The 115,343-nt window shown below is 36.3% G+C and carries 111 protein-coding genes and 2 tRNA genes (2 of these 113 only partly in view); 67 read left to right on the top strand and 46 right to left on the bottom strand.

The features are described 5' to 3' along the window. The 3 genes from H560_RS0107420 to H560_RS0107410 form a co-directional block, all read left to right on the top strand. Positions 1 to 293: the 3' portion of a DUF7935 family protein gene (locus tag H560_RS0107420; protein ID WP_027379450.1), read on the top strand. The gene continues 220 nt to the left of window position 1, outside the view; only the last 293 of its 513 coding nucleotides appear in the window; its start codon lies beyond the left edge, outside the window; it ends in the stop codon at positions 291 to 293. A 24-nt stretch (positions 294 to 317) separates the two neighbouring features. After that, complete coding sequence (locus H560_RS0107415) at positions 318 to 929, top strand: inorganic pyrophosphatase (protein WP_027379449.1); 612 nt, start codon at positions 318 to 320, stop codon at positions 927 to 929. Positions 930 to 1,331: 402 nt separating this feature from the next. Further along, positions 1,332 to 4,061, top strand: coding sequence for a sodium-translocating pyrophosphatase (locus H560_RS0107410; RefSeq protein WP_027379448.1), 2,730 nt, complete (start codon positions 1,332 to 1,334; stop codon positions 4,059 to 4,061). 179 nt (positions 4,062 to 4,240) lie between these two features. Here the strand turns inward: H560_RS0107410 and H560_RS0107405 are convergent, their stop codons facing one another. Next, a complete protein-coding gene (locus H560_RS0107405; protein ID WP_027379447.1) occupies positions 4,241 to 5,380 on the bottom strand; it encodes an aminotransferase class I/II-fold pyridoxal phosphate-dependent enzyme in 1,140 nt (379 codons plus the stop codon). An 89-nt stretch (positions 5,381 to 5,469) separates the two neighbouring features. Here H560_RS0107405 and H560_RS0107400 point away from each other — a divergent pair, with 89 nt between their 5' ends. The 3 genes from H560_RS0107400 to H560_RS0107385 all read left to right on the top strand — a co-directional run bounded on the left by H560_RS0107400 (position 5,470) and on the right by H560_RS0107385 (position 7,895). Further along, positions 5,470 to 6,516 (top strand): M28 family metallopeptidase, encoded by a 1,047-nt coding sequence (locus tag H560_RS0107400; RefSeq protein ID WP_027379446.1) that lies wholly within the window; start codon positions 5,470 to 5,472, stop codon positions 6,514 to 6,516. A gap of 66 nt (positions 6,517 to 6,582) precedes the next feature. After that, a complete protein-coding gene (locus H560_RS23680; RefSeq protein WP_316929358.1) occupies positions 6,583 to 7,395 on the top strand; it encodes a GNAT family N-acetyltransferase in 813 nt (270 codons plus the stop codon). Beyond that, a complete protein-coding gene (locus H560_RS0107385; protein ID WP_027379445.1) occupies positions 7,395 to 7,895 on the top strand; it encodes an endonuclease V in 501 nt (166 codons plus the stop codon). The genes H560_RS23680 and H560_RS0107385 overlap by 1 nt, the downstream gene beginning before the upstream one ends. A 416-nt stretch (positions 7,896 to 8,311) precedes the next feature. Here the strand turns inward: H560_RS0107385 and H560_RS0107380 are convergent, their stop codons facing one another. Beyond that, a complete protein-coding gene (locus H560_RS0107380; protein ID WP_027379444.1) occupies positions 8,312 to 8,710 on the bottom strand; it encodes a VOC family protein in 399 nt (132 codons plus the stop codon). 152 nt (positions 8,711 to 8,862) lie between these two features. Here H560_RS0107380 and H560_RS0107370 point away from each other — a divergent pair, with 152 nt between their 5' ends. Beyond that, positions 8,863 to 9,660 (top strand): SDR family oxidoreductase, encoded by a 798-nt coding sequence (locus H560_RS0107370; protein ID WP_027379443.1) that lies wholly within the window; start codon positions 8,863 to 8,865, stop codon positions 9,658 to 9,660. A gap of 98 nt (positions 9,661 to 9,758) precedes the next feature. Then, the gene (locus tag H560_RS0107365) at positions 9,759 to 10,673 is read left to right on the top strand and encodes a helix-turn-helix domain-containing protein (RefSeq protein ID WP_027379442.1); all 915 of its coding nucleotides are present in this window, start codon (positions 9,759 to 9,761) and stop codon (positions 10,671 to 10,673) included. A gap of 72 nt (positions 10,674 to 10,745) precedes the next feature. On the opposite strand, the gene H560_RS0107360 is transcribed toward H560_RS0107365, so the two are convergent. Then, positions 10,746 to 10,817 (bottom strand) — tRNA-Arg (locus tag H560_RS0107360). A 531-nt stretch (positions 10,818 to 11,348) separates the two neighbouring features. On the opposite strand from H560_RS0107360, the gene H560_RS0107355 reads away from it, so the two are divergent. After that, positions 11,349 to 11,987: an NAD(P)-dependent oxidoreductase gene (locus tag H560_RS0107355; protein ID WP_027379441.1), complete on the top strand. Its 639-nt coding sequence runs from the start codon at positions 11,349 to 11,351 to the stop codon at positions 11,985 to 11,987. Between the two features lie 66 nt (positions 11,988 to 12,053). Here the strand turns inward: H560_RS0107355 and uvrA are convergent, their stop codons facing one another. Continuing rightward, the gene (gene uvrA, locus H560_RS0107350) at positions 12,054 to 14,846 is read right to left on the bottom strand and encodes an excinuclease ABC subunit UvrA (RefSeq protein ID WP_027379440.1); all 2,793 of its coding nucleotides are present in this window, start codon (positions 14,844 to 14,846) and stop codon (positions 12,054 to 12,056) included. Positions 14,847 to 15,406: 560 nt separating this feature from the next. On the opposite strand from uvrA, the gene H560_RS0107345 reads away from it, so the two are divergent. Beyond that, on the top strand, positions 15,407 to 17,218 hold the full coding sequence (locus H560_RS0107345) for a TonB-dependent receptor plug domain-containing protein (RefSeq protein ID WP_027379439.1): 1,812 nt from the start codon (positions 15,407 to 15,409) through the stop codon (positions 17,216 to 17,218). A gap of 77 nt (positions 17,219 to 17,295) precedes the next feature. Next, positions 17,296 to 18,012 carry a DUF2490 domain-containing protein gene (locus H560_RS0107340; RefSeq protein WP_027379438.1) on the top strand — a complete coding sequence of 239 codons (717 nt, stop codon included), beginning with the start codon at positions 17,296 to 17,298 and terminating at the stop codon, positions 18,010 to 18,012. On the opposite strand, the gene H560_RS0107335 is transcribed toward H560_RS0107340, so the two are convergent. From H560_RS0107335 to H560_RS0107290, 11 genes are all read right to left on the bottom strand, one after another. Next, positions 18,009 to 18,455, bottom strand: a complete 447-nt coding sequence (locus tag H560_RS0107335; RefSeq protein ID WP_027379437.1) for a phosphohydrolase — start codon at positions 18,453 to 18,455, stop codon at positions 18,009 to 18,011. The two genes, H560_RS0107340 and H560_RS0107335, sit on opposite strands and share 4 nt — an antisense overlap. A 103-nt stretch (positions 18,456 to 18,558) precedes the next feature. Beyond that, positions 18,559 to 19,416 carry a GLPGLI family protein gene (locus H560_RS22315; RefSeq protein ID WP_081413939.1) on the bottom strand — a complete coding sequence of 286 codons (858 nt, stop codon included), beginning with the start codon at positions 19,414 to 19,416 and terminating at the stop codon, positions 18,559 to 18,561. Then, the gene (locus H560_RS22940; RefSeq protein WP_155844976.1) at positions 19,406 to 19,612 is read right to left on the bottom strand and encodes a hypothetical protein; all 207 of its coding nucleotides are present in this window, start codon (positions 19,610 to 19,612) and stop codon (positions 19,406 to 19,408) included. Before H560_RS22940 ends, H560_RS22315 begins: the two co-directional genes overlap by 11 nt. Before the next feature lie 512 nt (positions 19,613 to 20,124). Continuing rightward, positions 20,125 to 21,912 carry an acyl-CoA dehydrogenase family protein gene (locus H560_RS0107325; RefSeq protein ID WP_027379436.1) on the bottom strand — a complete coding sequence of 596 codons (1,788 nt, stop codon included), beginning with the start codon at positions 21,910 to 21,912 and terminating at the stop codon, positions 20,125 to 20,127. 19 nt (positions 21,913 to 21,931) lie between these two features. Further along, entirely contained in the window at positions 21,932 to 23,110 is a 1,179-nt protein-coding gene (locus tag H560_RS0107320; protein WP_027379435.1) for a thiolase family protein, read from the bottom strand. A gap of 93 nt (positions 23,111 to 23,203) precedes the next feature. Continuing rightward, on the bottom strand, positions 23,204 to 23,668 hold the full coding sequence (tnpA, locus tag H560_RS0107315; RefSeq protein ID WP_027379434.1) for an IS200/IS605 family transposase: 465 nt from the start codon (positions 23,666 to 23,668) through the stop codon (positions 23,204 to 23,206). An 85-nt stretch (positions 23,669 to 23,753) separates the two neighbouring features. After that, the gene (locus tag H560_RS0107310; protein WP_027379433.1) at positions 23,754 to 26,147 is read right to left on the bottom strand and encodes a 3-hydroxyacyl-CoA dehydrogenase/enoyl-CoA hydratase family protein; all 2,394 of its coding nucleotides are present in this window, start codon (positions 26,145 to 26,147) and stop codon (positions 23,754 to 23,756) included. 13 nt (positions 26,148 to 26,160) lie between these two features. Further along, positions 26,161 to 26,610, bottom strand: a complete 450-nt coding sequence (locus H560_RS0107305) for a MarR family winged helix-turn-helix transcriptional regulator (RefSeq protein ID WP_027379432.1) — start codon at positions 26,608 to 26,610, stop codon at positions 26,161 to 26,163. 163 nt (positions 26,611 to 26,773) lie between these two features. Continuing rightward, positions 26,774 to 27,697, bottom strand: coding sequence for an ABC transporter ATP-binding protein (locus tag H560_RS0107300; RefSeq protein ID WP_027379431.1), 924 nt, complete (start codon positions 27,695 to 27,697; stop codon positions 26,774 to 26,776). Positions 27,698 to 27,940: 243 nt separating this feature from the next. After that, on the bottom strand, positions 27,941 to 28,912 hold the full coding sequence (locus H560_RS0107295; RefSeq protein WP_027379430.1) for an iron ABC transporter permease: 972 nt from the start codon (positions 28,910 to 28,912) through the stop codon (positions 27,941 to 27,943). Between the two features lie 15 nt (positions 28,913 to 28,927). Then, positions 28,928 to 29,482 carry a TlpA family protein disulfide reductase gene (locus H560_RS0107290; protein WP_027379429.1) on the bottom strand — a complete coding sequence of 185 codons (555 nt, stop codon included), beginning with the start codon at positions 29,480 to 29,482 and terminating at the stop codon, positions 28,928 to 28,930. A 31-nt stretch (positions 29,483 to 29,513) separates the two neighbouring features. Here H560_RS0107290 and H560_RS0107285 point away from each other — a divergent pair, with 31 nt between their 5' ends. Both H560_RS0107285 and H560_RS0107280 read left to right on the top strand, forming a co-directional pair. Next, entirely contained in the window at positions 29,514 to 30,638 is a 1,125-nt protein-coding gene (locus H560_RS0107285; protein WP_027379428.1) for a ferredoxin--NADP reductase, read from the top strand. Beyond that, a complete protein-coding gene (locus H560_RS0107280; RefSeq protein ID WP_027379427.1) occupies positions 30,635 to 31,252 on the top strand; it encodes a SanA/YdcF family protein in 618 nt (205 codons plus the stop codon). The genes H560_RS0107285 and H560_RS0107280 overlap by 4 nt, the downstream gene beginning before the upstream one ends. Here the strand turns inward: H560_RS0107280 and tamL are convergent. Next, positions 31,249 to 33,840, bottom strand: a complete 2,592-nt coding sequence (gene tamL / locus H560_RS0107275; RefSeq protein WP_027379426.1) for a translocation and assembly module lipoprotein TamL — start codon at positions 33,838 to 33,840, stop codon at positions 31,249 to 31,251. The two genes, H560_RS0107280 and tamL, sit on opposite strands and share 4 nt — an antisense overlap. Here tamL and H560_RS0107270 point away from each other — a divergent pair. Continuing rightward, a complete protein-coding gene (locus H560_RS0107270; RefSeq protein ID WP_027379425.1) occupies positions 33,826 to 34,551 on the top strand; it encodes a TrmH family RNA methyltransferase in 726 nt (241 codons plus the stop codon). The genes tamL and H560_RS0107270 overlap by 15 nt on opposite strands. An 80-nt stretch (positions 34,552 to 34,631) precedes the next feature. On the opposite strand, the gene H560_RS0107265 is transcribed toward H560_RS0107270, so the two are convergent. The 5 genes from H560_RS0107265 to porQ form a co-directional block, all read right to left on the bottom strand. Further along, positions 34,632 to 35,129 (bottom strand): hypothetical protein, encoded by a 498-nt coding sequence (locus tag H560_RS0107265; protein ID WP_027379424.1) that lies wholly within the window; start codon positions 35,127 to 35,129, stop codon positions 34,632 to 34,634. A gap of 4 nt (positions 35,130 to 35,133) precedes the next feature. Further along, complete coding sequence (locus tag H560_RS0107260) at positions 35,134 to 35,442, bottom strand: phage holin family protein (protein ID WP_027379423.1); 309 nt, start codon at positions 35,440 to 35,442, stop codon at positions 35,134 to 35,136. Positions 35,443 to 35,521: 79 nt separating this feature from the next. Then, positions 35,522 to 35,869 carry a YtxH domain-containing protein gene (locus tag H560_RS0107255; protein ID WP_027379422.1) on the bottom strand — a complete coding sequence of 116 codons (348 nt, stop codon included), beginning with the start codon at positions 35,867 to 35,869 and terminating at the stop codon, positions 35,522 to 35,524. A 95-nt stretch (positions 35,870 to 35,964) separates the two neighbouring features. Next, entirely contained in the window at positions 35,965 to 36,639 is a 675-nt protein-coding gene (gene cmk, locus H560_RS0107250; protein WP_027379421.1) for a (d)CMP kinase, read from the bottom strand. A gap of 135 nt (positions 36,640 to 36,774) precedes the next feature. After that, positions 36,775 to 37,767, bottom strand: coding sequence for a type IX secretion system protein PorQ (gene porQ, locus H560_RS0107245; protein ID WP_027379420.1), 993 nt, complete (start codon positions 37,765 to 37,767; stop codon positions 36,775 to 36,777). A 361-nt stretch (positions 37,768 to 38,128) separates the two neighbouring features. On the opposite strand from porQ, the gene pyrH reads away from it, so the two are divergent. Both pyrH and frr read left to right on the top strand, forming a co-directional pair. Next, positions 38,129 to 38,836, top strand: a complete 708-nt coding sequence (gene pyrH, locus H560_RS0107240) for a UMP kinase (RefSeq protein WP_027379419.1) — start codon at positions 38,129 to 38,131, stop codon at positions 38,834 to 38,836. A 137-nt stretch (positions 38,837 to 38,973) separates the two neighbouring features. Further along, a complete protein-coding gene (gene frr / locus H560_RS0107235; protein ID WP_027379418.1) occupies positions 38,974 to 39,528 on the top strand; it encodes a ribosome recycling factor in 555 nt (184 codons plus the stop codon). Between the two features lie 53 nt (positions 39,529 to 39,581). On the opposite strand, the gene H560_RS0107230 is transcribed toward frr, so the two are convergent. From H560_RS0107230 to H560_RS0107210, 4 genes are all read right to left on the bottom strand, one after another. After that, complete coding sequence (locus H560_RS0107230) at positions 39,582 to 40,220, bottom strand: hypothetical protein (protein WP_027379417.1); 639 nt, start codon at positions 40,218 to 40,220, stop codon at positions 39,582 to 39,584. A gap of 157 nt (positions 40,221 to 40,377) precedes the next feature. Further along, positions 40,378 to 41,838: an LptF/LptG family permease gene (locus tag H560_RS0107220; RefSeq protein ID WP_027379416.1), complete on the bottom strand. Its 1,461-nt coding sequence runs from the start codon at positions 41,836 to 41,838 to the stop codon at positions 40,378 to 40,380. Positions 41,839 to 41,973: 135 nt separating this feature from the next. Then, positions 41,974 to 42,621 (bottom strand): LolA family protein, encoded by a 648-nt coding sequence (locus tag H560_RS0107215; protein ID WP_027379415.1) that lies wholly within the window; start codon positions 42,619 to 42,621, stop codon positions 41,974 to 41,976. Between the two features lie 72 nt (positions 42,622 to 42,693). Next, positions 42,694 to 45,246 carry an FtsK/SpoIIIE family DNA translocase gene (locus H560_RS0107210; protein WP_027379414.1) on the bottom strand — a complete coding sequence of 851 codons (2,553 nt, stop codon included), beginning with the start codon at positions 45,244 to 45,246 and terminating at the stop codon, positions 42,694 to 42,696. Positions 45,247 to 45,637: 391 nt separating this feature from the next. Here H560_RS0107210 and H560_RS0107205 point away from each other — a divergent pair, with 391 nt between their 5' ends. The 5 genes from H560_RS0107205 to H560_RS21270 all read left to right on the top strand — a co-directional run bounded on the left by H560_RS0107205 (position 45,638) and on the right by H560_RS21270 (position 51,764). Beyond that, the gene (locus H560_RS0107205) at positions 45,638 to 46,198 is read left to right on the top strand and encodes a cysteine hydrolase family protein (RefSeq protein ID WP_027379413.1); all 561 of its coding nucleotides are present in this window, start codon (positions 45,638 to 45,640) and stop codon (positions 46,196 to 46,198) included. Between the two features lie 72 nt (positions 46,199 to 46,270). Continuing rightward, positions 46,271 to 46,858 (top strand): Crp/Fnr family transcriptional regulator, encoded by a 588-nt coding sequence (locus H560_RS0107200; RefSeq protein WP_316929357.1) that lies wholly within the window; start codon positions 46,271 to 46,273, stop codon positions 46,856 to 46,858. A gap of 185 nt (positions 46,859 to 47,043) precedes the next feature. After that, complete coding sequence (gene ccsA / locus H560_RS0107195; RefSeq protein ID WP_027379411.1) at positions 47,044 to 50,310, top strand: cytochrome c biogenesis protein CcsA; 3,267 nt, start codon at positions 47,044 to 47,046, stop codon at positions 50,308 to 50,310. Positions 50,311 to 50,515: 205 nt separating this feature from the next. Continuing rightward, positions 50,516 to 51,382, top strand: a complete 867-nt coding sequence (locus H560_RS0107190) for an SPFH domain-containing protein (RefSeq protein ID WP_027379410.1) — start codon at positions 50,516 to 50,518, stop codon at positions 51,380 to 51,382. A 193-nt stretch (positions 51,383 to 51,575) separates the two neighbouring features. Next, on the top strand, positions 51,576 to 51,764 hold the full coding sequence (locus tag H560_RS21270; protein ID WP_034752365.1) for a hypothetical protein: 189 nt from the start codon (positions 51,576 to 51,578) through the stop codon (positions 51,762 to 51,764). Between the two features lie 110 nt (positions 51,765 to 51,874). Here the strand turns inward: H560_RS21270 and H560_RS0107180 are convergent, their stop codons facing one another. Next, positions 51,875 to 52,072, bottom strand: coding sequence for a hypothetical protein (locus H560_RS0107180; RefSeq protein ID WP_027379409.1), 198 nt, complete (start codon positions 52,070 to 52,072; stop codon positions 51,875 to 51,877). Between the two features lie 135 nt (positions 52,073 to 52,207). Between H560_RS0107180 and amaB the strand changes: the two genes are divergently transcribed. The 25 genes from amaB (at position 52,208) to hisIE (ending at position 76,973) form a co-directional block, all read left to right on the top strand. Next, positions 52,208 to 53,758: an L-piperidine-6-carboxylate dehydrogenase gene (amaB, locus tag H560_RS0107175; RefSeq protein WP_027379408.1), complete on the top strand. Its 1,551-nt coding sequence runs from the start codon at positions 52,208 to 52,210 to the stop codon at positions 53,756 to 53,758. 99 nt (positions 53,759 to 53,857) lie between these two features. Next, complete coding sequence (gene lat, locus H560_RS0107170) at positions 53,858 to 55,186, top strand: L-lysine 6-transaminase (protein WP_027379407.1); 1,329 nt, start codon at positions 53,858 to 53,860, stop codon at positions 55,184 to 55,186. A 62-nt stretch (positions 55,187 to 55,248) separates the two neighbouring features. Then, complete coding sequence (locus H560_RS0107165) at positions 55,249 to 55,479, top strand: DUF2007 domain-containing protein (protein WP_027379406.1); 231 nt, start codon at positions 55,249 to 55,251, stop codon at positions 55,477 to 55,479. 242 nt (positions 55,480 to 55,721) lie between these two features. Beyond that, the gene (locus tag H560_RS0107160; protein ID WP_027379405.1) at positions 55,722 to 56,225 is read left to right on the top strand and encodes a GNAT family N-acetyltransferase; all 504 of its coding nucleotides are present in this window, start codon (positions 55,722 to 55,724) and stop codon (positions 56,223 to 56,225) included. Positions 56,226 to 56,342: 117 nt separating this feature from the next. Beyond that, positions 56,343 to 56,798, top strand: coding sequence for a hypothetical protein (locus H560_RS0107155; RefSeq protein ID WP_027379404.1), 456 nt, complete (start codon positions 56,343 to 56,345; stop codon positions 56,796 to 56,798). A 1-nt stretch (position 56,799) separates the two neighbouring features. After that, positions 56,800 to 57,984 carry an efflux RND transporter periplasmic adaptor subunit gene (locus H560_RS0107150; protein WP_027379403.1) on the top strand — a complete coding sequence of 395 codons (1,185 nt, stop codon included), beginning with the start codon at positions 56,800 to 56,802 and terminating at the stop codon, positions 57,982 to 57,984. 1 nt (position 57,985) lies between these two features. Beyond that, positions 57,986 to 61,129: an efflux RND transporter permease subunit gene (locus H560_RS0107145; protein WP_027379402.1), complete on the top strand. Its 3,144-nt coding sequence runs from the start codon at positions 57,986 to 57,988 to the stop codon at positions 61,127 to 61,129. A 92-nt stretch (positions 61,130 to 61,221) separates the two neighbouring features. After that, entirely contained in the window at positions 61,222 to 62,637 is a 1,416-nt protein-coding gene (locus H560_RS0107140) for an efflux transporter outer membrane subunit (RefSeq protein ID WP_027379401.1), read from the top strand. A 105-nt stretch (positions 62,638 to 62,742) separates the two neighbouring features. Then, positions 62,743 to 63,531 (top strand): HNH endonuclease signature motif containing protein, encoded by a 789-nt coding sequence (locus H560_RS21265; protein WP_051289210.1) that lies wholly within the window; start codon positions 62,743 to 62,745, stop codon positions 63,529 to 63,531. Between the two features lie 164 nt (positions 63,532 to 63,695). Then, positions 63,696 to 63,769: transfer RNA gene (locus tag H560_RS0107130), tRNA-Ala, on the top strand. 34 nt (positions 63,770 to 63,803) lie between these two features. Then, entirely contained in the window at positions 63,804 to 64,178 is a 375-nt protein-coding gene (locus H560_RS0107125) for a hypothetical protein (RefSeq protein WP_027379400.1), read from the top strand. A gap of 104 nt (positions 64,179 to 64,282) precedes the next feature. After that, on the top strand, positions 64,283 to 64,855 hold the full coding sequence (locus tag H560_RS0107120; RefSeq protein WP_051289209.1) for a C40 family peptidase: 573 nt from the start codon (positions 64,283 to 64,285) through the stop codon (positions 64,853 to 64,855). Positions 64,856 to 65,003: 148 nt separating this feature from the next. Further along, entirely contained in the window at positions 65,004 to 65,816 is an 813-nt protein-coding gene (locus H560_RS0107115) for a 2,3,4,5-tetrahydropyridine-2,6-dicarboxylate N-succinyltransferase (protein WP_027379398.1), read from the top strand. Positions 65,817 to 65,869: 53 nt separating this feature from the next. Next, positions 65,870 to 67,015: a glycosyltransferase family 87 protein gene (locus tag H560_RS0107110; protein WP_034752362.1), complete on the top strand. Its 1,146-nt coding sequence runs from the start codon at positions 65,870 to 65,872 to the stop codon at positions 67,013 to 67,015. 5 nt (positions 67,016 to 67,020) lie between these two features. Beyond that, on the top strand, positions 67,021 to 67,950 hold the full coding sequence (locus H560_RS0107105) for a glycosyltransferase family 2 protein (RefSeq protein WP_027379396.1): 930 nt from the start codon (positions 67,021 to 67,023) through the stop codon (positions 67,948 to 67,950). Between the two features lies 1 nt (position 67,951). Beyond that, positions 67,952 to 68,728 (top strand): polysaccharide deacetylase family protein, encoded by a 777-nt coding sequence (locus H560_RS0107100; protein WP_027379395.1) that lies wholly within the window; start codon positions 67,952 to 67,954, stop codon positions 68,726 to 68,728. Further along, the gene (locus tag H560_RS0107095) at positions 68,725 to 69,825 is read left to right on the top strand and encodes a glycosyltransferase family 4 protein (protein ID WP_027379394.1); all 1,101 of its coding nucleotides are present in this window, start codon (positions 68,725 to 68,727) and stop codon (positions 69,823 to 69,825) included. The genes H560_RS0107100 and H560_RS0107095 overlap by 4 nt, the downstream gene beginning before the upstream one ends. Before the next feature lie 250 nt (positions 69,826 to 70,075). After that, entirely contained in the window at positions 70,076 to 70,933 is an 858-nt protein-coding gene (hisG, locus tag H560_RS0107090; protein ID WP_027379393.1) for an ATP phosphoribosyltransferase, read from the top strand. A gap of 1 nt (position 70,934) precedes the next feature. Continuing rightward, complete coding sequence (gene hisD / locus H560_RS0107085) at positions 70,935 to 72,209, top strand: histidinol dehydrogenase (protein WP_027379392.1); 1,275 nt, start codon at positions 70,935 to 70,937, stop codon at positions 72,207 to 72,209. 4 nt (positions 72,210 to 72,213) lie between these two features. Further along, positions 72,214 to 73,239: a histidinol-phosphate transaminase gene (gene hisC / locus H560_RS0107080; RefSeq protein ID WP_027379391.1), complete on the top strand. Its 1,026-nt coding sequence runs from the start codon at positions 72,214 to 72,216 to the stop codon at positions 73,237 to 73,239. A gap of 2 nt (positions 73,240 to 73,241) precedes the next feature. Further along, positions 73,242 to 74,336 (top strand): bifunctional histidinol-phosphatase/imidazoleglycerol-phosphate dehydratase HisB, encoded by a 1,095-nt coding sequence (hisB, locus tag H560_RS0107075; protein ID WP_027379390.1) that lies wholly within the window; start codon positions 73,242 to 73,244, stop codon positions 74,334 to 74,336. Position 74,337: 1 nt separating this feature from the next. Beyond that, positions 74,338 to 74,916, top strand: coding sequence for an imidazole glycerol phosphate synthase subunit HisH (hisH, locus tag H560_RS0107070; protein ID WP_027379389.1), 579 nt, complete (start codon positions 74,338 to 74,340; stop codon positions 74,914 to 74,916). Between the two features lie 2 nt (positions 74,917 to 74,918). Next, positions 74,919 to 75,641, top strand: a complete 723-nt coding sequence (hisA, locus tag H560_RS0107065; RefSeq protein WP_027379388.1) for a 1-(5-phosphoribosyl)-5-[(5-phosphoribosylamino)methylideneamino]imidazole-4-carboxamide isomerase — start codon at positions 74,919 to 74,921, stop codon at positions 75,639 to 75,641. Next, positions 75,634 to 76,386 carry an imidazole glycerol phosphate synthase subunit HisF gene (gene hisF, locus H560_RS0107060; protein ID WP_027379387.1) on the top strand — a complete coding sequence of 251 codons (753 nt, stop codon included), beginning with the start codon at positions 75,634 to 75,636 and terminating at the stop codon, positions 76,384 to 76,386. The genes hisA and hisF overlap by 8 nt, the downstream gene beginning before the upstream one ends. Next, positions 76,383 to 76,973: a bifunctional phosphoribosyl-AMP cyclohydrolase/phosphoribosyl-ATP diphosphatase HisIE gene (hisIE, locus tag H560_RS0107055; RefSeq protein ID WP_027379386.1), complete on the top strand. Its 591-nt coding sequence runs from the start codon at positions 76,383 to 76,385 to the stop codon at positions 76,971 to 76,973. The genes hisF and hisIE overlap by 4 nt, the downstream gene beginning before the upstream one ends. Positions 76,974 to 77,044: 71 nt before the next feature. Here the strand turns inward: hisIE and H560_RS0107050 are convergent, their stop codons facing one another. From H560_RS0107050 to H560_RS0106985, 13 genes are all read right to left on the bottom strand, one after another. Then, positions 77,045 to 78,217 (bottom strand): M28 family peptidase, encoded by a 1,173-nt coding sequence (locus H560_RS0107050; RefSeq protein WP_027379385.1) that lies wholly within the window; start codon positions 78,215 to 78,217, stop codon positions 77,045 to 77,047. Between the two features lie 110 nt (positions 78,218 to 78,327). Beyond that, on the bottom strand, positions 78,328 to 78,672 hold the full coding sequence (gene rplT / locus H560_RS0107045) for a 50S ribosomal protein L20 (protein WP_027379384.1): 345 nt from the start codon (positions 78,670 to 78,672) through the stop codon (positions 78,328 to 78,330). A gap of 121 nt (positions 78,673 to 78,793) precedes the next feature. Continuing rightward, positions 78,794 to 78,991, bottom strand: a complete 198-nt coding sequence (gene rpmI, locus H560_RS0107040) for a 50S ribosomal protein L35 (protein ID WP_002979658.1) — start codon at positions 78,989 to 78,991, stop codon at positions 78,794 to 78,796. A 490-nt stretch (positions 78,992 to 79,481) separates the two neighbouring features. Continuing rightward, positions 79,482 to 80,303, bottom strand: coding sequence for an alpha/beta fold hydrolase (locus H560_RS0107030; RefSeq protein WP_027379382.1), 822 nt, complete (start codon positions 80,301 to 80,303; stop codon positions 79,482 to 79,484). 211 nt (positions 80,304 to 80,514) lie between these two features. Continuing rightward, a complete protein-coding gene (gene infC, locus H560_RS0107025; protein WP_175608770.1) occupies positions 80,515 to 81,015 on the bottom strand; it encodes a translation initiation factor IF-3 in 501 nt (166 codons plus the stop codon). Positions 81,016 to 81,195: 180 nt separating this feature from the next. Beyond that, on the bottom strand, positions 81,196 to 83,115 hold the full coding sequence (thrS, locus tag H560_RS0107020) for a threonine--tRNA ligase (RefSeq protein WP_027379380.1): 1,920 nt from the start codon (positions 83,113 to 83,115) through the stop codon (positions 81,196 to 81,198). A 202-nt stretch (positions 83,116 to 83,317) separates the two neighbouring features. After that, on the bottom strand, positions 83,318 to 83,503 hold the full coding sequence (locus H560_RS0107015) for a hypothetical protein (protein ID WP_027379379.1): 186 nt from the start codon (positions 83,501 to 83,503) through the stop codon (positions 83,318 to 83,320). A gap of 45 nt (positions 83,504 to 83,548) precedes the next feature. After that, complete coding sequence (locus H560_RS0107010; protein WP_027379378.1) at positions 83,549 to 84,154, bottom strand: DUF4230 domain-containing protein; 606 nt, start codon at positions 84,152 to 84,154, stop codon at positions 83,549 to 83,551. 3 nt (positions 84,155 to 84,157) lie between these two features. Further along, positions 84,158 to 84,724 carry a TlpA family protein disulfide reductase gene (locus H560_RS0107005; RefSeq protein ID WP_027379377.1) on the bottom strand — a complete coding sequence of 189 codons (567 nt, stop codon included), beginning with the start codon at positions 84,722 to 84,724 and terminating at the stop codon, positions 84,158 to 84,160. A 1-nt stretch (position 84,725) separates the two neighbouring features. Next, the gene (locus H560_RS0107000) at positions 84,726 to 85,193 is read right to left on the bottom strand and encodes a pyrophosphohydrolase domain-containing protein (protein WP_027379376.1); all 468 of its coding nucleotides are present in this window, start codon (positions 85,191 to 85,193) and stop codon (positions 84,726 to 84,728) included. A gap of 323 nt (positions 85,194 to 85,516) precedes the next feature. Then, positions 85,517 to 88,447 (bottom strand): reprolysin-like metallopeptidase, encoded by a 2,931-nt coding sequence (locus tag H560_RS0106995; RefSeq protein ID WP_034752355.1) that lies wholly within the window; start codon positions 88,445 to 88,447, stop codon positions 85,517 to 85,519. A 205-nt stretch (positions 88,448 to 88,652) separates the two neighbouring features. Beyond that, positions 88,653 to 89,150, bottom strand: coding sequence for a DinB family protein (locus H560_RS0106990; RefSeq protein ID WP_027379374.1), 498 nt, complete (start codon positions 89,148 to 89,150; stop codon positions 88,653 to 88,655). Positions 89,151 to 89,173: 23 nt separating this feature from the next. Further along, positions 89,174 to 90,313: an acyl-CoA dehydrogenase family protein gene (locus H560_RS0106985; RefSeq protein ID WP_027379373.1), complete on the bottom strand. Its 1,140-nt coding sequence runs from the start codon at positions 90,311 to 90,313 to the stop codon at positions 89,174 to 89,176. 191 nt (positions 90,314 to 90,504) lie between these two features. On the opposite strand from H560_RS0106985, the gene H560_RS0106980 reads away from it, so the two are divergent. From H560_RS0106980 to purF, 6 genes are all read left to right on the top strand, one after another. Continuing rightward, a complete protein-coding gene (locus tag H560_RS0106980) occupies positions 90,505 to 92,361 on the top strand; it encodes an endonuclease (protein WP_027379372.1) in 1,857 nt (618 codons plus the stop codon). 170 nt (positions 92,362 to 92,531) lie between these two features. Beyond that, on the top strand, positions 92,532 to 93,143 hold the full coding sequence (locus tag H560_RS0106975) for a SatD family protein (protein ID WP_027379371.1): 612 nt from the start codon (positions 92,532 to 92,534) through the stop codon (positions 93,141 to 93,143). Continuing rightward, positions 93,140 to 93,835: a DUF3307 domain-containing protein gene (locus tag H560_RS0106970; protein ID WP_027379370.1), complete on the top strand. Its 696-nt coding sequence runs from the start codon at positions 93,140 to 93,142 to the stop codon at positions 93,833 to 93,835. Before H560_RS0106975 ends, H560_RS0106970 begins: the two co-directional genes overlap by 4 nt. Positions 93,836 to 93,869: 34 nt before the next feature. Continuing rightward, positions 93,870 to 94,589, top strand: coding sequence for a phosphoribosylaminoimidazolesuccinocarboxamide synthase (purC, locus tag H560_RS0106965; protein ID WP_027379369.1), 720 nt, complete (start codon positions 93,870 to 93,872; stop codon positions 94,587 to 94,589). Between the two features lie 37 nt (positions 94,590 to 94,626). Beyond that, positions 94,627 to 94,986 carry a four helix bundle protein gene (locus H560_RS0106960; RefSeq protein ID WP_027379368.1) on the top strand — a complete coding sequence of 120 codons (360 nt, stop codon included), beginning with the start codon at positions 94,627 to 94,629 and terminating at the stop codon, positions 94,984 to 94,986. Positions 94,987 to 95,050: 64 nt separating this feature from the next. Next, entirely contained in the window at positions 95,051 to 96,550 is a 1,500-nt protein-coding gene (gene purF, locus H560_RS0106955; protein WP_027379367.1) for an amidophosphoribosyltransferase, read from the top strand. A 76-nt stretch (positions 96,551 to 96,626) separates the two neighbouring features. On the opposite strand, the gene H560_RS0106950 is transcribed toward purF, so the two are convergent. The 6 genes from H560_RS0106950 to aroB all read right to left on the bottom strand — a co-directional run bounded on the left by H560_RS0106950 (position 96,627) and on the right by aroB (position 102,232). Next, positions 96,627 to 97,337: a porin family protein gene (locus H560_RS0106950; RefSeq protein ID WP_027379366.1), complete on the bottom strand. Its 711-nt coding sequence runs from the start codon at positions 97,335 to 97,337 to the stop codon at positions 96,627 to 96,629. Positions 97,338 to 97,666: 329 nt separating this feature from the next. Beyond that, positions 97,667 to 98,242 (bottom strand): porin family protein, encoded by a 576-nt coding sequence (locus tag H560_RS0106940; RefSeq protein ID WP_027379365.1) that lies wholly within the window; start codon positions 98,240 to 98,242, stop codon positions 97,667 to 97,669. Between the two features lie 289 nt (positions 98,243 to 98,531). Then, positions 98,532 to 99,167: a porin family protein gene (locus tag H560_RS0106935; protein ID WP_027379364.1), complete on the bottom strand. Its 636-nt coding sequence runs from the start codon at positions 99,165 to 99,167 to the stop codon at positions 98,532 to 98,534. Positions 99,168 to 99,459: 292 nt separating this feature from the next. Continuing rightward, on the bottom strand, positions 99,460 to 100,044 hold the full coding sequence (locus H560_RS0106930) for a porin family protein (protein ID WP_027379363.1): 585 nt from the start codon (positions 100,042 to 100,044) through the stop codon (positions 99,460 to 99,462). Between the two features lie 225 nt (positions 100,045 to 100,269). After that, on the bottom strand, positions 100,270 to 100,914 hold the full coding sequence (locus H560_RS0106925) for a porin family protein (protein WP_027379362.1): 645 nt from the start codon (positions 100,912 to 100,914) through the stop codon (positions 100,270 to 100,272). Between the two features lie 271 nt (positions 100,915 to 101,185). Further along, entirely contained in the window at positions 101,186 to 102,232 is a 1,047-nt protein-coding gene (gene aroB, locus H560_RS0106920; protein WP_027379361.1) for a 3-dehydroquinate synthase, read from the bottom strand. Positions 102,233 to 102,336: 104 nt separating this feature from the next. On the opposite strand from aroB, the gene H560_RS0106915 reads away from it, so the two are divergent. After that, a complete protein-coding gene (locus H560_RS0106915) occupies positions 102,337 to 103,488 on the top strand; it encodes a pseudouridine synthase (RefSeq protein ID WP_228372439.1) in 1,152 nt (383 codons plus the stop codon). 286 nt (positions 103,489 to 103,774) lie between these two features. Here the strand turns inward: H560_RS0106915 and pncA are convergent, their stop codons facing one another. Beyond that, a complete protein-coding gene (gene pncA, locus H560_RS0106910) occupies positions 103,775 to 104,380 on the bottom strand; it encodes a bifunctional nicotinamidase/pyrazinamidase (protein WP_027379359.1) in 606 nt (201 codons plus the stop codon). A 108-nt stretch (positions 104,381 to 104,488) separates the two neighbouring features. On the opposite strand from pncA, the gene H560_RS0106905 reads away from it, so the two are divergent. The 14 genes from H560_RS0106905 to H560_RS21250 form a co-directional block, all read left to right on the top strand. After that, positions 104,489 to 105,025: a YfiT family bacillithiol transferase gene (locus tag H560_RS0106905; protein ID WP_027379358.1), complete on the top strand. Its 537-nt coding sequence runs from the start codon at positions 104,489 to 104,491 to the stop codon at positions 105,023 to 105,025. After that, entirely contained in the window at positions 105,019 to 105,480 is a 462-nt protein-coding gene (locus tag H560_RS0106900) for a DUF1569 domain-containing protein (RefSeq protein ID WP_228372438.1), read from the top strand. The genes H560_RS0106905 and H560_RS0106900 overlap by 7 nt, the downstream gene beginning before the upstream one ends. Beyond that, a complete protein-coding gene (gene ytxJ, locus H560_RS0106895) occupies positions 105,477 to 105,854 on the top strand; it encodes a bacillithiol system redox-active protein YtxJ (protein ID WP_027379356.1) in 378 nt (125 codons plus the stop codon). The genes H560_RS0106900 and ytxJ overlap by 4 nt, the downstream gene beginning before the upstream one ends. After that, positions 105,854 to 106,450, top strand: coding sequence for a Crp/Fnr family transcriptional regulator (locus H560_RS0106890; RefSeq protein ID WP_027379355.1), 597 nt, complete (start codon positions 105,854 to 105,856; stop codon positions 106,448 to 106,450). Before ytxJ ends, H560_RS0106890 begins: the two co-directional genes overlap by 1 nt. A gap of 201 nt (positions 106,451 to 106,651) precedes the next feature. After that, positions 106,652 to 106,852, top strand: a complete 201-nt coding sequence (locus H560_RS0106885; protein ID WP_027379354.1) for a hypothetical protein — start codon at positions 106,652 to 106,654, stop codon at positions 106,850 to 106,852. 213 nt (positions 106,853 to 107,065) lie between these two features. Beyond that, complete coding sequence (locus H560_RS0106880) at positions 107,066 to 107,662, top strand: Crp/Fnr family transcriptional regulator (protein ID WP_027379353.1); 597 nt, start codon at positions 107,066 to 107,068, stop codon at positions 107,660 to 107,662. A gap of 60 nt (positions 107,663 to 107,722) precedes the next feature. Further along, positions 107,723 to 108,337 carry a Crp/Fnr family transcriptional regulator gene (locus tag H560_RS0106875; protein ID WP_228372437.1) on the top strand — a complete coding sequence of 205 codons (615 nt, stop codon included), beginning with the start codon at positions 107,723 to 107,725 and terminating at the stop codon, positions 108,335 to 108,337. Between the two features lie 217 nt (positions 108,338 to 108,554). Next, positions 108,555 to 109,433, top strand: coding sequence for a KGG domain-containing protein (locus H560_RS21260; RefSeq protein ID WP_034752349.1), 879 nt, complete (start codon positions 108,555 to 108,557; stop codon positions 109,431 to 109,433). A gap of 77 nt (positions 109,434 to 109,510) precedes the next feature. Then, positions 109,511 to 110,131, top strand: coding sequence for a ferritin-like domain-containing protein (locus H560_RS21255; RefSeq protein WP_034752346.1), 621 nt, complete (start codon positions 109,511 to 109,513; stop codon positions 110,129 to 110,131). A gap of 157 nt (positions 110,132 to 110,288) precedes the next feature. Then, entirely contained in the window at positions 110,289 to 112,430 is a 2,142-nt protein-coding gene (locus tag H560_RS0106860; RefSeq protein ID WP_034752344.1) for a catalase, read from the top strand. Between the two features lie 258 nt (positions 112,431 to 112,688). Continuing rightward, a complete protein-coding gene (locus tag H560_RS0106855) occupies positions 112,689 to 113,867 on the top strand; it encodes a zinc-dependent alcohol dehydrogenase (protein ID WP_027379350.1) in 1,179 nt (392 codons plus the stop codon). Between the two features lie 30 nt (positions 113,868 to 113,897). Continuing rightward, on the top strand, positions 113,898 to 114,398 hold the full coding sequence (locus H560_RS0106850; RefSeq protein ID WP_027379349.1) for a CinA family protein: 501 nt from the start codon (positions 113,898 to 113,900) through the stop codon (positions 114,396 to 114,398). Positions 114,399 to 114,404: 6 nt separating this feature from the next. Beyond that, entirely contained in the window at positions 114,405 to 115,202 is a 798-nt protein-coding gene (locus tag H560_RS0106845; protein WP_027379348.1) for an SDR family NAD(P)-dependent oxidoreductase, read from the top strand. A 109-nt stretch (positions 115,203 to 115,311) separates the two neighbouring features. Beyond that, on the top strand, positions 115,312 to 115,343 hold the beginning of the coding sequence (locus H560_RS21250; protein ID WP_228372447.1) for an SDR family oxidoreductase. It continues 619 nt past the right edge of the window; only the first 32 of its 651 coding nucleotides appear in the window; it begins with the start codon at positions 115,312 to 115,314; its stop codon lies beyond the right edge, outside the window.

The following is a 115,343-nucleotide window of genomic DNA, read 5'->3' as shown; positions in this document are numbered from 1 at the left end:
TTGATAAAGGCCTTGCCGTACATGAGTTTATATTCCTTACGGAAAAAGCCATCAATGAAGAGTTTGATTACAATTCTTCCCAGCAGCTTTACATTACAAAAGGCTCATGGAAAAATATTGTAGAATCAAAAAATGCAGTGATTAATTTACTTCATACAACCTATGAAGGTTTAAAAGGAAATGCAGATCTTGAAGAGTTTAAAACAATTTTCATTGTGAACTATATGAACGGTGAAGATTATATAGGAGTAACCATTGAAGATCTGAGAAAAGAAATTTTAATAATAGCTTAAACTAAAAAAAATAAATTTAAAATAATGATTCCAAATTTTAAAGCACATCCATGGCACGGAATTTCTGCAGGAGAAGATGCGCCAAATGTTGTAAATGTTTTCGTGGAGATCGTTCCTTCAGACACTATTAAATACGAAGTAGATAAAGAAACCGGGTTTTTAAAGGTAGACAGGCCTCAGAAATTCTCAAATATTATTCCGTCACTTTATGGTTTTGTTCCAAGAACATACTGTGATACTGCTGTAATGAATCTTGCCATTGAAAGAGGTGCGGATGATGTTACCATGGGAGATCATGATCCTTTGGATATCTGTGTGCTAAGCTCTCACAATATTCACGGAGGAGGATTATTGATGGAAGCTATTCCAATCGGAGGTTTCAAAATGATCGACGGAGGAGAAGCTGACGATAAAATTGTAGCTGTAATGATCGGTGACCATGCTTTCGGACATTTCAGAGATATTTCAGAATTGCCTGAAGCGGAAGTGAAACGATTAATGCACTATTTCCTGACATACAAAAACTTACCGGACGAGCCTGCAAAATGCAGAATCCAAGAGGTTTACGGAGCAGAGCATGCTAAAAAAGTAATTAAAGCTTCACAGGAAGATTACGCAAACAAATACGGAGGATAATCTTCGTCTTATTTAAATATATTAAGGATAAATGAAATTTTCGTTTATCCTTTTTTATTTAAACACAAATATCACAAACTTCTTCACAAATGTTACATTTTTTTTCGCTAATTTTTGAATAAACCCCTGTTCTTCATTAATAGAAACGGCTTTAGCCCGTTTAGAATAAAGCCGCTATTATTGGCTTTAGCCAAAATAATCTAACAAACACACATCCTTAATAAAATCATCATTACCGCAACCCCAACTCCCAATTCCTCATTCCTAACTCTCTACCTAAATCTTAAACAAAACTAATTAATCGTTTAACTTTAATTTTTAATTAGTTATAAAAATTTTTAATCAGTTTCCTGAGAATTATTTATTATATTTAGTAATCTATTACCAAAAAAATATTAAACTATGGATCTATTTGTGTTAGTACCAATTTTCGGTATCGTTGCTTTGCTGTACACATTTCTACAAAGTAACTGGGTCAGTAAGCAGGACGCCGGGGATGACAAAATGAAAGTTATCAGCGGACATATCGCTGACGGTGCTATGGCTTTTCTAAAAGCTGAGTACAAAATTTTAACCTATTTCGTGGTGGTTGTAGCCATCCTTTTAGCCATAATGGGCATGAGCAATGCCAATTCTCACTGGACCATCGGGATTGCTTTCGTTGTTGGAGCTATATTTTCTGCCTGTGCCGGTTTTATCGGGATGAAAATCGCTACAAAAGCCAATGTAAGAACAGCACAAGCCGCAAAAACATCACTTTCCAAAGCGCTGAAAGTATCATTTACCGGAGGTTCCGTTATGGGAATGGGAGTTGCAGGACTTGCTGTTTTAGGACTAGGAGCCTTATATTTAATCATTAAACAAATCTTCGCACCAAATGCACCCGTAGATTCACATGAAATGGAAAGAACCATTGAGATTCTGACCGGTTTCTCGCTGGGTGCAGAATCTATCGCACTTTTTGCAAGAGTAGGAGGAGGAATTTACACCAAAGCAGCAGACGTAGGAGCGGATTTGGTAGGAAAAGTGGAAGCCGGAATCCCGGAAGATGACCCCAGAAATCCAGCTACTATTGCTGATAATGTAGGTGATAACGTAGGTGATGTGGCCGGAATGGGAGCCGACTTGTTCGGGTCTTATGTTGCAACGGTTTTAGCGACTATGGTTTTGGGGAGAGAAACGATTTCCGAAGATTCTTTCGGGGGATTTGCACCGATTCTTTTACCGATGCTGATAGCAGGGACAGGAATTATTTTTTCTATTATAGGGACTTTATTTGTAAGAATTAATGATAATGAAGATTCCTCCACATCAAGCGTTCAGAATGCTTTGAACCTTGGAAACTGGGGAAGTATCGTCATTACCGCAATAGCTTCATATTTTTTAGTAATCTATATTCTGCCTGAAAAAATGATGCTCAGAAACCACGAGTTCACTAAAATGGGCGTTTTTGGGGCCATAATGGTGGGACTTGTTGTAGGTACATTAATGAGTATCATTACAGAATACTATACAGCGATGGGTAAAAGACCTGTTTCGAGTATCGTAAGACAATCTTCCACGGGACATGCAACCAATATTATAGGCGGATTATCTGTAGGTATGGAGTCAACTTTGCTTCCTATTATTGTTTTGGCAGGTGGAATTTACGGTTCTTATCTGTGCGCCGGATTGTACGGTGTTGCCATTGCAGCAGCAGGAATGATGGCCACTACGGCAATGCAGCTTGCAATTGACGCATTCGGACCTATTGCTGATAATGCCGGAGGAATTGCAGAAATGAGCGAATTACCTAAAGAAGTCCGCGAAAGAACAGATATCCTGGATGCCGTAGGAAATACGACCGCTGCTACAGGAAAAGGTTTTGCGATTGCTTCTGCAGCATTGACGGCATTGGCTTTATTTGCAGCATTTGTAGGAATTGCAGGGATTGACGGTATTGATATTTACCGGGCGGATGTTCTGGCCGGATTATTTGTAGGCGGAATGATTCCTTTTATCTTTTCTTCGCTCGCCATTACAGCTGTAGGACAGGCTGCGATGGCAATGGTAGAGGAAGTAAGAAGGCAGTTCCGAGAAATTCCGGGAATCTTGGAAGGAAAAGCACAACCGGAATATGAAAAATGCGTTGCCATTTCCACGGATGCTTCCATCAGAAAAATGATGCTTCCGGGAGCTATAGCAATTGTTTCTCCTTTATTAATCGGGTTTATTTTCGGACCTGAGGTTTTAGGAGGATTTTTAGCCGGGGCTACCGTTTGCGGTGTTTTGATGGGAATGTTCCAGAATAATGCAGGCGGAGCGTGGGATAACGCCAAAAAATCTTTTGAAAAAGGTGTTGATATTAACGGGCAGACTTACTACAAAGGCTCCGATCCTCACAAAGCTTCCGTAACCGGTGATACTGTGGGAGATCCATTCAAAGATACTTCCGGGCCTTCGATGAATATTCTGATTAAATTAATGTCCATCGTTTCACTGGTTATTGCTCCTACGTTAGCGGTTTTACATAAAGATAAAATTGAAGCCAACAGAAAAGCAAAAATTGAAGCCCTGACCGGCATTTCAGGGGTGAAAAACACACAAGTAACTGCAGCTTTAGTGGATGTAGGCCCGAAAGAAATAAAAGGACATTTAAATGAAAGCGGAGATTTCGTTTATGACACAGGAAATATCCAAGAGGTTGAATTGAAAGGTGGTAAGAAAATTTCAATTGGTGAAGGAAGTCAGCTATATCAATTGTTTAATTCAGTTAAAAATAAAGATCAGAAAATTCTGGATCCGAATAACTGGTACACTATAGAAAACCTGTATTTCCAGACAGGTTCCAGTGATCTGAAGCCGGGTTCTGAAGTTCAGCTATTAAATTTGGTTGAAATTCTCAATGCTTATCCTGATTTAAAAATAAAATTAGGCGGCTATACAGACAATACAGGAAATGAAGAAAGCAACCAGAAGCTTTCTAACCTGAGAGCACAGACTACAAAACTGAAGCTTTTGGAATTAGGAATTTCGGGAGATCGGGTAGAAGCGGAAGGATATGGTTCGCAATATCCTGTTTGTGAAGCCAATGACACGGATGAATGCAAAGCAAAAAACAGGAGAATAGATGTAAGGGTTTTAGCTTTTTAAAGTAATTAAAATTAAAAATATCAAGCACTGCAGTTTTGCGGTGCTTTTTTATTTTTTTAAACACGAATGACAAATGTTTTTTCACAAATAACACAATCATCTGCGTAATCTGCTCAATTTGCGGAAGAAAATTATATATAACTATAAAGATTTTCGTTGCCATACTCCTCGCAATGACTTCAAAGATTTTTTCTCAAATGTTCTAAAGCATCAATAATCAAATCATCATTTTTAGCAAAACTAAAACGTACGTAATCAGAATTCTGTTTCGAATTATAAAAGGCAGAAAGCGGAAGACAGGACACTTTTTTCTCGATGGTAAGCCATTTTGAGAATTCTACATCAGTCATTGTCTTTGAAATATTTCTAAAATTTGCAATTTGAAAAACGGCGCCTTCTGCTTCCTTTTCAATGGAAAAAGGGGTTTGCCTGATCAATTCATTAAAAATATCTCTTTTGTTCTGCATAAAAGTTTGATTCTTTAAAGGATCAAAAACTTCCAGATATTTTGCAATAGCGTACTGACACGGAGAATTGGCACTGTATGATATATATTGCTGATGACAACGGAACCTGGCCGTCAGATCTTCAGGAGCCAGCAGGTATCCTACTTTCCAGCCGGTGGTATGAAACATTTTCCCGAACGAGAATATACAGAATGTTCTTTTCCTTAACTCCGGGTGAAGAAATGAGCTGTAATGCTCAATCCTATCATAACAATAAGTGTCATAGATTTCTTCAGAGATCAGATAAATTTCCCGGTCTTTGATTAATTCGTAAAGTTGATTCCAATCGTCTTTTGACCATATTTTTCCGGTTGGATTCTGAGGAGAATTTACGATGATTGCTCTTGTTTTTTCAGAAATACAATTTTGAAGCTTTTCCCAATTTATTGCGAAATCATTATCAAGATCATAATATACAGGAATTCCGCCATTTAAGAAAACAGATGGCCCGTAAGTATAATAAGAAGGCTGTATTATAATTACTTCATCTCCCTGATTTAAAATGGATTTAAGAGAGGTATATAAAGCAAAGGTTGCACATGGAACTACCGTAACTTCGTTTTCTTTAAGGTGAATGCTGTTTTTTCTTTGATGATTAAACGCAATAACATTTTCTATCAGTAATGGATTGCCTGCAAGTGGTTCATAATTATGTGTATTAAGATCTGCTGACTCTTTCAGAAATGTCCTGAGCCTTTCATCGATTTCAAAATCAGGGAGTCCCAGAGAAAGGTCGAAGCTGTTGTTTTTTGTGGCCAGCTCAGACATATCCGTGAAGAACGAGTAATGATTAAATCCATAAATATTTTCCATCCCTGTTGCATTTAATTCAAATATAAGAAAAATAGCAATCTGATGAAGATTAAATAAATTTTGTTATTTTTAAGCAAATTAATTTTATAATGAGAAAACTAATTATTCCTCTATTTTCAATTGCAGTGCTGGTAAGCTGTGGAACGGCAAAAAATGCCACAGATACTGCCGGTACACAAACTTCATCAAATGTAAAAGGTGATAATGCGTTTCTTTCTGCCTATAAGGAGATTAAAGCTGATGATTTAAAGAAAAACTTATATGTTATTGCTTCTGATGAAATGGGAGGGAGAGATACCGGAAGTCCGGGCCAGAAAAAGGCTGGAGAATATATGGTTAATTATTATAAAAGCCTTGGAATCGGTTTTCCAAAATCTCTTGGATCTTATTATCAAAAGGTTCCTGCCGATTATATGAAGCAGAGAGGAGGAAGCGGTCTTCCTGATTCCGAAAATATTTTAGCTTTTATTGAAGGAATTGAAAAACCTGAAGAAATTATTGTGGTTTCAGCACATTATGACCATGTAGGAACCCAAAAAGGAGTAGTTTACAACGGAGCCGATGATGACGGAAGCGGAACTGTGGCCGTAATGGAGATTGCTAAAGCCTTCCAAAGCGCTAAAAAAGCTGGAAAAGGCCCAAAAAGATCTATTTTATTTCTTCATGTAACCGGAGAGGAACATGGCCTGTTCGGGTCTGAATTTTATACGGATAACCCGGTTTTCCCGCTGGCTAATACGGTTGCTGACTTAAATATAGACATGATCGGCCGTGATGACCCTGAAAACAGGGGAAAACAATATGTATATGTGATTGGTTCTGAAATGCTGAGCTCTCAGTTGAAAGTAATCAATGAAGAAGCCAACAAAAAGACAAATAATCTTGAACTAAATTATAAATACGACGATCCAAACGATCCTCAAAGACTCTATTACAGGTCAGACCACTATAATTTTGCAAAAAATAATATCCCGGTTGCTTTTTTCTTCGATGGAATTCATGAAGATTACCACAAACCGACAGATGATGTTGAAAAAATTGACTATCCATTGTTGGCAAAAAGAACACAGCTGGTTTTCGCAACGGCATGGGAACTGGCCAACAGGCCGGAAAGAATTGTTGTTGATAAAAAATAATTTTAAATATAAATAACCATAAGGCAAATCAATAACGGTTTGCCTTATATTTTAATCTAAATTTATATGATCATCCGTGAAGCTCAGCTTAAAGATATCCCTCAGATACAGATTGTAAGAAATTCTGTAAAAGAAAATATACTGTCTGATCCCAATCTCGTAACAGACAAGGATTGCGAAGAATTTCTTTTTGAAAGAGGAAAAGGCTGGGTATGTGAAATCAAAGACAAAATTGTAGGCTTTTCAATTGCAGATTTAAAGGAAAATAACATCTGGGCCTTATTCCTTCATCCTGATTTCGAAGGGCAGGGGATTGGAAAAAAACTCCATGACGTAATGCTGAAATGGTATTTCGGGCAGACCCATGAAAATGTGTGGCTCGGAACATCACCGCACACCCGGGCAGAAAACTTTTACCGAAAATCCGGCTGGAAAGAAATCGGGACGCATGGAAAAGGTGAAATAAAATTTGAAATGCCCTACCAAAACTGGAAACAAATTATCATGAAAAATAATATAAAATCTATTCGCCCGTTTATTGGTTCGGAAAATTTTGAAGAAAGCAGAAATTTTTACAGGGATCTCGGCTTTGAAGAAGTGGTTCTTGATCCTAAATTATCATTATTTAAACGCCAAGAAATCTCATTTTATCTTCAGGATGCGTATGTGAAAGAGTGGATTGAGAATACAATGCTTTTCATAGAGGTAGAAAATACTGATGAAGTTTACCGCGAACTGGCAGATTTAAATTTCACTGAAAAATATAAAACTACAAAACTGAGCCCCATCAGGATAATGGATTGGGGAAAAGAGTGTTTCGTACATGATCCGGCCGGAGTTCTATGGCATTTTGGAGAGTTTTTAACAAATAAATTGTGATGATATACGCATTTGACACGTATTATTTTGATGAGTATGCCAATACAATCTGCATTGCTTTTGAAGACTGGGAATCATCATCCGAAACCTATATTTTTAGCGAGAAAACAAGCATTACATCAGATTATGAGAGCGGTGCTTTCTACAAAAGGGAACTTCCCTGCATTTTAAGTTTATTAAATAAAATTGAGCTTAAAGAAGGTGACATTATTGTCGTGGATGGATATGTGACTCTGGATAATGATGGCAAAATAGGGTTGGGCGGCTACCTGTATGAAGCATTAGGTCAGCAATATCCTGTCATCGGCATTGCAAAAAACGGATTTAATGCACCGGATTCCCGAAGAAGAACAATTCTCAGAGGTCAAAGTACAACACCGCTGTATCTTACGGCGATGGGCACTGACGTGGATGAAATAAAGCCAAAAATCGAGCAGATGCATGGTGATTTTAGAATTCCTACTTTATTGAAAAAACTTGATCAGTTAACACGAATTTAAGTTGAAAATACATCCGGCGTTTATAATCGGCCTGTGCATAATTTTTGGAATACTGTTTTTGGTATTTCAAGAAGAATATCTTTACAACTCTCTTCCTGCGAGTTTCATTTTACTTTACATTAATTTTTATTTCATTAATAAGCATCCAAAAAACAAATTACCCTTTCTTATTGTAAACTGTATATTAATAGTAATTTACACATTTCTTTTTTCAATAGAATATTTTCTCAACGTTAAAAGGTAGGGAGGTTTTTACTAAATTATTCTTTAAAAAGTGACAAATGTCATAAGTTTATTATTTTTATTAATTCTAAATAAATATAAATTTGTGTCAGCATTAGAAAAAAAGATATCTAATCATATCCATATCAATTTTTGTTTTTAAACCGGCAAGCCATATTTGTCGGTTTTTATGGTTACATTCCCGGCCAGTAAAGTACATTAAATTTGTGCCCGTCCGGATCCGAAAAAACGAAGGTATATCCTTCCCCAATTTTATATGGTTCTGCAACTACCTTTCCGCCTGCATTTTTTACAGCTTCTACCCATTCATCAACTTGTTCCTTGCTATCGGCTGATAAACTCAGAATAATCTCATTACCGTTTTCGGTATCAGAAAATTTGGATTTTGTGTTTTTTTCAATGCCATTTTTCAGAAAGAAATTAATGATGAATTTATTTTCACCAAAAGAGAAGCTTGTGAGCTCATCCGAGTTCATTGAGTTATTTGATGCAAAGCCTAAAGCTGTATAAAAATTTGTTGTCCGTTCCAGTTCTGCAACTGCGAAATTGGCCCATATCTGACTGGTTTTCATAGTAATAAATTTAATTTGGTTAATAACTTAAAGATACGAATCTTTATCAATACATCTTCAATTTCATTTTGGCTACATCAATATCCATTTTGGCAACTTTAGTCTTTGCCCAACTCCGCACCTTTGTCATGTAATTTAAAACAAACAAAAAAATGAAAACAATTTTCATCACAGGAGCCTCAACAGGACTAGGAAAAACAACAGCAAAATTATTTCAGAGCAGAGGATGGAATGTCATCGCAACTATGAGAAATCCGGAAGCCGAAACAGAATTGACACAATTGGATAATGTTACCCTTCTACCATTAGACGTCACTAATTTAGAGCAAATACAGTCTACGGTAAAAAGAGCATTGGAAATCAGTGATATCGATTTGGTTTTCAATAATGCAGGATATGGGCTTATTGGTCCGCTGGAAGCATTGAATGACGATCAGATTCTAAAGCAGCTGGACACTAATTTATTAGGAGTAATACGTGTTACGAAAGAATTTATTCCTTATTTCAGGGAGAAGAAAAGCGGGATGTTTATTACTACTACTTCAATCGGCGGATTAATTGCTTTCCCGTTGGGTTCCACTTACCACGCTACAAAATGGGCACTGGAAGGATGGAGCGAAAGTCTTGCGTATGAACTGAATACTTTCGGGATTGATGTAAAAACCGTGTCTCCGGGCGGAATAAAAACTGATTTTATCAGCCGTTCTCTCGATATGGGAACAAAACCTGAATATCAAAAAATGGTAGATACCATGTTTTCTAACACAGAAGCCATGATGGAAGGCGCTTCTGAACCTGAAACCATTGCAGAAGTGGTGTATGAAGCAGCAACAGACGGCAAAAAACAATTGAGATATGTTGCCGGGGAAGATGCAAAAGCTTTGTATGCGCAACGTTTGGAAATGGGTGCGGAATCATTTAGAGAGCAGTTCGGGAAACAGTTTATTTAATATCTGAGGGTTTGAGAGCATTAGCGTTCTTTTGAGTTTCTGTAACTCTATATTTCCATAGCTCAAAAACCCTCAAACTTAATTCGTATCTTTAAATTATGGAAAAGAAAGACCATTCTCTTTTAAAAATTTCTTCTATTTCGGAGCTTCACCAGATTTTGAATGTAGCAAAACCGCTTCATCCATTGATCAGCATTGTAGATAATACGAAGATGAGCGTCGACAAATCATATCTCGACAGAAGATTTACCCTTGGCTTCTATAAAATTTCCTATAAGTTTTCTGAAAATGGAAAAATGGGATACGGGCAGGGACATTATGATTTTAATGAAGGCGGTATGATGTTTACATCACCCAATCAGGTGTTGTTTACAGAAGGAGATACAGAATATCATGGATATACTTTATTCATTCATCCGGATTTTTTATGCAACTATCCTCTGGCGAAAAATATTAAGAAATACGGGTTCTTTTCTTATGATACAAATGAAGCCTTGCATTTATCCGATAAAGAAAAAACCTTAATGGTGAGTTTATTGAATAATATTAACGATGAGCTGAACACAGCAATTGATGAAATAAGCCAGGATGTAATTATTTCATACATTGAAGTTTTGCTGAACTACAGTAACCGCTTTTACAAAAGGCAGTTCATCACCAGAAAGGTAGTTAACAACAATCTTCTTTCTAAAATGGAACATCTTCTGGAAGATTATTTTAATCAGCAGGAAACTTTAACGAAAGGGCTTCCCACTGTAGAATTTTTAGCTTCAAAACTAAATCTTTCGCCACACTATCTAAGCGACATGCTGCGAAGTCTCACAGGACAAAATGCACAGCAGCACATCCACGAAAAGCTGATAGAAAAGGCAAAGGAATATCTTACCACAACAAGTTTTTCTGTTTCGGAGGTGGCTTATCAGCTGGGATTTGAGCATTCACAATCTTTCAATAAACTATTCAAAAAGAAAACTGATATGACGCCTTTGAGGTATAAGCAATCCTTTAATTAAGGGGAATGGTAACTTCAATTGTGAATTAAAATGCATTAAATTCTCAAATAACAATTGACCATTTACAGTTTGTAGCCTCACCAGGAATCGAACCTGGATCTAAAGTTTAGGAAACTTCTATTCTATCCATTGAACTATGAGGCCTTATTATGATAAAGTTATTAATTAATCTGAAAAAAATCAATAGCTAGGAGTAAGAGATGAAAGAACCCGCTCTTTAGAAGCGAGTTCAGTAGATAAAACATCTCATTTTTTTAATTAGACAACAATAAAAAAGCACAGCCGACAATGCTGTGCTTAAATTTTTATAAATTTAATTGCGATTTCAAAGCTGAAAAAAGCAAAATATGTTTCCACTTCAGTTTTATTTCATAGTAAATGTAAGAATAAATTTTCTTATAAACAATGAACTAAATGTTAAATTCACATGTTATCCACATTTTTTTGTGGATAATTTTAATGACTGAAAAATTGACTAAAAAAGTACTTTAATAACAAAAAAAGTTTTTAACTTTATCTCATCAAAATCTCTTTATAAATATTACCCATCATCAGCATCATTCTAGTGCTGAAAACTAAGGTTCAAATTCTGGACCCAAAAATCTTTTATTTTAAACAAAAAAATAGCAAAAGTCAGCAGGCTGCTCATTTGCTATCAACATAAAGAGAAATCCTATGAAAACAAATACAATAGCCATAATTGGCGGAACAGGAAAATCAGGAAAATATCTTGTTCAACAGCTTTTAGATAATAATTATTCCATTAAATTGCTGCTGAGAAATCCTGACAATTTTACGATCAAAAATCCATTAATTGAAATTACAAAAGGCGATGCAAGAAATTATGAATCCGTAAATAACTTAATTAAAGACTGCAGTCTTGTGATAAGTACTCTGGGACAGCCGAAAGGTGAGAAATCAATTTTCAGCGATGCCGCGGAAAACATCATCAAAGCTATGAATTCTCATGAAGTTAAACGCTATATCGTCACCACAGGTTTGAGCGTGAACACACCCTTCGACAATAAAAATGAAAAAGTGAAAATGGCTACCGACTGGATGCATCAGAACTATCCCGAAACCACTGCGGACAAGCAAAAAGAATACGAACTTCTTGCAGAAAGCAGCCTAGACTGGACTTTAGTTAGACTTCCGTTAATTAATTTGACCTCAGAAAGTTTTCCGACAGAAACCAGCTTAGAAGACTGCAAAGGCGAAAATATTTCCGCAACAGATCTGGCTAAATTTCTCATTGCTCAGATTAATGATGAGACTTTTATTAAACAAAGTCCGTTTTTGTATAATACTATTTAATCAAACCTTTAAGGTTTAGTATTTCAATTAAAAAAGAGAGTCAAAAATATGACTCTCTTCTTATTTTTAATTCTCCAGCTTTTCTTTGATATATTTTGCTGTGTGAGATTTTTTATTCTTCGTTAAATCTTCCGGTGTTCCGGTAAAAACTACTTCACCACCGTGTTTTCCGGCTTCGGGACCGATATCGATAATATAATCTGCACATTTTATAATATCCGGCTGATGCTCAATCACGATTACGGAATGGCCCAGATCTATCAATGCCTGCAATGATTTCAATAATTTCTGAATATCATGGAAATGTAATCCCGTAGAAGGTTCATCGAAAATAAATAGCGTTTTATCAGTTGTCACCCCTTTTACAAGGAACGAAGCCAGCTTCACACGCTGCGCTTCACCACCGGAAAGGGTAGAAGAGCTCTGCCCAAGCTGAAGGTAACCCAATCCGACATCCTGTAAAGGCCGTAATTTCGTTACAATTTTTTCTTCATTATTATCTTTAAAAAACTCTAAAGATTCATCCACAGTCATGTGAAGAATATCAGAAATATTTTTCTCGTCATACTTTACGTCCAGAATTTCACTTTTGAAGCGGGTTCCTTTACAAACCTCACATTCCAGCTCAATATCTGCCATAAACTGCATAGAAACGTTGATTACTCCTTCACCTTTACATTCATCACATCTTCCGCCATCTACATTGAATGAGAAATGTTTAGGCTTATAGCCCATCATTTTCGCTACTTTTTGTTTAGCAAAAAGGTCACGGATATCGTCATACGCTTTCAGGTAAGTTACCGGATTCGAACGGGATGATTTACCGATAGGATTTTGATCAATTAATTCAATATGCTTGATCAGCTTTTTAGGAAATTCAACAGAATAGTAATCACCCTTTTTCCCGCCCATTCCTAACTGGATTTGGATGTCATTCGTAAGGATTTCTTTCATTAAAGTCGACTTACCGCTTCCGGAAACTCCCGAAATTACCACTAGGCTTTCCAATGGTACATCTACATCAATGTTTTTGAGATTATTCTGCCGGGCACCTTTTATATTGATCCATTCTTTCGCTTTTCTGCGTTTTGAAGGAACTTCTATTTCCAGCCTTCCTGTAAGATATTTCGAGGTTAATGTATCGGCATTTTTCAGTTCTTTATAATCACCGGCAAAAACCAGCTCACCACCAAGGTAACCTGCTTCCGGACCAATATCAATGATATAATCTGCAGCCTTCATTACATCTTCATCGTGTTCCACAACGATTACCGTATTTCCCAGATCACGAAGATTTTTTAATACTTCAATTAAATTTTCGGTATCTCTTGAGTGAAGCCCGATGGATGGTTCATCCAATATATAAATAGATCCCACCAAAGAACTTCCCAGACTTGTTGCAAGGTTAATTCTCTGACTTTCACCACCTGAAAGAGTGTTGGAAGTTCTGTTTAACGTTAAATATCCTAATCCTACCTTTAATAAAAATTCAAGGCGGGTAGTAATTTCATATAATAATCTTTTTGCTACTTCCTGGTCGTGCTCAGAGAGCTTTAAACTTTTAATCAATGGAAAAAGCTCATCCAGAGGAAGCTCTATCATTGATTGGATATTATGTCCGTCTATTTTCACCCAGCTCGTTTCTTCCCGCAGCCTAAGGCCTTCGCAGGTAGGGCAAAGCGTTTTTCCTCGGTAACGGGACAGCATGACACGATACTGGATTTTATATAAATTTTCTTCAAGCATCCTGAAGAAATTATTAATTGAGGGGAATGTACTTTTGCCATCGCCTTTCCATAGATAACTTTTCTGTTCTTTGGTTAATTGATGATAAGGCTTATGAATAGGGAAATCCTTTGCTTTTTTAATGAAATCTTTCTTCCATTCGCTCATGCTTTCACCTCTCCATGAAACTATGGCATCTTCAAAAATGGAAAGTGTCTTGTTCGGAACCACAAGATCTTCATCAATTCCGATTACTTTTCCGTAGCCTTCGCAGGTTGGGCAGGCTCCATAAGGATTGTTAAAGCTGAAAAAATGAACGTTAGGTTCCAAAAACTCTATCCCGTCAAGCTCGAATTTGTTTGAAAATTCTTTTACTTTTCCTATTTCCATATTTTTAAGCGAACAGTATCCACGGCCTTCATAAAAAGCCATCTGGATAGAATCCGCCAGACGCTGCAGGAAGCTTTCATCCTCCTCATAAGAAAACCGGTCGATCACAAGATTGATTTCCATTCCTTTTTCCGGAGTGAAACCAAAGCTTTCAAGATCTTCAATACCCGCAACATTTCCATTGATTTCAAGTCTTGTAAAACCTGCCAGTTTCAGAACATTTAAATTTTCACCAAAATTATCGATGTCATATTCCAAAGGGGCTGTCAGTAAAAAGGATGCTTCTTTTTTCGAAGATTTAATAAAATCCACTACATCAGAAACCGAATCTTTCTTCACTTCTTCACCAGAAACCGGGGAAAATGTCTTCCCGATTCTTGCAAAAAGAAGCTTCATATAATCATAAATTTCCGTAGAAGTTCCTACGGTAGATCTTGGGTTGGAAGAGATTACCTTCTGCTGGATGGCAATAGAAGGCGCTAAACCTTTGATGTCATCTACTTTGGGTTTTTCCAGTTTCCCCAAAAACTGTCTTGCGTAAGAGCTTAAGCTCTCCACATATCTTCTTTGTCCTTCCGCATAAATAGTGTCAAAAGCCAGTGAAGATTTTCCGCTTCCGGAAACTCCGGTAATGACAATTAACTTGTTTTTAGGGATAAGAACATCAATATGTTTCAGATTGTTAAGGTGTGCATTCTTAACGAAAATCTGCTTTTTTATATCTATATCTGTAATATTAGCCATAGTAAAATTGAGACCAACAAAAATACGAATTTTCAGTGTATTTTTTATGATTTAGTTTAACAGAAGTTTAATATGAACTCTCTATATATATTATACTTTTTTCAACGAATGGGACTAAGTTAATGCATTTTTATTGGCTCAAAACCTAACGGGTTTTAAAAACCCATTAGGTTTATAAAGACGAATTAAAGATTTATAATAATTAGACAGAGGAATTACTAATGATGCAATATTCCAAGAATTTAAAGATTAAATTAATGCAAATGAATACTCAAAGCTATGCATAGCATTGATTTCCAATATTAAATTTTAAGATTTTTTAAGTTTTTTTAATTAATACTATTGTTTTATATTTTAAAATTATTTAAAATTGTATTCATAAATATGTAATATAGAAATGAGAAAGTTATTCAGAGATCTAGTTACACATTTAATGAGAAAAAGATAACGAAATTACTTCCCAAGATGCAGTTCTCCAGCTGCATCTTTTTTTATGACAAGTATCATTTGTATGTCTTCCCGAACTCCAGTACTTTTGGACTCGCGAAACTAATTCTGATATGATAAAAAAAATAGGAAGTGTTTTTTTTCTTGCAGCCATGTTTTCCTTACATGCCCAGGAAAAAGCTACTGATATTGAAACCATTGAAATTCAAGGGAAACTTATTTCTATTCCTTACAAAATAGCCAATCAAAATATCACCATCATCACCAGGGAGGAAATAGAAAATTCTCCGGCAAAAAGCATTGATGAGATTTTACAGCAGATTCCCGGTATGGATATCAGAAGACGTGGTGCGAACGGCGTGCAGAGTGATCTTGGATTTCGCGGGAGTTCTTTTGAGCAGGTGCTTTTGCTTTTAAACGGTATCAGGATGAATGATTCTCAGACAGGCCACAATTCCATGAACTTGCCGATAGATCTTGAAGATGTGGAAAGAATTGAAGTTATTAAAGGTCCGGGTGCGAGAAAATTCGGACAGAATGCTTTTGCGGGGGTTATTAATGTAATCACCAAAACTCATATCGGAAAAAGAGTAAAAATAAATGCCGAAGCCGGCGACTATGAAAGTTATGGACTGGGATTAAATGCCCAACTGGGAAATGAAAAATTTTCGAATACCCTGCAGGCCAATTCATCGGCTTCCCAGGGATATATGCATAATACCGACTATGAAATAAGAAATGTTTTTTATCAAAGCAAATTAAACATAAAAGATGGTGATATAAGGCTGCAGGCCGGCTTTTCCGAGAAAAAATTCGGGGCAAACGGTTTTTATTCTTCACCACAGGCCACCGAGCAATATGAGGAAACACAGGCTTCCGTGGTAAGTGTTGCGCATCAGCAGTCGTTTGGAAATTTAAAGTTCCATTCCAATATTTACTGGCGAAGAGGGCAGGATATGTATGTATTTAACAGGCAAAAACCTGAAATCTACAGAAATATGCACATCGGGAACAACGTGGGAGGAGAAGTGAATTCCAGCTATCAATGGAGCCTGGGAACTACAGGAGTAGGAGTAGAACTGAGAAAAGAATTTCTGGCAAGTAATAATTTAGGAGACAGAAACCGCTTCGTTTCACAGATATTCTTTGAGCATCATTTTTCTTTATTAGATAAAAAATTAAATGTAAGTCCCGGTTTTTCATGGGCAAATTACTCCAAGGAAGGTAATTTTTTCTACCCTGGATTGGATGTAGGATATAATTTTAATTCAAACAATAAAGTTTACGGAAATATTTCGAGAGTGTCGAGGGTTCCCACTTTTACAGACCTTTTTTATGTAAGCAAAACAGAGCAGGGAAATCCTGACCTGCAGCCTGAAAATGCGGTTTCAGCAGAAATCGGGTACGAATATCAGAATAAAGGATTAAGTGCAAAAGTCAGCGGCTTTATGAGAAATTCCAAAAACTCTATCGACTGGATCAAAAACTCCTTAAATGATCCAATCTGGTACGCCCAAAATGTGGGTGAAATCAATTCAAAAGGAATTGAAATTGAGCTTAACCACAGAGTTTTACGATGGTTAAAATATTCTGCGGGATATACTTATCTTGAAAACGAATTTAAGGCATCTAATGATTTTGTGTCGAGGTATGTTCTGGATAATTTAAAACACCAGTTTATTGCAAAATTAGAGACTAGATTCCTTAAAAATTTTACAAATGAAATTATTTACAGGTACAATGAAAGGGTAAATCTGGGAAGCTATAACCTTCTAGACGGAAAAATAAGTTTCGCGAAAAATGATTTTTCGATTTATATATTAATTAATAACATAACAAATACTTCATATACAGAAACCTTTGGAGTTAAAATGCCGGAAAGATGGTTCCATCTTGGTTTTTCGTACACTATCAATATTAAGTAAATGTTAATAGAAAGTAAATTAAAGTTAATATTACGAAATTGTTAATTACTTTACATTTGCAAAAATTTTTTAAGAAAATGAAACTGTTTTTAAGTCTGAGTTTATTTTTAAGTATTACGTTTTTCAAAGCACAGGAGCATATTTCCAGCTTCAATGCAGTGACTCTCACTTACAAGTTTCATCCTAAATTTTTTCTTTATGCGGAGGGGCAGCTTAGAGGAAATGAAGAATATTCTTATCCCGACTATTATGAAGCGAAAGGTGGGTTGGGATATTATCTCACCAAAAACCATAAGCCTTTCGTAGGTCTTGGAAGATACGTCAACTATAAAAATCACAGCCTGAGCAGGGAAGAGTTCCGTGTATGGCTTCAGGATGTGATTGATCTGAAAAAAGGGATCGTAAAATTTGAAAACCGTTTCCGCGTTGAAAAAAGCTGGTTTTATGAGCCAAAAACAGACAAATCTTCCCAAAGGATGCGTTACCGTTACCGTCTGAACATCAGTGTGCCATTAAATGCCAAAGAAGTAAAAAAAGGAACCGTTTTCGCCAATGCTTACGACGAAATTTTCTTTGTAAGCCCTATGAAACCTACGTTTGCAAGAAACAGAGTCTATGGAGGATTCGGTTATCAGATTGATGATTACTTCGGAATTGCAACGGGGTACTTATGGCAGAGAGAATTTGATGCTGCAGGAAATAAAAATTTACATTTCGTTTATTTAGCTTTAAATATTAATATTGATGGTACGAATCACCCTGTGAAAACGTATGATTATCCGGGTGCGGATTAATATTTTTCTGTCAGATAATGATAAGCCTTCAAATATTTATTGAACCTTTTAATATCTTTCTGAGTTAATTCTCTGTTGACCCTTCTCAGATCCATATTATCACGAAGGTCGTTCAGCTTTACGGCAACAGCAAGAGGGGAGCGCTCTGTTCTTTTTACGAAATCGTCGTAATCTTCATCCGGATCAAATTTCGTCAGGCAGCTGATTGCAAAAATGATATATTCCGGAAAACCTTCGCTTCTCAAATAGTCTAGGCTGAATTCCAGCGGATGATCTTCCACCACATCATGCAACACGCCTACGATCTTTTCGTCCATTGTTTTTCCGTATTCCATCACACGCATAACGTGAGCGATGTAGGGAGCATGGTATTTATCAGTTTGACCTTTGTGTGCTTTGTCTGCAATTTTTATTGCTTTATGTAATAGTTCTTCTTTTGTCATTGTAAGTAAAGTAGATTACAAAAATAAAAAATGCCACAAAATATTGGGGCATTTAGCGATATTTATTTTAGCAAAATAAGATTTACTTCTGCTTATCAGAAAATTAATATATTTTTAATTCGATTGGGTTATAGCTTTTCATATTTTCTGTCATGTTTTTTATTGCTTTGGTTCTTATTTCCTGTTCTTCAATATATCGGAAATCTCCAAGCATATTCAAAAGCTGTTTCCTTTTATAATCAAAAATTTTTTCTTTTTTCACAGATTGTGCTCTGGATTCCAAGTTTGCCGATTTACAAAAATATTTTCTTTTTCCAAATTTATAAAGTGTATAATGGTAATCATTTTCTGAATCAAAGACTTCAAGGATAAGTCCTGGTAATTTACCGAATTTATAAGGTCCAAATGGAAAAGGAATTTCTTTTGCAAAATAAGCAATCCATGTTCTTCCGTATCTTACTGTAATTGCTTTCTGACAGTTATAATTTCCTATTTTCTTAAATTCCGGCAGTATTTTCCAGAAAATATCATTGTTTTCTTCATACTTAAAATTTTTATCATCTATAGGTGCCGTAATGTATATTTTACTTTCGGTCATACCAATATTTTCAGTAAATTCAGTGTAATATTGCATTGTATTTAAAGCATCTTTTAAATTATCACCACTTGGAATAATTTTTTTTTCATATTTTAAAGAATCACTTACATATTTTGCCATATTTTTAAAGTACGATTCTTTTGCATTTATTAGCAATGCAAATCCTGTCTCCTGAACCCCCATTCTTTTTTTATAAATTTTGTATTCTAATTTGTAATCTGCCTCATACTCTACATTGAAACCAATTTGGGGAAATATGTGATTAAAAAATAAAAAACAGATGATTATTATTAAATTTTTCATTAGTATAGATAAATAAATGCTCACATTTATATAAATGTGAGCTGGTAATTTAATGAACATAAATTTGTATAGAACTTGCGTGTACAAAAGTTCCACAAACAGCTGTATTCACGCCAGAAAGATAATTTTGTATCTGAGATGTAGAATAGCTTGATGGTGTGTTTACACTTACAACTTGTCCACAAGAAGTTCTAAATGGAAAAACAGACACAATAATAGTTCCTAAAAAGCAAAGTGTTAATAATGTTTTTTTCATTTTGATAATTTATTATATCATTTGTTCCTACTTATTTTGTCAAAAAGATCAACAGAGATCATTTGACTTTCCTTTCGGGGGCGGGTTTTCGGTAATTCCCACCTTTTAAATATTTTCCAATCCCTAGCTAGCTGTTTTTAAAACTTTCTATGCTTTCCTTTTAATACGCAAAGTAAAACAGAACAGGCTAAAAAATATTTTGCATGTTCCTTTCACTTATTGCATAAAAAAAGCGTGGAACTATGTCTATTGTTCTGGAGGTACTGTCATACCCGATGTACAAATAAACAATAGCCCACGCCGAAGCGTGAGCACTGCATATTCTTGTACATCTTGAAAGTTGACAGTTTTTCCAGAACAAGAAAAGCTAATGCTTTATATTTTTTTCGTTAAAATCTGAAGCGAAAGTATAAAATTAATTCTTCACTTAAAAGTGTTTTTCACAAAACAAAAAACGTTCCTAAAAAAGAAACGTTTTTGTTTATCAATTTAAATCAAATTTATAAGAGATATTAATAATTTCCTTTATTGATGTAATGAGCAGCCACTTTCTCTGTAAGCGCCACTACATTAGGATGATTTGTATATTTTGTAAATCTTCTCAGTACGGAAAGCATCATTCTCTGCTCGTCACCTTCCGCGAAAGAGATGATTCCTTCTTTTGCCGCTACGATGATTTTTTCGACGGCTTTGTAAAGGTTTAACTGTGCCATTGCAGCCTCCACAGAATCAGCAGAGAAATGTTTTTCTGCTCTTAAAACTGTAGATTCAGCCATGTAGATCTGGTTAAGGATTTCAGAAGCGTTTAATAACAAATGCTGTTGTTTTTCAATATCCATCATGAATTTTTGAAGTGCAGCACCGGAAACCATTAAGAAAACTTTCTTAAGATTCGCAATAATTGCTTTTTCTTCACTCATAAATGCTGAATAATCGGGAACTTCAAAAGACGGAATTCCCATCAATTCTTTGCTGATCGCCATTGCCGGAGATAATAAGTCTAATTCTCCTTTCATCGCTCTTTTGATCAGCATTCCAACGGCAAGAAGCCTGTTGATTTCGTTGGTTCCTTCGTAGATTCTTCCGATTCTTGCATCTCTCCATGCAGATTCCATTGGAGTATCTTCTGAGAAGCCCATTCCACCATAGATCTGTATTCCTTCATCAGCCGTAATCTGCGTAAGATCCGATACAAAAACTTTAAGAATAGAAGCTTCTACAGCAAATTCTTCAACACCTTTTAATTCAGCCTGCTTATGATCCATTCCTCCTGCAACCAATTCTGCAATCTTATCTTCAACATTTTTTGCCAAACGGTAAGAGCCAGCTTCACTCACGAAAATACCCGTTGCCATCTCTGCAAGCTTTTTTCTGATAGCTCCAAAAGTAGAAATAGAAACACCAAACTGCTTTCTCTCATTTGAATACTGAATGGCGTGGTTTAAAATTCTTCTTTGTCCGTCAAGGTTTGCGGCAGCAAGTTTAATTCTCCCCACATTTAATGCATTCAAAGCGATTTTGAACCCGTTGTTTCTTTCACCCAGCATATTTTCAACAGGAATTTTCATATCATTGAAGAAAACCTGGCGCGTAGAAGAGGAGCGGATACCTAATTTATGTTCTTCCTCACCTAATGTTAAACTGTTCGGATCTTCCAATTCTGAACGGTTGATCACGAAACCGGTAATGTTTTTATCATCATCAATTTTTGCAAACAAAGTGAAAGTATCTGCAAAACCTGCGTTTGAGATCCACATTTTTTGTCCGTTGATGATATAATGTTTGCCGTCTTCAGACAGTCTTGCTCTTGTCTTTCCAGAGTTAGCATCAGAACCAGCATCAGGCTCCGTTAAGCAATATGCCCCAAATTTTGTTCCTGTAGCAAGGTCCGGAAGGTATTTCTTTTTTAATTCTTCGGTACCATACAAAAGAGTCGGAAGCGTTCCGATTCCTGTATGCGCTCCATAAGCTGTTGCCAATGAACCATTTCCACCTGAAACATAATCACAAGCCAACATAGTACTTACGAATCCCATTCCAAGGCCTCCGTATTCTTCAGGAACGGTAATTCCCAAAAGTCCCATTTCGCCAAGCTGACGCATTGTTTTTTCCGTTAATTCATAATCTTTTTTCTCAAAACGATCATGATGAGGAATAACTTCTCTATCTATAAATTCTTTCGCAGAATCGCGAAGCATTTTTTGCTCTTCGCTTAGTTCTTCCAAAGAGAAGATTTCATCAGCCTGAATTTCTTTTATTAAAAACTCACCTCCTTTTAGTGTTTTATTAAGTTTAGTCATTATTTTTTGTATTTTTTAGTTATAATAATTCGAAAATTGAAGCGGCGCCTTGCCCAGTTCCAACGCACATAGAAACCATTCCGTATTTGTTACCGCGTTTTCTCATTTCGTCAAGAAGCTGAACGGTAAGTTTAGTTCCTGTACATCCGAGAGGGTGGCCTAAAGCAATGGCACCTCCGTTTACGTTCAAAATATCAGGATTTAAACCTAATTCTTTTTTGATGGCAACAGATTGTGATGCAAATGCTTCGTTTAATTCAATCAAATCAATATCTTTTAATTCTAATCCTGCCTGTTTCAAAGCTTTTGGAATCGCATAAATAGGGCCCATTCCCATGATTCTTGGTTCAAGACCGGCTGCTGCATAAGCAACTAATCTAGCTTCTGGTTGAAGTCCTAATTCTTTTACCATTTCTTCGCTCATTACCATTACGAAAGCGGCTCCGTCACTCATCTGAGAAGAGTTTCCGGCAGTTACACTTCCTCCGTTAGCAAAAACAGGTCTTAATTTTGCTAATCCAGCCAGAGAAGTATCTGCTCTTGGACCTTCATCCACTGAGAAATCAAACTTTTTAGTCTGCATTTTCTGGTTTTCATCCAGGAAATTATATTCAACCGGAATCGGAACGATCTGATTCGCAAACCTTCCTTCCTGATTCGCTTTTAAAGCCTTCATATGAGATTCAAATGCGAACTGATCCTGTTCTTCTCTGGTAATATTATATTGTTTGGCAACCTCTTCGGCAGTATAGCCCATTCCCCAATAATAATCCGGGTTTGTCTTAGCAATTTCCGTTTCCGGAACCGGTTTGTAACCGCCCATCGGAATGTAAGACATTGATTCTGTACCCCCTGCGATAATACAATCAGCCATTCCGGCCTGAATTTTTGCAGAAGCAATGGCAATCGCCTCACTTCCTGATGCACAATATCTGTTGACCGTAACGCCGGGAACTTTATCGGTGTTTAAACCCATTAAAGAAATCAGACGGGCTACATTCAGTCCCTGCTCAGCTTCCGGCATCGCATTTCCTACGATAAGGTCATCGATTCTGTTTTTGTCTAATTGCGGAAGTTCAGCCATTAATTTTTCAATTACGGTTGCCGCCATTACATCGGGTCTTGTAAATCTTAAACTACCTTTTGGAGCTTTTCCAACGGCAGTTCTGAAACCCTTTACTATATATGCTGTTTTCATATTTTTATTTAATTAAATTTTTTTGCCTCGTAGAGGTAAACTGTTCATAGTTTTATTGTTTTGCGAATTGCGGAGCTCCGTAGGAGCGACCTGTTAATCTTCAATCCATTCAAATAGATATTTAGGATCATACTCAATTTCAAATTTTGACATAAAATCTAAATATTCTTCTTTAAATGTTTTCTTTTTATGATGTTCTTCTTGGTTTAAGATATATTTTACAACAGAATCTACACTGCTTTTAGAATAGGAAAATGCTCCATAACCTTCCTGCCAGTTGAATTTTCCATTGATCCATCCTTTTTCATTAATAAATTTTGATGAACCTGCTTTAATATCTCTTACCAAATCTGAAATTGAAACCGTTGGACTCATGCTAACAAGAATGTGCACATGATCCGGCATTGCAAAAACAGCGAATAATTTTTGATTTCTATTGGAAACAATACCTGTAATAAACTTATGCAATTCATCTCTATTTTCTTTTAAGATCAGATTCTGTCTTCCTTTAACGGCGAAAACAATTTGAACATATATTTGGGTGTATGTGTTTGCCATAGTCTATTATCAGGTCGCCTCTACGAGGCTCAATGCTTTCTGAAATTATTCTGCTATTAACAGTTCGCTCCTACGGAGCTCTCTATTAATTCCTCAATGGTTTTCCGTTTTGCAACATGTACTGAATTCTCTCCAATGTTTTTCTTTCTCCGCAAAGCTGTAAGAATGTTTCTCTCTCAAGATTCAATAAATATTGCTCAGTGACTACTGTTGGTTCAGAAAGGTTGCCTCCCACCATTACGTTGGCCAATTTATCGGCAATCTTCTTGTCGTGGGCAGAGATGTAGTTTCCGGTTAACATCTGGTCGGTCCCTACATAGAACATTCCCAAAGCATCTTTACCTAGAACTTTTACTTTCTGCTCGATAGGTTGTGTATAACCGTGTTCTGCCAAACTTTTTGCGAGCATTTTAGCTGTTTTAATCTGGCTTCTCTTATCAACAGAAACAATATCTTTTCCATACTCAAGAATTCCCATATCGTAGGCTTCATAAGCGGAAGTTGCCACTTTACCCATTGCGATATTCATGAAAGCATCACGAAGCCTGTTATTTTTCACGTCATCGTTATGAAATTCTCTTGAAGTTCTTAAGGTCAATTCTTTCGTTCCGCCACCGCCAGGAATTACACCCACTCCGGTTTCAACCAATCCGATGTACGTTTCTGCTGCCGCAACCACCCGGTCTGCATGCATGGTCATCTCGCATCCGCCGCCAAGCGTCATTCCGTGAGGGGCAACAACAACAGGAATTGAAGAGTAACGAACTCTCATCATGGATTTTTGGAAATAAGCAATCGCCATATTCAAATCATCCCAATCCTGTTCGATAGCCATCATTAAAATCATTGCTAAATTGGCTCCAACAGAGAAATTAGTTCCTTGATTTCCGATCACTAATCCATCATATTCTTTTTCAGCTAAATCAATCGCTCTGTTTAACCCATCCAGAACTTCGCCTCCTAAAGAGTTCATTTTGGAACGGATTTCGAAGTTGATAATTCCGTCACCTAAATCTTCAATCGCAGCGCCCGAATTACTCCAAAGCGTTTTATTTTTTCTGATATTATCTAAAATAATAAAGGCTTCCTGACCCGGGATTTTGCTGTATGCTCCTGAGTTTTTATCAACATAAATACTTTGTCCTTCTTCATTAACTTTATAGAAAGTCTCCACATTTTTTACCCAGTCTGAAACTTCGTAACCGGCATCCTTAGCCAATTCAACACCTTTTTGAACGCCAACGGCATCCCAGATTTCAAAAGGACCGTTTTCCCAACCGAAACCAGCTCTCATGGCATCATCAATTTTGTAAACTTCATCAGAAATTTCAGGAACTTTATGCGAAACATAAGCAAACAATGCTCCCAAAGATTTTCTGTAAAGCTCTCCGGCTTTATCTTTTCCACCAATTAAGACTTTAAATCTGTCAATTGGCTTATCAATATTTTTAGTTAATTCTAATGTCGGGAAAGAAGATTTACCTTGAAGCTCATATTCTAATGTATCAAGATTTAATCCGTGAATTTCAGATTTTCCTTCTGCATTTTTCACTTTTTTATAGAAACCCTGCTCAGTTTTTGAACCTAGCCATTTGTTATCAACCATTTTCTGGATATAATCAGGAAGGGCAAAAACATTGTTAAAGTCATTCGCTTCGGCACCGCTGTTACGAACACCATTTGCTACCATCACTAATGTATCCAAACCAACTACATCTGCTGTTCTGAACGTCGCAGATTTTGGACGGCCGATTACAGGACCCGTCAGTTTATCAACCTCAGAAACGGTTAATCCAAGCTTCTGAACATTGTGAAGTAAATCCATCATGGAGAAAACTCCAATTCTGTTTGCAATAAATGCCGGAGTATCTTTCGCTAAAACGGTTGTTTTTCCTAAGAATTTTGCCCCGTAGCTCATATAGAAGTCGATCACTTCCGGAAGCGTATCATTTGTAGGGATAATTTCCAAAAGAGGGAGATATCTTACGGGATTAAAAAAGTGAGTTCCCGCAAAATAATGTTTGAAATCATCGCTCCTTCCTTCTGTTAAAAGATGAATAGGAATTCCCGAAGTATTGGAAGAAATTAAAGTTCCCGGTTTTCTGAACTGTTCAATTTTTTCATAAACTGATTTTTTGATATCCAGTTTTTCAACGACAACCTCAATAATCCAGTCTGTATTTTTTATTTTCTGTAAATCATCATCAAAATTTCCAACCTTGATTCTATCCGCGAATTTCGGAGAATAGAGTAGAACCGGACTTGCTTTTTTCAGTTTTTCAAAGTTTTCGGAGGCGATTCTGTTTCTCACCGCTTTATCATCTTTGGTCAAACCTTTTTTCTGCTCTGATTCAGTAAGCTCAAAAGGAACAATATCTAACAACGAAACTTCTACGCCAATATTGGCAAAGTGCGCTGCAATACCGCTTCCCATAATTCCTGAACCAAGAACTGTAACGTGTTTGATTCTTCTTTGCATATTATATATTTTATTATTTTCTGTTATTTAAATCTGTAGCGATTTTCATGATCTCGTTCATCACTTCCTTAAACGTTTCCAGCTTTTCGGGAGCAATTTTTTCCATGATCCTTTTGTTGAAATTAACTACAACTTCTTTAGACATATTCCTGGAATTCAAACCCTTATCTGTAAGCTTGATGATTACTTCACGTTTGTCGGTAGTGGTTTTTTCCTTATAAATATATCCGTTATCTTCAAGAAGCTTAATGATTCTTGTAAGAGAGGTGGGCTCAATGGCCATTTTGGGTCCGAGATTTGTACTTCTTGTTCCTTCTTTGGGATCAATTTTAAGAAGTGTAAGGGCCTGAACAGCCGTAGAATCATGCTCCTGAGCCAGTTCTGTGTACATTTTTGAAACAGCCAGCCAGGTCTGTTTCAGAATTAAATCTACATTTTCTATTTTGTCCTTATTATCCATCATTCTTTGTTGAAATGGTTTTACTCAAATTTAGTAAATATTATGCATGCATAATACTTTTTAAAGTTAAAATTTGTTAACAAACTGATAATAAGAGGATTAAATTATATGACAAGCATAATACTATGCATGCATAGTATATCAATTAATCAAAGAAATAAGGGGTTTAATAGATGGTTTTCACGAAATTAACGATTTCTTCAAAAGATTCGCATTTGTGATTCATGGATGCATGTGAGATTACCCAAAAATGGTTGTTATATTCGAAATTTAATGAAGATAAGTCTTTTTGAAAGTTTTTTTGAAGCAAAGAATAGAGCATTTCCTTATGAAAATCTGGTGCTATAATTCTTGGAGCCACAAAGTTCTCATTGATTTCAAATAAAGACGGATTAATTAATTCCTCATGCTGCAGCAGAACATCTTCCACCATACCTGAATACAGGTGATTGTCTTTCACATACCAGATTTTATCTGCAAATTCTTTGGCCAGGCGCCAGTCATGAGAAGAAAAAAGGATTAATTTATTTTGTTCCCTGGCAAGTTTTCTGAGGGTTTTCAGAATGATAATTTTATTTTTCTCATCAAGATGAGTGGTGGGCTCATCAAGGATAATAATAGGAGAGTTCTGTGTTAATGCCCTTCCAATAAAAGCTTTTTGAAGGTTACCATCCGAAAGGTTTTTGAGAAGTGTATTTTTATATTGAACCAAATCCAATTCTTCAATAATATGGGCAACTTCTTCTCTATCCTCTTTTTTAAGTTCAAAATAGAAAGGATAGTAAATATATTTTCCCAATGAAATTAAATCTTCCACCGTATAATTCTGCGGAATGACCGATTTCGAAAAAACTACCGCTATATTTTCTGCAATTTCTTTAACGGAGAGGGTTTTAACATCTTTTTGATTAATAGAAATTTCTCCATTTAAAACCGGAACCTGATGTAAAATGGATTTGATTAAAGTTGTTTTCCCGACACCGTTGTTACCGATTAACAGGCATACTTCTCCTAAATCCAAATAAGTATTTGCATTTGAAATTAGGATGTTACTATAACCTATATTGGCTTGATTGATTTGTAGGTGCATACTTTTTATTTAACCACGGATTTCACAGATTTTCACAGATTTTATTCTATACTAATTATAAAATTAAACTACATTTATTTATCATGTTGAAAACATCTCTACAAAATTAGCTTAGATTCCCACGGAATGACAAACTGCGGATAAAACTTTATATTAAATTTAAAAATATTTTCAAACATCTGCGCCATCAGCAAAGTTTGCGAGAGAATATAAAATTCACAATTCACTTATTCACATTTCATTTCAAACCTTATTCTGTTTCAAAAGCATCATCAATATCACAGGAATTCCAAATATGGAGCTGATCACATTCAAAGGAATCTGAGTTTTCTCTGCAACTATTGAAAACAGCAGCATAATCAGCATTCCTAAAAGCATATTCAAAATCCATTGCTGCCACAATTTTGAGGGATTATAAATCAGCCTGCAAAAGTGCGGAACTATGATTCCTACAAATAAAATAGGGCCTAAAAATGCCGTGATAGAAGCAGAAAGCAGGGAAGAGGCAGCAATGATCAAAATTTTTAACTGATTCAGATTGACACCCAGACTTTGAGCGTAAGAAGTTCCCAATGAGTTTCCAATCAGAGGTTTTATTGTTTTAAAGCAGATGATGATACCTATTAAAACTAATACAGATAAAACATAAACCTGATTTCTTGTCACCATATTATTAGCCCCAAATGACCATAAAATATAATTTTTTAAGCTTTGATTTTCTGCATAAAACTGCAACAAAGAAACCACAGCTCCTGCAAATGCCGAAACCAGAAACCCGAAAATAATCAGATAAGATTTATCCTGAAATTTATTAGACATTGCTAATAAGATGAACATCAAAACGAAGCTTCCCATAATCGCCGCCAAGCTCAAAAAGCTGTTTCGGAGAAATTCCGGGATCAGCAAATCATGAGAAAAGAAAATGTAAAAAGCTACGGAAAGGCTGGCCACAGAAGTAATTCCCAAAATATCCGGCCCGGCAAGAGGATTTTGAAAATATTCCTGCATCAGAAATCCTGAAGTAGGAATGGAAATTCCTGCCAAAATCATTACCAAAACACGGTTGATCCTGATTTCTGCTATCAGGCTGTTGGGCGAAGCCTGAAAAAAATCCTGAAAACCTAAACTTAAAAATCCTGTGTTCAGATTAAAGACCGCGGTTAAAATAATAGCGACCAATAATAGCAAACACAGGATTTTAAACTTATCTGACATAAAAAGTCTATAAGCTTATTGTAAAAGAGACTTCATTTTCTCGTTCAGCTGCTCTTCATTGATCATCCCTAAAGTCTCATCGGTTTTATCCCCTTTTCTCATGAAGGTAAAAGGAATTGCACCGCCGTCCCATTGCTTAAAGTTATTCTTGAAAAAATTACCATCCAAAAGCTGTCCGTCCAGAAGAAGAGTATGATCCTGAATGCCCTGTTCTGACGTAAAACGAGGTACTTCGGAGTTCCAGACCTCCTTTTGATCTAAGCTTACAAAAGTAATTTTTACCGGTTTTCCTTGAAATTCCTCAATTTTTTTCTTAAAATGTGGTATTTCTTTTACACAAGGTCCACACCACGTTGCAAAAAAATTAGTGACATATAATGTATCATTTTTTTTACCCAAAAACTCAGATGTCTGCGCAGGAGTGATTGTTTTTAAGGCAACTGCAGGAGCAGCCGGTTCTGAAACTGAAGCAGAATCTGCAGCATTTACTACTTCATCAGCTTTCTGACTTTCTTTTTTACAGCTTGCCAGGGCAAACAAAATAAGCGTGGATAAAATTATCTTCTTCATAATTATTTTTTATCTATTTTTGAATTGAAGTATGGAACAACAAATCTATAAGGGGAAACTAACACAGTTTCATTGGTTAAAAATAACGAAAAAGGAAGAACTGACCAAAAATACTTTTTCTCTGGAATTCGATATTCCCGAGAATCTTAAAGAAAATTTCAGGTTTGAGGCAGGGCAGTTTGTGAGTATAAAATTTCAATCTCATGGTGTAGATGTCATTAATGATTATTCAATGACTTCGGCTCCTTATGAAAATAAAATATCACTGGGGATAAAGATTAATTCTCCTGATGGAGCTGTTTCACAGCTTTTTAAAAACTATAATGAAGGAGATGAATTGCTGGTAAGTGAGCCCGGCGGCCGGTTTACAATAGTTTCCAAACCAAGCGAATTCAGAACCATCGTAGGTTTCGCGGCAGGAATCGGAATAACCCCAATTTTAAGCCATTTTAAAAATATTCTTCATAACGAACCAAGAACAAGGTTATTTTTATTCTATGGAAGTAAAACATACGAGGATTTAATTTATAGAGATCAGTTGGATAATCTTGCCAGAAATTGTGGCGACAGGCTGCAGATTTTCTATTTCTTTTCACAAGAAAAGACTCCAAACAGTTTTTTTTATGGCAGGCTGGACGAGAAAAAATTAAATTTAATTATTAATCAAATTCTACATTTAGACGATACGGACGAAGAATCTACTATCTGGGATGCCGTAGACGAAGTTTTAATCTGTGGAAAAGGGGATATGATTAAAACTTTAGCCAATGCATGCTACCATCATGGCATTCCGAAGAAAAATATTCACTTTGAGCTTTTTGAAGAATATAATGACGATATTTACCCTATTGAAAAACAATTTCCTTTACTGAAAAATGTGGAAATAGATTTCAAAATGCTCGGGAAAGAATATCATACGGAACTTCCTGACAATAAAGAAAAAATACTTCAGCAGTTGCTGAGTATGAAATTTCCGGTTCCTTATTCCTGTAAATCAGGAATCTGTGGCAGCTGTGAATGTATTTTGGAAGAAGGGGACGTGGAATTACTGGAAAATGAGTATTTAACGGAAAAGGAAGAAGAAAAAGGACATATTCTGGCTTGTATGTCTATAGCAAAAAGCAAAAAAATAAAGCTGAATTTTGATCTGACTTGAGGATTTTAAAAAACATATTCAACCTTACCTTTATATCAATAGAAATAGGAATTCTGCTGATATGCCTTGCTAATGCCTGGGTTTTTGCACTTACCAACGGAAGGACCTACCGTAAAATATCGAAAATCCCACCCCGCGAAATTGCCCTTGTTCTGGGAACTTCCCCAAAAATGAGATCCGGGCTTTCCAACCCTTATTTCACAAAAAGAATGGATGCGGCGGCATTGCTTTACCACCACGGAAAAATAAAAAAAATTATTGTAAGCGGAGAAAAAAGCCGCGGCTATGATGAGCCTGCAGCCATGAAAACCTATCTCATTTACCAGGAAGGCGTACCGGAAGAAATCATAATTGAAGACCCAAAAGGTTTCAACACATATAAAAGTATTCTGCGATGTAAGGATGTTTATAAGAAAGACAATATTATCATTGTATCACAAGGTTTTCACAATCTTCGGGCCTTGCTTTTTGCCCGGAATAATAACATGAATGCGCTGGGTTTTGATGCACAAGATGTAAATAAACCCGAAAGCTATTACAGAAACCAGTTACGGGAGATTCTCGCCAGAACGGTCGCTGTAGTTTATTTTGCATTGGGAGTTTCCCCGGATTAGAACGGATAACCGAACGCTATATTCAGAGTAGGTTTGAAGGGCTGGAAATATTTCAATCTCCATCTGTCGCCCATCGGTTTATTCGGATCATAGATTTTATATGCAAGGTCTAGTCTTAAAGTGATATAAGCTACATTTACCCTTAATCCGAAACCGCTTCCGATACCCACCTGTTTGTAAAATTTGTTGAATTTAAACTCGTCGTCGAAGCCATCATTATAATTTTTCAGGCTCCATGTATTGCCTATATCCGTAAAAATCGCTCCTTCATACATATCTGTAAAAGGAACTCTGAATTCTATGTTGGTCGTTAATTTTACATTTTCCGTCATATAGGTACGAACTCTCTCGTCTACCTGTGAATCTGCCGGGCCTAAGCCACCAAACGCCACCCAAGCCCTGATATCGTTAGAACCACCATTGAAATAGGAACGTATCACAGGCATAGTAGAAGAATTTCCATACGGAATACCCACACCCACAAACTGACGGAGGACTAACGTATTTCTGTTAAATTTAAAATACTTTCTTACATCAAAATCAAACTTTACAAATTGTGCATAAGGAACACCAAATATTGTTCTTTCAGGTGCCGTTATAATTCCCCCTTCATTTCTTTTTTGATTAAAAATACTGAAAATATTCCCGCCTAATTCCACTTTTCCGTTGAAATAGAAAGCATTGGGGTAATCTTTTTTTCCAATTTCGTTATACACAAAATTATAAATCATGGATGAAATAAGAACATCCTGTGTCTGCCTGTCTTTGTTTACCAAAGTTCCTATAAATGAATTATAAAGGTCATCATTTGGTAAGTTTACCTGATATTCTTCATCTTCTGTGATCTTCTCAGAAACTTCGTCTCTTGTAAGCTGGCCGGCTTCGAATTGTTGTTTTATAGAAGGCCTGTAAGCGAAATAACTTTTAAAAATCTCATCAAGCACCTCTTTATCATTTACAAAATAATCATAATAAGCATCCTTATTTTTCGTTAAGCTCAGCTGTGTATTGAATAATGTTAATCTATGGGAAACCTTATCATTTACGGTAGCAAGATAATTTAATCCCGTATTAAAGTTTACCCTCCCCAAGCCGATGTTATTCTGCACGGAAGCTCCTAAAACAATAGACGAAGTAGGACTGTAACGTTTCGGCAATAATTTATAATAATCAAATGGCAGCAGCAATCTTGGGAAATTAAGGGAAGCCTGTGCAGATATTTCATACGCTAAAACTCTTTTGCTGATATCCTTTGTGCTTCTAATAGAGCCAAACGTTCCGGATAAGCTGGTAGAAAGGTTTTCTGCACCACCGAAAATATTTCTTGTCGTAAGGTCCACAGACGGGGAAACCCCAAGGTTCAACAGCTGAGAATAATTAATATCGGTTCCCAGTTTTAATTCGTATTTAGGAAGCGGTTTTAAGACGTACATTACATCAATGATACTGTCATTCGGTGAAATATCTCCGCCGCGTCTCAATGAATCTTTGGCTTTCAGGATGCTGAAGTTATTCATTGATAGAAGGTTTCTTTTGGTGAGATCAAATTTTTTCTGGTCATACACCTGTTTTGGTCCCACCGTAATCGCTCTCCAGAGGGCTCTCGATTTATATTGATCCGAATTTTTATGAAAACGTATCCCTCTAAGGCTGTCTTTCTTTGTATTCTTAGGATAGTCCGACATTTCATCCACAATGGCAACATCTATATTCCCGATGGTTGCTACTTTATATGGTCTGTCCAGGGAGTCTCGGTGGATTTCCAGGGTCACCGGAACCTGTTTTCTGCTTTTCAGTGAATCTGCAACGAAATAGATTTCATCCCCTAGATTATTAAATTTATAATAACCATATTCCCTCATTAATTCGTTAATTCTCGTGACTTCCTTTTCAAGAACGGTCTGGTCCAGCACCTGTCCCTGTCTTATAAGGCTTTCATGAATCTTTTGCTGATAAATATTCTTGACCTTCGGATCGGTAATATTGTAGTAATATTCTTTTATATAGGTAGGATCTTTGTGGGTGATAAAATAAGTAACCGCAGCTTTTTTAGCCGCCGAATCAAGATCATGCTTGAATTTTACCTCCGCATCCCAGTATCCTCTATACGTAAGCCTTTTTTTAATAGACTCTGCGCTTTTTTCTGTTTTAGTCTGGTCCAGAATCACCGGAGCAGATCCCCAGCTGTGGTACAGCCTGTCAAAGAATAAGCTTTTTCCTACACTGTTTTTCATATTATATTTAATGAAAAGAGAATCCCTCAGCTTTTGATCTCTGAGTTCATTAGGGTAGGTCATGTATTCATTAAGAAGGGTATCGTATTTTGGGTTGGCAGCATTATAAAGCCACAAACTCAATGGCATGAAAAGAAACTGCCTTTTGTTAGGCTTTTGCTGAACGTAACCTTTCAGTTCTCCGTCGAAGAACTCTTTTTTATCTTCAAATTCAAAATTGTTCTGGGTAAGCAAATATTCGCCGTCCGGAACTTTTTTTGTGGTACTACAAGCATAAAGGAGGCCTACAAATGTTGCAAATGAGATAATTTTGTAATATTTTTGAGGAGAATTCTTATAATGCTTACAGCTCATACAATAAAAGTTTTACAATCTTTGGATAAAAAGAAGTTCAGGCAAAAATACAATTTGTTTTTGGTTGAAGGTAATAAAATCATTTGTGAACTTTTTAATTCTAACTTTAAAATTAAGGAAATATTATCTACCGATCCGCAAAAATTAGGCCGTGTAGATGTTCCTGTGACTCATATCTCTGAAAATGAGCTAAAAAAAATTAGTTTCCTCAAAACTCCAAAAGATTCGGTGGCAGTGTGTTATCTCGGAAATGAAGAAAAATTAGAGGATAAAAATATCCAGCTGGTTCTGGATGGCATTCAGGATCCGGGGAATCTGGGGACAATTATCCGACTGGCCGACTGGTTCGGAATAGAGCAGATCATCTGTAGTGAAGATACCGTAGACTTTTACAACCCTAAGGTAATTCAGGCTACAATGGGTTCTTTTACCAGGGTAAATATTGTTTATACAAATTTAATCGAATACCTTTCAAAAACTGAAAATACAAATATCGGAACAGATATGGAAGGGGAGAATATCTATGCTTTTGAAAGACCTGAGAAAATGAATTTAATTCTTGGAAATGAAGGCAACGGAATGCGTCCGGAAACGGAAAAACTTCTTCAGAAAAGTGTGATGATCCCAAGATTCGGGAAATCTCAGTCCACGGAAAGCCTGAATGTTTCCATGGCGGCGGGCATTATTTTGGGACAGCTTTTTTCAAAATAGAAATTAGATATTAGAAGTTAGAAGTTAGTTTTATGCTGTGTATTAAACTAATTTCTAACTTCTAACGTCTTAAGTCTTACTTAAATCAGCTGTTCCATGCTTGAAACGCTTCTGTTTTTCTGATAATTTTCAAGTTTTTTCCGGATGAATTTTAATGCGATAGGAGCGAGATAAATCATACCAACTCCTATTAATTTTTTCTTCCAGTTGGAACTTTTGATATTATTTTTTACATACTTTCCGACAATTGCCGTAACGGCCAGCTTAATTAAAGCATCTACTGCATTCCCTTTGAATGCGGAGCTGGCAATTCCCATTGCTGTATTTCTGCTGGTCAGCGCATCCTTGATTTCGGAAGTGATCTGTTTTGCAATAACGTCTTTTCTGAGAACAACTTTTTCATCACCGTCTTCATCTACTTTTTCCTGCAGATACTGATCTGTTAAACCATTGGTGAATGCACTCAAACTTTCTTTCGTATTCTTGAACGTAAGAAGATTTTCCAGATCATTGATTTCTGTTTTCAATAATTTTTTCTTTCTTCTGAGTTCCTCTAAGCTCTCATACTTTCTGCCCATAGTTTTAATGATTTAAAAATTTAATAACCTGATCTGCCACAGCGTTTACAATTCTCTTTTTAAATATAATAATAAAAATCATTATTAAAAGATAAACTGCCGCTACAATTAAGAATCCGTAGGAATAATCACCCAAAGCTTTCCCTATAAGAAAGGCGATCCCGAAATTGAACAGAATAATAAAAAAACCAAAGGCAACGAGCAGTACGACAAAATAAGTGATCATTCCCGCTGAAAGAGACGTTTTTTCCGTCGCTTCAATCTTCAGGAGATCAATTCTTTTTGACGCATATTCTTTTATAGTTTCAATCATAATTTCTATTTAAAGTTATAAAAAAAGGAACTTTTATGTATAAAGTCCCTTCCCATAAATTTATCTAAAAATAAACTATTTATTTTAGATCATTCAATTCTGATTCTACATTTTTTACTACATCTGTAGTTTTAGAAACGATCTGATCTTTATATTTATCGTATCCGTCTTTCACGGTATGCGCTACGTTGCTAGCTGTCTCCTTAAAAGTAGAAGAGATGTTACCATACTGATCTTTTACTTTTTCAGAAACTTCTCCGTATTTATTTTTGGCCTGATCTTTAAGATCATTAGCTTTATTTTTAATCTTCTTTCTTGTTTCTTTACCTTCTTCCGGAGCGTAAAGCATTCCTAAGATAACACCTGCTGCAGCACCTGCTAAAAGACCTGCCAATATACCTGCTGAATTGTTTCCTTTTCTAGACATTTTTTGTTTTTTTAATAGTTAATAAATATTAGTTTTTGCTTGTTTTAAGGTGTACAATTAACATACCAAAAAGTGAAATGAGTTATTAAAAAGTGTTAAATCTTTTTAATGTGAGATAAAATACTTTCAATGGTTTCCTGTTTCGTCAGGCTCGTGTTATCAATTACGATGGCGTCATCCGCCTGCTTCAGAGGAGCGATTTCCCGCTCACTGTCAATCTTATCCCGTTCTATAAGGTTTTCTTTAACAGTTTCTTCATCAGCTTCTATCCCAAGGGTCAAGAGTTCCTGATAGCGTCTTTTTGTTCTTTCATCAATGCTTGCGGTGAGAAAAAACTTATAGTCCGCATTTGGCAGAACTACTGTCCCTATGTCACGTCCGTCCATAATAATGCCGCCTTTTTCTGCCAGGCTGCGCTGAGACTGCAGGAGAAAATCTCTTACTTCTTTCTGTTTTGCCACAAAACTGACGTTGGATGATACCTCATTGCTTCGGATCGCCTTAGAAATATCAATATGGTTAAGGAATAGTACCAGCTCTCCGTTATCATTTTTAAATTCAAGCTCTATTTGTCCGAGAGAAGAAAATAATTCATCCAGGTTAATGGTTCCGTCTTTATTGGTGCAATTCTGCAGTGCGAACCAGGTTACACCCCTGTAAAGCGCCCCTGTATCCAGATGAATAAGCCCCAGCTTGCGGGCTATGACTTTTGATATTGAACTTTTTCCGGTAGACGAGTAGCCGTCGATAGCGATTACAGGTTTTTTCATACCGCAAATTTCAAGAATTTTTCTTAAAAATCAAGAAAACCTTAAGACATTTCTCAAGGTTTTCCAATGTTTTGTATGGTAATCTATTTAAAATTAAATCATTATAAATTTAAGAGGGCGGATTTCTTTAAATTTTTAATATCCTGCATGGCTCGTAAGATCCACGGAAATACCAATCTGGTTGACGTTAGAAGAATTATGATATCTCACATGAGCATAATCAATCCTGAATCTGGAAAGCTTAATCCCGAAACCTGCAGAAAGCCCCGAGAAGTTTCTCTGGTCTGCCACGGCAAGCTCATTTCCTCTTTTTACGTTGTAACCTAATCTGATGTTGAAGCTTTTTTCAGGGAACAGTTCTGCTCCTAAAGAAAAGTGATCGGCAATTTTTCTTCCCACATTCACTTCCTGGCCGTTCACATTATATTGTGAAGAAATATCAAATTCCTGCAGGTCGTGAGCTGTAATAGTAATGGCTAAAGGAATTGCTTTTAAAATCCTGGTATATCCCAAATCTATCCTGAAAGGAAGATTCTCTCTTGTCCCGTTGAATGTTTTAAACTGATACCCGAAGTTTCTTAAAACCACAGAAGCCGTTTCCTTATTCTTTTTGTTATAATAGGTAACTCCCAGGTTTCCTGCGATGGCAGAAGAAGTATAGTTGTCTATTTTTGAAGTGATGAAATTTAATCCTCCACCGATAGTCCAGTCTTCCTCAAACTGATAGGCATATCCGGCTCCAATAGAAACATCAGAAGCTTTGAACGTTCCATTTTCGAAACCGCTGTCATCCGTCCTCGGAATATCTCCGTAGCTCATATACCGCGCGTTGATGGTTGCCATGTGGCCATTATCAAAATCTTTGGCATAAGCAATGGTTCCGTATTTTGAGTCGGCCAGGTAAGCTGTTGCATTTACAGAAAGTTGGTTATCAGAATCTTTATTGAGCAAAGAAGGGTTTGCAATGGCAAATGAAACATCACGATCTCTTATGGAAATTGCGTCGCCACCCAGAGCAGCCTGCCTTGCGGACACAGGAAGGTTCAAAAACGGAAAAACATTTGTTCCTGTTTGTGCGTAAGAAACAATTCCTGAGAGAAATAATGAAAAAATGACAATTTTCTTCAATTCAGTTTATTATTAATGCAAAAATAATCCTTTTTCGTACTTTTCAAAATATTTCTTACATTATTTATATTTAAATATTCAAGATTCGTGAAAATTGTGGTTTTATTTTGATTTAAGAGTTTAGTTTAAAAAGCAAAGCCAGGCAAAATTTTTGAAAATTTTAAGTTAAAGATTATCTTATTTTCTTGTTTTAGCCTTGCGATAATTAAAATAGTCTTTTATAAAATCTTTGTAAAGAGGTTTAAACACAAGATTTAAAAATTTAATTTATAATTAAAAATCAACCTTATTAATGATTATATTTGCAAAGTCAAAATTCTGACAAATTGGAACTAACGAAAAAAAGTTATTTAAAATAAAAATGAAATATAAAAGAATCCTTCTAAAACTTAGTGGTGAAGCCTTAATGGGGAACAGACAGTATGGTATTGACAATGAAAGGCTACAGGAATACGCAGCTGAGATCAAAAAAGTAGTAGATAAAGGCTGTGAAGTTGCCATCGTAATTGGAGGAGGAAATATTTTCCGTGGTGTAGCCGGTGCTGCAAAAGGGATGGACAGAGTGCAGGGAGATTATATGGGTATGCTTGCTACGGTAATCAACGGTATGGCTCTGCAAGGCGCTCTGGAGGATGCAGGAATTAAAACCAGATTGCAGTCTGCCATCGAAATGGATAAAGTAGCGGAACCTTTCATCAAAAGAAGAGCGGTAAGACATCTTGAAAAGGGCAGAGTAGTCATTTTCGGAGCCGGAACAGGAAATCCATATTTTACAACAGATACCGCTGCTACATTAAGAGCCATAGAAATAGGTGCTGATGTTATTTTAAAAGGAACAAGGGTAGACGGTATCTATGACAGCGATCCTGAAAAAAATGCTGATGCCGTAAAATATAATTCATTATCTTTCGATGAAGTTTATGCTAAAAACCTTAAGGTAATGGATATGACCGCATTTACTTTGAGCCACGAAAATAAACTGCCGATCATTGTTTTTGATATGAACAAAGACGGAAATCTGGAAAAAATAGTGGACGGGGAAAATGTTGGTACTTTAGTAGATTTGTAGTTTGGGGATTAGGTAATAGGATTTAGGAATTAGTTAATCTAAAGATTAAAAAATTCAAGAATTTAAAAATTATTACTCATTACCAATTACATATTACTTATATTTAAATGTGTAACTTATCAAATTTTTATTATATAATGGAAGAATTAGATCTTATAGTAGAGTCTGTAAAAGAGGATATGGAAGCAGCTGTTAAGCACCTGGATCATGCATTTCAGAGAATCAGAGCGGGACGTGCGTCTACAAACATGGTTCAGGATGTAATGGTGGAATATTACGGAGCTTTAACTCCTATCAACCAGGTAGCCAATGTTTCTATTCCTGATGCAATGACAATTTCTATTCAACCTTGGGATTCAAAAGCTATTAATGATATTGAAAAAGCAATCATCAATTCAAATTTAGGTTTTGCCCCTTCTAATAACGGGATTAATATCATTCTTAACGTTCCGCCTTTAACGGAGGAAAGAAGAAGAGAACTTGCAAAACAGGCTAAGGCTGAAACTGAAGACACAAAAATAGTAGTAAGAAATGCAAGACAAAACGGTTTGAAAGAACTGAAAAAGCTTGATGGTGTTTCTGAAGACGTGATCAAAGGAATAGAAGCCGATATCCAGGTTCTTACCGATAAATATGTGAAGCTTTGCGATGAACATCTTAAAGTAAAAGAAGCTGAAATTATGAAAGTATAATTTTCAGTGTTTGAAAATAAAAAAGCGGTTTCATTTCGAAGCCGCTTTCTTTTTTAAAGGCACTTAATTTCGCCTTTTTTATTTTTATTTCTAATGAGCTGCTGATAGGTTTTCATCAGTTCGGAAATATCACATTTTGTTTCTTTATTAGCAATAGTATTCGGATTCTGATTATCTCCTGCAGACTTGATGGAATAACTTTTCTCAAGACATTGAACTGCTTTATCATTTAAAACATAGATTCGCTGTTCTTTTATATTGTCTTTGGTTTCAGGCTTTTCAGAGGTGCCGCCATCGAAATTCCAGACTGTTTCGTCTTTAAAAATAAAAAACACCTTATCATTTTTAACAAAATATTGAGTTGATGAAGAAAAATGACTGTATTCTGCATAAAAATGTTTTACAGCTTTCAGATTTTTGTCCTGATAATAGAAAACGACTTCACCTTCTCTTTCATCGCAATTGTACTTAAATGCAGTTGAATCTATTTTTTTTGCTTCTAAAAGCGTGCTGACTGCTGCATACTCTTTTTTAATGTCATTAACTGATGTAATGCTGTCTTTTTTAACTTCTACAGACTCTTTTTTAATAGTTAAGCTATCTTTTGCATCATCCTTTTGAATGCTTTTATTTTTTTCCTTTTTACAGGAAATAAATAATGCTAAACTTAAACATGTAAGTAAAATTCTCATATTGATTTTTTGATTTAATATGACAAAAATATATTTTTTAATTAAAAAACAGCTCCAAGAAATTGAAACTGTTTTACTATTTTTAAATGTATTTAAATCTTATTCTCAGGAATGATTTCTTTCAATTTAAATTTTTCAATCTTTAAATAAAAACAAATTACTGATATCTTTTATGCTCTTTATTTTTCACAAATAATCTGGTAACAGGCTTAAATAATGCCTTATACTTCTCTGCATCGAATAACTGAGAATCCGTAAGCGCTTTATAAGTCATCCAGACCCCGAAAGGGAAGAGAACCATATTCGGAATCCAGGCAGCAAGATAAGGATTCAGCTTGCCAGACCACGCCATATTTTCTATACTAACATTAATTACATAAAAAATAATGAAAATCACTATCGCAATAATTACCGGAAGTCCCATTCCCCCTTTCCTGATAATTGATCCCAAACTGGCTCCTATCAGGAAGAAAATGATGCAGGTAAAGGAATAAGTAACAATTCTTTGCTGATAAATCACTACTTTTCCATAATATTTTACACCAGGGTCTATTTCGTTATTTTTGGCCTCAAGCGTGCTTTTTAAATTGTCTAACCTATTGTAAGCGTTATTTAGTATTTCTAATTTTTTCTCTTTTTTTACGGTATCAAGCTTCAGAAGCTGCTTCGGTTTTGCTTTTGCCCTGTTCTGCTTAGTATCCATGTAGCTGATTACAGAGTTAGTCTGGCTCAGCACATCATTATTGATATTGGTGAAAAACTTATCGTTGTCTTTTTTGGTTTTAGCGATTGTAGTGTTGAGCTCATTAAAGGTCTGGAAACAGTAGTCATCCGTAATTCTCTCCTCCTCAATAGCTTTATTAATGATTTCGCTCACATCAAAGTGGGAGACAAGGGAATCAAACTTCACCGCCTGATCAGGCTGCTTCAACCGTACATTTTCTCCTTTTCCGGCAAAATTATCTTCATAGACATACCCGTTGTATAATACCAGCTTCAGGTAATTTTTATTGGCTGCTTGTACAAATTTGCCTTTTTCTGCTAAAATTGACTGTTGGTTATCATAAGTGCTGGCTTTTCTGTGAATAAAAACACCGTCAATATTTTCACCGTTTTCACCTGAAATTTTATCAAATTTCACCATGTATCCCGGTATCTGGTCTATAAACTGTCCCGGTGTGAAGTTAAGCGCCGGCTTGGTCTGCGCAATGTTAAAAAGCATATTTTTTGCCTTCCTCTGGAAATCCGGAATGATATTATTCGAGAAAAAATACAGCATAACAGACATAATAGCCGTCACGCCCAGCAAAGGAACCATCACCCTTGTCAGGGAAATTCCGGCAGCTTTCATGGCGGCAAGCTCATATCTTTCCCCAAATTCCCCGAATGACATGATGCTCGCCAGGAGAATCGTGAGCGGCAATACCATACTGATAACGCTTACCCCGAGATAAAATAAAAGCTTAAGGATCTGCCAGTAGCTCAATCCCTTTCCCATAAACTGACCCAGCTGAACCCAGATAATGTTTACGATAAAGATAAAAAACAATACGCTGAATATAAAGAAAAACGGTCCGAAAAAGGTTTTTATAATATATCGGTCTAATATTTTTAACATGCGCCAAAATTAATCAAAAAGCCACAAAGTTTTCTTTGCAGCTCTTATATTTTATGAAATTTTTATAATTAAAGCTAAAAGGCACAATTGTAAAATAGCTAATTTCAAACCGTTTCGCAATTTTGCCGTTTTGCTTTACAGTTCCGTTATCAGATAGTTTTTATATTTATTTTTATCGAAAACAAACATGTTAGGATCAAGCTCCTGATTTTCCTTGTATTCTTTAATAGCAATCACGGCTACATCTTTATTGCTGCCGTGCTGTTCAAGCTTCACCATCTGTTTTTTTACCGAATCTACAAAAAGGTAAACATATTTTATCCCGTTTGATTTTACCGGGGTAAGTTTAATGAAATCGGCATTTACGCCGTTCACGTTTTTCTTTCCGTTGTACGTTACGTTATAATCATTTCTGTAAGTGGACAGATAGTTGATGGGGGAGAACATGGAGCTGCTGCCGTTTGGTTTTGCAACCGTTACTTCCATATCTTCCGTATTGATATTGTAGATTTTATTTCCGTCGAAAATCTGTTCCGTTTCCATGATTTTCAGCTTATATTTATCTCCTGCAGAATAATAAATGCCCGGCTCTGTTTTTTCAACCTGCCCGTTTGTACCATTTCCAAAAGAGAATTTAAAATAAGAGTTTTTTTTCGACTTATAATTAGCCGTAATATCGTCTAATATTTTTTTTGCCTTGGCATCAATTTTCTGAGCATTTGTAAAACCCGCGGCTCCTATTACCAGACTGCTTACTATAATTTTTGAAATAATATTTCTCATTTTTCTATTTAATAATTCTTTAAATTAGACATTCATCCCTGCTAAAAGTTAAATCAACTGCTGATTTTTCCTTTAGCTACGCAGATCTTCCAAAAATTGTTCCAAAGAATGAAGGTCGCTGATCAGAACTTCTCTTGCCTTAGCCCCATTGAAGCCTCCTACAATTCCGCTTGCTTCCAGCTGATCCATAATTCTTCCCGCCCTGTTATAGCCCAATTTTAATTGTCTTTGAAGCATTGAAGTAGAGCCCTGCTGTGTAGAAACAATAATTCTGGCAGCATCTTCAAATAAAGCATCTTTTTCATTAGGGTCAAAAGCTCCTACTGTGCTTGCAGTATCCTCGGAAACATATTCAGGAAGCAGGAAAGCAGACGCATATCCTTTTTGTTCACCGATAAATTCTGCCAGTCTTTCCACCTCAGGAGTATCCACAAAAGCGCACTGAAGCCTTAAAATTTCATTCCCGTTGAAATAAAGCATATCCCCTTTACCGATCAATTGATCTGCTCCCGGAGAATCAAGAATTGTTCTGGAATCCACACTTGAAATTACTCTAAACGCAGCTCTTGCAGGGAAATTAGCTTTAATCATACCCGTAATTACATTTACGGAAGGTCTTTGCGTTGCAACAATCAGGTGAATTCCCACGGCTCTGGCAAGCTGCGCCAATCTTGCAATCGGCAATTCCACTTCTTTTCCAGCTGTCATAATCAAATCTGCAAACTCATCCACCACCAGCACAATGTAAGGGAGATAACGGTGACCGTTTTCAGGATTTAACTTTCTTTCGGTGAATTTTTTATTGTATTCCTTTAAATTTTTACAGAAAGCATTTTTTAGCAGATCGTATCTTGTATCCATTTCGATACAAAGGGAGTTCAGCGTGTCGATTACTTTATTGGTATCCGTAATGATTGCTTCTTCCGCATCGGGAAGTTTTGCGAGATAATGTCTTTCAATTTTTGAATATAATGAAAGCTCCACTTTTTTAGGATCCACCATTACGAATTTCAATTCGCTTGGATGCTTTTTATAAAGAAGGGAAGTCAGAATAGCATTGATACCTACTGATTTACCCTGTCCGGTAGCTCCTGCCATCAGTAAGTGAGGCATTTTCGACAAATCTGCCATGAAGATCTCATTGGAAATCGTCTTACCAAAAACCACAGGAAGATCCATATCCGTATTCTGGAATTTCTGGGAAGCGATAACGGAACGCATGGAAACCATCGTAGGATTTTTTCTCGGAACCTCAATTCCGATCGTTCCTTTTCCGGGCATTGGCGCAATAATTCTGATTCCTAAAGCGGAAAGGTTCAAAGCAATATCGTCCTGCAGCTTTTTAATGGCAGCAACCCTGATTCCTGCTTCCGGAACTATTTCGTATAAAGTAACTGTAGGGCCAATGGTGGCTTTAATTTCAGCGATGCCTACGTTAAAGTTTTTAAGTAATCCAACAATTTTGTTTTTATTTTCTTCTAATTCTTCCTTATTAATAGAAATTTCTTCCTTTCCGTAATCTTTCAAAAGATCAACAGTAGGCATCTGGAAATTGGCCAGATCCAGTTTATGATCATACAATCCGTGCTTTTCCACCAGCTCCTGTGACTTTCTGTCGGAATCATCCAGCACATCAATTACGGGTGCAACTTCTACATTAAACTTAATATTTTCTTCACCGTTACCTGCCGGTTTTGAAGGCGTGATATCAAAAGCCTGCTCAGGACTTGAAGTAGGTATTGCCGGTTTTGTATTTAAATTAATATTAACTGCACTTGAAAAATCATTTTTATCATCTTCTTCAAAAGAAGTCTGGTTTGGAGTAACAATAGGATCTAAACTCGTAGAAACCGGAACTTCCGGAAAACCTTTCGGAACACTTACATGTTCTGGCTCCGTAACTTTTACCACTGGTTTTTCAACCACTTCGGTTACTGTAATTTTTGACGGATTTTCTTCTGTTTTTTCCACTTCCTCAATCAGCTCTTCATCTGCTTCGAAGTTTTCGTCAGAACTTGGCATCATGGATTTTACCCTCCCGATGGTATTTTCATTGATATCATTCAATTTAGACTTTATTGAGCTTGGACGAAGATTGAATTCCAGGATAAAATACAAAGCAATGCTTGCCACCAGCACCAGCCAAAGGCCTACGCTTCCAATGATCGCATTTAGAGAATCCATGATCTGATAGCCGTACACTCCGCTCAGAACTCCCTGGCCTTTTGTAATAGCACCAAATAAAATCGGGAGCCAGCAAATAAAAAACAGAGAATGGCCAACAGTTTTCCACGGTTTGAAGATCTTCTTTTTCAGAATAAGTGTTCCGAAAACCAAAAATAAAAAAGCAATAATGAATGAAGCGACCCCGATACTTTCGAATATGAAAATATTCCCGAGCCAGTCGCCCAATTTTCCGAAAAGATTGGAAGATTTTATACTTTTATCAAGCATGGTTCCTGCCTGGCTCTGATCTGCCTTCCAGTTCATAAGATAGGAGACAAATGAGAAGGTAAGCACTACAGAAAAAAGTATAAAAGTAAGCCCGAAAAATACCCGCGGCTTAGATAAAAATTTGCCTTTTTCAGACGATTCCGATTGTTTGTTTTGAGTGTTTTTATCCATAATATCAATGGGGCAAATTTAGTATTTTTCAACATTAAATGAATGCTTTTTTGATTAAAAGAAGTTTTAATTTTCCCCGATTTGTTAAGAGATTATTTGGTCTGATTTGATTTAAAAAAGATTAAAAGTATTTAAAATAATACAATTTTTAATTAAAAAAACAATCTAATTTTCTCTTTATGCGAAATTTAACAATAGTACTTTCTAAAGCAATTCAAAATTTCATGTATTCATTTTCATTTTTGAACTAGTTCAAAGGCAGGGATTCCGGATGGATGTAATTTTGTCCCATAAAATTTAATACAATATGAAACACATTTTTAAAAGTACACTGGTTCTATGCCTTACTTTAATTTCATTAATAACAATTAACGCACAAAAAAGAAAAAACATGGAAAATACAGCATTATTAATCATCGATGTTCAGAATGATTACTTCAAAGGGGGAAATATGACGCTTCCCGGGGCTGAAGAAGCCGGTAAAAAAGCACAGCAGGTATTGGAATATTTCAGGAAAAACAATCTTCCGGTTGTTTACATTCAGCATATTGCAACTAATGAAGGGGCTACTTTTTTCTTACCGAATACAAAAGGAGCAGAGATCAATGCTCTTGTAAGCCCGATAGGAGATGAAAAAGTAATCGTAAAACACTTTCCGAACAGCTTCAGAGATACTGATTTACTGGAACATTTAAAATCAAAAGGTATCAAAAACCTTGTTATTACAGGTATGATGACAGATGTTTGTGTAGAATCCACAACAAGAGCGGCTTTTGATTTCGGTTTCAGCAATATCATTATCGGGGATGCTACGGCTACCAGAGACAGGGAACTGAACGGAAAAGTGGTAAAAGCTGAGGAAGTACAAAGATCTTTCCTTGCCGGAATTTCCGCTTTGGGAGGACTTTATGCAGGAATTGTAAATACAAAGGATTTTCTTCAGGCAAAGTAATTTCAAAATTTCTTTACAGCATAATGAATAGAGATATCAATAAAATTGGTATCTTTATTTTTGTTTAAAAGCATGATGATGTACGACTTACTTCTTAAAAATATTTCCCGCCACGTTCAATTCTCTGAAGAAGAATTTAAGGCTTTTTCAGAGCCATTTCAGCAGCAAAAATTCAGCAAAAAAGAATTTGCCCTGAGAGAAGGAGAGTACTGCAATTTTGAAGGTTTTGTGACAGACGGATGTTTTAAAGTTTATTTTTTGAATGAAGAAGGTGTTGAACAGACATTGTATTTTGCCGTTCAATCCTGGTGGATTACCGATCTGGACAGCTTAATTAACAACGTTCCAAGCACATTGAACATTGAAGCGTTGGAAAACAGCGAAGTTCTTATGATTTCTAAAAAAGACAAAGAATACCTCTATGAAACCACGCCGAAAGTTGAAAAGCTTTTCAGGAAAATGAACCAGCAGTCATCCATTGCTTTGCAGAGGAGAATCCTTTCATTAACAAGTAAAACTGCAGACAAGCGCTATCTGGAATTCCTCGAAAAATATCCCACTCTGGAGCAGAGGCTTACCCAACAGCAGGTCGCGGCCTATCTGGGAATTTCCCATGAATTTTTAAGCAAAATCAGGAAGAAAACCGTTCTTGGAAAATAATTCGTTCAATATTTTTTCGTGATGTAAATTTTAAACTTTTTTAAATTAAATTTTCCTCAATTTTAATTTACTTATTAAGAACGTTTCAAAATAACATTTATCACCTCTAAAGTGATAAAAAACAGCTTTTTTTGTCCTCTTTGTGGTTTATCATCCTTATTTTTGCATGTCAAGTATATTAAATCATGAAGAAGATACAGGATATTCTTATCTCAACCAGAACAATGGCTGTGTTGTTGCTGGTGTACGCATTTTCGATGGCTTATGCCACGTTCCTGGAAAACGACTACGGAACTCCCACAGCAAAAGCATTAATCTATGAAGCAAAATGGTTTGAATTAATCATGTTTTTGCTAATTCTCAATTTCATAGGAAATATCGGAAGATACAGGCTGTGGAAGAGAGAAAAATGGCCGGTGCTGGTTTTTCACCTTGCATTTATACTGATTTTTATTGGTGGAGCCATTACCAGATACATCAGCTTCGAGGGGACAATGCACATCAGAGAAGGAGAAACCTCCAATGAAATCGTAACCGACAAGAATTTCTTTAAAATTCAGATTGAAGAAAAAGGGGATGTCCTTAATTATCAGGATGTACCTTACTTAATGTCTCCTTTGCACAAAGATTTCAATGCAACTTATGATTTCCACGGAAAACAGGTAAAAGTAGTTGCTAAAGAATATGTTCAGAGAAAAAAGGACAGCTTAATTGCTGATCCTAACGGCGCAGAATATCTTCACCTGGTTTCTACAGGCCAGACCGGAAGACAGAATATTTACATCAAACCTGGCGAAACGAAGTCTATCAACGGAACTTTAGTGACTTTCAACAGGGCTATTGAAGGTGCTGTGGAATTCAAAAATGAAGGCGGAAAATTGTTTATCAAAACGCCTGTAGATGCTACTTATATGACGATGGCAACACAGGCAACAGGAAATACGGCGAAAGACCAGTTCCAGCCTTTAGCTTTAAGAAGCTTATATTCAATTAACGAGCTTAAACTTGTAGTTCCTGAAGGACTTAAGAAAGGAAAATTAATGGCTTTCGAAGGGGACAGAAAGAAAGATCAGGCTGTTCCTGATATGCTGACCGTTGAAATTCAGGGTCCGAAAACAAAACAGCTGGTAGATCTGTCAGTAGAAAAAGGAAACCCGAACGCCTACAAACAGGTAACAATGGATGGTTTGAATATCATGGTAGGTTTCGGGCCAAAAATTTACAATACACCATTCGCATTAAAATTAGATGATTTCGTGATGGAAACCTATCCGGGAAGTTCATCTCCAAGTGCGTATGAAAGTCATATCAAAATCATTGATGAAGGAAAACAGACGCCTTTTAAAATTTATATGAACCATGTTTTGAATCATAAAGGATACAGATTCTTCCAGTCGAGCTTTGATCCGGACAGAATGGGAACTGTTCTTTCCGTAAACCATGATTATTGGGGAACATTGATCTCCTATATCGGGTATGCATTTTTATTCATCGGGATGTTTGTGATTTTCTTCTGGAAAGGAACTCATTTCTGGAAATTAAATAAAATGCTGACAGACGTTAATAAGAAAAGAGGTGCAGTTGTACTATTATTATTTTTAAGCTTAGGATTAAATGCTCAAAAAATCGAAACTCACGGGAATACCGATGGAAGCAGAGAGCATATCCACGTAGAAGGTGACGGGCACACGCACGAAATAGCTCCGGAAACCGCTCAGACTCAGCAAAAACCACAACAGAACTCCCTGGCCGGCCCGTTGAGCAAAATGAGAATGATTTCTCCGGACGAGATTATTGCCAGAAACAAAATCAGCAAAGAGCATGCAGATAAGTTCGGATATCTTTTGGTTCAGAATTTTGAAGGAAGAATTGTTCCTATCAACACTGAAGCTTTAGATATTTTAAGAAAATTATACAAAAAAGACGAGTTTAAAGGAACAGACGGAAAGTCTCTTACAGCCAATCAGTGGTTCCTTTCCATCAATACAGACACACCGAGCTGGACAATGGTTCCGATGATTAAAGTAGGAACAAAAGGTGGTGATGAACTAAAGAATAAAACAAAAGCAAACGACGAAGGATATACTTCATTAATGAACCTTTTCCCGGCGGATGCTAACGGAAACCTGAGCTATCTTCTGGAACGTGACTACAATATCGCATTCAGAAAAAAACCGGCGGAGCAGACGAATTATGACAAAGAAGTGATTGCCGTAAATGAAAGAGTTCAGATTTTCAATGAATTTTTCAGCGGGCAGTTCATGAGAATTGTTCCGGTAAAAAATGATGCTAACCACACATGGCATTCATGGCTTGACCAAAAATTTGAACCGGATATGGAATCTCAGAAAGTAATGGGACCGTATTTCGCGGAAGTTCTGCAGGCACAGCAGACCGGAAACTGGAGCAAAGCAGATGCAGAGCTGGTAAAACTTTCAGAATATCAGCAAAAATGGGGTAAAGCCGTTGTTCCCGCAAAATCTAAAGTTGATCTTGAGGTTTTCATGAATAAAGTAAACATCAATTTCAAATTATTAATATTCTATACTTTAATTGGTGGGCTGTTATTAATCTTAGGTTTTGTTGAATTATTTAAGCCAAGTAAAGTTTTAAATAAAATAATCAAAGCCATTATCGGAATTGGAGTTGTAGGATATTTATTACATTTCTTAGGCTTGGTGGCGAGATGGTATATTTCAGGACATGCGCCTTGGAGTAACGGTTATGAAGCAATTATCTTCATTTCTTGGGTGGGAATTACGGCAGGTCTGATTCTTTACAGAAATTCCAATGCATTGATTCCGGCAGCCGGATTTATGGTGGCCGTTATTATGATGGGGTTTGCCCACGGAGGTTCAGCTCTTGATCCGCAGATTACACCGCTTGTTCCGGTATTGAAATCCTACTGGCTGATTGTTCACGTAGCGATTATCACTTCAAGTTATGGCTTCTTTGCCCTTTCTATGATTATTGCGGTGATCTGTCTTGTCTTCTTTATTATTTCAAGCAAAGGAACATACAAAATTCATCATGATACAACGTTGAAAGAATTAGCAATTGTTTCTGAAATGTCTTTAACCATTGGCTTATTTGCATTAACGGTTGGAAACTTTTTAGGAGGAATCTGGGCCAATGAATCCTGGGGAAGATACTGGAGCTGGGACCCGAAAGAAACTTGGGCGTTCATTTCCATCATGGTTTACGCATTTGTTTTACACATGAGGCTGGTTCCGGGATTACGAAGCAAATGGGCTTTTCACGTAGCGACAATGTTCGCATTTTGTTCAATGGTGATGACGTATTTCGGAGTAAACTATTACCTGAGCGGGCTTCACTCGTATGCAGCTGGAGATCCTGTACCTGTTCCAGCCTGGGTCTACATCGGACTTGGAACGATGGTCGCTTTATCCGCAGTGTCTTATTTTAAATTTAAAGCTTTAAACAAGAAATAAATTTAGTTTAAACATAAATAAAATCCCTGAAATTATTTTTTTCAGGGATTTTTTGTGCTTGATATTTGCCTTAGATAAAGATGCTGAGCGGAGTCGAAGCATTTCATAATTAAAAACAACACAAAAACTCAAAACCCTAACTCATAATTCAAAAATTATATATATCTTTATGATATCAAAATAATATCAAATTAAAAATCATATCATGGAAAAAATCTTAAAACCAATGTCTGGTTACCTAACCTTAATTATCTGTCTGGGACTGTTTATAGCTTCAATTTATCTTTTTATTCAGGGAGTTGAGCAAAGCGTTACATTAGTTGTTTTATCATTATTGTCTTTTATTATCTCGTGTTTTTTCTTAAAAGGCTTAATGATTATCCAGCCTAACCACTCAAGAGTTTTAAACTTCTTCGGAAAGTATGTTGGAACGGTGAAAGATAATGGATTATTCTTCATCAATCCTTTGTATTCATCTCAAAAAATCAGCTTGCGTTCCGAAAACCTTCAGGGGCAGACCTTAAAGGTAAATGACAAAATGGGAAACCCGATTGAGATTGCGGTTGTCATTGTCTGGAAAGTAGGGAATACTTATAAGGCGGCTTTTGATGTTGAGCGTTATTCAGACTTTGTGAAAATGCAGAGCGAGGCTGCGGTAAGACATTTGGCGATGAGCTTTCCATACGATAATCTGGAAGATGATCACGCACCGATTACATTAAGAGAAGGAGGCGAAAAAATCAACGCTATTTTGGAGCAGGAACTCACGGAACGACTTTCAAAAGCAGGAATCACGATTCAGGAGGCAAGAATCTCACACTTAGCTTATGCCTCGGAAATTGCTGGTGCTATGCTTCAAAGACAGCAGGCGACGGCCATTGTTGCTGCAAGAACAAAGATTGTGGAAGGAGCCGTGGGAATGGTGGATTTAGCATTAAAAAAACTTTCAGAAGAGAATATTGTTGAATTAGATGATGAAAGAAAGGCAGCAATGGTAAGCAATTTAATGGTTGTTCTTTGCGGTGAAAAAGCAGCACAGCCGATTCTAAATGCCGGAACGCTTTATAATTAAAAAGAGAATTAATAGTTAATTTTTAATTTAAAAAACTTGCCTTTACCAACAATGCTAATTTGATAGGGTTGAAGGTTTTGGTATTTATTTGCTGAGTGAAACGCCTTCGAATGAAAAACATTCACAATAATTAAAAGAAAATCTTTGCGCTCTTTGCGTTAAAAACAAAGGCATCAAGAAAAAATTAGAAAAAATGAAATCAGAAAAAGCTCAAAATCCATCCGAAAGCAAAGGCAAAAAATCCTTCGTCATAAGGATTGATGAGTCTACCTACAAGCTTCTGGAAAAATGGGCAAATGATGAATTCCGAAGTGTAAATGGACAAATTGAGTATTTGCTTCATCAGAGTTTAGTTAATTCCGGAAGGAAAAAAAAGGAATAGCTGCCACACAAATAATTACATTAGTATTAGAGTCAGGGTGGGCTCCCGAAGCCTTATAAAACAAAAAAGCAGAGAAAATTCTCTGCTTTTAACTTTATATATCAATTAATTTAATCAAAAATTCCTGTAAAATAGTTGCTGATCACCGTCCAGAAGTTCTTTCCGAGAAAGTAAATAAGAGTAGAAGTAATAATTCCCTTTACCGTAAAGAATATAATTCCACCGATACCGAATTTCTTAACCAGGCTTTTCCATTTGGAATTTTTCTTTTCCTCAACAGGTTCGTTTATCGTCTTATTATTTTCCATTTCTGAAATTCAAATGATTAACACTACAAAGATAAGCATGTTTATAATTAGTCCAAATAAAAAAGATGTTAAAATTAAAATTTTGCAGTTCGGCTAATATTTTTAACTTTAGGGAAAACGAAAAGTAAAATTTTTATGTCTAAAAAAGTAAAGGATTTTGGAATCGAGAAAACACTCAAAAATCTAGGAATTAAAGATGAAAATAAAGGAACTTCAGTAGGCGGAAAATACTTTGCATCAGGAAAAAACATAGAAAGTTATTCACCTGTGGACGGCAATATAATTGCTAAAGTAAAGACTTCCGGAGTATCAGATTATGATAAGGTAATAGAAACCGCTGAAAAGGCTTTTAAAGAGTTCAGACTCATTCCGGCTCCGAAAAGAGGGGAAATAGTAAGACAATTGGGCCAGAAATTAAGACAATATAAAGATGATTTGGGTAAGCTTGTTTCTTATGAAATGGGGAAATCTTTACAGGAAGGCTTAGGAGAGGTTCAAGAGATGATCGATATCTGTGATTTTGCAGTTGGAGTTTCCAGACAGCTTCACGGCTATACGATGCATTCGGAAAGACCGGGTCACAGAATGTACGAGCAATACCATCCGCTGGGAATCGTGGGAATCATTACAGCGTTCAATTTTCCGGTAGCAGTTTGGTCATGGAACACTGCTTTAGCATGGATCTGCGGTAACGTTACCATCTGGAAGCCGTCAGAAAAAACACCGCTTTGCGCCATTGCCTGCCAGAATATTATGAATGAAGTTTTAAAGGAAAATAATCTTCCTGAAGGAATTTCTAGCGTATTGGTAGCAGATCATGAGATCGGGCAGAGACTGGTAGATGATAAAAGAGTTTCTTTAGTTTCTTTCACGGGCTCTACAAGAGTCGGGAGAATGGTTTCTTCCAGAGTGGCAGAAAGATTCGGGAAATCTATCCTTGAATTAGGCGGAAATAATGCTATTATCATTACTCAGGATGCGGACATTAATATGTCGATCATCGGAGCCGTTTTCGGAGCCGTGGGAACTGCAGGGCAAAGATGTACGTCAACCAGAAGATTAATCATCCACGAAAGTGTGTATGATGAAGTAAAAAACAGGCTGGTAAAAGCATACGGACAATTAAAAATCGGAAATCCTCTGGACGAAACCAATCACGTAGGACCGCTTATCGATACGGATGCCGTAAACCAATATCAGGAAGCCATTAAAAAATGTAAGAAGGAAGGCGGAAAATTCATCGTGGAAGGTGAAGTTTTAAAAGGAAAAGGCTACGAATCCGGATGCTATGTAAAACCAGCCATCGCAGAAGTGAAAAATTCTTTTGAAATCGTTCAGCATGAGACTTTTGCACCGATATTATATTTAATTAAATACTCAAATTTAGAGGAAGCTATCGCAATTCAGAATGATGTTCCTCAAGGATTGTCCTCTGCCATCATGACCCAAAACCTTAGAGAAGCAGAATTATTCCTTTCTCATGCAGGATCAGACTGTGGAATTGCCAATGTAAATATCGGAACATCCGGTGCAGAAATCGGTGGTGCTTTCGGTGGCGAAAAAGAAACGGGAGGTGGAAGAGAATCCGGTTCCGATGTTTGGAAATACTACATGAGACGTCAAACCAATACTATAAATTACACTGCAGATCTTCCTTTAGCACAGGGAATTAAGTTTGATTTATAAAATTTTAATTAAATTAAAAGATTCAAAGATTTAGATATTAAAAAATTACCAATTGCTAATTTCTAAATTCCTGAATTATGAATCCCTAAATTTTACAATATGGAACAAACAACAATTGATATACAAGCAAATAAAGTAAAAGAAACTGTAGGCAAACACGTTCTGGCAGATGGTTTTGATTTTGTAATGGATCTTGAAAAATCCCACGGATCATGGCTTTATGACAAACTTACCAACAGAGAATATTTAGATATGTTTTCGATGTTCGCATCGGCGTCTATCGGGTATAATCACCCTTATTTAGTTGAAAAATCGGCCTGGCTGGGGAAAATGGCGGTTAACAAACCAACACTGGCAGACGTTTATTCTGAGGAATATGCTCACTTCCTGGAAGTTTTTGAAAGAGTAGTAATTCCTGAAGAATTGCAGTATGCTTTCTTTATTGAAGGCGGAACGCTGGGCGTGGAAAATGCTATGAAAGCATGTTTCGACTGGAAAACACGTAAAAATTTTGATAAAGGACTTGACACAGAAGCCGGAATCTGCATTCATTTCAGACAGGCATTTCACGGGAGAAGCGGTTATACATTAAGTCTTACCAATACTTCTGATCCCAGAAAATACCAGTATTTCCCGATGTTCGACTGGCCAAGGATTTTAAATCCGAAACTTACATTCCCTATTACGGAAGAAAACCTGGAAGAAACCATTAAAAATGAGAGATTAGCTTTAATTCAAATCGAAGAATCAATCCTGATGCACCCTGATAAAGTTGCCTGCATCATCATTGAACCCATTCAGGCAGAAGGCGGTGACAATCATTTCAGAGATGAATTTTTATTGGGATTAAGAAAAATCTGCGATGAGAATGAGATTCTTTTAATTTTTGACGAAGTTCAGACCGGAATCGGAATTACGGGTAAGATGTGGGCTTTCCAGCATTTTACAGCAAAGCCGGACATCATCTCTTTCGGTAAAAAAACACAGGTTTGCGGAGTTTTAGCGAATAAGGAAAAGTTCGATGAAGTTCCGAATAATGTATTCAGAGAAAGCTCAAGGATCAATTCTACCTTTGGAGGAAACTTTATTGACATGCTTCGTTTCCAATTGGTAATGGAAGTTATCGAAAAGGAAAATCTTGTAGAGAACGCAAGAGTGGTGGGCGATTATTTATTGGAAGGCTTAAAAAAATTAGAGCAAAAATATCCTGAAAAATTATCAAATGCCAGAGGAAGAGGATTAATGTGTGCCATCGACCTGCCGACCCACGAACAAAGAAATCAGCTTAGAGACGAGCTTTGGAATGACGGGATGATTATTTTGGCTTGTGGCGATCAGTCGCTTCGTTTCAGACCGCATCTCAATGTTAGTCAGGAAGATATACAACTTGCTTTAGACAAAATCGAAAAAAATATTAATAAAATTTAAAACTCAAAATTTGTAATTTTCAAAAAAACGTTATATATTTAGATACTCAAACGGGACAGAATATGGAAAGAAGTACAAGAGTATCAGTTTTTGAAAGTGACAAACCATCAGAAATTCAATTAATCAAGTCAAAATTGGACGAAGCACAGATTACAAGCAGTGTTGAAAACAATTACCTTACATTTACAACAACGCCCACGGCAACTTCGTTGAAAGTAATGGTAGATTTGGAAGACGAGAAGAAAGCATTTGAAATTATTGACGCTTATCTTCAACAAAGTGAAAATCAATAAAACAATTTCATAATTTTAAATTTTACTACTTCGAACCGAAAATTAATTTTTATTAGTTTTCGGTTTTTTGATTACTATTTCAAACTAATTAAGAGATTGAGAGATTTAAAAATTAAGATATTATTTGAGTGTATAATATGCATCAATTATTTTAAATACCATATTGAATTTAATTCAAATATGATTTAAACGAAACTAATTTTCTAAATCTCTCAATCTCTTAATTCCTTAATTTTTATAAAATGATCAAACTAAGAAAAGCAGAGATTGAAGACAGAGATATTATCTGGAACATTTTACAGCAAGCCATTGAAAGAAGAAGAAAAGACGGAAGCACGCAATGGCAGCAGGGTTATCCCAATCTGGATACCGTGGAAAGCGACATTGCAAAAGGATTCGGATATGTAATGACAGTGGATGGCGAAATTGCTGTTTATACAGCTTTGATCCTTAATGATGAGCCCGCTTACAGCAATATCGAAGGCGCCTGGCTGAGCACGGGAGAATTTGTTGTTGTGCACAGGGTAGCAGTTGACGAAAAATTTGCCGGCCGGGGAATGGTAAAAATATTATTTGATCATATAGAAGATTTCACCAGATCGCATGGTATTCAAAGTATTAAGGTAGATACTAATTTTGATAATATCCCAATGCTTAAAATCCTTGAAAGTAAAGGATACAGCTACTGTGGAGAAGTTTTTCTGGCCGGAGGAATGAGAAAGGCTTTTGAGAAGATTATAATTTAAGCAAAAGGTTAAATCAATAATCATTGAATTTTTAAAACATTATGAATTTATAAACTCTATTGACTTTGTTCGTTTAGTTCTGAACTAATTTTTACTTTTGCTTCAAATTTATATACAATGCATAAGAGTATAGAAATTGATGAAAAGATTTTCCAGGACGCCGTAAAATTCTATGGTACCGTTTTCAGCTTACCGCCATTAGCTTCAAAGATCTACGCCTATCTTCTTTTTGATTACGAAAAAGTGGGTATTACTTTTGACGAGTTTGTAGAAGTACTTTCTGCAAGCAAAAGCTCTGTTTCTACAAGTATTTCTTTATTGATTAATGCACAGTTGATTGTAGATCATAATAAAATGGATGAGCGGAAAAGATATTTTTTCACCAATGACGAATATAAGAGAATAAGATTTGAAAAAATAGTTCAAAAGATGCAAGACGAGTTAAAACTACTGGATGACTTAGACCGGTTTAAAAAAAATCATGATCATGTACATAACGAAAGAATGGAAGCATACAAAGCGCTTCTAAATAAAAACATAATAAATATTCAGGAATCTCTTAATAAACTTTAAAATGAATAATAAGCTAGTTATACTTTCTATTGCTGCCCTTTCTTTAGTGGCCTGCAAAAAAGAAGCTCCAAAGCAGGACGGCCCGAAACCGTACCCTGTTGTAAATGTGGAGTCTAAAAATGTAGTCGGCTATCAGACATTTCCTGCCACAATACAGGGGAAGGTGAATAATGATGTTCGTGCTAAAATACAGGGATACATCACTCAGGTTTTAGTGGATGAAGGGCAGTACGTTACAAAAGGACAGCCTTTATTCCGTCTGGAAACCAATATACTGAACGAAAATGCTGCCGCTTCCAAAGCAGGAATCGGTGCTGCAGAATCTAATATTGCTGCTGCTCAGGCTGCTGTAAACGCAGCAAATGTGGAAGTTAATAAGCTGAAACCGCTGGTTCAGAAAAATATTATCAGTAATGTACAGCTGCAGACCGCTCAGGCAAATTTGGCCCAGGCTCAGGCACAGCTGCAGCAGGCGAGAGCGGCTAAAAGCCAGGCAGTAGCCAATTATAAAGGGGTAGAGGCTAACATTGAATATTCCATTATTCGCGCACCTATTTCCGGAGTTATCGGAAAACTTCCTTTAAAAGTAGGTAGCTTGGTTGGGCCAACAGATCAAATGCCTTTAACTACAATTTCTGATACTTCACAGATCTACGCTTACTTTTCAATGAACGAAAAAGAATATTTTGATTTCCTTGAAAAATCTCCGGGTGCTTCCATGCCGGAAAAAATTAAAAACCTTCCAATGGTAGAATTACAGCTTGCAAACGGAAGCCTTTATCCGGAAAAAGGAAGAATTGAAGCCATTACCGGGCAGATTGACCCTACTACAGGAACCATCCAGTTCAGGGTATCTTTCACCAATGCCCAAAAGCTATTAAGCAACGGAAACAGCGGATCCATAAGATTCCCGCAGGCTTACGACAATGTTCTTGTAGTTCCGGAAAGTGCTACGTATGAACAGCAGGGTATTGTTTATGTTTATAAAGTTGAAAAAGACACTGCAAAAAATGTGGTGGTAGATGTAATAGACAGAATCGACAATATGGCATTAATAAAATCCGGTGTTAACAAAGGTGAAACCATTATTGCTGCCGGAGTAGGAAGCATAAAGCCGGGAACTGCAGTTATTAAAAAGCCTGTGAAAATGGATAGTCTTGTTCAATCTATAAAACCGAAATTCTAAAATGATTAAAAATTTTATAAACAGACCGGTTTTATCTACCGTAATCTCAATTTTGATTGTGATTCTCGGTGTGTTAGGACTGATCTCGCTTCCGGTTACCCAGTATCCGGACATTGCACCGCCCACCGTGAGTGTAAGAGCCAACTACACAGGAGCGAATGCAGAAACCGTAATGAAAAGTGTAGTAGTACCATTGGAAGAGCAGATCAACGGGGTGGAAGGTATGGATTACATCACTTCTACGGCCGGAAATGACGGTTCGGCGCAGATCCAGGTATTCTTTAAACAAGGAATAGATCCGGATATTGCAGCAGTAAACGTTCAGAACCGTGTTTCCAGAGCAAGCCCGCTCTTGCCGAGTGAAGTAACACGTTCGGGGGTTGTTACGCAAAAACAGCAGACCAGCGCCCTGATGTACCTTTCTTTCTATTCTGAAAATAAAAATATTGATGATGTTTATCTTCAAAACTTTTTAAATATCAACGTTATTCCTGATTTACAAAGGATTAACGGGGTAGGTGAAGCCAATGTTTTTGGAGGAAAGAACTATTCCATGAGAATCTGGCTAGACCCTGCCAAGTTAGCAGCCTATGGAATTACGCCTACAGATGTTACTACAGCCATCAACGAGCAGAGTAGAGAAGCCGCGGCTGGTTCTTTAGGCCAAAACAGCGGAAGTTCCTTCGAATATATCATTAAATATGTCGGAAAATTCAGTGATAAGGAGCAGTATGACAATATTATCGTTAAAGCTTTACCAGATGGGCAGAATTTAATGTTGAAAGATGTTGCTAAAGTAGAATTAGGCGGTTTATCTTACTCGGGAGTAGGTGAAAACGGAGACAACCCGTCTATCAGTATGGGTATTTTCCAAACTCCGGGATCCAATGCCCAGGAAATCATCGAAAATATTAAAGCTCAGCTTAAAGCAAATGAAAGCAGCTATCCTGAAGGCGTTAAATATACTTTTAACTTCGATACCAACGAGTTTTTGGATGCGTCCATTGAAAAAGTAATTCATACTTTGATTGAAGCGTTTATCCTTGTATTCATAGTGGTTTATATATTTTTACAGGATTTAAGATCTACCCTGATCCCGGCGATTGCGGTTCCGGTATCTATTATAGGTGCATTTTTCTTCCTGAATTTATTCGGATATTCATTAAACTTATTAACCTTATTTGCATTAGTACTTGCGATCGGTATTGTGGTGGATGACGCTATTGTCGTCGTGGAAGCCGTTCACGCCAAAATGGAAAACGGTATTTCCGATGCCAAGAAAGCAACCGTGGAAGCCATGGACGAAATTACAGGAGCTATTATCTCAATTACCCTGGTAATGGCGTCTGTATTTATCCCGGTAACCTTCATTACAGGGCCTACAGGGGTTTTCTATCAGCAGTTTGGTATTACTTTAATTGTAGCCATTTTTATTTCTGCGATAAATGCATTGACGTTAAGTCCGGTTCTTTGTTCATTATTTTTAAAGCCTCACGACGAGCATCACAAAGAATACAAAAACCTGAATTTCCTTCAGAAGTTTTTCTATAAGTTTAATATTGCTTTCAGAACAACTACGGAACGTTACGGAAGAGGGTTTGTGTTTTTATTAAGACATAAATGGGTTACACTGGTTATTTTTGTTGTTACAGCCGGTATTTTATACTGGGCCAGTTCCACAATGAAAAAAGGTTTCGTACCTACGGAAGACAGGGGAATTATCTTTACAGATGTACAGCTTCCTCCGGGTGCTTCCATGGAAAGAACCTACAATGTGCTTAAGACCATTCAGAAAGAAGCTCTTAAAATTCCGGGAATTCAGAACGTAACAATATCTACCGGCCGTGGATTACTTTCCGGTAACGGGAGCAATAATGGATTGGCTTTTATTAAACTAAAACCTTTTGACGAAAGAAAAGGAGATTTAAGCTCAGAAAATATTACCAAACAGCTTTTCGGGCTTTCAGGAAAAGTTCCGGATGCTAAAGTAGTATTCTTCCAGCCGCCGAGTGTGCCTGGTTTTGGTAACAGTGCGGGTTTTGAGATGGTATTGCTGGATAAGTCAGGAGGTGATTTTGCAAACCTGGATGCAAAAACAGGAGAATTCATCGGGAACCTGATGAAAAGGCCTGAAATAGAATTTGCCCAGACTTCATTTAACACAAAATATCCTCAGTACCAGATGGAAATCAATGTTCCTCTTGCCAAGCAGATGGGTGTTTCCGTGAACAGTATTCTGGAAACTATGCAGGGCTATATCGGGGGTATTTATGGTGCCGACTTTACAAAATACGGTAAGCAGTTCCGTGTGATGATCCAGGCTTTGCCGGAAAACAGAAAAGATGCAAACAACCTGAACGAATTATATGTTCGAACCAATTCCGGAACCATGTCTCCGATTTCACAGTTCGTGACTCTGACGAAAACGTACGGACCTCAGTCAGTTGGGCGTTACAACCTTTTCAGCTCGGTGAAAATTACCGGTGCAAATTCTGCCGGGTACAGTACCGGAGACGCTATCGGGGCAGTACAGCAGGTAGCAAGCGAAACTTTGGATAAAAACTATGATGTGGAATTTACAGGGCTTTCCAGAGAAGAATTGTCTTCAGGTTCCCAGACAGCATTGATTTTTGCTTTGAGTTTAATCTTCGTTTACTTTATCCTTGCCGCGCAGTATGAAAGTTATATCCTTCCTTTAACGGTGGTAATTTCCCTTCCTCTTGGGGTAATGGGAGCTTATTTCGGGCAGAAAATCATGGGCTTGGAAAATAATATTTATTTCCAGATTGCCCTGATCATGTTGGTAGGACTATTAGCGAAGAATGCCATTTTGATTGTAGAATTTGCTGTTCAGAGGAGACACCACGGTGAAACCATTGTCATGTCTGCCATCAATGCTGCAAAAGCGAGACTAAGACCGATCCTTATGACCTCATTTGCCTTTATTTTCGGTTTACTACCGTTGGTTTTAGCAAGCGGAATCGGTGCAGTGGGCAACAGGTCTATCGCAACAGGAGCAGCCATCGGGCTATTGATAGGTACTATATTAGGGCTTTTTGTAATCCCGGTATTGTATGTTATTTTCGAATATTTACAGGAGAAAATAAAGCCAATCAAAAAAGAAGAAATCAATTTAGCAGAATAAATTAATTAGAGAAGTTAGAGGTTAGATATTAGAAATTATTCTAAATCTGATCTCTAACTTCTAACATCTAATTTCTAACTTCTATTTTTAACATGAAGAGTATTTTAAACATCATAAAAGGAATCACATTTTCGGTCACCATTCTTGCTGCCGTATCATCTTGTATGGTAAGAAAAGAATATCAGAGACCGGATAATGTAGTGGACGAAAAACTATTCCGTACCGATATGCTTCCTGCAGACAGTACGAACATAGGCACGGTTTCCTGGAAGGAGATCTTTACTGATCCTATCCTTCAGGGGCATATTTCAAAAGCGTTGGAAAACAATCTGGATATCAGAATGGCTTTGCAGAGCATCACTTCGGCAGAGGCTTATTTAAAGCAAAGTAAATCTGCGTATCAGCCGACCTTATCTGTTGGGCCTAACTATACATTCCAGACACAGTCCATCAACACACAGTTTGGGCAGATTATCGGGGAAAGAAGATATGTAAACCAGTTTGATATTACCGCAAGCATCGGCTGGGAAGCTGATCTTTGGGGAAAACTGAAATCTCAGGAAAAAGCTCAGCTGGCATCTTATTTAGGTACCGTTGCGGCTCATAAGGCCGTGAAAAGTGATCTTGTGGCTTCCGTGGCTTCTGCGTATTATCAATTGCTGACATACGATGCCCAAAAGAAAATCATCACTGAAACCATTGCTGTCCGGGAAAGGAACCTTGAAACTACAAAAGCTTTGAAAACTGCGGGAACATTAACGGAAGTTGCTGTCCAGCAGAGTGAGGCTCTGGTTTATAATGCAAAATCTTTACTGATAGATATTGATACCCAGACCCAGCTTTTAGAAAACACAATGAGCTTATTGATGGGAGAACCTTCCCATTCTATTGAAAGATCCACACTTCAAAACCAGAATATTCCGATGGACCTGAAATTAGGCTATCCGGCTCAATTGCTTGCCAACAGACCGGATGTAATGCAGGCGGAATACAACCTGATGAACGCATTTGAACTGACTAACTCTGCAAAAGCACAGTTTTACCCGACGTTGAGACTTACTGGAAGCGGCGGGATACAGTCGGTGGATATTGATCATTTATTTAGTGTTAATTCATTATTTGCGAATGTAGTAGGAGGTTTGGCTCAACCTATTTTGAACAGACGAACCATCAAAACCAATTATGAAGTAAGTCTTGCCAATCAGGAAACCGCTTATCTTAATTTCAGAAAAGCTGTTCTTACAGCCGGAAAAGAAGTTTCTGATGCCATCAGGGTTTTCTCCGTTCAGGATTCTTATATTGATCTTAAGCAAAAAGAATTAGATTCTTATAAAAGATCTGTTGACTACTCTCAGGAATTAGTAAACTACGGTATGGCGAATTACCTTGAAGTATTGAACGCCAGTGTAAACTCTTTAAATGCAGAACTAAACATAGCCAATGCCCAATACAGCAAGATGAGAGCTGCTGTAGAGCTTTATCAGGCACTTGGAGGCGGTTGGAAGTAAATTTATATATAAAGTTTTAATGAAACGCATACTGTTTTTGTATGCGTTTTTTTTCTAATTTTATTTATTCTTAAAATATTGAATACACTAAAAAAAACTAATAACATGGAGAACAAAAGACCAGCAATATCGGAAAATATAAAAAGAATTGTGCGCCAAAGATGTGGATTTGGATGCGTACTTTGCGGAAATCCAGTTATAGACTATGACCATATCGAAGAATATAATATCGTTAAAGAACATGCAGAAGAAAATTTAACATTACTATGTCCAGAACATCATAGAGAGAAAACTGCTGGCAGATTGCCTAAAGAATTAGTAATTAAAAATAATAAAAATCCGTTTAATCTAAGAGAAAATAAAACAGGCCAAAACAATTTATTCTATTACGGAAATGAAGCTACTATTATCATGGGGGGTAATAAATTTTACACTAAGGACTCTGGAAATACTAGTATACTTATTCCTCTGGTTATTTTCGAAAAAATTCCCATACATTTCAGATTAGAAAATAACGAATTATTATTGAATGTAAAATTGAGAGATAGAAATGATGATATTATTTTTTTAATAGAAAATAACCAATTAAAAACCAGTATTGGGGTTTGGGATTTTGAATATTTTGGTAAAAAATTAATAATTAGAGAAAAAAAGAAAAGTATATTCATTGAAATTGAATTTTTACCACCAAACAATATTAATTTTAAACGTGGCAGAATTTTTTGTAAGGGTAAGTTTTTTGAATTAAGTGATAAAAAAGGCTTAGCATATAATGGGAAAGGAATTGATATGGGCTTTAATAACTGTACTTTTAACAGTCAAATTGGTATTGTTTTAGATTATGAATTCAAAGATTTTAATGGTGGATTCTTTTTGCAAGTGGCTAAAGATTAGTTTAAAACCCCTTAATATTATTATTACCCAATAAATACTAACTTTTTAAAACAATTATTTATATAGCAAATTACAACTTTTCTTAAATAAAATTTAATAAAATGTTTGTATATGTGGTTTAAATACTTACTTTTGTACGGCTTTGGAAATAAAAAGCAAAAACAGGGGAATTAGCTCATCTGGCTAGAGCGTTAGACTGGCAGTCTAAAGGTGACGGGTTCGATCCCCGTATTCTCCACATAACATTATGAGAATAAACTACTTATAAAACTATGAAAAAATATTTTTTACTTTTATTAATGTCTTTCTTATTTATCGGCTGTAGCAAAGATGAGGATACAATCTATGATTTCATCGGAACCTGGGCAGGAACTTACGAAGGAACTGACAAAGGGGAGTGGAATATTGTTGTTGCAAGCGACGGAAAAGTAACGGGAACTCTGCATTCTGACCAGACTACTGAAAATTATTACATTTCAGGAAAACTTACTGAATCAGGAGAGCTTACAGCTTCCATTGGTTCACCTGCAGACGGAGAGTTCAGAGGTACATTAATGAGAGATAAAAAAGGAAACGGAAACTGGAGAAATTCTGTTCCCACACCGGAAAGAACCGGAACATGGAAAGGTGAAAAAACCTCAAAATAATAAGATTTTACATCAATAATATTAAAGCTGTCCTCTGCGGATGGCTTTTTTTAATGCAAAATTTAAAGTTTAATTTTATATTTGTATTTTAAATCGGACAGAATATGACAGCAGAATTATTAAGAAAGAGTGGTAAGGTAAATCATTTATTTATTTTGTTTATTGTTTCTTTACTCATAGTTTCCTGCGGAAGTTCAAAAAAAGTGGTATCAAAAAAAAATACAGGCAATAAATCTGTAGCAAAATCCGAAAACCTTCGCAAGCTTGATTCAAAATTCGATGGAAGTGTTTCAAAATCAATTAATGATATCCTTAAAGACGCTGAAAAATACATTGGCGCGCCATACAAGTTCGGGGGAAACTCATCAGACGGCTTCGATTGTTCAGGATTCACCGTAAAAGTCTTTGAAGAGAATGATTTTAAGCTTCCGAGAAGATCTTCAGACCAGGCGGAAGCCGGAAAAAAGATCGATATTAAAGATGTAAAGCCGGGTGATCTGCTTTTCTTTGCTACAGCAGGAGGAAGCCGTGTTTCTCACGTAGGAATTGTACATGACATCGGCAGCGATGGTGAAGTGAAATTCATCCATGCATCTACTTCAAAAGGTGTTATCATTTCTTCTTTAAACGAAAAATACTGGAATAAAGCCTATTTGCATGCTCAAAGGGTTTTGTAAACAGGTCGTTTATTCCCATTCAAACTGACTAACAGCCTGCTATAATTGTAAAAACTTAATTTATTTTCCAACTTAAAAAATCAGCCTTAACCTAAACCTTAACCTAAAACTTTTGTATCTTTGGCGCGAATAATTTTAAACTAGAAACATGTCGTTACAACAAACAATTGAAAACATTTGGGATAATAGAGAGCTTTTGCAGAACGAAGACAGCCAGAAGGCCATAAGAGAAGTTGTTTCTTTATTGGATTCCGGTGAACTTCGTGTTGCAGAGCCTACGGAAAACGGATGGCAGGTAAATGAGTGGGTGAAAAAAGCTGTAGTAATGTATTTCCCGATTCAGAAAATGGAAACTATCGAGGTAGGTCCCTTTGAATTTCATGATAAAATTCCTTTGAAGAGAAATTATGCTGAAAAAGGAGTGAGAGTTGTACCGCATGCAATCGCCAGAGAAGGTTCTTTCGTGGCTTCAGGTGTCATTATGATGCCATCTTACGTAAATATCGGGGCTTATGTAGATTCAGGAACAATGGTGGATACATGGGCTACGGTTGGAAGCTGCGCCCAGATCGGTAAAAATGTTCACTTGAGTGGTGGTGTAGGAATCGGTGGTGTTTTGGAACCGCTTCAGGCTGCACCGGTAATCATTGAGGATGACTGTTTCATCGGTTCTAGATGTATTGTGGTAGAAGGAGTTCATGTAGAAAAAGAAGCAGTTTTGGGAGCAAATGTTGTGTTGACGGCTTCTACAAAAATCATTGATGTTACAGGTCCTGAACCTATTGAAATTAAAGGAAGAGTTCCTGCGCGTTCAGTAGTAATTCCCGGAAGCTATACAAAACAATATCCTGCAGGGGAATATCAGGTTCCATGTGCTTTGATCATCGGTCAGAGAAAGGAATCTACAGATAAAAAGACATCATTGAATGACGCATTGAGAGAAAATAATGTAGCTGTTTAAGATTAATTTTAAACTAATACCACACGATTTTGAAAGAAAAATTTCTTAAAATAATGCTAAACCCTAAATATATATTTGGGGTTTATCTTATTATATCCATTGTTACGGCACTTTCCAAATATTTCAGAGGTGATTACGCAATTAATAATTACCTGATCTTCAAGAGTGTATTTTTTAATACCATTAATCAGAAAAATTTATTTGTACACTATCCGGATCTCTTTTTTGACTTAAATCATTACGGAGTTTTTTTCAGCGCATTAATTGCTCCATTTGCTTTAATGCCCGACTGGCTGGGAATTTCCCTATGGAATGTAGCCAATACCTTTATCTTGGTTTACGGTATTTATAAGCTTCCGTTTTCTGATTCAAAAAAAGCGCTTTTTGGGCTGCTTTGCCTTCAGGAATATATTACGGCGGCTTTAAGCCTTCAGTTTAATGTAGCATTGACGGGACTTTTATTACTGTCAGCAGTTTACATTTACGAAAGAAAGGAAGTAAAATCCGTAACGGCTATTTTAATTGGAGTTTACGTAAAAATCTATGGTATTGTAGGGCTTACCCAGTTTTTCTTCATTAAAAACAAAACGAAATTTATTCTGTTAGGATTACTCATTGCTGTATTATTTTTTGTTCTTCCGATGGCCTATTCCAGCCCGAAATTTGTGTTCCAGTGTTACTCAGACTGGTTTAATTCTATTGTTGAAAAAAATAATGAAAATCAGGTGTTGGGGAATATGCAGGATATCTCATTAATGGGCTTTTTCAGAAGAATTTTAGGGGATGCCTCTATCTCAAATCTTGTGTTTCTAGCATTCGGATTACCCCTTTTTGCTGCACCTTATATCAGAATTAAACAATATAAAAATTATGCCTTCCAGCTGATGATTCTGGCTTCCACATTACTTTTTTTAGTTTTGTTCAGCTCAAGTTCAGAATCTCCTACATACATCATTGCAGTGGTGGGAGTTTTAATCTGGTTTTTCCTTCAGAAAGAAAGAACTCCGCTTATCATAGGACTGTTGGTTTTTGTTATTATTTTTACATGTTTTTCAACCTCGGATTTATTCCCGAAATTTGTAAAAGAGCATTATATTATCAAATATTCTTTAAAAGCTGTACCTTGCATTGTGATATGGTTGAGGGTAACGTATGAGCTTTTAACCAAAGATTTTGAGAAAAATTACAGCCTGGATTAATAAATATGAAAAAAATTTCAATTGTAATTCCCGCATATAACGAAGAAGGAAATGTTGCGATGATTCATCAGAAAATCAAAGAAGTTTTTGATGGATTAATCAATTATGATTTTGAAATTATATTTGTAAATGATGGCAGCCGTGACAATACACAGCAAAAACTGGAAGAGCTTTCCCAACAATATGAGGAAGTAAAATTCATAGAATTTTCAAGGAATTTCGGACACCAGCCCGCGGTAAAAGCAGGAATGGATAATGCCAACGGAAACGCGGTCATTTCAATGGACGGCGATCTTCAGCATCCGCCCGAACTTATCCCTCAAATGATTAAGAAATGGGAAGAAGGCTATGATATTGTATTTACCGTAAGAACTTACCCTAAAGAAATTTCTTTGTTTAAACGAAAAACCTCTGATTTTTTCTATAAAATCCTGTCAAATATGTCGGATGTGGATCTTACGAAAGGAGGAGGTTCAGATTTCAGGCTGATGGATGCGAATGCCGTGGAAGTGATGAGAAAATTTAATGAAGACGATTTATTTCTTCGTGGTTTAACGAGCTGGATGGGCTTCAGGCAAACAGGAATTGATTTTACAGCTAACGAAAGACTGTCCGGACAGAGCAGCTACAATCTTAAGAAAATGATCACTTTTGCTTTTACGGGAATTACCGCCTTTAGTGTAAAACCACTTTATATTGCGGCGTATCTTGGCTTTTTATTCAGTGCACTAGCTGCGGTGGGATATGTAGGATATGTAATTTATTCCTTTGTTGTTGAAACTGAAATTTCAGGTTGGGCGTCCTTGATTATGACCATCGTTTTTTTCGGAGGATTGCAGCTTATTATTATGGGAATCATGGGAATTTATTTAGGTAAAATTTTCAAACAGGTTAAAGAAAGACCCAATTATATTATAAAAAACAAAAATTTTTAAAATGGTATTATTAAGTTTTGATATAGAGGAATTTGATATGCCATTGGAATACAAAGGTGAAATTTCTTTTGAAAAACAGATTTCGATTTCACAGCAAGGACTTGAGAATATTTTAAATATTCTTAAAAAGCATAATGTAAAAGCAACTTTTTTCTCAACCGTAGTTTTTGCGGAAAACAGTAAACATTTAATCGAAAGATTATTGAATGAAGGTCATGAACTGGCCTCCCATACTTGGTTTCACTCAGATTTTGAGGAAAAACATCTTAAAGAATCAAAAGAAAGACTTGAGGAATTATTTTCTACAAAAGTAACAGGATTACGAATGCCGAGAATGAGGCCGGTAAGCAAAAAAGCCGTAGAAAACGCCGGATATTCTTACAATTCATCTATAAACCCTACATTTCTTCCGGGAAGATATAATAATCTGAAAGTTTCGAGAACGTATTTCAATGAGGGAAAAGTAATCCAGATTCCGGCTTCGGTTTCACCCAATTTCAGAATTCCTTTGTTTTGGCTGAGCTTCCATAATTTTCCGTTATCTTTCTATAAAAAATTGGCTTCAGATACTCTGAAAAAAGACAATTATTTAAATATATATTTTCATCCGTGGGAGTTTGCAGAAATTAAGGATGAAGCTTTTAAATTACCCGGTTTTACGGTAAAAAATTCAGGAAAAGATATGATAGAACGCTTTGATAAATTTGTTTCCTGGTTAAAGAGTAAAAATTATACATTCGGTACATTTCAGGAATTTCAAAAACAAATTGAATCATGAAAATAGCATATGATGCAAAACGCTTTTTTCACAATACTTCCGGTTTGGGCAACTATTCCAGGGACCTTGTACGAATTCTGGCGAAATTTTTTCCTGAAAACGAATACATTTTATTAAATAAAAATAAATCAGAAAGAGGCGCTGATATTGTAGAAAATCCCAATGTTCATTTCATTGAAACTTCAAAGGGCAGAATGTCCCGGCAATTGAAAATGGGAAAGGATGCGCAGAAACAAAATGCCGAAATTTTCCATGGATTATCAGGAGAATTACCCTTAAAATGGGATAAAAAGCCGATTAAAAAAATAGTCACCATTCATGATCTTATTTTTGTGAGATATCCTCAATACTATTCTTTTTTCGACCGGAAAATTCATTTCTGGAAGTTTAAAAAAGCCGCTAATTCAGCAGATAAAATCATTGCAATTTCAGAACAGACCAAAAGAGATATTGTTGAGTTTTTAAAGATTCCGGAAAGTAAAATTGAAGTCATTTATCAGGGCTGTCATAAAGCTTTTAAAGAACAGCAGCCGGATGAATTTATCGAGGAAACAAAGGCAAAATTTAACCTTCCGGATAAATTTATTTTAAATGTCGGAACCATTGAAGATCGCAAAAATCTTTTCAGTGTTGTTAAGGCTATAAAAGACACCGAAATTCCTTTAGTGGTTGTCGGAAAAAAAACAAAGTATTTCCAAAAAATAGCGAATTTTATTCAGAAAAATAAAATGGAAAAACAGGTTCACTTTTTGGAAGGCGTTTCAATGGATGAGCTTGCGGTACTCTATAAATTGGCCGATATTTTCATTTATCCAAGCTTTTTTGAAGGTTTTGGAATTCCGGTAATTGAAGCTTTATTCTCAAAGACAGTGACAATCACAAGCAATACGAGTTGTCTTCCGGAAGCCGGAGGTCCTGATTCTGTTTACATCGATCCGGAAAATTATTTGGATATTCAATCAAAAATAAAATTTCTCTGGGACAATGAATCAGAAAGAAAACGTCGTGCTGATAAGGGTTTTGAGTTTGTTCAGAAATTTAATGACGAACCTATAGCCAACAATTTGATGAATCTTTACAGAAGAATTATTTCATAAAATTCTTGCAGTTTTAAAAATAAGTCCTACATTTGTACCACAAATTTCAACAATGAAACCGAATTTTTTAACAGTACATCATTATTATCATCATCTCTGCTAGACGGAATTGTTGATATATGACTATGTTAAAAATCAAAATAATTAAAAACCGTCTGAGTAAATAGACGGTTTTTTTGTTTCTAAATTTTTCCGGTAAATTTTTTCAATTCAACCACTGTTTTATTTGCTCAGACTCAAAAAAAGTAAAATGAGTAAATTAAAAATAGCGATACAAAAAAGCGGCCGGCTTTATGAAGAATCTCTTCAGCTCCTCAAAGATTGTGGGATTTTCATCAACAACGGAAAAGATCAGCTCAAAGTTTCTGTAGACAATTTTCCAATGGAAATCATGTACTTAAGAAATTCCGATATTCCTCAATATCTTGAAGACGGAGTGGTGGATATTGCCATTGTAGGTGAAAATCTTCTATTCGAAAAGCAAAAAAACATTGAAATAATTCAGCCTCTTGGTTTCTCAAAATGCAGAGTTTCTTTGGCCATTCCAAAAGAAATTGAAACAGATGATATCAGTTATTTCCAGGGTAAAAAAATTGCTACATCTTATCCCAATACACTTAAAAATTTTCTTCTGAAAAATAATATTTCAGCGGATATCCATACCATTTCAGGATCTGTGGAAATTGCCCCAAATATTGGCCTGGCCGATGGAATTTGTGATATTGTAAGTTCCGGAAGCACATTATTTAAAAATGGGCTGAGAGAAACAGTTACTTTATTAAAATCAGAAGCAGTACTCGCAAAAACTGCGAAATTAAATCAGGATAAAATGTTGATTTTGAATAAGTTTTTATTTAGAATTAAATCCGTTCTAAAAGCCAAAAATTCAAAATATATTTTAATGAATGTTCCGAATGACAGGATTGATATCATATCCCAAACTCTTCCGGTTCTTAAAAGTCCAACCGTGATTCCTTTGGCAGAAAAGGGTTGGAGCAGTATTCACTCTGTTATTGATGAAGACAGATTCTGGGACGTCATTGACGAACTGAAAGATAAAGGTGCACAGGACATTTTGATAATTCCAATCGATAAAATGGTGATTTAATATGAAAATTAGTAAATATCCCACAAAAGAAAACTGGTCCGAACTCATAAAAAGACCCATCTTAAAAAAAGAAGAGCTCACGCAAACTGTTGCTGATATTTTTAAAGACGTTGAAAAAAACGGAGATCAGGCTTTAATTAATTTTAATAAAAAGTTCGATGGAGCCGATGTTAAAAATATTAAGGTTTCTGAGGAAGAAATAGAAAAAGCAGAATTGCTGATTAGTAATGAATTAAAAGAAGCAATTCAGCAGGCAAAAGATAATATCCAGAAATTCCATGCTTCGCAAATTCCTGTAACTGAAAAGGTTAAAACATCAAAAGGAGTTGTTTGCTGGCGTGAAAACAGAGCTATTGAAAAGGTGGGAATTTATATTCCTGGAGGGACAGCACCTTTATTTTCTACGGTTCTAATGCTCGCTATTCCTGCACAATTGGCTGGTTGTAAAGTAATTAATTTATGTACGCCTCCTGATAAGGATAGGAATATAAATCCTGCAATCTTATATACAGCGAAACTTTGCGGGATAACAGAAATTTTTAAAACCGGTGGCGCTCAAGCTGTTGCAGCAATGACTTTAGGAACAGAAACCATCCCCAATGTTTATAAAATATTCGGTCCGGGAAATCAGTATGTGGTGGCAGCAAAAGAATTTGCTCAACAATATAACGTTGCGATTGATATGCCTGCCGGACCAAGCGAAGTACTAATAATTGCCGATGAACAGGCTATTCCAGAATTTTGTGCAGCGGATCTTCTCTCCCAGGCAGAACATGGCAGCGACAATCAGGTTGTTTTTCTTTCAACAGAAGAGAAAATTTTTAATCAAACTATTAAAGAAACGGAAAAACAGGTTGAAGAACTTCCGAGAAATGAAATGGCAAAGGAATCATTAAAAAACAGCCACTTTATTTTGCTAAATACTATTGATGAAGCCTTGGAATTCAGCAATGTATATGCTCCTGAGCATTTAATTTTAGCTATAAATAACTGTGAAAATTATATTCCTAAAATTCAGAATGCGGGTTCAGTCTTTTTAGGGAATTATTCTTGTGAAAGTGCGGGAGATTATGCCAGCGGAACCAATCACACACTCCCCACAAACGGATTTGCAAAAAATTACAGCGGCGTTTCTTTAGACAGTTTTGTGAAGAAAATTACTTTTCAAAGTATATCGGAGAAAGGGCTTCAGAATTTAGGAAAAACAATAGAAATCATGGCAGAGGCAGAAGGATTATATGCTCACAAAAATGCCGTTTCAATTCGATTAAAATAATAAAATGAAAGAGTTTAATATCAATAATTTAGTACGGAAAAATATACTGGAACTTCAGCCGTATATAAGTTTCAGGGATCATAATGAATTTGAAAATCCGGTTTTACTGGATGCCAATGAGAGCCCGTTTGGAGAGTGGAACCGCTATCCGGATTCTACTCAGAAAAAATTAAAGCAAAATCTTTCAGAAATAAAAAATGTTTCACCTGATCAAATCGCGGTTGGAAACGGAAGTGATGAATTGATAGATCTGATTATCAAGGCTTTCTGTGAGCCTAAAAATGATTCAATTTTAATGATGAATCCATCTTTTGCAATGTACGGCTTTTACGCTTCTATTAATGAGAATAAGATCGTAAAAATAAATCTGGATGAAAATTTTGAAATTGTAAAAGATGATTTTTTAAAGATAACAAATGACGAGCAATTAAAAATATTCTTTTTGTGCTCACCCAATAATCCAACAGGAAATAGTATAGACGATATCGAATTTTGCATAAAAAATTTCAAGGGAATTGTTGTTGTGGACGAAGCTTATATAGAATTTTCAGGAAAGGAATCTTGTATTTCACTACTGAAAAAATATCCTAATCTCATTGTTCTCCAAACTTTTTCCAAAGCATGGGGAATGGCAGGAGCAAGGGTAGGTATTGCTTACTCTTCAGCGGAAATTGTGAGATTTATTAATATTGTAAAAGCACCTTACAATATTAATTCACTAAGTTTAAATAAAATATTAGAAACATTTAATAAACAACACATTATAGAATCCAATATAAAAAATACTTTAAATGAAGTAATATGTCTTAAAAATGAATTTCAGGAAATCAGCTGCATTAAAAAAGTATATCCAACTGATGCTAACTTCTTTTTAATTGAATTTGAAAATGTAGAAAAAGTTTACGAAAAACTTCTGGAAAATAATGTTCTGACAAGTAAGAGAAGCCCACAGATTCCAAACTGCATCAGAATTAATGTTGGGAATAGAGAAGAAAATATTCAACTAATTCAGGTTTTAAAAAGTATTTAATGATGAAAAAAGTATTATTTATAGATCGGGACGGAACTTTAATACTAGAACCGCCAATTGATTTTCAGGTCGATTCTTTGGAAAAGCTTGAATTTTATCCGGAAGTTTTTCAAAACCTTTCAAAAATTGTAAAAGAACTTGATTTTGAGCTGGTCATGGTAACCAATCAAGATTGTTTAGGAACGGAAAGTTTCCCTTATGAAGATTTTATAAAACCTCATGAAAAAATGTTAAAAGCATTTGAAAATGAAGGGATTATTTTCAACGATATTTTAATAGACAGGAGTTTTGAAAACGAAAATTTACCTACCAGAAAACCTGGAACAGGGATGTTTGGAAAATATATTTACGGCGATTATGATCTTGAAAATTCTTTTGTGATCGGAGATCGATTAACAGATATTGAGCTGGCAAAAAATTTAAGATCAAAATCAATTTTCATTAATAAAATTCAGAATGAAAATGCAGATATGACGACAGATAGCTGGAGTGAAATTTATCAATATTTAAAACAAATTCCGCGAAAATCTAAAGTAACAAGAAAAACAAATGAAACAGCTATTGAAATGGAAGTGAATCTTGACGGAAGCGGCAAGTCCGAGATCTCAACGGGATTACACTTTTTTGATCATATGCTTGAGCAGATTTCTAAACATGGTAATTTAGATTTAAAAATTAAAGTAAAAGGAGACTTGCAGGTTGATGAACATCATACCGTTGAAGATACGGGAATTGTTTTGGGAGAAGCTGTTTTAAAAGCATTAGGAAAGAAAAAAGGAATCGAACGGTATGGCTTTCTGCTTCCTATGGATGATTGTCTGGCGCAGGTTGCACTTGATTTTGGAGGACGTTCATGGCTGGTATGGAATGCAGATTTCAGACGCGAAAAGATAGGCGATGTCCCAACGGAAATGTTTGAGCACTTCTTTAAATCTTTCACCGATTCAGCTAAATGCAATGTAAATATTAAAGTGGAAGGCGAAAACGAACACCACAAAATTGAATCTATTTTCAAAGCCTTTGCAAGAGCAATAAAAATAGCTGTTAATCAAACAGATAATAATTTTAATGTACCATCAACAAAAGGAAGTTTGTAATATGATAGCCATTATAAAATATAACGGAGGAAATGTGAATTCTGTTCAGAATGCATTAAACAGATTAAACGCGGAGTCCATCATTACGGATGATTTTGAGTTGATTAAAAACGCTGACAAAGTGATTTTCCCGGGCGTTGGAGAAGCTTCTTCAACAATGAAAATTTTAAAGGAAAAAGGGTTAAATCAATTAATTCCAAATTTGACACGGCCTGTGTTGGGAATTTGCCTGGGAATGCAGTTGATGTGTAAGAATAATGAAGAAGGAAATACTGCCGGAATGGGAATTTTTGATATAAATGTGAAAAAATTCCCTTCAAAAGATATTGTTCCGCATATGGGCTGGAATACCATTTCAGATTTTAAATCAGATATATATTCTGGAATTAACGAAGAAAATGATGTTTATTTTGTGCACAGTTTCTACTGCGAATTGTCAGAAAATACAACATCTGTATGCGATTATATACTGCCTTTCAGTGCCTCGCTTCAAAAAGACAATTTTTATGCAATGCAGTTTCACCCTGAAAAATCAGGCAGAATCGGGAGTCAGTTATTATATAACTTTTTACAACTTTAAATATGAAAATTATTCCTGCAATTGACATTATCGACGGAAAATGTGTACGCCTGTCGAAAGGTGATTATGAAACTAAAAAAATTTACAATGAAAATCCAATCGAAGTTGCTAAAGAATTTGAGAGTTTTGGAATTAAATTTTTACACCTTGTAGACTTAGATGGTGCAAAATCCAAGCATATTGTAAATCAAAAAGTACTGGAGGATATTGCAAGAGAAACTTCTCTTCAAATAGATTTTGGAGGTGGCTTAAAAACACTGAAAGATATACAAATTGCCTTTGATTCGGGAGCAAAGCAAATTACAATCGGAAGCATTGCGGTTCAGGATCCTGAGTTTTCTTTTAATTTAATCGAAAAATACGGTTCAGCGAAAATTATTCTGGGAGCGGATTGTGATCACAGAAAAATAAAAACTTCCGGCTGGCTGGAAGAAAGCAATGAAGATGTCATTAATTTTATTCTTAAATATCAGAAAAAAGGGGTAAAAAATGTTATCTGCACCGATATATCCAAAGACGGAATGCTTGGTGGCCCTTCCACGAATTTATATAAGGATATTTTAAATCAAACTTCGATTCAGCTGGTGGCAAGTGGAGGTATTTTCTGTATCGATGATATTCATAAAATGAAAGAAATAGGCTGTTCGGGAACAATTATCGGAAAAGCTATTTATGAAGGGAAAATAGAACTGAAAGAATTGCATAAATTTATTGAAAATGCTTAAAAAAAGAATAATACCCTGTTTAGATATAAAAGACGGAACAACCGTAAAAGGAATCAATTTTGAAGGGTTGAGAAATGCCGGAAATCCTGTTGAATTAGCAAAAAAATACGAAAATGACGGAGCGGACGAATTGGTTTTTCTGGATATTACCGCTACCATTGAAAAGCGAAAAACTTTCGTTGATTTGGTTAAAGAGATTGCAAAAGAATTAAGCATTCCTTTTACAGTAGGCGGCGGAATTTCAACCATAGAAGATGTGCGGAAATTGCTGGAAGCCGGAGCAGATAAGATCAGTATCAATTCTTCTGCGGTTAAAAATCCTCAATTAATTTCAGACTTAGCAAAAGAATTTGGAAGTCAATGTATTGTGGTAGCAATCGATACAAAGTTTATTGACGGCTCAGATTGGGTTCACGTGAAAGGAGGACGGGAAATTACAGATTTCAAAACATTGGATTGGGCAAAAAAAGCTGAAAGGTCAGGTGCCGGAGAGATTCTTTTGACTTCGATGGATGGAGACGGAACGAAAAGCGGTTTTGATCTGAGAATCACAAAGTTGATCTCTGAAAATATAAATATTCCCTTAATTGCTTCCGGCGGTGCAGGAACAATGAAAGATTTTGAAGATGTCTTTACCAAAACGAAAGCTACAGGAGGCTTGGCGGCAAATATTTTCCATTTTGGGGAAGTAAATATTCAGGATTTGAAAAGTGAATTAAAATCTAAAAAAATTGCAATACGATGAAAATTAATTTTGATAAAAATAGCGGACTGGTACCAGTTATTATTCAGGACGACAGAACATTACAGGTTTTGATGTTAGGCTATATGAATGATGAAGCCTTTGAGAAAACTAAGAATGAGGGAGTTGTAACTTTTTTCAGCCGCTCAAAAAACCGGCTTTGGACAAAAGGAGAAGAATCCGGAAATTTTTTAACGGTAAAAAGTATGGATGCGGATTGTGATCATGACACAATTTTAATTAAAGCTATTCCTACAAATGTAGTTTGCCATACAGGAAGCTTCAGCTGTTTTGGCAATAAAAATTGTAAAGGTTTTATGTATGAACTGGAGGAAAAAATAAACCTAAGGATTGATAAAAAAACAGCGGGATCCTATACTTATTCTTTATTTCAAAAAGGGATCAATAAAATAGCTCAAAAAGTGGGAGAGGAAGCTGTAGAATTGGTTATTGAATCAAAAGATGACAATGATGTTCTCTTTAAAAATGAGGCTGCAGATTTGCTTTATCATTTTTTAATTCTGTTGAAAGCTAAAAATACAGGCTTGGAGGATATTGAAGAAATTCTTGTTTCCAGAGAAAATAAGTAAAATTTTAAAGAATCCATAACAATAAAAAAATCCTGAGGTAAGCTCAGGATTAGGTTATATTATTTTTAAAACTATTTTTCAATGATGATTTTTCGTACTGCAGTTTTATCATCAGCTTTAACGGTACACAAATAGGTTCCATTCGACAAACCCGATACATTGATTTTAGTTTCATTTTCACTGCTTAAAATCCTGCGTCCCGTAAGATCTGTGATTTCAAGGTTGAAACTTTTAATATCTTTTGGAAGTTCCACATGCAAAGTATCTTTTGCAGGATTTGGATATACTTTTACAGACTCCAGCGAGTTTACAGCTGTTTCATTAGTGCTTAATACGGTTGTAGCCACTGCAAAATGCTGTAAAGCCCCCACAGCCGCTTTTCCGGCATTAAAAACATAAGTAGGGTCTACATTTGCAAACGTATCATTCACAGTATGTTCGTTATAGCTTCTTACATTTTCATAAAATCCGGTAATGATGTCACCATTTTGCTCAAAAGGAATATAATCCGAAGAGTATGCGTTTGACATTACCGCCTGCAATGGAGAATAAAGCGTGGTACAATTAGCAAGCTGCTGGGTAAAGGCCAGTGACTGTGCATCGTTCGTAGAAACTCCTGCCTGATCGCTTTCACATTTAATCGCAGTATTTGCATTTCCTATTTTGCCTCCTACCTGGTCTATGTTAAAAACAAGACGAACATCCAGCTGGCGAATATTATTCTGGAAAACAACATTATCTGCGTAATGAGCGCTTCCCTGTAAACCCTGCTCTTCACCTGAAAAATGAATAAACTTAATGGAATATTGGGTCGGAATATCCTTTAAAATTCTCGCCGCTTCCAGGATAATTGATGTTCCGCTTCCATTGTCACTTACACCCGGTCCTGTTACGGTATCGTAATGGCCGCAGATAATGACATAGGTATTAGGATAGGTAGTTCCTGTTTTTGTAATAACCAAATTTTTTGAACTGATATTTCCTCCAAAAGTAAAAGGGTCTTCTGAAACCTGGTTTGCAGAATATCCGTACGACTGGTATTTTGCCTTTAGCCAGTTTAAGGCATTCGTGTTGGCAGCAGAACCTGTAGTTTTCACACCAAGCAATTCAAATTCCTGCAGCATCGTTGTGATATTCGACTGGGAAACCATATTGGCCCTGTTCTGATAAGCCTGGATAAAGCTTTGCGCGTTTAAATTATAAACTGCTAAAGAAAAGAGTAGAAGAGTCGTTATTTTTTTCACTTTCAAAGAAAATTTTAGAAATTCAATAATTTTAAGAGCAAATGTAAATAATAAAAAAATCCTGAGCAAAAAACTCAGGATTTATATTGATAACAAAAATTCTACATTTATTATTTTACTTGATCTACAACAGCTTTGAAAGCTTCAGGGTGATTCATTGCTAAATCTGCTAAAACTTTTCTGTTAAGCTCAACGTTGTTCTTTTTAAGAGCTCCCATAAACTGAGAGTAAGACATTCCGTGCACTCTTGCACCAGCGTTGATACGCGTGATCCAAAGAGATCTGAAGTTTCTCTTTTTCTCTTTTCTACCACGGTAAGCATATTGCATTGCTTTTTCTACCGCGTTTTTAGCTACAGTCCAAACGTTCTTTCTTCTACCGAAAAAACCTTTAGCTTGCTTAAAAATTTTCTTTCTGCGAGCTCTTGAAGCTACGGCATTTACTGATCTTGGCATAATTTAAATTGTTTTTTTGAAATGTGCGGTAATTGTTTCATTACTCTTAGAGGCTCCATTTCAGGGTTAAAATTTTGAATTTGTTTTGAATTCTTATAAACCGAATATAGATTTATAAAAACTACTTAATTGCTAATTGACGTTGAACACTTTTTTCGTCCACTTTAGCTACGTAAGAAGTAGTAGTAAGATTTCTCTTCTGCTTAGTCTCTTTCTTAGTTAAGATGTGGCTTTTGTAAGCATTTTTTCTTTTGATCTTACCAGAACCGGTAAGAGCAAAACGCTTTTTAGCACCTGATTTCGTTTTTAATTTTGGCATTGCTTTGCTTTTTTATTGTTTTGTTATCAATATCTGTTTGGCTATTCCCGCAATTCGTGGAATAATAGTTTGCAAAATTACGGAAAAAAACTGATACTGGAAAGATATTTTATACGGAAAAGAAAGTCTGATGTCGTACTTTAATGCAATATTCATTTCTTAGAAGCTATTCCAGCTTTCCACTGTATCTTTTTGGTTACGGGCTCCGCTTTGCTGCGCCCGCAATCAAAAAGGATGTCGTTGCAATCTGGGCTAGGGTAGCAGGACTGGTGGCTTCGAGAGCCTCAGCCACCATAGAAATTTTAGTCTTTTTAATTATATCTTTGATTAAATTTATAATTCAATTAAAGCTTCAGTAAAAACTTCACTGAATAATCTGAAAGCTAATACCTTTCCATCGTGACAGCCACAGTCCCAAAATCAATAAAATCATTAAATAAAAAACTACAACCGGATCCCGATTGCAGCTTCTAATTTATTTAGAAAAGAATTATGATTCTATAAATTCCAAAAGGTCTCTATTGATTGTTTCATGCTCTGTAGTAGGCATTCCGTGAGGGAACCCCGGATAAGTAATCAGTTTTCCGTTCTTCAATAGCTTCGCTGATTTTATCGCTGAATTTTCAATTGGCACAATCTGGTCATCTTCACCGTGAAGTAAAAGAACAGGAATATCAACAGATTTCAGGTCTTCTGTAAAATCCGTTTCGGAAAAAGCTTTAATACCGTCATAATGAGCTACGATACCACCCATCATTCCCTGTCTCCACCAGTTTCTCTGCACACCTTCTTTTACATCTGCACCTTCTCTGTTATACCCGTAAAAAGGGAAAGTAAGATCAATATAAAACTGGTTTCTGTTATTCAAAGTCTGATCCCTGATATTATCAAAAACTTCCATTGGAACACCATCCGGATTATTTTCACTTTTTACCATTACCGGCGGAACTGCGCTTATTAATACTGCTTTTTTCGCTCTGCCGTTCGCATATTTATTTACATAACGGATTACTTCACCACCACCTGTAGAGTGCCCGATATGGATTACATCCTTCAGATCAAGAAATTCTACCAACTCAGCTGCATCAGAAGCATACTGCTCAATGGTATGGTTGTAAATATTCTGGCTGGAGCGTCCGTGGCCTCTTCTGTCGTGTGCAATTACTCTATACCCTTTCTGTAAAAAAAAGATCACCTGCGCATCCCAGTCATCTGATGATAGCGGCCATCCGTGATGAAACATTAGTACTGGTCCTTCGCCCTGATCTTTGTAAAAAATTTCTGTCCCGTCTTTTAATTTAAGTGTGCTCATTGCTTTTAAAGTTTAATGTATTAATAATTTATTTTTGATCTAAATAAGTTTCTGTTTCTTATTTATAAAGCAAATGTAGAGGAATTTTTTTATCATAATATTGATCTAAGATAAATTTTAATAATTAATTAATCAATATATATAAAATAAAAAAACCTCAAATTTCTTTGAGGTTTATATCGTAATCAGATCTTAATGATCTGGCTATAGATTATTTAGCCGGCTTTTTAGGACTCATCATCATAATCATTCTCTTTCCTTCAAGTTTAGGAAGCTGGTCTACTTTTCCGACGTGCTCAAGTTCCTGAGCCAGTTTTAGAAGCAAAATCTCTCCCTGATCTTTAAAGATAATAGAACGCCCTTTAAAAAATACGTAGGTTTTTAATTTTGAACCTTCTTCAAGGAATTTTTCAGCATGCTTCTTCTTAAATTCATAGTCGTGCTCATCAGTCTGAGGCCCGAAACGGATCTCTTTTACAACTACTTTCACCTGCTTGGCTTTCAGTTCCTTCTGCTTTTTCTTTTGCTCGTATAAGAACTTTTTATAGTCCAGTATCCTTGCAATAAACGGTTCAGCCTTGTCGGAAATCACTACAAGATCCAATTCCTGCTCCTGAGCAATCTGTCTTGCTTTGTCAGTTGGATAAACTCCCGGCTCTACGTTATCGCCCACCAAACGAAGCTCTCTCACACGAATTTTATCGTTGATCAAGTGAGCGTCCTCCTGTACCGGACGTCTCTGTGGGCCCCTGTTGTTAAATCTTTGTGCTATTGTATTATAATTTTATTGGTTAATCTTATTCTAAAAATTAAAAAATTCAGAGATTTAGAAATTAAGAAATATTTAATGTTAATTCTTAATCCCTAAATAACTTAATCTCTTAATTAAATTTTATATAGCGGACTCCTTCTTGAAATATGCAACAAAATCTTCCATGTTCATTACTCCAAGATCGCCTTCACCACGTCTTCTTACAGAAATTGTGCCATCCTTCTCCTCATTTTCTCCTACTACAAGCATGAATGGGATTTTATTTAATTCCGCATCACGGATTTTTTTTCCTGTTTTTTCGTTTCTGTCGTCAATCTGTCCGCTAATATCGTGATTTTCTAAAAATTGTGAAACTTTTTTCGAATAATCTACATATTTTTCACTGATCGGAAGAATGATAAACTGGTCAGGAGCCAACCACAACGGGAAGTCACCTGCAGTATTTTCAAGCAGAATAGCGATGAAACGCTCCATAGAACCAAACGGCGCTCTGTGGATCATTACCGGTCTGTGCTTTTCATTATCATTTCCGATATAATGAAGGTCAAATCTTTCCGGCAAATTGTAATCCACCTGAATAGTTCCAAGCTGCCATTTTCTGCCTAAAGCATCCTTCACCATGAAATCCAGCTTCGGACCGTAGAATGCTGCTTCACCATATTCAACAACAGTTTTTAAATTCTTATTTTTCGCTGCTGTGATGATTGCATTTTCTGCTTTTTCCCAGTTCTCATCAGAACCGATATATTTTTCTCTGTTATCAGGATCTCTCAAAGAAACCTGAGTCACAAAATCTTCAAAGCCTAACGATTTGAAAACGTACAATACAAGATCGATTACCGCTTCAAACTCTCCCAAAAGCTGATCCGGAGTACAGAAAAGGTGGGCATCATCCTGAGTAAATCCACGAACCCTTGTTAATCCGTGAAGCTCTCCGCTTTGCTCATATCTGTAAACAGTCCCGAATTCCGCATATCTTTTCGGTAAATCCCTGTAGCTCCATTGTGAAGTTTTATAGATTTCACAGTGGTGAGGGCAGTTCATTGGCTTCAGCATGAATTCTTCTCCTTCATTCGGAGTTTTGATCGGCTGGAAGCTGTCTGCTCCATATTTATCCCAGTGTCCTGAAGTTACATATAATTCTTTTGCACCAATGTGTGGTGACATTACAAATTCATAACCTCCTTTTTTCTGAGCTGCAGAAAGGAAATTTTCCAGTTTTCTTCTCAAAGCAGTACCTTTTGGCAGCCAAAGCGGCAATCCGGCACCTACTTTTTCAGAGAAAGCGAAAATACCCAATTCTTTACCTAATTTTCTATGGTCTCTTCTTTTTGCTTCTTCTAATCTTTCAAGATATTCCGTTAAATCCTTCTGCTTAGGGAAAGAAATACCGTAAACTCTCGTAAGCTGAGGATTTTTTTCGTTTCCTCTCCAGTACGCTCCGGCAGCATTTAAAACTTTAAAAGCTTTTACGATGCTTGTATTCGGAATGTGCCCTCCACGACAAAGATCTGTGAAGTTATCATGAGTTACAAACGTGATTTCCCCGTCATTAAGATTAGAAATCAGCTCTACTTTATAAGGATTATCTGCATACGTTTTTAATGCTTCTTCTTTAGAAACAGGGTAAAGAGAAAAAGTTGAACCTTTTTTAGCATTTTCCAACACTTTTTTCTCAATCTTCTCAAAATCTTTATCAGATAAACTTTCGTCACCGAAATCTACATCATAATAGAATCCGTTTTCGATAGCAGGACCGATGGTCAACTTAGCATTAGGATAAAACTCAAGGATAGCCTGCGCCAGCAAGTGGGCAGAAGAATGCCAGAAGGCTTTCTTACCAAGATCATCATTCCATGTCAATAGCTGTACCGTGGAATCCGTGGTGATAGGTGTGGTGGTTTCTACTTGTTGGTCATTAACAACTGCGGAGATGGTATTTCTAGCCAATCCCTCGCTTATAGATTTTGCCACATCAAGCGGAGTAACTCCTGCCTCGAATTCTTTGACACTATTGTCTGGAAGTGTAATTTTTATCATTGTTTACTAAGAAATTTTAAGATGCAAAAATACGCATTTTTTATTTAAAAAGCTATATTAAGGTGGATTTACAATAAGAATTAATACTAATCTTTAAATAAATCCGTTTTCAATTATTCTCAAATTTTTCACATGCTCATTATGAATAAGTTAAAGCATATTTTATTTCAGATTTAATGTTAAACAAAAAAATACTAAGCTTTCACTTAGTATTATCTGTTTTGCCCGATTTATTGTTTTTTGAAGATTTTTGAACATCTTCTTTATCTACATCAGGTGGATTTGTTTTTTTTGACGAAGCAGGAATATTTGGGAAATCCTGATTCTGCTTTTTTGTTTCTGCATTGTTGGCAGATTCTTTCTTCTGGTCGTTTTCTTGCGAATTCATAGCTTAAAATTTTAAAGTTAAAAGTTCAGAATTCAGGTAAAAACTTTAAAGTCCGAGGACACCTATTTTTCCCGTCTGATCTTCTATGGTATAATTCAAAGCCTTTGCCAAAACGAAAATATTATTAAGATTTTCCATTAATTGTTCCCTTCCTTCGTTTCTCAGCTGGTTTTGATTAATAGAATTAATAGCGGCCTGCTTCGCTTTCTGCGTTACGTTTTTAATGTCTTTTTCGGAAATCCTGTTGATGAAGGAATCATCCATTGACTGAATTTCAACACTTGGTGTAATTCTTATATCTGCATCAGGAAGTTCTTTAATAATCAATTTTTTATTGATGGAATCTACCTCCAGCTTCATTTTATTCAAATCATAAGAAACCTGAGCCGTGGTTTTTGTATAAGTGATAATACTGTTGCTTGTCACTTCTTTACCAAAAAATTCATAGCCCATTTTGGTTTTCTGCATTGAGGAAGTATTCTGCTCCAGAACTACCATTTTATTCATCTTTGAAATCTGATTGGTCAGAATATAATAATCCGATTTTTCCGTTTTTTGAGTAGGATTAAAACAGGATCTAAAGCTGAAAAACAGAATGCCCATCAGGACAATCCCGGCCAAAAACGGAACTAAAATCTTAATGTTTCTCAAATTTTACTTCTTAAAAATTTCTTTAATTACAGAGCTGTCGTCTTTCTTTACAATATTTACAAGGTCTCTCTCAATATAGCCGGTAGTAGGCATTTCTATAATTCTTCCCAGCTCTTTTCCATATTTCTGAACAATAATGGTAGGAACTTTCTGAATATTATAAAGGCCTTCATCGCCATTTGGAGATTCTTTTTTACGGTTTACAGCAATAATGGTTAATCTATTTTCAGGATACTTTAATTCTTCCAGAATCTTCATCAACCTTGGAAAATCCCTGTGAGAATCTTCACACCATGTACCCATAAAAACGACTAAGTCATAACTGGTGAATTTTGCTTTTTTCAATTCTGCTATGGCCTTCTGGTCTACTGCATATTCATCGTGCTCCTTCACATACCAGTCGGCATACGGAGCTTTCAGGAACTGGCTTTTCAGCTGGTTGCCCAACAGCATTTTACCATCATTTGTAGTTTCAACTTCGCGGTTTACCACCACTTTTTGTGCGCTGAAATACTGTGCCGTGAATGCCATACAGGAAACGACAGCAATATTCGTAATAAATTTTTTCATACTATTTTTCAATAATTGTCTTTAAATCTGCAGGGGAGTAGTATTTATTTTTCAATACCTTATGATCTGCTTTTCTGTAAACATTATACTTTTCTCCTGATTTTTCATAAAATGACTCTACGTCTTTAGCTTTGTAAAATTCAACTGTTTCCTGTGCCTGCTCTTCATTATCGCATGCTTTCGACATGTTGGAACGCTGAACTTCGTTGAATAGCTCTACAAATTTACTGCCAAGTCCGAATTCCAGAACCGCTCCGCTCAAAACATACTGCAGATCACATAACGCATCAGCAATTTCTACGATGTTATTATCCGCGATGGCCTGTTTCAGCTCATTTAATTCTTCCTGTAAAAGTTCTACCCTAAGGTTGCACCTTTCCGGAGAAGGAATTTGTGGTGTATCTAAAATAGGGGCTTTGAAAGTGGTGTGGAATTCTGCTACCTGGTTCAGACTGTCAATTTTATCCATAATTTTTTTTATTTAAAGGCAAATATAATGATTGGGTTTTAGATTTTAGGAATTAGGGCTTAGGTTTTTAAACAGATTCATTTTCACTGTTGCCAGTCTGATGAAGAAATAATCTTAACAAGACGCTTCGAAAGCTTTGTATTCAGCATGACAGCGCGCATAATCCTCAGTGTGATAATGGAAATATAATTCATAATTCATAATTCATAATTCATAATTCATAATTCATAATTCATAACTAAAATTACCCATTATTTATTACTCATAAAAAAGACTGCACGTTTCCGTACAGCCTTTTCTCAATGTTAAACATTGAATGGGGATTAGTTTTTAATAAATCTCTTAGTGATTTCTCCTATTTGGATCATATAAGCTCCTTTTATCAGGCCGCTTACGTTCACCGAGCCTCTTTCGAGTTTTCCTGAATTGATTAGTTTTCCACCCATATCGAAGATTTTATAGTCTTCGGACGTTGTATTTGAAATATGTAGAATATCTCTTGCCGGATTTGGATATAATTTGATATCAGTCAATAAATCTGCTGTACCAACTGTTTCTCCTCTTCCTGATGAAACAATATTCAAAGTATAATCTTCCACCTGTCCGTACGTATATGTTCCACAAGATGAAGTAGGCACAGAGCTGTATTTCATCATTACTCTCATTCTTGTATTTCCGATGGCCGCTGATGCCGGAATGGTGATAGATCCTGTAGCCGGGCTTGTTGTAGAACCAGCTTTAGACCATGCCAGTTCTCCACTGTCTGTAAAGTCGCCGTCACCATTGTAGTCAATATAAACTGCGTAAGCTTCACTGTAAGTTGTGGAAGTCCAAACCGGGGTTACAGAAATAGTGTAAGCCGATCCTCTTGTTACATTGGTAGAAATTGCTGTAAAGTTTTCATATCCTGCAGTTCCTGTAGATGTATTATTAATAGTACCGAATTTTACATTTCCGATTCTTTCATCAGCTGTATTGGTAGCCGCTGCCGAGCAGTAAGTTACCGAGCTTCCTGCAAGCGTTGTTACACTCACCGTATTGCTGGATGGGGAAAGGTTTCCTGCAGCGTCTTTTGCTTTTACTGAGAAGCTGTATGTTGTAGAAGGAGTCAAGCTTGTTACAGTATATGAAGCAGATGCTGTGGAACCGATCAGTGAAGCACCCTGATAAACATCGTAGCCTGTAACCGCCACATTGTCTGTTGCTCCTGACCATGAAAGATTTGTGCTAGTAGAAGTCGTGCCTGAAGCTGCCAGTACAGGCGCTGTAGGAGCTGTAGTATCTGTACCTCCCGAACCTGCATTTACAGTGATATTTGCATTATTTACGTCAAAGAATATATGATTTGAACCTTTTACCATAATTCTTCCTGTAGTTGTTGCTGAATTTGGAATAGTTACCGCCTGAGAACCGTCGTTTGGAGTTCCGGCAAGCAGGGTAGTCCATGTTGCTCCGGAGTTTGTAGACCAAAGAATATCCACATTGGCTGCGTTCACACCGTTGGCTGTAGTTCCTGCCACATTCCATGTTACGGTTTGTGAGGTTCCGCCAGTGTATGAAGTTGCTGAATTTTGTGAGCTTACCGTAAAAGGTCCTGCTGTTCCGTTTACCGTGATCACTGCATCATCGGAATTATTTCCTGAACCTCCGGCTCTGTTGTCACGAACAGTAAATCTGAAATTATACGATCTTGCAACGTTGGATAAGGCTTCAACAGTAATTTCCGAGCCTGCCGTTGTAGTTGCTCCGGCTAATATTGATGCCATTCTTGGGAAATATCTCGTCGGAGTAGTCTGTGGCGTCCAGGATCTGAAAGTAGGCCCGGAAGCTTTAGTAGCACTTGCAGCAGAATTTGCCCCTGTCTGAGAATTGGAGGCATTATCCATCTGTTCCCAGATATAGGTTAAAGCATCACCGTTAGCATCTGTTCCTGCTCCGGTTAACATAAACGGAGTTCCTTTCGGGATTGTGTAATCCAAACCTGCGTTTGCCGTTGGAATAGAATTTCCTGTGTTTGTGCTTACCGGACAGGTTTTAGCCTTAATATTATTCGTGATCTGCTGAATACTTACCGCATGGAAGAAAGCATCCGAATGCGGCTGGATATCCTGGCTGGTAATTCCCGCATATCCCATAATTGTTGATCCGGAACCCGGTTCCATGTTTACACCTGTTCCTTCATTTCCATGGGAGAAAGTATGATTTCCACCGAACTGATGCCCCATTTCGTGAGCTACATAATCAATGTCAAAATTATCTCCAGAAGGAATGCCGTCTGCCGGTGAAGTGTATCCGCTTCCTTTTGAGCCGTTTGTACAGATACATCCGATGCAGCCTGCATTTCCGCCGCCGCCAGAAGCTCCGAATAAATGGCCGATGTCATAATTTGCCTCTCCGATAACCGATGTTAAAGTAGATTGCAGCTGAGAATTCCAGTTATTCATCTGGGAGGCCGGAGAATAAGGGTCTGAGGAAGAACTTGTGTAAATTACTGCATCATTATTGGCTATTAAAACCATTCTTGCAGCAAAATCTTTTTCAAAAACTCCGTTTACACGGGTCATGGTGTTGTTCATAGCAGCTAAAGCATTGGCTTTTGTACCACCGAAATAAGCTGTGTATTCTCCAGTAGAAGAAAGAGCCAGCCTGAACGTTCTAAGTTTGGCATCATCTGCATTTGGCCTTGCTGCCAGATTTGAATTTGAAATTCCTTTTTGAGCCACGTCTACCACGGTACATTCAAACTTATTAAGATCATCTTTTTTATCTGATTTTTTGTAAACCACATACATTGAAAGATCTTTGGTGTAAGGCTCAATGAAAACGGCAGATTTATCGCCATAAATTTCCATTGATGATAAGCCTAATGGTGATACGCTGAAGTACACTGTAGAACCGGAATCTCCGAGGCCTTCACCTACATAAGATTTGATATCCGGATACTTTGCCGCCAGCTGAGGATCGAAGTTGGAATTTTCTCTTACTTTAAAATTTTCCATTCTTCCTTCAGCATTGGGAAAAGAAATAATGATCTCTGATTTTTCTCCTGCCGCAAGTCTTTTAGGAGCTTTTGCGAGGACATTTTTTAATCCGTTGATATCAAGGCTGTAGATCTTCGGATTGTTAATGCCTGATTTGTTTTCAAAGATTGGGGAAGTTGTTTTTCCTGAATTTTCAGACCAGAGACGATCAGTCTGCGCGAATGAAATGCCTGATAGTAGAAGCATTCCAATCAACGATAATTGTTTTTTCATATAAATTCTCTTTTGATTGTGGAATATCAAAGCTAATAAATTTTTTATTATGAAAAACAAAATTTTTTAAGAAAATTTTAGATTATCGGTTAAAAATATTATGCAATACATTAATTATAACGAAATTTTCATTTTCTCAAAAAAAGAAAATAGCACACGCAAAATACGTGTGCTATTCACTTATTAATGATATAATTCTAAATTTCTAAAACTTATCATCGGCAGTCGGTCCATACAATCCCGGAACTTTATTTCCGGTAGATCTTAGGTAAACTACCAATTCACCTCTGTGGTGATACAAATGATTATATAAAAAAGAACGGATCACCTGGATTTTCGGCATAGGAGGGAAGATGGTGTTGCCACCCATTTCCATTTTCCATTCGTTCATCATGGTGTTTTCGTCCCAATTTTCTATAGCTTTGTGAGCTTTAGCCAGATTTTCTTCAAACTTTGCTACAATATTTTCAGCTTTTGAAATATCACCTTTGTTATACTGGTAACTTCCCATATCAAAAATATCCTGGTTGAAGGTTGCATCATACCAATTGTAAACTTCTGCAACGTGAGAAGCCAGCTCAGCGGTAGTCCAGTTTTTCTCAGACGGTTTCCAGTCCAGAGCAGTGTCCGGAATTACTTTCAATAATTTTCTGGTGCTTTCCGCTTCATGCAGAAACTCACCTAAAAGGGCTTGTTTAATCATTTGTTTATGTTTTTTGAAATAATTTATTTTGTAATATCTCTTCCGATTACCAGTCTCTGGATTTCAGAAGTACCTTCACCGATGGTACAAAGCTTAGAATCCCTATAGAATTTTTCAGCAGGGAAGTCCTTTGTATAGCCGTATCCACCGAAGATCTGAACCGCATTGTTAGAGATTCTTACGCAAGCTTCGGAAGCATATAGTTTTGCCATTGCACCTTCTCTTGTCATTTTTTGCTTGGCGTTTTTCAAGGTTGCCGCTCTTTGGATCAATAATTCTGAAGCATCAATTTCCGTTGCCATATCAGCCAGCATAAAGTTCACCGCCTGGAATTCTGAAATAGATTTCCCGAACTGATGTCTTTCTTTAGCATATTTTAAAGCAGCTTTGTAAGCTCCTCTCGCTGTTCCTAAACTTAAGGCTGCAATAGAAATTCTGCCCCCGTCAAGGATTTTCATAGCCTGTTTAAAACCTTCTCCTACTTCACCTAACCTGTGAGAATCCGGAACACGTACATTATCGAAAATCAATTCTGCCGTTTCGGAAGCTCTCATTCCTAGTTTGTTTTCTTTTTTTCCGGAAGTGAAACCGGCCATTCCTTTTTCTAAAACGAAAGCCGTAGAGTTATTTTTTGCTCCTTTTTCCCCTGTTCTTGTCATTACTACTGCAATATCACCGGAAATTGCGTGTGTAATGAAGTTTTTAGCTCCGTTAATGATCCATTCGTCTCCGTCTTTTACTGCTGTAGTAGACATTCCTCCTGAATCTGAACCTGTATTATGTTCCGTTAATCCCCAAGCCCCGATTACTTTACCGGAAGCAAGCTGAGGAAGCCATTTGTTTCTCTGCTCTTCGTTTCCGAATTCGTAGATATGATTGGTACAAAGTGAATTATGTGCAGCTACAGAAAGACCGATAGAAGGGTCTACCTGAGAAATCTCGTCAAGAATCGCAACATATTCGTGATAACCAAGACCGGACCCTCCATACTGCTCAGGAATAACGATTCCCATAAAGCCCATCTCACCTAACTGATGAAATAAATCTTTTGGAAAAGTCTGACTTTCATCCCACTCCATAATATTTGGTCTGATATTTTTTTCAGCAAATTCTTTTGCCGTTTCTGCTATCATTTTAATGTTGTCAATAGTCTCTGTATTCATATAGATAATAGTTAGTTCCCAAAGATAACCAAATTGCCTGAACGTCCAAAAAAATTATTCAAACCATAGAACCCTATTCGCAAAACTTTAATTTTCAATTTTTTACATTTTAAAAATTAATTATTATTTAATAAATTTTTCCGAACTTTAAGCTGTTTATTTTACTATTTTAGGCTCCCAATTTTTAAAGCATGAAAAAAATTTTACTTCCTCTTATTTTAATTTCAGCCTGTTTTTTTGCCCAAGCTCCGGCAGGATATTATGACGGAACCTCCGGCCTTACAGGCTATGCACTGAAATCCAAACTGCATGATATTATTTCTGCAAAAAATATCAACTGGCATTATGGTGATCTTACCAATTATTACAATCAAACCGATTTGGATAAATATTATGATCATGACGCTACGAATACAACCTTATTATTAGATATGTATTCTGAAAATCCTACAGGAGCTGATGCTTACGAATACACAACCGCCAATATCATTGGAAGCGCTTCTGCAGAAGGCCAGGGCTGGAACCGTGAGCACATGATGCCTCAAAGTACTTTTTACAGTAATTATCCTATGTATTCCGACCTGTTTTATGTGGTTCCCACAGATGCAAGGATCAATCAGCTAAGAAGCAATTATCCTTACGGAATTGTAGGGTCTACTATATATTATGCGTTCACAAATTCTTCAAGAATAGGGAACTGTGCCATTCCGGGAGTTACTTATACGGGAAGGGTTTATGAGCCTATTAATGAATTTAAGGGTGATGTAGCCAGAAGTTTACTGTATTTTGCAGTAAGATATGAAGGTAAATTAGGAACTTTTAATTTTAATAATAATGTAAATCCTGCTTCCGATACCAATCCTTTGGACGGAACCGAAGAAAGAGCTTTCGATCCGGCTTATATAGCAATGCTTCTTCAATGGCACCAGCAGGATCCCGTATCTCAAAAGGAAATAGACAGAAATAATGCTGTTTATACCCTTCAAAAAAACAGGAATCCCTTTATTGATAATCCAGCTTGGGTGAATGCCATTTGGGGACAGACCCCTGACGCATCTACGCCACAAACTCCTACCAATTTAACGATAACTCAAAACAGCGCTTATTTTGCAACATTAAGCTGGACCCCAAGTTCAAGTACAGATGTTATCGGCTATAAAATTTATCAGAACGGGACTTTAGTAGCCTCCACCAAGAGCTCAACCATAAGTATTGACCACTTAACACCATCCACTACCTATAATTTCACTGTAAAAGCATACGACAACGGGTATCTGCTTTCTCCGGACAGCAATACAGCCACAACTACAACACTGGCTACGGATATGTATGCTAAAGACTTAATGGTAACAAAGTATCTGGAAGGAACATCCAATAATAAAGGCCTGGAAATTACCAATACAACAGGGCATCCTGTGAATTTAAGCGATTACAGATTATCCATTCAGTTTCCAAGCGGAAGTAATTACTATTTCCCGGATCCTTATGAACTGGAAGGAACTGTTCAGAATAATGAAACTTTTGTTGTTTTGAATCCAAATGCTAATTTTTCATGCTTCACCATTAATCAGGCGAAGTTTGTAACAGCAGCACCTCAAATGACGTTTTCAGGAAGCCAATATATTGAATTGAGATATAAAAACTCCACAGTAGATGCTATCGGAGTTTCTAGTACTAATAATTCCTTAGGAAATGTTTCTTTATACAGAAAAACAAATATTAACCAGCCTTCCACCACATTTACTATTTCCGAGTGGGATTCTTACGCATCAGACTTCTGCCAGAATTTGGGAACACTTTCTGCGACTGATTTTATTTTAGCTAAAAATGAAATTAAAATCTACCCGAATCCTGTTCATGAAAACCTTTTCGTAAGCGGAAAAACCGAAGATATGAAGTCTGCGCAGATTGTAGATTTCTCCGGAAAACTAATTTATACTGAAAAAACTCCGTTTAAGAATAAGAAAAACATTTCAGTACAAAACTTATCAACAGGAACCTATTTATTAAAGCTTGATAAAAAGGTTTATCAGTTTATTAAAAAATAACAACCGTTTAAACCTTCAAGACTTCAAAAACCTTGAAGGTTTTAATTAAAAAGTCCTAAATCAGCATTTTACAAACATCATCGACATAAGCATATTCACTAATAATCAATATCTATAAGGGTTTATGCTTATATCTTTTATTTATAAGTAATTATGCTTATATTTGCAGAATGATAGCGGTCATCACCGGAGATATTATAAATTCACAACAAGCGGAAACGGAAGTTTGGATTACTAAACTTAAAAATCTTCTCGAAAACTGGGGAAGCGCTCCTCACACATGGGAAATCTACAGAGGGGATGAGTTTCAGCTAAAATGCAATATTGATGACGTGTTCTGGCGTTTCTTAGCCATAAAATCATTAATAAAAACTCAGGAAAATTTAGATGTAAGGATTGCAATCGGTATTGGGGAAGAAAATTTTTCATCCGAGAAAATCACTGAATCGAACGGAACAGCTTATGTATATTCCGGAAGGCTGCTGAACGACCTTAAGAACGACGGACATACCGTATCTATCAAAACCTCAAGTGATTCTCTAGACAGAGACCTTAATATTTTACTGAAATGGTCATCAAAAGACTTTGATAACTGGACGGTGGCAACAGCAGAGATCATCCACGAAATGGTGATGAATCAAGATATTACACAGGAAGATTTGGCGAAAAAATTTGCAATCTCTCAATCATCGGTAAGCCAGAGATTGAAACGCGCAAACTATGAACTGATCGTAGAAACCAATCAATATTTTAAAAAGAAAATTTCAGAACTAGAAGCATGATTTTCATCAAACTCATATTGGCACATCTACTTGGAGATTTTGTTCTTCAGCCAGACTCTTGGGTTGCTGACAAAGAAAATCGTAAACTGAAGAGTAAATATTTGTACCTTCACGTTCTGATTCATACCGTTTTAAGTTTTATTTTCCTTTGGGACCTGAAGCTTTGGTGGGTCGCTGTTTTGGTGGGGATTTCACATTTTATTATTGATGCCTGTAAACTGAGCTTTCAGACCATTAAAAATAAAAAAAGCTGGTTTTTTATTGATCAGCTTCTTCATGTTTTGGTAATTGCTGGAGTTTCTTTTTATTATAATGAATTTAATTTTGATTTTTTAAAAGATCAGGAAACTTTAAAAATAGTGATGGCAGCTTTGTTTTTAACATCACCAGCTTCTGTTTTTATCAAAATATTATTGTCTTCATGGACACCCGTTCCGGAGACACAAAGCAATATACAAACCGAATCTTTATCAAGTGCCGGAAAATATATCGGGATTTTGGAACGTTTATTAGTCTTCACCTTTATTGTTGTCAATCATTGGGAAGGCGTAGGTTTTATGGTAGCCGCAAAATCTGTTTTCAGATTCAGTGACCTGGCGCAGGCCAAGCAGCGGAAGCTGACGGAATATGTATTAATCGGTACATTGCTGAGCTTTGGAATGGCCGTTTTAACAGGAATTTTAATTAAATAAATAATATAAATCTAATAAAAAGTAATTTTAGAAAATGGAAAAGTTAGAAATGTTGTACGAAGGTAAGGCAAAACAGGTATTTGCTACCGATAATCCTGATCAGGTTGTAGTACGTTTCAAAGATGATGCTACGGCATTTAATGCTCAAAAAAGAGGATCTGTAGATCTTAAAGGTGAAATGAATAACGCCATCACCACTCTTATTTTTGAATATTTAAATGAAAAAGGGATTAAGACTCATTTCATTAAACAATTGAACGAAAGAGAGCAATTGGTAAGAAAAGTATCCATCATTCCTTTGGAAATGGTTGTTAGAAACTATTCTGCAGGAAGTATGGCTCAAAGATTAGGAGTGGAGGAAGGAATTAAATCTCCGGTTACCATTTTCGATATCTGCTACAAAAAAGACGAGTTGGGAGATCCGCTTATCAATGATCACCACGCTGTTTTCTTAGGAGCTGCCACGTATGAAGAGCTTGACGAAATGTATGAATTAACTTCAGATATCAATGAAATTCTGATCGATCTTTTCGACAAAATGAATATTATCCTGGTTGATTTTAAAATTGAACTAGGTAAAACTTCAGATGGTGAGATCATCTTAGCAGACGAAATTTCTCCTGATACTTGCAGACTTTGGGATAAAGATACCATGAAGAAATTGGATAAAGACAGATTCAGAAGAGACTTAGGAGAAGTTACTGAAGCTTACGTTGAGATCCACAACCGCCTGAAAAATTTACTGGGCAAGTAAATTTTTAGAAGTTAGAAGTTAGATATTAGAGGTTAGTATGAAGGCACACCGCATAGAAGATCTCAAAGTTTGGAGTAAATCAATGATTTTAGTAAAAGAGGTTTATTTGGTTACTGCAGAATTACCAAATGAAGAAAAATTTGGTTTACTGTCTCAAATCAGAAGATGTGCTGTTTCAATACCGTCTAATATTGCAGAAGGAGCAGGAAGAAATAATAAGAATGAATTTTATCAGTTTCTTGGAATTGCGTTTGGTTCTACATATGAATTACAAACTCAGTTACAATTATTAATAGATTTGAATTTTATTTCTGACGCTAAAATAATTCCTTTGAAAGAGCTTTTAGCTGAGATACAGAAAATGATTTATTCATTAAAGACAAGTTTAAAATTATAATTGAAGTTAACTTAGACTAATTTCTAACATCTAATATCTAACTTCTAATTTAGAAAAAATAGAAATGAAAAGTTTAGACATTCATAAAAGTGAATATTTAAAACAATTTGAAACTCAAACCTACGGAAGAAATCTTTTCAGAACGCAGGAAGAAGAGAGATTAGACGCTCCCAATGAGGAATGTGGTATCTTCGGAATGTATTCTGATAATGATCTTGATACGTTTTCTCTTTCACAGTTCGGGCTTTTTGCTTTACAGCACAGAGGTCAGGAAGCGTGTGGTATTTCTGTTTTAAAAAACGGAAGAATCACCAACATGAAAGATGAAGGTTTGGTTTTGGATGTTTATAAAGAGATCCACGATCCGGAAACTTTTATGGGAAATTCTGCAATCGGGCATACCCGTTATACGACTGCAGGAGACAAAAAGAAATATAATTTCCAGCCATTTTTCGCAAAAAACGAATATGACCAGATTATACTTTCCATAGCGCATAACGGTAACCTTACCAATGCGAAAGAACTAAAAGCTGAATTGGAAGCTGAAGGCGTTGTTTTCAGAGCAACTTCCGATTCTGAGGTTATTTTAAGATTAATCCAGAAAAATCTCGACTTAGGACTTCGTGGTGCTATTAAAGCAACCATGGAGAAAATAGAAGGCGCTTATTCTGTTGTGGGAATGACGAGAAACAAATTCTTCGCATTCCGGGATTTCAATGGGATCAGACCGTTGGTTTTAGGAGCCATTGACGAAAAATCTTACGTTGTGGCTTCCGAATCCGTTGCTTTGGACGCGGTTGGAGCTCAGTATGTGAGAGATATTTTACCGGGAGAGATTGTTTACACCAATGAAAATGAGCCCGGAAAGCTACATTCATACATGGCTGATGAACAAAAAGGAAAGCAGAGAATCTGTTCATTTGAATATATTTATTTTGCAAGACCAGACTCTTCTTTAGAAAACATCAATGTGTACGAGATCAGAGAAAAATCCGGTGAAAAAATCTGGCATCAGGCTCCTGTAGAAGCTGATGTGGTAATTGGGGTTCCCGATTCCGGAGTTCCTGCTGCTATTGGCTTTTCTAAGGCTTCGGGAATACCTTTCCGTCCGGTTTTGATTAAAAACAGATATATTGGAAGAAGCTTCATCGTACCGACTCAGGAAATGAGAGAAAGGGTAGTGAACCTTAAGCTGAATCCTATTATTTCTGAAATTAAAGATAAAAGAGTAGTGATCATCGACGATTCAATCGTTCGTGGCACAACTTCAAAAAGATTGGTTAAGATACTGAAAGATGCAGGAGTAAAGGAAATCCACTTCAGAAGTGTTTCTCCGCCGATTATTGCACCTTGTTATTTAGGAATTGATACACCTTCAAAAGATGATTTGATTTCTGCGAATATGACTACAGAAGAGCTTAGAAATTATTTAGGAGTTGATTCTCTGGAGTTCTTAAGTGTGGAGAATTTAAAAGAAATTTTGGGTTCTGCCAACCACTGTTTCGGATGTTTTACAGAAGAATATCCTGTAGGAAAGGGTGAGGAGGTTGAATTATTTAATTAAATTCAAATAAATAAAAAAGTAAAGGTCAGGTTTAATAATAAGCCTGACCTTTTCATTGAAATTAAAATTGGTTATATTAAAATTTGTAGTTTAATCCCACTTGGAAAACACGGTTGGTTTCTTTATCCTTCATATTTTCCGGCACACCAGAATTATTGGCAACGTGTGTAAGACTGTTTACATATCTTGCGTTGATACCCAAATTAGGGGTAAAATAATATCCAAGACCAAGACCTAAGCCAAGATTAAATTTCTTAACCCTTTCTTTTTCAAGATCTCTTGAATAAGATTCAGTCTGAGTGGTTGTGTTACCTCCAACAGTAGTAGTAGTGGTTGTCACATCACCGGTATATTTACCATTAATGAAATAGCTGATTTCCGGGCCAGCCTCGATGTAGAAGTTATCAGCAGGCTTCATCTGAAGCATTAATGGTACGGAGATATAGTTCAGGCTATAATTTTCTTTTACTTTTACTGAAGAGTTTTCTGATAGATCTTTTTCTGTAAGAACGCTTTTGCTTCCTAATTGATTATATAAAACTTCCGGCTGGATTGCAAATTTTTCTGATAAAGGTATATTAACAAAAACCCCTGCATTGAATCCCGGTCTCAGACTTTTTGTACTAAGCTTTTGCTCGCTGAACTGGGAGAAGTTTACCCCACCTTTGATACCAAATCTTACAGGCTCTTTTACTTTATTCATCGGGGCTGCTGTTACAGTTTTCGTTTCCTGAGCAAATACTAATGAGCCAGTGACTATTGCTAGTCCTAGAAATAACTTGTTCATAATTTGTCTTTTAAAATTTTACTTTATTATTTATCTGATATTTAATCAGACTTGATTTATTTTGCAAAATGCTTGCCAAACATTCATTTTTCCTTTATTAATAGGCATTAGCAAAGATTTCATTTGTTAAAAAAAACAACTCATAATGTTTAATTTTAAAAATAAATAAACTATATTTAAGTTTAAAATTTAATTTTTACTACTTAAACATTTAATTGGATAATGAAAATTATATTAATTTTTTATTTTTTCTCGAAATATATTTCAATACAAAAAAAGCCGGGCATCGAACCCGGCTTCAAAAATTTTGATTGATTATGAATAATTGATTAAAACTTATACGCCAAACCTACTTGGAAAGCACTGTTTTTACCATCAATGTTCTTCACCCCTCCAATTTCTTTGAAAGCATCAGTAACACCTGCAACGTATCTTGCGGTAACACCAATGTTTTTATTGAAATAATATCCGGCTCCTAAACCAATACCAAAGTCAAAGCTTTTTGCCTTAACAAGGTTGCCTTTATCAATAGTCTGAGAATCATATTTTAAATTTGATCCTACTGAAAAACTGAATTGTGGACCTGCTTCAAGGTATAAGTTCGGTAAAGCATTGTACTGGAACATTACCGGAACTGAGATATAATTAAAGTTCACAGTAATATTTTCATCTTTTATTTTTGATCCTAATCCGTTATACAAAACCTCCGGCTGAATGCTAAAGTTGCTTGCGATAGGAGCGTTCATAAAGGCACCACCGTAGAAACCTGCTTTAGAATTACCACCACTGATATTTGAAACGTTTAGACCTGCTTTTAAACCGAATGTTACAGGGGAAGATGATGTTTTCTGAGCGAATGTAAATGAACCAGCAATAACTGCTAATCCTAATAATAATTTTTTCATAAATATGTTTTTACTTTGTTAATTTTTTTCTGATTTTCATTCAGACGACAATTACTTATCAAAATCCTTGCCAAACAAATATTCCTTTTATTAATAAGGCTTTACAGAGGTTATAATGCTATTAAAAAGGAAACTTTAACAAATAATCAATGTAAATATTTAATTTAAAAATTAAAAACCTGGCACTCAAAATCACGTAACTGGAAATGTATTTTACTTAGAGTTATTAAATAAAAAACCGGGTAAAAACCCGGCCTAATTTTGATTAATAATCTATTTAAAGATATGATTAGAATTTATAAGCTAACCCCACTTGGAATACATTATTTTTAATAGCGTCACCTCCCTTGTTATCTTTAATAACATCCGTAAGACCTGCTACGTATCTTGCTGTAATACCAATATTTGGTGTAACATAGTAACCTGCTCCGATACCTAATCCTAAATTAAATCCTTTTGCATCGTCCACTGTAGAAGTAACTGAAAAATTAAGTGTTTCATTCACATATTTTATCGTTGAACCTACTTTGAACCCAAACTCAGGACCCGCTTCTAAATAGAAGTTAGGAACTACGTTATACTGGAACATTACCGGAACAGTAATATAATCAAGATTTCTTTTTGCATATATTTTGTCTCCATCATCCGTAAAGTTGATCTTATTACCATACTGAGAATATAAAATCTCCGGCTGCACACTGAAATCAGAAGATAAAGGAATGTTTGCAAATACTCCTGCATTAAAACCTGTTCTGGCTTTTCTGCTGTAATTGTCAAGATCACTTTCTTTAGACATTGTTGAAACGTTCAAACCTGCTTTAATACCAAATCTAACAGGAGATTTAGAAACAGGTGTAGAATTTTTTTGCTGAGCGAATGTAAAAGAACCAGCGATAACTGCTAATCCTAGAAGAAATTTTTTCATAAATGTTTTTACTTTATTATACTTAATTATTGTGGTCATTTTTTGACGTTAACATTATTTTCAATTTCCATGCCAAAAAGTTAAATTATGATAAATATCATAACAAAATAATTCAAAATCATAAAAAATTATAAATTTACAGGCTGATCATTTATTAAAATTTAAATTTAAAAGCATTTTTAAATTATTTATTTTTACTATAGTAAGCAATAATATTATTTTTATTAATACAAATAAAAAAACCGGATTAAAAATATTAATCCGGCTAATAGTATTAAACTTTAATTATGTTTTAAAACTTATAAGCTAATCCAATCTGGAAGACATTATTTTTGCCCTCAGCCTGAACACCATTGATTTTTTCACCAATATCCACGACACCAGCCACGAATCTTGCCGTAATACCAAATCCGTCCACAATATAATATCCGGCACCCAAACCAATACCGAAATCAAATCCTTTAACAAGATCTTTTCCGTCTACTGAAGCTGATTGGTATTTAAGTTTAGAGTTAATAAGGAAACTGAATTGTGGCCCTGCTTCCAGATAAAGGTTCGGCATTGCATTATACTGAAACATTACAGGAACTGAGATATAATCGAGATTTATTTTCAAATCATCCAGATCCTCAGCTTTTGAGCCTACTCCGTTATACAATACCTCAGGTTGTACTGCAAACTGCGATGAAACAGGGATGTTAGCAAATACACCTCCGTAAAAACCTGCTTTTGCTTTTGAATCTCCTCCTGAAATACTCGAAACATTAAGACCTGCTTTCACACCAAATCTTACAGGTGAGGATGATTCTTTAGCTTTTTCCTGTGCAAAAGCCAATGAACTTAAAGAAATTGCGATTCCTAAGATTAATTTTTTCATAGTCATTTTTTTTATTAGTTGATAATTTTAAAATATCAAACCATAGAATGCAAATTTCCTACCAAATTATCTTAAATTAATACAATTTTATATAAAATAAAACATTTTTCCACAAATTTTGATTATAATTTTCACTCCAAATTTTTAATATAAAAAAATCAGACTTATACTAAATATAAGCCTGACTTATTGAAATCAATTTCTGTTATTACTAACTTTCGTCTTTTAAAATTTAAATGCTAAACCAACCTGGAAAACATTATTTCTGATAGCATCAGATCCATTTGGTCTGTCTTTCGCAATATCCGTAAGACCTGCAACATATCTTGCTGTAAGACCTATATTGTCTGTAAAATAATATCCTGCTCCTAAACCAATACCAAAGTTGAATTTGTTTAAGCTGTCTTTATAATCTCCCGTCTCGTTGATTGTATTATTATCTGTTTCGTTTTTAAACTTATTTTTAGCATTAACCATGAATCCGAATTCCGGGCCTGCTTCTAAATAAAGATTCGGGATCACATTGTACTGGAACATTACCGGTACCGTAATATAATCTAAATGTCTTGCACGAGAATATCTCGTTCCTGCAATAACCTGATCGTACTTATCCCCATATTGAGAGTATAAAACCTCCGGCTGGATGCTGAAGGAGCTGGCTACAGGAATGTTAGCAAATACACCCGCATTGAATCCGATTTTAGAGCCCTGATCTTCCAATCCGCTGTCGTTGGTAAGGGAAGAAACATTCATTCCCGCCTTAATACCGAATGCTACCAGCGATGATGTGGAAGTGGTGGTTGTTGTCGTAGTCTGAGCGAATGCTAACGAACCTGCCGTAACTGCTATTCCTAAAATTAACTTTTTCATAACTTTAATTTTTAATTTACTATTTCCTAATTTTAAAATTTACTACTTGTCAGTTTTTTCATTTGACGGTGAGTATCTTTCAAATTGTTTGCCAAAATCAAAATTTTAATGAAAAATAAAAACAAAACCATTTGTTTTAGCAAATGGTTTTAACTTATATCAAATTGTAAATCAATAATATAAAGACTACTAAACATTTGTTTAGAAAAAAATACAAATTATAAATTTTGTTTAATTTTTTAATTCAAAAAAGTCAAAATGAAATGTTTTTTTAAGCATAATTCAGTTTTCTATAAAAATCTAAAGAAGATTTAATATTCTTTTGGCTGCATTGATGATCATATACGCAAGAACCGATTCCTGAAAGCAGAGAAAAATTGATTTTGCTGTCCATATTCTTCTTATCATTGATTAATACAGAGAAAATTTCATCATCTTTAAAATCGCTGATATCAAGATAAGGATAGAATTTTTGAATATTTTCGATAATTAAAACAGAATCTTCTTCAGAGATCAATCCTTCAAGAAAGGCAAGGTGAGCTTCAGCGATCATTCCCATCGCCACTGCTTCTCCATGAAGAACCGGATTACCCTGATTCAGGTATAAGCTTTCCACGGCATGGCCAATGGTATGCCCGAAATTCAGCGTTTTTCTGACGTTTTTTTCATGGAAATCTTTTTCAACAACATCCTGCTTAATATCTATCGAAGCCTGAATATGTGGGATAACACCCTTTATATCAAGCTTATTGACCTGAATTAAGTTCTCCCAATGCGTTTTATCTGCTATTAACCCATGTTTCAGCATCTCTGCAAAGCCGCTTCTCAGCTGTTTAAATGGAAGGGTTTCTAAAAATTTTGGATAAACAAAAATCTGTTCAGGAAAAGAAAATGTACCTACCATATTTTTATAGTGCATCAGGTCAATCCCTGTTTTCCCCCCGATTGATGCATCACACATCGATAAAAGGGTAGTTGGAATATTAATGAATGATATGCCTCTTTTATAAGTAGAAGCCACAAAACCGCCCATATCGGTAATCACACCGCCGCCAAGATTGATTATTAAAGCTTTTCTGTCCGCCTGCATTTCCGTAAGTATCTCCCAAAGCTGGTTGACCGTCTGAATATTTTTCATTTCTTCGCCGGCTTCTATTTCCAGAATTTCAAAGCCCATATCCGTTTCCATGTTCCCTAAAAGGGTAGGAAGGCAATATTCGTGGGTATTTTCATCAACAAGAATAAAGATTTTACTGAAGGATTTTTCGTGTAAGAAATCATTCAACTCAGAAAAATTATCATTTAATAGTGTTATCATTTTCAGGTTTTCTGTAAAGTTAGAAGTAAAAACTATATTGCAAAGTTATGATTCTTAATTTTTAACTCGTTATTAAATTAACTATCTTTGCACAAATATTTAGCATGAGCAGAGATAATAATTCAGGAAGACCAAAAAAACCAAGAAGTTCAACAAGAAATAATTCTGATGATTCTCGTGCTTCAAGATCAGGAAATTCTTCTGGTTCAAAACCTTTCAAAAAACCATTTCCAAAAGCAGGAGAAAGAAATTCTGATTCCAGGAAAAGTGGAGGCACCAGCTATCAGGACCGTATGGATAAGAAATTTGGGAAAAGTGAGCAGGAACCATTCATTACCAGTGCCGGGGAAGAGAAAAAATCATTCGGAAAATCTGCCCCGAAAAGAGGCGGAAGCAGACCTAATAATTTTGATACAAGAGATAAATACGAAAGAGGCAGCCTGAAATACGGAAGAAGACCGGGCAGTGGCGATGACAGAAAACAGGATGGAGCAAAATCTTTTGTACAAAAAAGAAGATTGAGCAAAATAGAAAAAGATGTTCATAAAGATACAATTCGTCTTAATAAATTCATTGCAAATTCAGGAATCTGCAGCAGGAGAGAGGCAGATGAGCTTATTACACAGGGGCTTGTAGAAGTAAACGGAAAAGTAGTAACAGAAATGGGCTACCAGGTTGAGAAAACCGATAAAGTAGTTTTCGATGGCCAGAGCATTACTCCTGAAAAGCCTGTTTATGTACTTCTAAACAAGCCAAAAGGGTATATCTCCACAACTAAAGACGATAAAGCAAGAAAAACAGTAATGGATCTGGTAGCTAATGCTTCACCTTACCGTTTATTCCCTGTGGGAAGGCTTGACCGTTCTACAACCGGAGTTATTTTGCTTACCAATGACGGCCACATGACAAAAAAATTGACACACCCGTCTTTTGATGCCAAAAAAATCTATCATGTGACTTTGGACAAAAAGCTGACCCATGAAGACATGAAGCTGATTGCAGAAGGTATCCGTCTGGATGAAGGCGTAGCGGTTGTAGACCAGATTTCTTTTATTGAAGGAAAACCGAAAAATGAAGTTGGGATAGAAATCCATATCGGATGGAACCGTGTTATCAGAAGAATTTTCCAACGATTAGGATATGAAGTAGAAGCTCTGGACAGGGTAATGTTTGCCGGATTAACGAAGAAAAATATCAAGCGAGGCCACTGGAGAATCCTTACAGAACTTGAAGTGAATAATCTTAAAATGCTTTAATAAGTTATGAGTTTTGAGTTATGAATGATAAGTTTATTATACTTAAATTTTAAAGTATTTTTGAATTAAAATAAGAAAAGGCGTAGAAATTTAGTTCTACGCCTTTTTTATGTCAATAAGGCTTCGAGAGCCTCAGCCTGACAGTACCGTACAATATTTGTTTTTTAACATATAGTATTAGGGTTGTCAGGCTGAGGCTCTCGAAGCCCTTTATACAGTATAAACTATAAACTAAAAATTAAAAATTCTAACTCATAATTTTTAACCCATAACTCATACTCAAATTTTATCCCAAAACAGTCACCCCTTTTTCGATCATCTCATAAATAGCATCCCTTCCGTTATCCGGCTTTACGTTTACCGCTCTTGTTCCATTGAAATGAAGGCAGGTAATATAGCCGTTAGCTACAGCATCCAGACAAGTGAATTTCACGCAATAATCCATCGCAAGCCCTACAATCTCCAATAGCTGGATATCATGATATTTCAGGAAATCATCAAGACCTGTTTTCATAAAATGATTGTTATCCTGAAAACCGCTGTAGCTGTCGATTTCCGTATTTTTCCCTTTTTGAACAATGTGGGTTACCTTATCCCTGTTTAAATCTTTATGAAACTCTGCTCCAAAAGTATCCTGAATACAGTGATCCGGCCACATGAACTGCGGAACACCATTTAAAATAATGCTTTCGCCCACCTTTCTGCCATTATTGCTGGCAAAACTTTTATGATTTGAAGGATGCCAATCCTGAGTTAAGACAATCTGATCGTATTCATTTTCTTCCATTAAGGCATTGATATAGGGAATCACTTCATTTGCTCCCGGAACTGCCAATGCGCCGCCTTCACAAAAATCATTCTGCACATCTACGATTATTAACGCTTTTTTCATATTTAAATTCTCGAATTTTTGATAAATTTACAAAAAACAAACCTCAAATATTTGTCCAAAAAATAATTATCGGACAAATAGGCAACATAAAATTTTAAAGCAAATAAAATGAGCGATTTAGAGCATAAAAAATTTCCTATCGGTAAATATGAGCAGCCCGAAAACATCTGCGATACCAAGCTGGATGAATATATCAAAGTGATCAAAGATTTCCCGGGAAGATTAAAAAACCTTATAGAAAACTTCAGCGATGATCAGCTTGATACCCAATACAGAGAAGGAGGCTGGACAGTGAGGCAGCTCATAAACCATATTTCAGACAGCCATATGAATGCTTATATACGCTTCAAACTTGCACTTACAGAAGAAAATCCTACTATAAAGCCTTACGATGAGGCCAAATGGGCAGAATTGCAGGACAGTCACAATATGCCTGTAAAACCAGCCATGAGAATGATTAAAGGAACACACCAAAGATGGACAGCACTCTTAAAAGCCATGACCAATAAGCAGTTTGAAAGAACGTTTCATCATCCTGAGCACAATGAAAACTATGATTTAAGGAACTGCCTGGGTATGTACGTGTGGCATTGTAATCATCATTTTGCTCATATTGAAAATCTGAAGAAAGAAAAAGGTTGGTAAAGAAAAGTCTCCACAACAGCATTTATTTCGAGGAAATTATTAATAGAATTTCAAATTTAAAAGAAAATTCTGAACGCAAATGGGGCAAAATGGATGTCTGCCAGATGATGAGGCATTGCAATTATGTGCTTCAGGTTCCCCTGAAAAAAATTGAGCTTCCAGCTATTAATGCTGTTTTTGGAATGATAGGTATTATGACCAAAATAGAAATGCAGATTTTTAATAACGGAATTCCTCAAAACATGCCTACTTTTCGGAAACTTATCATTAATTTTGAGTGTAATTTTGATGAAGAAAAAGAAAGTCTTCTGAATACCCTTAATGAGTATCGAAATTGTTTCCTGAATGGAAATCTGCCGGAACGCCACGTACTTTTCGGGAAAATGGAAGAAAAGGACTGGGGATTTCTGGAGTATAAGCATCTTAATCATCATTTGAAACAATTTAACGTATGAGTTTTTTTGATAAAATATTTGGAGAAAAAGGAACTTCTTCGGGCCAAAAATCATTCTGGAAGATCATAGAATCTGAAGACGATCTTAAAAAAGCCCTTGAAAGCTCGTTCAATAATAAAATTGCCATATTCAAACATTCCACAAGCTGTTTTATCAGTAAAACAGTATTGAAAAATTTTGAAAGCGAATTAGAAAACCTGGATTACAAAACAGATTTATATTACCTGGACCTGCTTGCTCACAGACCTGTCTCCAACAAGATTGCGGAAGATCTTGGCGTGAGACATGAAAGTCCGCAGCTCATTGTAATAGAGAACGGAAAAGCCATCAGTAACGCTTCGCACCAACATATATCAGCAGACCAAATTGTATAATGGAAAATATTAATAATTATTTAGCAAAAGTTTTAAGTGTTCCTTTGGAAAAGGTAAATATGTGCAGCCTGCACTATGAAGCAAAAAAAATACAGAAAAACCAGTTTCTGCTTCAGTACGGTGAGGTATGCCGATATATCTATTTCGTGGAAAAAGGACTTCTAAAAATGTATTCCATCGATAAGAACGGAAAAGAGCACATTATACAGTTCGCTCCGGAAAGCTGGCTTATTTCAGATAGAAGCAGCCTTTATTTCAATGAAAAATCCGTATATTACATTGAGGCGGTTGAAGATTCTGAAGTTCTCTTATTACATCCGGATTTTATCAACAAGCTTATCGGCGAGTTTCCGGACAGCCTTGAAAAGAGCGATATTTTGGTTCAAAAGCATATTAAAAGCCTGCAGGACAGGATCAATTCTTTACTTGGAGAAACTGCTGAAGAGAGATACATGAAATTCATTAAAATGTATCCCAACTTACTGCTGAGAGTTCCACAATGGATGATTGCTTCTTATCTGGGAATTACCCCTGAAAGCCTGAGTCGTGTAAGGAAAGAGCTTGCCAGAAAAAATTTCGTTCCGGATAATAAATAACTTAATTAAAAGAATTAAATAAGAATAAAACATTATTTTTTCTCCACAATTTCATATCAACATTTACCTTACTAATTTTTAAACGGTAAATGGTTATTGTTCATAATATTATCATAAAAAACATATAATATGATTTAGATCATAATATTTTTGGTATAAATTTATTTAATTTTGATAATCACATCACAAAATATTAAAATTATGAAATTTGTATTAATTGCAACGATGTTAGGATTTTTAGTCCTGAGTTGCAAAAAACAAACGGATGTTTCCACAACTCCGTCGTCTGATTCCATCATTCCCACAGATAATACCACGGCTGTACCGCCAGATACTACTGTAGCTGATACTACTACATCCGCAGCAAAACAGGATACTGCAGATATTAACCTCAGAAAGTAATCCCTAAATTAAAAAAAGAATGTACTGTGCTTAGCGGCAGTTATTATATTCAATCTAATTTGTTCTGTAAGTTTTTGAATCAATTAAAAATTTTTGATTTAAAATTTACAGACTATCAGTTTTTACACATTATTTTTATACTTAAAGAGATTGTACTGCTCAATTTATTCTTACATGTTTGAAAATAGATAGTAAACATTAAAAAAAATTAACATGGTTATTAAAGAAGAAATTTTGCACTCAGTAGGAGCCAGCATAAAACATTACCGCCCGGCAGAAATTATTTTCAGCGAAGGTGACACCCCCAATTATTATTTTCAAATTATTACAGGAGAAGCAAAGCTTAACAATTATAATGATGATGGGAAGGAAATTATACAAAACCTTTTAGGTGACGGACAAAGTATTGGTGAAGCATTACTTTTTATGGATAAACCTTATCCCGTAAATGCCATTGCTATTACGAAGTGCAAAATCCTGAGACTCCCCAAAAAAATATTTTTTGATTTGCTTAAGCTTTATCCGGAAATATCATTTGATATGAACAGATTAATTTCTCAAAGATTATATTTTAAGCTTATTATGACACAGAATCTTTTCACCCAAAGTCCGGCGTCTAAGCTTAAAACCCTTATGGATTATCTGAAAAGCTCCCAGCCGGAACAGGCGCCTTATTCGTTCAAAATTCCGTTAACCAGACAGCAGATGGCTAGTTTAACAGGGCTTTGTGTAGAAACCGCGATAAGAACAATCAAAGTAATGGAGCGCAATAACATCGTAAAAATAAAAGACCGTAAAATTTTGTATTAGAGCATTTTAAAACATGATTTTTTGGTCTTTTTTTTGCAGGTGATTTCAGAAATGAAAACTATGAAAACTATCAGCTGCATGAATATTGAGAAGGATATTTTATATTCTTATGGAGGAGAAGATAAAAATTTTAAACCAGGAGAGATAATTTACAGAGAAGGAGATCATGCTCTCTATTACCACCAGATTATAAACGGAAAAGTAAAGCTTAATAATTATAATGACGAAGGAAAGGAATTCATCCACAATATTTTTGGAGAAAACCAGAGTTTTGGAGATTCTATGATGTTTGTGGAAAAATTTTACCCCATGAATGCCGTTTCCATCACCTCATCAGAAATTATCAGGCTTCCAAAAAATAATTTTCTGAAGCTTCTGGAAGAAAACCCCAAATACTGCATGGCGATGAATGCATGTCTGGCTCAGAGACTTTATTTTAAGGCCATAATGCTTCAGAGCATGTCTTCTCAAAACTCCATGCAGCGGCTGAAAGGTCTATTGGATTATCTTAAAAGCTATGACAGTGAAGACTGCAGCCAGTGTTTTCATGTAGAACTTACCAGACAGCAGATTGCAAACCTTACCGGATTACGTGTGGAGACCGTAATCAGGACTCTGAAAAAAATGGAGAAAGAAGGACAATTAAAAATAGAAAACAGAAAAATTTTATACTAAAGCACATTAACATGACCCGGGTCATAAAATAGTGAATTATTCTAACGTATATTTGAGTATAAATTCATCCATATTCCTTTTCAAATCTCGTTTTGAGATACAATAAAAGCGTTTGGCTTTTACATTCAATTATTAAATAAAACCAAATTCATTGCTGTCTAATACTAGTCACGGCCAGCAATACACATCACTTAATATTAACATAAAAAATTCAGTTATGAACACTAGAAATTCAAGAAATCGTAGTTCAAGAGGAGGTTCAAACTCATCTAGCAACCTTGAAGAAATTTATCAATTAGGTTATGACCACGGTTATAGCGATGCATCTCAGGATGAAGAATATGATGATGATTTTTCAGATTATGAAGATTACTTCGAAGAAGATTACGATGATGAGGACGAAGACTATGATGATGAGGACTATGATGATTATGATGACGACGATTACGATGATGATGAAGATTATGATGACGAAGACTACGACGATGATGAAGACGATGACGATAACAGAGGCCGTGGAAGAGGCAGAGGCAGATCTGGAAACGGCATTCAGCAGAGAGACAGCCAGGGAAGATTCACTTCCGGTTCCGGAGGTGGAAGAGGCAGATCAGGAGGCAGCAGCGGCGGAGGTTCCAGAGGACGTTCCGGTTCTGGGTCTGGTTCCCGCTCAGGTGGAAGAGGCAGGTCATCTTCAGGAAGTGGTAGTTCAGGAAGAGGTTTTGCTTCTATGAGCAAAGAAGAGCGTACCAGAATAGCTCGTATGGGAGGTCAGGCTTCTCACGGAGGCGGAAGATCTTCAGGTTCTGGCAGAGGAAGATCAGGTTCTGGTTCAAGCTCAAATTCAAATTCAAATTCAAATTCAGGCAGATCAGGCTCGGGTTCCGGAAACGGAGGCGGAAGAGGCAGATCTGGCGGTAACAGCGGCAGTTCAGGTCGAGGTTCAAATTCAGGAAACGGTTCTTCAAGAAGAGGTTTTGCTTCAATGAGTAAAGCAGAACGTACAAGAATCGCACGTATGGGAGGCCAGGCTTCTCACGGCGGCGGAAGATCTTCAGGTTCCGGCAGATCTGGATTTGGCGGCAGACGTAATTCATAATTCTTTTTCCATGATTACCTCTTTATTAATTGTAAAGGGGTAATCTTTTAAAAAAAACCAAACATCACTTACATATTATGGCAACAAAAACATTAGATAATAAAGACAGCAGCAGCACAGGTACAAATTCTACCTCAGCTACAGCTGCTTCTAAGAGAACCACTACAGTAGATAACGCAACAGTAAATGAAAATGATATGAAAAATTCACCGCTTCATAAGTTTTTCGTTTCTGCCCTTAAGGATATCTATTATGCAGAAAACGCAATCATCGAAGCTTTGGAAAAAATGCAGGAAGCTGCCACTACAGAAGAGCTGAAAGAAGCATTTGAAGACCATCAGCTTCAGACTCAGAAACACGTAAGCCGCCTGGAAAAAGTGTTTAAGCTGATTGATGAAACTCCTGAGAAAAAAGAATGTAAAGCTATCAAAGGCATCATTGAAGAAGGAGAAGAAATCATAAAATCCACAGAAGACGGTTCCATGACCCGCGATGCAGCCTTAATTATTGCCGCACAAAAAGTAGAGCATTATGAAATCGCTACCTACGGCGGGCTGGCGCAGCTGGCTATTACAATGGGACACGACAAAGCTGCGGATCTCCTTGAAAAAACATTACAGGAAGAAGAAGATACAGATTATAACCTGACAGAAATTGCTGAAACTTACATCAATTTCGATGCAGAGCAGGAAGACTAATTTTACAATATAAAGCCATATAGAGCTTTCTATGTGGCTTTTTATCATTATTAAAAAAGATTATTAAAAAGAATTATTACCCTTTAAATAGAATTTGAATAACTCATTATTTAAATCTATAATTAAAAATAACACCAAATCACAAAATATTAGAATTATGAAAGACACCAACCCGAACAATGAAAAACTGAACCAGCTGGAATCATACAGCACTTCCAACGATCAGGAAAAGCTGACTACCAACCAGGGCCTGAAAATCAATAACAATCAGGATTCCTTAACAGCCGGAGACCGCGGACCTACTTTATTGGAAGATTTTATTTTAAGGGAAAAAATTACCCATTTTGATCATGAAAGAATTCCGGAAAGAGTAGTTCATGCACGTGGATCCGGGGCACATGGCGTTTTTAAGCTTACCAAAAGCCTTGCAGAATACACCAGAGCAAAATTCCTGACCGAGTTGGGAAAAGAAACACCCGTCTTTGTAAGATTTTCTACCGTTGCCGGAAACAGAGGAAGTACAGATCTTGCAAGAGACGTGAGGGGTTTTGCCGTGAAATTCTATACAGAAGAAGGAAACTACGACCTTGTAGCCAACAATATGCCGGTATTCTTTATTCAGGATGCCATTAAATTCCCTGATCTTGTACACGCTGTAAAGCCGGAACCACACAATGAAATTCCACAGGCTGCTTCTGCGCATGACACTTTCTGGGATTTCATCTCACTGATGCCGGAAAGTATGCACATGATCATGTGGCTGATGAGCGACAGGGCAATTCCCAGAAGTTTTAGCAGAATGGAAGGCTTCGGGGTGCATTCATTTAAATTTATCAATGAAGAAGGAAAAGTTCATTTTGTTAAATTTCATTTCAAGCCAAAATTAGGAGTTCATTCAGTAGCTTGGGATGAAGCGCAGAAAATTTCCGGTGTAGATCCTGATTTTCATAAAAGAGACCTTTGGGAATCCATCGAAAATGGTTTGTTCCCTGAATGGGATTTCGGAGTACAATTAATCCCGGAAGAAGATGAGCATAAATTTGATTTTGATCTTCTGGACCCTACCAAAATAGTTCCTGAAGAAGAAGTACCTGTTCAGCTGATCGGAACTTTAACATTAAATAAAAATCCTGAAAACTTCTTTGCAGAAACCGAGCAAATAGCCTTTCACCCGGGCCATATTGTCCCAGGAATAGATTTCACCAATGATCCTCTTTTGCAGGGAAGATTATTTTCATATACAGATACCCAACTGATCAGGCTTGGAGGCCCAAACTTCCACGAAATCCCGATCAACAAGTCTATTAAAACCGTTCATAATAACCAGAGAGACGGTTATATGAGACAGCAGATCGCTAAAGGAAAAGTAAGCTATGAGCCCAATTCCATCGGCGGAGGATGCCCGTTTCAGGCTATGATGAAAGAAGGTGGCTTTGTATCTCAGGAAGCAAGAGTTTCCGGGGCAAAAGTAAGAGAAAGGAGCAAAAGCTTTGTAGATCATTATTCTCAGGCAAAATTATTTTACAACAGCCAGTCGGCGCCGGAAAAAATGCACCTTCAGAAGGCTTTGATCTTTGAGTTGTCTAAAGTTACCATTCCTGCGGTTAGAGAAAGAGTAGTGGGGCAGCTAGCATTTATCGATAAAGATCTTGCTCAAAAAGTTGCTGCTAAAGTAGGCGTTGAAGTAAAAGCATTGGAATTCCCGAACCAGAGTATTCCTGCAGATGCCAATCCACAGGACCTTCAAAGTGAAGAAAGAGAGCCTAATACAAAAATATCTGATGCATTAAGCATGCAGAATACCATTAAAGACACCATTAAAGGCAGAAAAATAGGCTTTATCATGGCCAATGGTGCAGATGCGGGAGCTATTACCGATCTTCAAGCTAAACTGGAAGCAGAAAATGCTGTAGTTGAAATAATTGGCCCGAGTTTAGCTCCTGTAATAGCTAATGACGGTTCTTCATTAATCCCGAAACATTCTCTTACAAGTATTGCCAGTGTTTGCTTTGATGCATTTTATATCAGTGCCGGGGAAGATTCTACCAAAGAACTGCTTACTCCGGAAAACAAACAGCATGTATTGAACTTTATCAATGAAGCATATAAACACTGCAAAGCCATCAATTTCGGAGAAGGAACAGAACCTCTTTACATGAACAGCAATGTAGGCTTAAAACAGCATATAGATCCTGCTATTATTACAGCAGAAGACAGCGACGGCGCACAAAAATTCATAGATGCCATTGCAAAACACAGAGTCTGGGAACTGGAAATTGAAAGAAACACCCAGAATTAATTTAAAAACCTGGGTTAGTAAGGATGATGGCAGGAAGTCGGAAGAGAAAAGTTGGAAGTTATTATCAGATTTCTGATATTATATTAAATTAATGAGGTAATATTTATTTAATAACCAATTGCAGCAATGCAAACGGCTTTGGTTTAATAAACTTCCCTCTTCCAACCTCCAGCTTCCTTACTATCATTAGAAACATCTTATCAAACTTAGATTAAATATATAACACCACACCTTCACACACACTAAAATATTAAGATTATGAAAGCAGCAGTTATTCACGGACCAGGAATTATAAAATGTGATACCGTAGACGATCCTATTATCAAGGATTCTCATGACGTCATTCTAAAAGTAACATCTACCGCCATTTGCGGAAGCGACCTTCATATGTATTCAGGAGGAATTCCACAATTGCGACCGATGGTTATGGGACATGAGTTCATGGGAATTGTGGAAGAAGTAGGCCAGAATATTACCAACCTGAGAGTAGGCGACAGGGTAGTTGTACCCTTCCCGATTTCCTGTGGAAGCTGCTTTTTCTGTCAGCATGACCTCCCTACAGCCTGTGAGCACAGTAATCCTCAAAACTATGGACCGGAAGGAGGTCTGGTAACAGAAAAAGGCGGTGCATTGTACGGTTACACGGATCTCTATGGAGGTTATGACGGCGGACAGGCACAATACGTAAGAGTTCCTTACGCTCATGTGGGACCAAGAAAAGTTTCTGATAATCTTACGGATGAACAGGTTTTGTTTCTTACCGATATTTTCCCTACAGGCTACACAGGTGTAATGTGGGGAGAATTGAAAGGCGGCGAAACCGTTGCGATCTTCGGGGCAGGCCCGGTAGGATCCATGTCTGCAAAAAGTGCCATTTTACACAATGCTAAAAAAGTAATTGTAATTGATACACAGCAGTACAGACTTGATCAGATTAAAAAGCTTACCGGCTGCGATACTATTTTATGGGAAAACGGCAAAGATGTAATAGAGCAGATCAGGGATATGACGGACGGCAGAGGTGCAGATCTTTGTATTGATGCCGTAGGTTTTGAGCCTGACAGAAATTTAATCGACAGAGCCAAAGCAGTTTTAAACCTTGAAAAAGGTTCCATCAAAGTTCTCGAAGCCTGTATGAGCGCCGTAAGACGTGGTGGGATCGTTTCTGTTTTGGGAGTTTACCCCGTAAACTATGATAATTTCAAACTTGGACAGATTTTTGATAAAGGTATAACTATAAAGGCAGGTCAGTGCAACGTTCATACGATTATAGATCAGTTGCTGGATCATGTACAGAGTGGTCGTGTCACATTAGACGACATTATTACCCACCGTCTCTCTCTTGAAGATGTTTCTAAAGGATATGAAATTTTTGACAAAAAAGAAGACGGTTGCGTAAAGGTGGTTTTAGACCCGTGGAAACGCTCAGAACTTTAAATAACACACACAACACTTAATATTAAAATTATGGAATTTCAAAAAAACCTTTTGGACTATATCAGTCAGTCACTCCTGACGACAGATGAGACCATCTCAGTAGTAGAAAGCGTTACTTCAGGATGTTTACAATTAGCTTTTTCGCAGATGCCCAATGCATCCCTGTTTTATAAAGGAGGATTAACGGCTTATACCATGGCAGAAAAGGTAAGATTGCTGAACGTAAACCCTCATGAAGCAGAAGAATGCGACTGTGTTTCAGAAAACATCGCAGAAACAATGGCTTTAAATGTTGCCAAGCTTTTTGAATCAGACTGGTCTATCGCCACTACAGGTTATTGCACACCCATCAGGAGTTCATCTTACAAGATTTTTGCCTTTTTCTCTTTTGCTTACAAAGGTGAAATTGTTTTAACCAAAAAACTGGAGCTGTACCCAAAAACACAGGCGCTCAATGCCCAGCTGTATTATACGGAATTTATTTTGGGATGTTTTAAAAGTGAAATTAATCAGTTATTAATTTTAAAATAATCCATTATGCAGCGTAAAAATGAATACGCCCTGATTACCGGGGCTACAAGTGGTATTGGATACGAACTTGCCAAACTTTTTGCAAAAAACGGGTATGATCTTGTCATGGTTGCCCGAAATCACGACGAATTAAAAGCAAAATCCGATGAATTTAAAAGCTACGGGGTAAATGTGATCACCATTGCAAAAAATCTTTTCATGCAGGAAGATGCTTATTCCTTATACTCTGAATTAAAAATGAACGGCATCAGTCCTGAAATTTTAGTAAATGATGCAGGACAGGGCGTTTATGGAAAGTTTCAGGATACCGATATTCATCGTGAAGTTGATATTGTAAATCTGAATATCGTTTCGGTAATTATTTTAACCAAATTATTTTTAAAAGACCGCTTAGAAAAAGGCTCCGGCAAAATTTTAAACCTGGCTTCCATAGCAAGCAAAGCTCCCGGACCGTGGCATTCGGTTTACCATGGAACTAAGGCGTTTGTGCTATCATGGTCAGAAGCCATCCGTGAAGAACTGAAAGATACGGGAATTACCGTGACAGCTCTATTACCGGGCCCTACCGATACAGACTTTTTCAATAAAGCCGATATGAACGAAAGTAAAATCCTTGAAGATAAAGATAATCTTGCCTCACCGGAAGAGGTTGCTGCCGACGGATATAATGCACTGATGAACGGTGAAGACAAAGTAATTTCAGGGTTAAAAAATAAGATGACCGTAGCCATGGCAAACATAGCAACCGACAGTCTGGCAGCGCACAGAATGGGCGAGATGCAGAAACCAGTCAACGAAAAATAAATTTTAATATGGGGACATTAAAATTAGAAAACAAATCTGTTCTTATCACCGGAGCAGATAGTGGAAAGGTAAGGCAACAGCTTTACTTTTTGCACGTCACGGAGCCAATATCGCGATTATTTATCACTCAAGTGATGAAGA

The sequence above is a fragment of the Chryseobacterium daeguense DSM 19388 genome, assembly GCF_000430825.1.
GTDB classification, from domain to species: Bacteria; Bacteroidota; Bacteroidia; order Flavobacteriales; family Weeksellaceae; genus Chryseobacterium; species Chryseobacterium daeguense.
The sequence above is the reverse complement of the archived record's forward strand: the minus strand, read 5'-3'. Positions and strand labels throughout refer to the sequence as shown.

Bases quoted from the DNA above. Each gene is read 5' to 3' on its own strand.
- H560_RS0107415 (WP_027379449.1), top strand. From the start codon at position 318: ATGATTCCAAATTTTAAAGCACATCCATGGCACGGAATTTCTGCAGGA.
- H560_RS0107410 (WP_027379448.1), top strand. From the start codon at position 1,332: ATGGATCTATTTGTGTTAGTACCAATTTTCGGTATCGTTGCTTTGCTG.
- H560_RS0107405 (WP_027379447.1), bottom strand. From the start codon at position 5,380: ATGGAAAATATTTATGGATTTAATCATTACTCGTTCTTCACGGATATG.
- H560_RS0107400 (WP_027379446.1), top strand. From the start codon at position 5,470: ATGAGAAAACTAATTATTCCTCTATTTTCAATTGCAGTGCTGGTAAGC.
- H560_RS23680 (WP_316929358.1), top strand. From the start codon at position 6,583: ATGATCATCCGTGAAGCTCAGCTTAAAGATATCCCTCAGATACAGATT.
- H560_RS0107385 (WP_027379445.1), top strand. From the start codon at position 7,395: ATGATATACGCATTTGACACGTATTATTTTGATGAGTATGCCAATACA.
- H560_RS0107380 (WP_027379444.1), bottom strand. From the start codon at position 8,710: ATGAAAACCAGTCAGATATGGGCCAATTTCGCAGTTGCAGAACTGGAA.
- H560_RS0107370 (WP_027379443.1), top strand. From the start codon at position 8,863: ATGAAAACAATTTTCATCACAGGAGCCTCAACAGGACTAGGAAAAACA.
- H560_RS0107365 (WP_027379442.1), top strand. From the start codon at position 9,759: ATGGAAAAGAAAGACCATTCTCTTTTAAAAATTTCTTCTATTTCGGAG.
- H560_RS0107355 (WP_027379441.1), top strand. From the start codon at position 11,349: ATGAAAACAAATACAATAGCCATAATTGGCGGAACAGGAAAATCAGGA.
- uvrA (WP_027379440.1), bottom strand. From the start codon at position 14,846: ATGGCTAATATTACAGATATAGATATAAAAAAGCAGATTTTCGTTAAG.
- H560_RS0107345 (WP_027379439.1), top strand. From the start codon at position 15,407: ATGATAAAAAAAATAGGAAGTGTTTTTTTTCTTGCAGCCATGTTTTCC.
- H560_RS0107340 (WP_027379438.1), top strand. From the start codon at position 17,296: ATGAAACTGTTTTTAAGTCTGAGTTTATTTTTAAGTATTACGTTTTTC.
- H560_RS0107335 (WP_027379437.1), bottom strand. From the start codon at position 18,455: ATGACAAAAGAAGAACTATTACATAAAGCAATAAAAATTGCAGACAAA.
- H560_RS22315 (WP_081413939.1), bottom strand. From the start codon at position 19,416: ATGTTCATTAAATTACCAGCTCACATTTATATAAATGTGAGCATTTAT.
- H560_RS22940 (WP_155844976.1), bottom strand. From the start codon at position 19,612: ATGAAAAAAACATTATTAACACTTTGCTTTTTAGGAACTATTATTGTG.
- H560_RS0107325 (WP_027379436.1), bottom strand. From the start codon at position 21,912: ATGACTAAACTTAATAAAACACTAAAAGGAGGTGAGTTTTTAATAAAA.
- H560_RS0107320 (WP_027379435.1), bottom strand. From the start codon at position 23,110: ATGAAAACAGCATATATAGTAAAGGGTTTCAGAACTGCCGTTGGAAAA.
- tnpA (WP_027379434.1), bottom strand. From the start codon at position 23,668: ATGGCAAACACATACACCCAAATATATGTTCAAATTGTTTTCGCCGTT.
- H560_RS0107310 (WP_027379433.1), bottom strand. From the start codon at position 26,147: ATGCAAAGAAGAATCAAACACGTTACAGTTCTTGGTTCAGGAATTATG.
- H560_RS0107305 (WP_027379432.1), bottom strand. From the start codon at position 26,610: ATGATGGATAATAAGGACAAAATAGAAAATGTAGATTTAATTCTGAAA.
- H560_RS0107300 (WP_027379431.1), bottom strand. From the start codon at position 27,697: ATGCACCTACAAATCAATCAAGCCAATATAGGTTATAGTAACATCCTA.
- H560_RS0107295 (WP_027379430.1), bottom strand. From the start codon at position 28,912: ATGTCAGATAAGTTTAAAATCCTGTGTTTGCTATTATTGGTCGCTATT.
- H560_RS0107290 (WP_027379429.1), bottom strand. From the start codon at position 29,482: ATGAAGAAGATAATTTTATCCACGCTTATTTTGTTTGCCCTGGCAAGC.
- H560_RS0107285 (WP_027379428.1), top strand. From the start codon at position 29,514: ATGGAACAACAAATCTATAAGGGGAAACTAACACAGTTTCATTGGTTA.
- H560_RS0107270 (WP_027379425.1), top strand. From the start codon at position 33,826: ATGCTTACAGCTCATACAATAAAAGTTTTACAATCTTTGGATAAAAAG.
- tamL (WP_027379426.1), bottom strand. From the start codon at position 33,840: ATGAGCTGTAAGCATTATAAGAATTCTCCTCAAAAATATTACAAAATT.
- H560_RS0107265 (WP_027379424.1), bottom strand. From the start codon at position 35,129: ATGGGCAGAAAGTATGAGAGCTTAGAGGAACTCAGAAGAAAGAAAAAA.
- H560_RS0107260 (WP_027379423.1), bottom strand. From the start codon at position 35,442: ATGATTGAAACTATAAAAGAATATGCGTCAAAAAGAATTGATCTCCTG.
- H560_RS0107255 (WP_027379422.1), bottom strand. From the start codon at position 35,869: ATGTCTAGAAAAGGAAACAATTCAGCAGGTATATTGGCAGGTCTTTTA.
- cmk (WP_027379421.1), bottom strand. From the start codon at position 36,639: ATGAAAAAACCTGTAATCGCTATCGACGGCTACTCGTCTACCGGAAAA.
- pyrH (WP_027379419.1), top strand. From the start codon at position 38,129: ATGAAATATAAAAGAATCCTTCTAAAACTTAGTGGTGAAGCCTTAATG.
- frr (WP_027379418.1), top strand. From the start codon at position 38,974: ATGGAAGAATTAGATCTTATAGTAGAGTCTGTAAAAGAGGATATGGAA.
- H560_RS0107230 (WP_027379417.1), bottom strand. From the start codon at position 40,220: ATGAGAATTTTACTTACATGTTTAAGTTTAGCATTATTTATTTCCTGT.
- H560_RS0107220 (WP_027379416.1), bottom strand. From the start codon at position 41,838: ATGTTAAAAATATTAGACCGATATATTATAAAAACCTTTTTCGGACCG.
- H560_RS0107215 (WP_027379415.1), bottom strand. From the start codon at position 42,621: ATGAGAAATATTATTTCAAAAATTATAGTAAGCAGTCTGGTAATAGGA.
- H560_RS0107210 (WP_027379414.1), bottom strand. From the start codon at position 45,246: ATGGATAAAAACACTCAAAACAAACAATCGGAATCGTCTGAAAAAGGC.
- H560_RS0107205 (WP_027379413.1), top strand. From the start codon at position 45,638: ATGGAAAATACAGCATTATTAATCATCGATGTTCAGAATGATTACTTC.
- H560_RS0107200 (WP_316929357.1), top strand. From the start codon at position 46,271: ATGATGATGTACGACTTACTTCTTAAAAATATTTCCCGCCACGTTCAA.
- ccsA (WP_027379411.1), top strand. From the start codon at position 47,044: ATGAAGAAGATACAGGATATTCTTATCTCAACCAGAACAATGGCTGTG.
- H560_RS0107190 (WP_027379410.1), top strand. From the start codon at position 50,516: ATGGAAAAAATCTTAAAACCAATGTCTGGTTACCTAACCTTAATTATC.
- H560_RS21270 (WP_034752365.1), top strand. From the start codon at position 51,576: ATGAAATCAGAAAAAGCTCAAAATCCATCCGAAAGCAAAGGCAAAAAA.
- H560_RS0107180 (WP_027379409.1), bottom strand. From the start codon at position 52,072: ATGGAAAATAATAAGACGATAAACGAACCTGTTGAGGAAAAGAAAAAT.
- amaB (WP_027379408.1), top strand. From the start codon at position 52,208: ATGTCTAAAAAAGTAAAGGATTTTGGAATCGAGAAAACACTCAAAAAT.
- lat (WP_027379407.1), top strand. From the start codon at position 53,858: ATGGAACAAACAACAATTGATATACAAGCAAATAAAGTAAAAGAAACT.
- H560_RS0107165 (WP_027379406.1), top strand. From the start codon at position 55,249: ATGGAAAGAAGTACAAGAGTATCAGTTTTTGAAAGTGACAAACCATCA.
- H560_RS0107160 (WP_027379405.1), top strand. From the start codon at position 55,722: ATGATCAAACTAAGAAAAGCAGAGATTGAAGACAGAGATATTATCTGG.
- H560_RS0107155 (WP_027379404.1), top strand. From the start codon at position 56,343: ATGCATAAGAGTATAGAAATTGATGAAAAGATTTTCCAGGACGCCGTA.
- H560_RS0107150 (WP_027379403.1), top strand. From the start codon at position 56,800: ATGAATAATAAGCTAGTTATACTTTCTATTGCTGCCCTTTCTTTAGTG.
- H560_RS0107145 (WP_027379402.1), top strand. From the start codon at position 57,986: ATGATTAAAAATTTTATAAACAGACCGGTTTTATCTACCGTAATCTCA.
- H560_RS0107140 (WP_027379401.1), top strand. From the start codon at position 61,222: ATGAAGAGTATTTTAAACATCATAAAAGGAATCACATTTTCGGTCACC.
- H560_RS21265 (WP_051289210.1), top strand. From the start codon at position 62,743: ATGGAGAACAAAAGACCAGCAATATCGGAAAATATAAAAAGAATTGTG.
- H560_RS0107125 (WP_027379400.1), top strand. From the start codon at position 63,804: ATGAAAAAATATTTTTTACTTTTATTAATGTCTTTCTTATTTATCGGC.
- H560_RS0107120 (WP_051289209.1), top strand. From the start codon at position 64,283: ATGACAGCAGAATTATTAAGAAAGAGTGGTAAGGTAAATCATTTATTT.
- H560_RS0107115 (WP_027379398.1), top strand. From the start codon at position 65,004: ATGTCGTTACAACAAACAATTGAAAACATTTGGGATAATAGAGAGCTT.
- H560_RS0107110 (WP_034752362.1), top strand. From the start codon at position 65,870: ATGCTAAACCCTAAATATATATTTGGGGTTTATCTTATTATATCCATT.
- H560_RS0107105 (WP_027379396.1), top strand. From the start codon at position 67,021: ATGAAAAAAATTTCAATTGTAATTCCCGCATATAACGAAGAAGGAAAT.
- H560_RS0107100 (WP_027379395.1), top strand. From the start codon at position 67,952: ATGGTATTATTAAGTTTTGATATAGAGGAATTTGATATGCCATTGGAA.
- H560_RS0107095 (WP_027379394.1), top strand. From the start codon at position 68,725: ATGAAAATAGCATATGATGCAAAACGCTTTTTTCACAATACTTCCGGT.
- hisG (WP_027379393.1), top strand. From the start codon at position 70,076: ATGAGTAAATTAAAAATAGCGATACAAAAAAGCGGCCGGCTTTATGAA.
- hisD (WP_027379392.1), top strand. From the start codon at position 70,935: ATGAAAATTAGTAAATATCCCACAAAAGAAAACTGGTCCGAACTCATA.
- hisC (WP_027379391.1), top strand. From the start codon at position 72,214: ATGAAAGAGTTTAATATCAATAATTTAGTACGGAAAAATATACTGGAA.
- hisB (WP_027379390.1), top strand. From the start codon at position 73,242: ATGAAAAAAGTATTATTTATAGATCGGGACGGAACTTTAATACTAGAA.
- hisH (WP_027379389.1), top strand. From the start codon at position 74,338: ATGATAGCCATTATAAAATATAACGGAGGAAATGTGAATTCTGTTCAG.
- hisA (WP_027379388.1), top strand. From the start codon at position 74,919: ATGAAAATTATTCCTGCAATTGACATTATCGACGGAAAATGTGTACGC.
- hisF (WP_027379387.1), top strand. From the start codon at position 75,634: ATGCTTAAAAAAAGAATAATACCCTGTTTAGATATAAAAGACGGAACA.
- hisIE (WP_027379386.1), top strand. From the start codon at position 76,383: ATGAAAATTAATTTTGATAAAAATAGCGGACTGGTACCAGTTATTATT.
- rplT (WP_027379384.1), bottom strand. From the start codon at position 78,672: ATGCCAAGATCAGTAAATGCCGTAGCTTCAAGAGCTCGCAGAAAGAAA.
- rpmI (WP_002979658.1), bottom strand. From the start codon at position 78,991: ATGCCAAAATTAAAAACGAAATCAGGTGCTAAAAAGCGTTTTGCTCTT.
- H560_RS0107030 (WP_027379382.1), bottom strand. From the start codon at position 80,303: ATGAGCACACTTAAATTAAAAGACGGGACAGAAATTTTTTACAAAGAT.
- thrS (WP_027379380.1), bottom strand. From the start codon at position 83,115: ATGATAAAAATTACACTTCCAGACAATAGTGTCAAAGAATTCGAGGCA.
- H560_RS0107015 (WP_027379379.1), bottom strand. From the start codon at position 83,503: ATGAATTCGCAAGAAAACGACCAGAAGAAAGAATCTGCCAACAATGCA.
- H560_RS0107005 (WP_027379377.1), bottom strand. From the start codon at position 84,724: ATGAAAAAATTTATTACGAATATTGCTGTCGTTTCCTGTATGGCATTC.
- H560_RS0107000 (WP_027379376.1), bottom strand. From the start codon at position 85,193: ATGGATAAAATTGACAGTCTGAACCAGGTAGCAGAATTCCACACCACT.
- H560_RS0106995 (WP_034752355.1), bottom strand. From the start codon at position 88,447: ATGAAAAAACAATTATCGTTGATTGGAATGCTTCTACTATCAGGCATT.
- H560_RS0106990 (WP_027379374.1), bottom strand. From the start codon at position 89,150: ATGATTAAACAAGCCCTTTTAGGTGAGTTTCTGCATGAAGCGGAAAGC.
- H560_RS0106985 (WP_027379373.1), bottom strand. From the start codon at position 90,313: ATGAATACAGAGACTATTGACAACATTAAAATGATAGCAGAAACGGCA.
- H560_RS0106980 (WP_027379372.1), top strand. From the start codon at position 90,505: ATGAAAAAAATTTTACTTCCTCTTATTTTAATTTCAGCCTGTTTTTTT.
- H560_RS0106975 (WP_027379371.1), top strand. From the start codon at position 92,532: ATGATAGCGGTCATCACCGGAGATATTATAAATTCACAACAAGCGGAA.
- H560_RS0106970 (WP_027379370.1), top strand. From the start codon at position 93,140: ATGATTTTCATCAAACTCATATTGGCACATCTACTTGGAGATTTTGTT.
- purC (WP_027379369.1), top strand. From the start codon at position 93,870: ATGGAAAAGTTAGAAATGTTGTACGAAGGTAAGGCAAAACAGGTATTT.
- H560_RS0106960 (WP_027379368.1), top strand. From the start codon at position 94,627: ATGAAGGCACACCGCATAGAAGATCTCAAAGTTTGGAGTAAATCAATG.
- purF (WP_027379367.1), top strand. From the start codon at position 95,051: ATGAAAAGTTTAGACATTCATAAAAGTGAATATTTAAAACAATTTGAA.
- H560_RS0106950 (WP_027379366.1), bottom strand. From the start codon at position 97,337: ATGAACAAGTTATTTCTAGGACTAGCAATAGTCACTGGCTCATTAGTA.
- H560_RS0106940 (WP_027379365.1), bottom strand. From the start codon at position 98,242: ATGAAAAAATTATTATTAGGATTAGCAGTTATTGCTGGTTCATTTACA.
- H560_RS0106935 (WP_027379364.1), bottom strand. From the start codon at position 99,167: ATGAAAAAATTTCTTCTAGGATTAGCAGTTATCGCTGGTTCTTTTACA.
- H560_RS0106930 (WP_027379363.1), bottom strand. From the start codon at position 100,044: ATGAAAAAATTAATCTTAGGAATCGCAATTTCTTTAAGTTCATTGGCT.
- H560_RS0106925 (WP_027379362.1), bottom strand. From the start codon at position 100,914: ATGAAAAAGTTAATTTTAGGAATAGCAGTTACGGCAGGTTCGTTAGCA.
- aroB (WP_027379361.1), bottom strand. From the start codon at position 102,232: ATGATAACACTATTAAATGATAATTTTTCTGAGTTGAATGATTTCTTA.
- H560_RS0106915 (WP_228372439.1), top strand. From the start codon at position 102,337: ATGAGCAGAGATAATAATTCAGGAAGACCAAAAAAACCAAGAAGTTCA.
- pncA (WP_027379359.1), bottom strand. From the start codon at position 104,380: ATGAAAAAAGCGTTAATAATCGTAGATGTGCAGAATGATTTTTGTGAA.
- H560_RS0106905 (WP_027379358.1), top strand. From the start codon at position 104,489: ATGAGCGATTTAGAGCATAAAAAATTTCCTATCGGTAAATATGAGCAG.
- ytxJ (WP_027379356.1), top strand. From the start codon at position 105,477: ATGAGTTTTTTTGATAAAATATTTGGAGAAAAAGGAACTTCTTCGGGC.
- H560_RS0106890 (WP_027379355.1), top strand. From the start codon at position 105,854: ATGGAAAATATTAATAATTATTTAGCAAAAGTTTTAAGTGTTCCTTTG.
- H560_RS0106885 (WP_027379354.1), top strand. From the start codon at position 106,652: ATGAAATTTGTATTAATTGCAACGATGTTAGGATTTTTAGTCCTGAGT.
- H560_RS0106880 (WP_027379353.1), top strand. From the start codon at position 107,066: ATGGTTATTAAAGAAGAAATTTTGCACTCAGTAGGAGCCAGCATAAAA.
- H560_RS0106875 (WP_228372437.1), top strand. From the start codon at position 107,723: ATGAAAACTATCAGCTGCATGAATATTGAGAAGGATATTTTATATTCT.
- H560_RS21260 (WP_034752349.1), top strand. From the start codon at position 108,555: ATGAACACTAGAAATTCAAGAAATCGTAGTTCAAGAGGAGGTTCAAAC.
- H560_RS21255 (WP_034752346.1), top strand. From the start codon at position 109,511: ATGGCAACAAAAACATTAGATAATAAAGACAGCAGCAGCACAGGTACA.
- H560_RS0106860 (WP_034752344.1), top strand. From the start codon at position 110,289: ATGAAAGACACCAACCCGAACAATGAAAAACTGAACCAGCTGGAATCA.
- H560_RS0106855 (WP_027379350.1), top strand. From the start codon at position 112,689: ATGAAAGCAGCAGTTATTCACGGACCAGGAATTATAAAATGTGATACC.
- H560_RS0106850 (WP_027379349.1), top strand. From the start codon at position 113,898: ATGGAATTTCAAAAAAACCTTTTGGACTATATCAGTCAGTCACTCCTG.
- H560_RS0106845 (WP_027379348.1), top strand. From the start codon at position 114,405: ATGCAGCGTAAAAATGAATACGCCCTGATTACCGGGGCTACAAGTGGT.